The 112,750-nt window shown below is 61.8% G+C and carries 119 protein-coding genes, 4 tRNA genes and 1 riboswitch (2 of these 124 only partly in view); of the genes, 44 read left to right on the forward strand and 79 right to left on the reverse strand.

The window, feature by feature from the left end:
• The 3 genes in view from ruvC to pdxT are tightly spaced (at most 3 nt apart) and all read right to left on the reverse strand, a layout consistent with a single transcriptional unit that may run on beyond the window.
• Positions 1–351, reverse strand: the 5' portion of a protein-coding gene (ruvC, locus tag CVS28_RS08785; protein ID WP_103465567.1) for a crossover junction endodeoxyribonuclease RuvC. It extends 237 nt beyond the left edge of the window; only the first 351 of its 588 coding nucleotides appear in the window; the start codon lies at positions 349–351; its stop codon lies beyond the left edge, outside the window.
• A 3-nt stretch (positions 352–354) separates the two neighbouring features.
• Positions 355–1,110, reverse strand: a complete 756-nt coding sequence (locus CVS28_RS08790) for a YebC/PmpR family DNA-binding transcriptional regulator (protein WP_103465566.1) — start codon at positions 1,108–1,110, stop codon at positions 355–357.
• A 2-nt stretch (positions 1,111–1,112) separates the two neighbouring features.
• Positions 1,113–1,811: a pyridoxal 5'-phosphate synthase glutaminase subunit PdxT gene (pdxT, locus tag CVS28_RS08795; protein ID WP_279325065.1), complete on the reverse strand. Its 699-nt coding sequence runs from the start codon at positions 1,809–1,811 to the stop codon at positions 1,113–1,115.
• A 130-nt stretch (positions 1,812–1,941) separates the two neighbouring features.
• Between pdxT and asnB the strand changes: the two genes are divergently transcribed.
• Both asnB and CVS28_RS08805 read left to right on the forward strand, forming a co-directional pair.
• Positions 1,942–4,626, forward strand: a complete 2,685-nt coding sequence (gene asnB / locus CVS28_RS08800; RefSeq protein WP_103481263.1) for an asparagine synthase (glutamine-hydrolyzing) — start codon at positions 1,942–1,944, stop codon at positions 4,624–4,626.
• Between the two features lie 91 nt (positions 4,627–4,717).
• Complete coding sequence (locus tag CVS28_RS08805; protein ID WP_103465564.1) at positions 4,718–5,422, forward strand: GNAT family N-acetyltransferase; 705 nt, start codon at positions 4,718–4,720, stop codon at positions 5,420–5,422.
• 112 nt (positions 5,423–5,534) lie between these two features.
• Here the strand turns inward: CVS28_RS08805 and pdxS are convergent, their stop codons facing one another.
• The 6 genes from pdxS to CVS28_RS08835 all read right to left on the reverse strand — a co-directional run bounded on the left by pdxS (position 5,535) and on the right by CVS28_RS08835 (position 13,578).
• Positions 5,535–6,437 carry a pyridoxal 5'-phosphate synthase lyase subunit PdxS gene (gene pdxS / locus CVS28_RS08810; RefSeq protein ID WP_103465563.1) on the reverse strand — a complete coding sequence of 301 codons (903 nt, stop codon included), beginning with the start codon at positions 6,435–6,437 and terminating at the stop codon, positions 5,535–5,537.
• A gap of 105 nt (positions 6,438–6,542) precedes the next feature.
• Positions 6,543–7,169 carry a phosphatidylinositol phosphate synthase gene (pgsA, locus tag CVS28_RS08815; RefSeq protein WP_103481264.1) on the reverse strand — a complete coding sequence of 209 codons (627 nt, stop codon included), beginning with the start codon at positions 7,167–7,169 and terminating at the stop codon, positions 6,543–6,545.
• Complete coding sequence (locus tag CVS28_RS08820; protein ID WP_103481265.1) at positions 7,159–7,764, reverse strand: HIT family protein; 606 nt, start codon at positions 7,762–7,764, stop codon at positions 7,159–7,161. The genes pgsA and CVS28_RS08820 overlap by 11 nt, the downstream gene beginning before the upstream one ends.
• Positions 7,761–9,767: a threonine--tRNA ligase gene (gene thrS, locus CVS28_RS08825; protein WP_423716393.1), complete on the reverse strand. Its 2,007-nt coding sequence runs from the start codon at positions 9,765–9,767 to the stop codon at positions 7,761–7,763. Before thrS ends, CVS28_RS08820 begins: the two co-directional genes overlap by 4 nt.
• Before the next feature lie 42 nt (positions 9,768–9,809).
• A complete protein-coding gene (locus tag CVS28_RS08830; RefSeq protein WP_243399796.1) occupies positions 9,810–13,253 on the reverse strand; it encodes a DNA polymerase III subunit alpha in 3,444 nt (1,147 codons plus the stop codon).
• Entirely contained in the window at positions 13,246–13,578 is a 333-nt protein-coding gene (locus CVS28_RS08835; RefSeq protein WP_103465558.1) for a DUF6504 family protein, read from the reverse strand. The genes CVS28_RS08830 and CVS28_RS08835 overlap by 8 nt, the downstream gene beginning before the upstream one ends.
• Positions 13,579–13,852: 274 nt before the next feature.
• Between CVS28_RS08835 and CVS28_RS08840 the strand changes: the two genes are divergently transcribed.
• Both CVS28_RS08840 and CVS28_RS08845 read left to right on the forward strand, forming a co-directional pair.
• Complete coding sequence (locus CVS28_RS08840; RefSeq protein WP_103481268.1) at positions 13,853–14,359, forward strand: GNAT family N-acetyltransferase; 507 nt, start codon at positions 13,853–13,855, stop codon at positions 14,357–14,359.
• Positions 14,360–14,368: 9 nt separating this feature from the next.
• Entirely contained in the window at positions 14,369–14,791 is a 423-nt protein-coding gene (locus CVS28_RS08845) for a VOC family protein (RefSeq protein WP_103465556.1), read from the forward strand.
• On the opposite strand, the gene CVS28_RS08850 is transcribed toward CVS28_RS08845, so the two are convergent.
• Positions 14,788–15,531, reverse strand: a complete 744-nt coding sequence (locus CVS28_RS08850) for an SOS response-associated peptidase (protein WP_243399797.1) — start codon at positions 15,529–15,531, stop codon at positions 14,788–14,790. The two genes, CVS28_RS08845 and CVS28_RS08850, sit on opposite strands and share 4 nt — an antisense overlap.
• 16 nt (positions 15,532–15,547) lie before the next feature.
• Between CVS28_RS08850 and CVS28_RS19395 the strand changes: the two genes are divergently transcribed.
• The 4 genes from CVS28_RS19395 (at position 15,548) to CVS28_RS08865 (ending at position 17,795) form a co-directional block, all read left to right on the forward strand.
• Entirely contained in the window at positions 15,548–15,739 is a 192-nt protein-coding gene (locus CVS28_RS19395) for a hypothetical protein (RefSeq protein WP_133159084.1), read from the forward strand.
• Position 15,740: 1 nt separating this feature from the next.
• Positions 15,741–15,998, forward strand: coding sequence for a mycoredoxin (locus CVS28_RS08855; RefSeq protein ID WP_103465555.1), 258 nt, complete (start codon positions 15,741–15,743; stop codon positions 15,996–15,998).
• A 91-nt stretch (positions 15,999–16,089) separates the two neighbouring features.
• Positions 16,090–17,178 carry an S-(hydroxymethyl)mycothiol dehydrogenase gene (locus CVS28_RS08860; RefSeq protein WP_103465554.1) on the forward strand — a complete coding sequence of 363 codons (1,089 nt, stop codon included), beginning with the start codon at positions 16,090–16,092 and terminating at the stop codon, positions 17,176–17,178.
• Positions 17,175–17,795 carry an MBL fold metallo-hydrolase gene (locus tag CVS28_RS08865; RefSeq protein ID WP_103481269.1) on the forward strand — a complete coding sequence of 207 codons (621 nt, stop codon included), beginning with the start codon at positions 17,175–17,177 and terminating at the stop codon, positions 17,793–17,795. Before CVS28_RS08860 ends, CVS28_RS08865 begins: the two co-directional genes overlap by 4 nt.
• 14 nt (positions 17,796–17,809) lie before the next feature.
• On the opposite strand, the gene CVS28_RS08870 is transcribed toward CVS28_RS08865, so the two are convergent.
• The 4 genes from CVS28_RS08870 to CVS28_RS08885 all read right to left on the reverse strand — a co-directional run bounded on the left by CVS28_RS08870 (position 17,810) and on the right by CVS28_RS08885 (position 20,698).
• Positions 17,810–18,517, reverse strand: coding sequence for a lipoate--protein ligase family protein (locus CVS28_RS08870; protein ID WP_103481270.1), 708 nt, complete (start codon positions 18,515–18,517; stop codon positions 17,810–17,812).
• On the reverse strand, positions 18,514–19,335 hold the full coding sequence (locus tag CVS28_RS08875) for a thioesterase family protein (RefSeq protein ID WP_103481271.1): 822 nt from the start codon (positions 19,333–19,335) through the stop codon (positions 18,514–18,516). Before CVS28_RS08875 ends, CVS28_RS08870 begins: the two co-directional genes overlap by 4 nt.
• A 46-nt stretch (positions 19,336–19,381) precedes the next feature.
• The gene (locus CVS28_RS08880; RefSeq protein ID WP_243399798.1) at positions 19,382–19,924 is read right to left on the reverse strand and encodes a DedA family protein; all 543 of its coding nucleotides are present in this window, start codon (positions 19,922–19,924) and stop codon (positions 19,382–19,384) included.
• A gap of 102 nt (positions 19,925–20,026) precedes the next feature.
• On the reverse strand, positions 20,027–20,698 hold the full coding sequence (locus CVS28_RS08885; protein ID WP_103481272.1) for a DUF6226 family protein: 672 nt from the start codon (positions 20,696–20,698) through the stop codon (positions 20,027–20,029).
• 65 nt (positions 20,699–20,763) lie between these two features.
• On the opposite strand from CVS28_RS08885, the gene CVS28_RS08890 reads away from it, so the two are divergent.
• On the forward strand, positions 20,764–22,392 hold the full coding sequence (locus CVS28_RS08890) for an AMP-binding protein (RefSeq protein ID WP_103481273.1): 1,629 nt from the start codon (positions 20,764–20,766) through the stop codon (positions 22,390–22,392).
• 117 nt (positions 22,393–22,509) lie between these two features.
• On the opposite strand, the gene CVS28_RS08895 is transcribed toward CVS28_RS08890, so the two are convergent.
• The 10 genes from CVS28_RS08895 to CVS28_RS08940 all read right to left on the reverse strand — a co-directional run bounded on the left by CVS28_RS08895 (position 22,510) and on the right by CVS28_RS08940 (position 31,510).
• The gene (locus CVS28_RS08895) at positions 22,510–23,067 is read right to left on the reverse strand and encodes an NUDIX domain-containing protein (protein WP_103481274.1); all 558 of its coding nucleotides are present in this window, start codon (positions 23,065–23,067) and stop codon (positions 22,510–22,512) included.
• Positions 23,068–23,118: 51 nt separating this feature from the next.
• On the reverse strand, positions 23,119–24,315 hold the full coding sequence (locus CVS28_RS08900; protein WP_103481275.1) for a type II toxin-antitoxin system HipA family toxin: 1,197 nt from the start codon (positions 24,313–24,315) through the stop codon (positions 23,119–23,121).
• Positions 24,312–24,512: a helix-turn-helix transcriptional regulator gene (locus CVS28_RS08905; protein ID WP_243399799.1), complete on the reverse strand. Its 201-nt coding sequence runs from the start codon at positions 24,510–24,512 to the stop codon at positions 24,312–24,314. Before CVS28_RS08905 ends, CVS28_RS08900 begins: the two co-directional genes overlap by 4 nt.
• Positions 24,513–24,744: 232 nt before the next feature.
• Positions 24,745–25,722 carry a class 1b ribonucleoside-diphosphate reductase subunit beta gene (gene nrdF, locus CVS28_RS08910; protein WP_103465546.1) on the reverse strand — a complete coding sequence of 326 codons (978 nt, stop codon included), beginning with the start codon at positions 25,720–25,722 and terminating at the stop codon, positions 24,745–24,747.
• Positions 25,723–25,833: 111 nt separating this feature from the next.
• Complete coding sequence (nrdE, locus tag CVS28_RS08915) at positions 25,834–27,954, reverse strand: class 1b ribonucleoside-diphosphate reductase subunit alpha (protein ID WP_103481416.1); 2,121 nt, start codon at positions 27,952–27,954, stop codon at positions 25,834–25,836.
• A 14-nt stretch (positions 27,955–27,968) separates the two neighbouring features.
• Entirely contained in the window at positions 27,969–28,445 is a 477-nt protein-coding gene (gene nrdI, locus CVS28_RS08920; protein WP_103465545.1) for a class Ib ribonucleoside-diphosphate reductase assembly flavoprotein NrdI, read from the reverse strand.
• Between the two features lie 112 nt (positions 28,446–28,557).
• A complete protein-coding gene (nrdH, locus tag CVS28_RS08925) occupies positions 28,558–28,803 on the reverse strand; it encodes a glutaredoxin-like protein NrdH (protein WP_103465544.1) in 246 nt (81 codons plus the stop codon).
• A gap of 297 nt (positions 28,804–29,100) precedes the next feature.
• A complete protein-coding gene (locus tag CVS28_RS08930; RefSeq protein ID WP_103481276.1) occupies positions 29,101–30,336 on the reverse strand; it encodes an MFS transporter in 1,236 nt (411 codons plus the stop codon).
• A 2-nt stretch (positions 30,337–30,338) separates the two neighbouring features.
• Positions 30,339–30,929, reverse strand: coding sequence for a TetR/AcrR family transcriptional regulator (locus CVS28_RS08935; RefSeq protein WP_243399800.1), 591 nt, complete (start codon positions 30,927–30,929; stop codon positions 30,339–30,341).
• Positions 30,926–31,510: a sugar O-acetyltransferase gene (locus tag CVS28_RS08940; RefSeq protein ID WP_103481417.1), complete on the reverse strand. Its 585-nt coding sequence runs from the start codon at positions 31,508–31,510 to the stop codon at positions 30,926–30,928. Before CVS28_RS08940 ends, CVS28_RS08935 begins: the two co-directional genes overlap by 4 nt.
• A 140-nt stretch (positions 31,511–31,650) precedes the next feature.
• Between CVS28_RS08940 and CVS28_RS08945 the strand changes: the two genes are divergently transcribed.
• Positions 31,651–32,598 carry a LysR family transcriptional regulator gene (locus CVS28_RS08945; RefSeq protein ID WP_103465542.1) on the forward strand — a complete coding sequence of 316 codons (948 nt, stop codon included), beginning with the start codon at positions 31,651–31,653 and terminating at the stop codon, positions 32,596–32,598.
• Positions 32,599–32,766: 168 nt separating this feature from the next.
• Here the strand turns inward: CVS28_RS08945 and CVS28_RS08950 are convergent, their stop codons facing one another.
• Positions 32,767–34,227, reverse strand: coding sequence for an aldehyde dehydrogenase family protein (locus CVS28_RS08950; protein WP_103481277.1), 1,461 nt, complete (start codon positions 34,225–34,227; stop codon positions 32,767–32,769).
• Positions 34,228–34,639: 412 nt separating this feature from the next.
• On the opposite strand from CVS28_RS08950, the gene CVS28_RS08955 reads away from it, so the two are divergent.
• Positions 34,640–34,888, forward strand: a complete 249-nt coding sequence (locus CVS28_RS08955; RefSeq protein WP_103481278.1) for a hypothetical protein — start codon at positions 34,640–34,642, stop codon at positions 34,886–34,888.
• 208 nt (positions 34,889–35,096) lie between these two features.
• Here CVS28_RS08955 and metE read toward each other — a convergent pair whose 3' ends face one another.
• From metE to CVS28_RS08995, 8 genes are all read right to left on the reverse strand, one after another.
• Entirely contained in the window at positions 35,097–37,412 is a 2,316-nt protein-coding gene (metE, locus tag CVS28_RS08960; protein ID WP_103481279.1) for a 5-methyltetrahydropteroyltriglutamate--homocysteine S-methyltransferase, read from the reverse strand.
• A 61-nt stretch (positions 37,413–37,473) separates the two neighbouring features.
• Positions 37,474–38,460 carry a methylenetetrahydrofolate reductase gene (locus CVS28_RS08965; RefSeq protein WP_103481280.1) on the reverse strand — a complete coding sequence of 329 codons (987 nt, stop codon included), beginning with the start codon at positions 38,458–38,460 and terminating at the stop codon, positions 37,474–37,476.
• A gap of 387 nt (positions 38,461–38,847) precedes the next feature.
• Positions 38,848–39,630 carry a hypothetical protein gene (locus CVS28_RS08970; protein WP_103481281.1) on the reverse strand — a complete coding sequence of 261 codons (783 nt, stop codon included), beginning with the start codon at positions 39,628–39,630 and terminating at the stop codon, positions 38,848–38,850.
• Positions 39,627–40,625: a vWA domain-containing protein gene (locus tag CVS28_RS08975; RefSeq protein ID WP_103465536.1), complete on the reverse strand. Its 999-nt coding sequence runs from the start codon at positions 40,623–40,625 to the stop codon at positions 39,627–39,629. The genes CVS28_RS08970 and CVS28_RS08975 overlap by 4 nt, the downstream gene beginning before the upstream one ends.
• Complete coding sequence (locus CVS28_RS08980; protein ID WP_103481282.1) at positions 40,622–41,605, reverse strand: VWA domain-containing protein; 984 nt, start codon at positions 41,603–41,605, stop codon at positions 40,622–40,624. The genes CVS28_RS08975 and CVS28_RS08980 overlap by 4 nt, the downstream gene beginning before the upstream one ends.
• A complete protein-coding gene (locus CVS28_RS08985; RefSeq protein WP_103465534.1) occupies positions 41,596–42,066 on the reverse strand; it encodes a hypothetical protein in 471 nt (156 codons plus the stop codon). The genes CVS28_RS08980 and CVS28_RS08985 overlap by 10 nt, the downstream gene beginning before the upstream one ends.
• Complete coding sequence (locus CVS28_RS08990; RefSeq protein ID WP_103465533.1) at positions 42,056–42,937, reverse strand: DUF58 domain-containing protein; 882 nt, start codon at positions 42,935–42,937, stop codon at positions 42,056–42,058. The genes CVS28_RS08985 and CVS28_RS08990 overlap by 11 nt, the downstream gene beginning before the upstream one ends.
• Positions 42,938–42,943: 6 nt before the next feature.
• A complete protein-coding gene (locus CVS28_RS08995) occupies positions 42,944–43,951 on the reverse strand; it encodes an AAA family ATPase (RefSeq protein WP_103481283.1) in 1,008 nt (335 codons plus the stop codon).
• A gap of 137 nt (positions 43,952–44,088) precedes the next feature.
• Here CVS28_RS08995 and CVS28_RS09000 point away from each other — a divergent pair, with 137 nt between their 5' ends.
• A complete protein-coding gene (locus tag CVS28_RS09000) occupies positions 44,089–44,286 on the forward strand; it encodes a hypothetical protein (RefSeq protein WP_103465531.1) in 198 nt (65 codons plus the stop codon).
• A 43-nt stretch (positions 44,287–44,329) separates the two neighbouring features.
• Here CVS28_RS09000 and CVS28_RS09005 read toward each other — a convergent pair whose 3' ends face one another.
• The 18 genes from CVS28_RS09005 to CVS28_RS09090 form a co-directional block, all read right to left on the reverse strand.
• Positions 44,330–45,595, reverse strand: coding sequence for an ROK family transcriptional regulator (locus CVS28_RS09005; RefSeq protein ID WP_243399801.1), 1,266 nt, complete (start codon positions 45,593–45,595; stop codon positions 44,330–44,332).
• 153 nt (positions 45,596–45,748) lie between these two features.
• On the reverse strand, positions 45,749–46,900 hold the full coding sequence (locus tag CVS28_RS09010) for a class I SAM-dependent methyltransferase (protein ID WP_243399802.1): 1,152 nt from the start codon (positions 46,898–46,900) through the stop codon (positions 45,749–45,751).
• Between the two features lie 91 nt (positions 46,901–46,991).
• On the reverse strand, positions 46,992–47,423 hold the full coding sequence (locus CVS28_RS09015) for a YchJ family protein (protein ID WP_341476403.1): 432 nt from the start codon (positions 47,421–47,423) through the stop codon (positions 46,992–46,994).
• The gene (locus CVS28_RS09020; RefSeq protein ID WP_103481420.1) at positions 47,390–48,112 is read right to left on the reverse strand and encodes a FadR/GntR family transcriptional regulator; all 723 of its coding nucleotides are present in this window, start codon (positions 48,110–48,112) and stop codon (positions 47,390–47,392) included. The genes CVS28_RS09015 and CVS28_RS09020 overlap by 34 nt, the downstream gene beginning before the upstream one ends.
• A 144-nt stretch (positions 48,113–48,256) precedes the next feature.
• A tRNA-Ala gene (locus CVS28_RS09025) sits at positions 48,257–48,332 on the reverse strand.
• Between the two features lie 52 nt (positions 48,333–48,384).
• Positions 48,385–48,457 (reverse strand) — tRNA-Ala (locus CVS28_RS09030).
• A gap of 99 nt (positions 48,458–48,556) precedes the next feature.
• Positions 48,557–49,318 (reverse strand): histidine phosphatase family protein, encoded by a 762-nt coding sequence (locus tag CVS28_RS09035; RefSeq protein ID WP_103481285.1) that lies wholly within the window; start codon positions 49,316–49,318, stop codon positions 48,557–48,559.
• 36 nt (positions 49,319–49,354) lie between these two features.
• Positions 49,355–49,780, reverse strand: a complete 426-nt coding sequence (gene rsfS, locus CVS28_RS09040; protein ID WP_103465528.1) for a ribosome silencing factor — start codon at positions 49,778–49,780, stop codon at positions 49,355–49,357.
• A 26-nt stretch (positions 49,781–49,806) separates the two neighbouring features.
• Complete coding sequence (locus CVS28_RS09045; protein ID WP_103481286.1) at positions 49,807–51,480, reverse strand: hypothetical protein; 1,674 nt, start codon at positions 51,478–51,480, stop codon at positions 49,807–49,809.
• A gap of 7 nt (positions 51,481–51,487) precedes the next feature.
• Complete coding sequence (gene nadD, locus CVS28_RS09050) at positions 51,488–52,141, reverse strand: nicotinate-nucleotide adenylyltransferase (protein WP_279325066.1); 654 nt, start codon at positions 52,139–52,141, stop codon at positions 51,488–51,490.
• A 13-nt stretch (positions 52,142–52,154) separates the two neighbouring features.
• A complete protein-coding gene (locus CVS28_RS09055; protein ID WP_103465525.1) occupies positions 52,155–52,406 on the reverse strand; it encodes a hypothetical protein in 252 nt (83 codons plus the stop codon).
• A 176-nt stretch (positions 52,407–52,582) separates the two neighbouring features.
• Positions 52,583–53,863: a glutamate-5-semialdehyde dehydrogenase gene (locus CVS28_RS09060; protein ID WP_103465524.1), complete on the reverse strand. Its 1,281-nt coding sequence runs from the start codon at positions 53,861–53,863 to the stop codon at positions 52,583–52,585.
• A gap of 39 nt (positions 53,864–53,902) precedes the next feature.
• Entirely contained in the window at positions 53,903–55,045 is a 1,143-nt protein-coding gene (gene proB / locus CVS28_RS09065) for a glutamate 5-kinase (RefSeq protein ID WP_207797183.1), read from the reverse strand.
• Positions 55,046–55,053: 8 nt separating this feature from the next.
• On the reverse strand, positions 55,054–56,655 hold the full coding sequence (obgE, locus tag CVS28_RS09070) for a GTPase ObgE (RefSeq protein WP_103481288.1): 1,602 nt from the start codon (positions 56,653–56,655) through the stop codon (positions 55,054–55,056).
• 146 nt (positions 56,656–56,801) lie between these two features.
• Positions 56,802–57,056, reverse strand: coding sequence for a 50S ribosomal protein L27 (gene rpmA / locus CVS28_RS09075; protein WP_103465521.1), 255 nt, complete (start codon positions 57,054–57,056; stop codon positions 56,802–56,804).
• 61 nt (positions 57,057–57,117) lie between these two features.
• Entirely contained in the window at positions 57,118–57,426 is a 309-nt protein-coding gene (rplU, locus tag CVS28_RS09080) for a 50S ribosomal protein L21 (protein ID WP_044573640.1), read from the reverse strand.
• Positions 57,427–57,823: 397 nt separating this feature from the next.
• A complete protein-coding gene (gene thiD, locus CVS28_RS09085) occupies positions 57,824–59,416 on the reverse strand; it encodes a bifunctional hydroxymethylpyrimidine kinase/phosphomethylpyrimidine kinase (protein ID WP_103481421.1) in 1,593 nt (530 codons plus the stop codon).
• Positions 59,405–59,503, reverse strand: a riboswitch (TPP riboswitch). (Overlaps the previous gene by 12 nt.)
• A 111-nt stretch (positions 59,504–59,614) precedes the next feature.
• Entirely contained in the window at positions 59,615–62,932 is a 3,318-nt protein-coding gene (locus CVS28_RS09090) for an Rne/Rng family ribonuclease (protein ID WP_103481289.1), read from the reverse strand.
• Between the two features lie 369 nt (positions 62,933–63,301).
• On the opposite strand from CVS28_RS09090, the gene CVS28_RS09095 reads away from it, so the two are divergent.
• Positions 63,302–63,937, forward strand: a complete 636-nt coding sequence (locus tag CVS28_RS09095; RefSeq protein WP_103481290.1) for a vitamin K epoxide reductase family protein — start codon at positions 63,302–63,304, stop codon at positions 63,935–63,937.
• Positions 63,938–64,090: 153 nt separating this feature from the next.
• On the opposite strand, the gene ndk is transcribed toward CVS28_RS09095, so the two are convergent.
• The 7 genes from ndk to CVS28_RS09130 all read right to left on the reverse strand — a co-directional run bounded on the left by ndk (position 64,091) and on the right by CVS28_RS09130 (position 71,732).
• Positions 64,091–64,507 (reverse strand): nucleoside-diphosphate kinase, encoded by a 417-nt coding sequence (gene ndk, locus CVS28_RS09100; RefSeq protein ID WP_103481291.1) that lies wholly within the window; start codon positions 64,505–64,507, stop codon positions 64,091–64,093.
• 44 nt (positions 64,508–64,551) lie between these two features.
• Positions 64,552–65,007, reverse strand: coding sequence for a DUF4233 domain-containing protein (locus CVS28_RS09105; RefSeq protein ID WP_103465517.1), 456 nt, complete (start codon positions 65,005–65,007; stop codon positions 64,552–64,554).
• A 3-nt stretch (positions 65,008–65,010) separates the two neighbouring features.
• Entirely contained in the window at positions 65,011–66,393 is a 1,383-nt protein-coding gene (locus CVS28_RS09110; protein WP_103465516.1) for a bifunctional folylpolyglutamate synthase/dihydrofolate synthase, read from the reverse strand.
• Positions 66,393–69,671: an isoleucine--tRNA ligase gene (ileS, locus tag CVS28_RS09115; RefSeq protein WP_103465515.1), complete on the reverse strand. Its 3,279-nt coding sequence runs from the start codon at positions 69,669–69,671 to the stop codon at positions 66,393–66,395. Before ileS ends, CVS28_RS09110 begins: the two co-directional genes overlap by 1 nt.
• A gap of 245 nt (positions 69,672–69,916) precedes the next feature.
• Positions 69,917–70,672 (reverse strand): SDR family oxidoreductase, encoded by a 756-nt coding sequence (locus CVS28_RS09120; RefSeq protein WP_103465514.1) that lies wholly within the window; start codon positions 70,670–70,672, stop codon positions 69,917–69,919.
• 36 nt (positions 70,673–70,708) lie between these two features.
• Positions 70,709–71,098, reverse strand: a complete 390-nt coding sequence (locus tag CVS28_RS09125; RefSeq protein WP_103481422.1) for a DUF488 domain-containing protein — start codon at positions 71,096–71,098, stop codon at positions 70,709–70,711.
• Positions 71,099–71,252: 154 nt separating this feature from the next.
• Positions 71,253–71,732: a MepB family protein gene (locus tag CVS28_RS09130; RefSeq protein WP_207797184.1), complete on the reverse strand. Its 480-nt coding sequence runs from the start codon at positions 71,730–71,732 to the stop codon at positions 71,253–71,255.
• A 57-nt stretch (positions 71,733–71,789) separates the two neighbouring features.
• Between CVS28_RS09130 and valS the strand changes: the two genes are divergently transcribed.
• A complete protein-coding gene (valS, locus tag CVS28_RS09135) occupies positions 71,790–74,411 on the forward strand; it encodes a valine--tRNA ligase (RefSeq protein ID WP_103465512.1) in 2,622 nt (873 codons plus the stop codon).
• A gap of 72 nt (positions 74,412–74,483) precedes the next feature.
• On the opposite strand, the gene CVS28_RS09140 is transcribed toward valS, so the two are convergent.
• From CVS28_RS09140 to CVS28_RS09205, 14 genes are all read right to left on the reverse strand, one after another.
• Positions 74,484–75,329, reverse strand: a complete 846-nt coding sequence (locus tag CVS28_RS09140) for an SGNH/GDSL hydrolase family protein (protein ID WP_103481293.1) — start codon at positions 75,327–75,329, stop codon at positions 74,484–74,486.
• Between the two features lie 6 nt (positions 75,330–75,335).
• Entirely contained in the window at positions 75,336–76,694 is a 1,359-nt protein-coding gene (locus CVS28_RS09145; RefSeq protein WP_103481294.1) for a UDP-glucose dehydrogenase family protein, read from the reverse strand.
• The gene (locus CVS28_RS09150) at positions 76,691–77,836 is read right to left on the reverse strand and encodes a glycosyltransferase family 4 protein (RefSeq protein ID WP_103481295.1); all 1,146 of its coding nucleotides are present in this window, start codon (positions 77,834–77,836) and stop codon (positions 76,691–76,693) included. Before CVS28_RS09150 ends, CVS28_RS09145 begins: the two co-directional genes overlap by 4 nt.
• Before the next feature lie 415 nt (positions 77,837–78,251).
• Positions 78,252–78,878: a mycothiol-dependent nitroreductase Rv2466c family protein gene (locus tag CVS28_RS09155; RefSeq protein WP_103465508.1), complete on the reverse strand. Its 627-nt coding sequence runs from the start codon at positions 78,876–78,878 to the stop codon at positions 78,252–78,254.
• A gap of 109 nt (positions 78,879–78,987) precedes the next feature.
• Entirely contained in the window at positions 78,988–80,274 is a 1,287-nt protein-coding gene (clpX, locus tag CVS28_RS09160; protein ID WP_103465507.1) for an ATP-dependent Clp protease ATP-binding subunit ClpX, read from the reverse strand.
• A 191-nt stretch (positions 80,275–80,465) separates the two neighbouring features.
• Positions 80,466–81,140, reverse strand: coding sequence for an ATP-dependent Clp protease proteolytic subunit (locus CVS28_RS09165; RefSeq protein ID WP_103465506.1), 675 nt, complete (start codon positions 81,138–81,140; stop codon positions 80,466–80,468).
• A 41-nt stretch (positions 81,141–81,181) separates the two neighbouring features.
• Complete coding sequence (locus tag CVS28_RS09170; RefSeq protein ID WP_103465505.1) at positions 81,182–81,802, reverse strand: ATP-dependent Clp protease proteolytic subunit; 621 nt, start codon at positions 81,800–81,802, stop codon at positions 81,182–81,184.
• Between the two features lie 289 nt (positions 81,803–82,091).
• Positions 82,092–83,459: a trigger factor gene (gene tig / locus CVS28_RS09175; RefSeq protein ID WP_103481296.1), complete on the reverse strand. Its 1,368-nt coding sequence runs from the start codon at positions 83,457–83,459 to the stop codon at positions 82,092–82,094.
• A gap of 89 nt (positions 83,460–83,548) precedes the next feature.
• Positions 83,549–83,621, reverse strand: a tRNA-Pro gene (locus CVS28_RS09180).
• Between the two features lie 468 nt (positions 83,622–84,089).
• A tRNA-Gly gene (locus CVS28_RS09185) sits at positions 84,090–84,163 on the reverse strand.
• A gap of 113 nt (positions 84,164–84,276) precedes the next feature.
• On the reverse strand, positions 84,277–85,239 hold the full coding sequence (locus CVS28_RS09190; RefSeq protein WP_103481297.1) for an Fpg/Nei family DNA glycosylase: 963 nt from the start codon (positions 85,237–85,239) through the stop codon (positions 84,277–84,279).
• Between the two features lie 86 nt (positions 85,240–85,325).
• Entirely contained in the window at positions 85,326–85,799 is a 474-nt protein-coding gene (locus CVS28_RS09195) for a ribose-5-phosphate isomerase (RefSeq protein WP_103465502.1), read from the reverse strand.
• A gap of 74 nt (positions 85,800–85,873) precedes the next feature.
• Positions 85,874–86,869 carry a hypothetical protein gene (locus CVS28_RS09200; RefSeq protein ID WP_103465501.1) on the reverse strand — a complete coding sequence of 332 codons (996 nt, stop codon included), beginning with the start codon at positions 86,867–86,869 and terminating at the stop codon, positions 85,874–85,876.
• Positions 86,870–86,873: 4 nt separating this feature from the next.
• Entirely contained in the window at positions 86,874–87,917 is a 1,044-nt protein-coding gene (locus CVS28_RS09205; RefSeq protein WP_133159086.1) for a DUF1648 domain-containing protein, read from the reverse strand.
• A gap of 235 nt (positions 87,918–88,152) precedes the next feature.
• On the opposite strand from CVS28_RS09205, the gene pepN reads away from it, so the two are divergent.
• From pepN to CVS28_RS09230, 5 genes are all read left to right on the forward strand, one after another.
• Entirely contained in the window at positions 88,153–90,702 is a 2,550-nt protein-coding gene (pepN, locus tag CVS28_RS09210) for an aminopeptidase N (RefSeq protein WP_103481299.1), read from the forward strand.
• 166 nt (positions 90,703–90,868) lie between these two features.
• Complete coding sequence (locus CVS28_RS09215) at positions 90,869–91,687, forward strand: SGNH/GDSL hydrolase family protein (RefSeq protein ID WP_103481300.1); 819 nt, start codon at positions 90,869–90,871, stop codon at positions 91,685–91,687.
• Positions 91,688–91,747: 60 nt separating this feature from the next.
• Positions 91,748–92,230, forward strand: a complete 483-nt coding sequence (locus tag CVS28_RS09220) for an OsmC family protein (protein WP_103465497.1) — start codon at positions 91,748–91,750, stop codon at positions 92,228–92,230.
• A gap of 78 nt (positions 92,231–92,308) precedes the next feature.
• On the forward strand, positions 92,309–93,040 hold the full coding sequence (locus tag CVS28_RS09225; protein WP_243399815.1) for a mechanosensitive ion channel family protein: 732 nt from the start codon (positions 92,309–92,311) through the stop codon (positions 93,038–93,040).
• 142 nt (positions 93,041–93,182) lie between these two features.
• Entirely contained in the window at positions 93,183–93,617 is a 435-nt protein-coding gene (locus CVS28_RS09230; protein WP_103465623.1) for a globin, read from the forward strand.
• Between the two features lie 101 nt (positions 93,618–93,718).
• Here CVS28_RS09230 and CVS28_RS09235 read toward each other — a convergent pair whose 3' ends face one another.
• Both CVS28_RS09235 and CVS28_RS09240 read right to left on the reverse strand, forming a co-directional pair.
• A complete protein-coding gene (locus tag CVS28_RS09235) occupies positions 93,719–94,387 on the reverse strand; it encodes a DUF8185 domain-containing protein (protein ID WP_103481302.1) in 669 nt (222 codons plus the stop codon).
• Positions 94,387–94,872: an acyl-CoA thioesterase gene (locus CVS28_RS09240; protein WP_103481303.1), complete on the reverse strand. Its 486-nt coding sequence runs from the start codon at positions 94,870–94,872 to the stop codon at positions 94,387–94,389. The genes CVS28_RS09235 and CVS28_RS09240 overlap by 1 nt, the downstream gene beginning before the upstream one ends.
• Before the next feature lie 136 nt (positions 94,873–95,008).
• Here CVS28_RS09240 and CVS28_RS09245 point away from each other — a divergent pair, with 136 nt between their 5' ends.
• Positions 95,009–95,914, forward strand: coding sequence for an acyl-CoA thioesterase (locus CVS28_RS09245; protein ID WP_103481304.1), 906 nt, complete (start codon positions 95,009–95,011; stop codon positions 95,912–95,914).
• A 188-nt stretch (positions 95,915–96,102) separates the two neighbouring features.
• Here CVS28_RS09245 and ettA read toward each other — a convergent pair whose 3' ends face one another.
• From ettA to CVS28_RS20435, 4 genes are all read right to left on the reverse strand, one after another.
• Positions 96,103–97,785, reverse strand: coding sequence for an energy-dependent translational throttle protein EttA (ettA, locus tag CVS28_RS09250; RefSeq protein ID WP_103465492.1), 1,683 nt, complete (start codon positions 97,783–97,785; stop codon positions 96,103–96,105).
• Between the two features lie 94 nt (positions 97,786–97,879).
• Complete coding sequence (locus CVS28_RS20140; RefSeq protein ID WP_243399803.1) at positions 97,880–98,407, reverse strand: DUF6993 domain-containing protein; 528 nt, start codon at positions 98,405–98,407, stop codon at positions 97,880–97,882.
• 43 nt (positions 98,408–98,450) lie between these two features.
• Positions 98,451–99,080, reverse strand: a complete 630-nt coding sequence (locus tag CVS28_RS09260) for a single-stranded DNA-binding protein (protein ID WP_103481305.1) — start codon at positions 99,078–99,080, stop codon at positions 98,451–98,453.
• A 218-nt stretch (positions 99,081–99,298) separates the two neighbouring features.
• Positions 99,299–99,610: a helix-turn-helix domain-containing protein gene (locus tag CVS28_RS20435; RefSeq protein ID WP_103481306.1), complete on the reverse strand. Its 312-nt coding sequence runs from the start codon at positions 99,608–99,610 to the stop codon at positions 99,299–99,301.
• A gap of 136 nt (positions 99,611–99,746) precedes the next feature.
• Here CVS28_RS20435 and CVS28_RS09270 point away from each other — a divergent pair, with 136 nt between their 5' ends.
• Positions 99,747–99,956 carry a helix-turn-helix domain-containing protein gene (locus CVS28_RS09270; protein WP_103481307.1) on the forward strand — a complete coding sequence of 70 codons (210 nt, stop codon included), beginning with the start codon at positions 99,747–99,749 and terminating at the stop codon, positions 99,954–99,956.
• A 32-nt stretch (positions 99,957–99,988) separates the two neighbouring features.
• Here the strand turns inward: CVS28_RS09270 and CVS28_RS09275 are convergent, their stop codons facing one another.
• Complete coding sequence (locus CVS28_RS09275) at positions 99,989–100,333, reverse strand: hypothetical protein (RefSeq protein ID WP_103481308.1); 345 nt, start codon at positions 100,331–100,333, stop codon at positions 99,989–99,991.
• Between the two features lie 278 nt (positions 100,334–100,611).
• Between CVS28_RS09275 and CVS28_RS09280 the strand changes: the two genes are divergently transcribed.
• The 23 genes from CVS28_RS09280 to CVS28_RS09375 form a co-directional block, all read left to right on the forward strand.
• Complete coding sequence (locus CVS28_RS09280; RefSeq protein ID WP_133159087.1) at positions 100,612–101,013, forward strand: hypothetical protein; 402 nt, start codon at positions 100,612–100,614, stop codon at positions 101,011–101,013.
• 559 nt (positions 101,014–101,572) lie between these two features.
• Positions 101,573–102,133: a hypothetical protein gene (locus tag CVS28_RS09285; RefSeq protein WP_103481310.1), complete on the forward strand. Its 561-nt coding sequence runs from the start codon at positions 101,573–101,575 to the stop codon at positions 102,131–102,133.
• Entirely contained in the window at positions 102,133–102,405 is a 273-nt protein-coding gene (locus CVS28_RS09290) for a hypothetical protein (protein ID WP_103481311.1), read from the forward strand. The genes CVS28_RS09285 and CVS28_RS09290 overlap by 1 nt, the downstream gene beginning before the upstream one ends.
• On the forward strand, positions 102,402–102,716 hold the full coding sequence (locus CVS28_RS09295; protein WP_103481312.1) for a hypothetical protein: 315 nt from the start codon (positions 102,402–102,404) through the stop codon (positions 102,714–102,716). Before CVS28_RS09290 ends, CVS28_RS09295 begins: the two co-directional genes overlap by 4 nt.
• Positions 102,713–102,916, forward strand: coding sequence for a hypothetical protein (locus CVS28_RS19400; protein ID WP_133159088.1), 204 nt, complete (start codon positions 102,713–102,715; stop codon positions 102,914–102,916). The genes CVS28_RS09295 and CVS28_RS19400 overlap by 4 nt, the downstream gene beginning before the upstream one ends.
• Positions 102,916–103,449: a hypothetical protein gene (locus tag CVS28_RS09300; protein ID WP_103481313.1), complete on the forward strand. Its 534-nt coding sequence runs from the start codon at positions 102,916–102,918 to the stop codon at positions 103,447–103,449. Before CVS28_RS19400 ends, CVS28_RS09300 begins: the two co-directional genes overlap by 1 nt.
• Positions 103,446–104,840, forward strand: a complete 1,395-nt coding sequence (locus CVS28_RS09305; RefSeq protein WP_103481314.1) for a ParB/RepB/Spo0J family partition protein — start codon at positions 103,446–103,448, stop codon at positions 104,838–104,840. The genes CVS28_RS09300 and CVS28_RS09305 overlap by 4 nt, the downstream gene beginning before the upstream one ends.
• Positions 104,833–105,183, forward strand: a complete 351-nt coding sequence (locus CVS28_RS09310) for a hypothetical protein (RefSeq protein ID WP_103481315.1) — start codon at positions 104,833–104,835, stop codon at positions 105,181–105,183. Before CVS28_RS09305 ends, CVS28_RS09310 begins: the two co-directional genes overlap by 8 nt.
• A gap of 131 nt (positions 105,184–105,314) precedes the next feature.
• Entirely contained in the window at positions 105,315–105,824 is a 510-nt protein-coding gene (locus CVS28_RS09315) for a hypothetical protein (protein WP_103481316.1), read from the forward strand.
• Positions 105,821–106,540, forward strand: a complete 720-nt coding sequence (locus tag CVS28_RS09320; protein WP_103481317.1) for a hypothetical protein — start codon at positions 105,821–105,823, stop codon at positions 106,538–106,540. Before CVS28_RS09315 ends, CVS28_RS09320 begins: the two co-directional genes overlap by 4 nt.
• An 88-nt stretch (positions 106,541–106,628) precedes the next feature.
• On the forward strand, positions 106,629–106,787 hold the full coding sequence (locus tag CVS28_RS19665; protein WP_165788113.1) for a hypothetical protein: 159 nt from the start codon (positions 106,629–106,631) through the stop codon (positions 106,785–106,787).
• Positions 106,788–106,873: 86 nt separating this feature from the next.
• A complete protein-coding gene (locus tag CVS28_RS09325) occupies positions 106,874–107,194 on the forward strand; it encodes a hypothetical protein (RefSeq protein WP_133159089.1) in 321 nt (106 codons plus the stop codon).
• The gene (locus tag CVS28_RS09330; RefSeq protein WP_103481319.1) at positions 107,181–107,519 is read left to right on the forward strand and encodes a hypothetical protein; all 339 of its coding nucleotides are present in this window, start codon (positions 107,181–107,183) and stop codon (positions 107,517–107,519) included. The genes CVS28_RS09325 and CVS28_RS09330 overlap by 14 nt, the downstream gene beginning before the upstream one ends.
• Positions 107,516–108,070, forward strand: a complete 555-nt coding sequence (locus tag CVS28_RS09335; protein ID WP_103481320.1) for an ASCH domain-containing protein — start codon at positions 107,516–107,518, stop codon at positions 108,068–108,070. The genes CVS28_RS09330 and CVS28_RS09335 overlap by 4 nt, the downstream gene beginning before the upstream one ends.
• Positions 108,067–108,339, forward strand: a complete 273-nt coding sequence (locus CVS28_RS19670; protein ID WP_103481321.1) for a hypothetical protein — start codon at positions 108,067–108,069, stop codon at positions 108,337–108,339. Before CVS28_RS09335 ends, CVS28_RS19670 begins: the two co-directional genes overlap by 4 nt.
• Entirely contained in the window at positions 108,336–108,494 is a 159-nt protein-coding gene (locus CVS28_RS19675) for a hypothetical protein (protein WP_165788114.1), read from the forward strand. The genes CVS28_RS19670 and CVS28_RS19675 overlap by 4 nt, the downstream gene beginning before the upstream one ends.
• A gap of 109 nt (positions 108,495–108,603) precedes the next feature.
• Positions 108,604–108,849 carry a hypothetical protein gene (locus tag CVS28_RS09345; RefSeq protein WP_103481322.1) on the forward strand — a complete coding sequence of 82 codons (246 nt, stop codon included), beginning with the start codon at positions 108,604–108,606 and terminating at the stop codon, positions 108,847–108,849.
• Positions 108,846–109,334: a hypothetical protein gene (locus CVS28_RS09350; RefSeq protein ID WP_103481323.1), complete on the forward strand. Its 489-nt coding sequence runs from the start codon at positions 108,846–108,848 to the stop codon at positions 109,332–109,334. The genes CVS28_RS09345 and CVS28_RS09350 overlap by 4 nt, the downstream gene beginning before the upstream one ends.
• Positions 109,335–109,350: 16 nt before the next feature.
• On the forward strand, positions 109,351–110,502 hold the full coding sequence (locus CVS28_RS09355; RefSeq protein WP_103481324.1) for a hypothetical protein: 1,152 nt from the start codon (positions 109,351–109,353) through the stop codon (positions 110,500–110,502).
• Positions 110,495–110,737, forward strand: coding sequence for a hypothetical protein (locus tag CVS28_RS09360; RefSeq protein WP_103481325.1), 243 nt, complete (start codon positions 110,495–110,497; stop codon positions 110,735–110,737). The genes CVS28_RS09355 and CVS28_RS09360 overlap by 8 nt, the downstream gene beginning before the upstream one ends.
• Complete coding sequence (locus tag CVS28_RS09365) at positions 110,734–111,504, forward strand: hypothetical protein (protein WP_103481326.1); 771 nt, start codon at positions 110,734–110,736, stop codon at positions 111,502–111,504. Before CVS28_RS09360 ends, CVS28_RS09365 begins: the two co-directional genes overlap by 4 nt.
• A 722-nt stretch (positions 111,505–112,226) precedes the next feature.
• The gene (locus CVS28_RS09370; RefSeq protein WP_103481327.1) at positions 112,227–112,694 is read left to right on the forward strand and encodes a hypothetical protein; all 468 of its coding nucleotides are present in this window, start codon (positions 112,227–112,229) and stop codon (positions 112,692–112,694) included.
• Positions 112,687–112,750, forward strand: the beginning of a protein-coding gene (locus tag CVS28_RS09375; protein WP_103481328.1) for a hypothetical protein. 281 nt of this gene lie beyond the right edge of the window; 64 of the gene's 345 nt are visible here — the first part of the coding sequence; it begins with the start codon at positions 112,687–112,689; its stop codon lies beyond the right edge, outside the window. Before CVS28_RS09370 ends, CVS28_RS09375 begins: the two co-directional genes overlap by 8 nt.

Here is a 112,750-nt window from a genome sequence, read left to right on the forward strand (position 1 = left end):
GCGGCCGTTGCCTGTCACGGCAGCCTTGACTTCCGACGGCGTGTGCATGGCAACGGGTATGCCGCGCCGGGCGGCAGCTACCATGACAACACCTGACACCTGTGCCACGCCCATGACGGTGCTGAGGTTGGTTTGGGCGAACACGCGTTCAATGGCCAAAACATCGGGCTTAAACGCGTCCAGCCACTGATCGATCGCTTCCGCGATGACCAGCAGCCGGGCGTCCAACGTTAAAACATGTGAGCTTCCCACCACACCAACACCCACCAAGGTGGCCGTGCGGTTGGGGGCAACGTCAACGACGCCGAGCCCGCACCGGGTCAAGCCCGGGTCAACTCCTATTACACGCAGGTGTTAGTCCTCTTCGAGCGCCGCGAGAACCTCGGCACTCATGTCAGCGTTGGAGTAGATGTTCTGGACGTCATCCAGGTCTTCCAAAGCATCGTAGAGCTTCATGAACTTGCGAGCATTCTCGACGTCGAGTTCAACCTGCATGGACGGGACGAAGCCTGCATCGTCGGTTTCGTACTCGATACCGGCTTCCGCTAGAGCCGCACGAACGGCAGGCAAATCTGCGGTGTCGCAAATGATCTCGAAGTTTTCGCCGTCGTCCTTGACTTCCTCAGCACCGGCGTCCAGTACCGCCATGAGCAGGTCGTCTTCGCTGAGACCGTTCTTGGGCAGGCCCACAATGCCCTTGCGGGTGAACATGTAGGCCACCGAGCCGGGATCCCCCATGTTGCCGCCATTGCGGCCCACGGCCAGACGGACCTCAGAGGCGGCGCGGTTCTTGTTATCAGTCAGGCACTCGATCAGGATCGCGGTGCCCTGGGGGCCGTAGCCCTCATACATGATGGTCTGGTAGTCAACGGCATCGCCCAGCAGGCCGGCACCACGCTTGATGGCGCGGTCAATATTGTCTGCCGGAACCGAGGTCTTTTTGGCCTTGGAGACGGCCAATTCCAGCGCCGGGTTGCCCTGGAGGTCAGCTCCGCCGCCGCGGGCGGCAACTTCAATGGTTTTGATGAGCTTGGCAAACGACTTTGCGCGGCGGCTGTCAAGAATCGCCTTTTTGTGCTTGGTTGTTGCCCATTTGGAGTGGCCTGACATGGTTACGCTTCCCCTCTAATCATTCGTATAAACAGTTCGTGGATGCGGCGCTCACCCGTCACTTCCGGATGGAAGGAGGTGGCCAGCAAATGCTGCGACCGAACGGCTACTGCACGGACTTCTGGGACGATTCTACCGGTTTGCTCATCCGCAGGGAGTTCAACACTAGCAAGGACCTGCACGGACTCCCCCACGCGCTCCACCCACGGCGCCCGGATAAACACCGCATGCACGGGGGTTTCCGGCTCGCCGGGCAGGGCCAGCTGCGCAAAGTTCAATTCAGTCTCGAAGGAGTCAACCTGGCGCCCGAAGGCGTTGCGCCGCACTGTGATGTCCAGCCCGCCCAGGGTCTGTTGTGCCTCGCCTTTCATATCCTTGGCGGGGTCTGCGATGTCGTTGGCCAGCAGGATCATGCCGGCGCAGCTGCCGTACACGGGCATTCCGGCGGCTATGCGCTCACGCAGGGGCTCGCGCAGCTCAAAGATGCGGGTCAGTTTGTCAATGGTTGTCGATTCCCCTCCCGGCAGGATCAGTCCGTCGACGGCGTCCAGCTCGGACCGGCGTCGAACACTGATGACACGCGCGCCGGCGGCCTCGGCGGCACGGGCGTGTTCGCGCACATCGCCCTGCAGTGCCAATACACCCACCAGGGGCTGTTTGGGCGCTGCGGAATCAAGGGTTTCATGGAAAGTCTTAGTCACATTTACATCTTAGTTGGGCGCAAAGTCACATCGATTACTTCACCTACGCGCCGTGACGGTTGGCAGCACTGAAGAGCTACACCAAGTAGCATTGTGCGAGGACTGACGTGCTAAAGATGAGGTAAGTAGTATGTGCGGAATCGCTGGTTATTACGGTTATGGAGCAGACGAAACGCTCCTGCAAGAGATGAACGCGTGCATTGTGCACCGCGGCCCCGACGGTGAGGGTATCTATACCCACGGCAACGTGGGCCTGGCCCACCGCCGTCTCTCCATCATCGATGTGGCCCACGGCCAGGAGCCGATGTACAGCGCCGACGGTGAAACCGTCCTCATCTACAACGGTGAGGTCTACAACTACTTGGACCTGCGTGCTGAGCTGGAAGCCCTGGGCCGGACGTTCTCCACCAAGTCGGACACCGAAGTTGTGCTGCAGTCCTACGAGGAGTGGGGCGACGCCGCCTTTGACAAGTTCAACGGCATGTTTGGCTTTGCCATCCATGACAGGAAGAACAACCGCCTGGTTCTGGCCCGCGACCACTTCGGCATCAAGCCGCTGTACTACGCCACCGCCGGCACCGCGCAGGCCCCCACGCTGCTGTTCGGCTCGGAAATCAAGCCGTTGCTGGCTGCCAACAAGATTGAGACCGGCGTCAACGAGCGGATCCTGTACCGCTACCTGCAGTTCCGGATTCACGACGACGAATCCGCCACCTTCTTCGACGGCGTGCAGAAGTTGATGCCCGGCGAGAAACTGGTGGTGAACACGGTTGACAGCGAGGCTGGCCCGGCCGGCACCGTCACCATTAGCTCCTACACGCGTTTCAAGGAAGAGCTGGCCGAGCTGGCCAAGATTGAAACCCCGTACTCCAAGGCCGTCATTGACGAATACCGGGAGCGTTTCACCGAGGGTGTCCGCCTGCGTCTGCAGTCCGAGGTCCCCGTGGGCACGGCCCTTTCCGGCGGACTGGACTCCTCCGCCGTCGTGGTCACCATCAACAAGCTCATGCAGGAGAAGGCAGCAGCCACCGATTCCCTCGGTGCCCAGCAGCAGACCTTCTCCGCAGTGTTCCCCAATTCGCTCAATGACGAGGAAAAGTACGCCGACGCCGTGCTGGCCCGCTGCGAAGGCAACGTCATCAGCCACAAGATCCGCCCGCAGGCCGCCGAATTCGTGGACGACCTGGAGGACTTTGTGCGCACCATGGAGGAGCCCATCATCTCCTCCGGCCCGTACGCCCAGTACCAGGTCATGCGTGAGGCGTCCAAGCACGTCACAGTGCTCCTGGACGGCCAGGGTGCCGATGAGATGATGGCCGGCTACATCCCCTACTACTTCGCGTACCTGCGCCAGTTGAAGAAGAACGGGCAGAACGCCAAGCTGGCCAAGGAATTGGTCTCCAGCTCCGATATCTTGTTCCGGCTCGCCCGGTTCCGCATCCAGGGCGCGCTGACCTTCAAGAAGGCCGCCGGGATCACCCCGCTGCTGAACAAGAAGTTCACCGCCGCGCACAAGGGCGAGACGTTCTCCAACATCCCGGACAACTTGAAGCTGCGTCTCATTGACGACCTCTTCCACAAGTCCCTGCCGGCTGTGCTGCGCTACGAGGACAAGAACACCATGCGCTTCTCCTTGGAGGGCCGAGTACCGTTCCTGGACAAGGAAGTGGTGAAGTTCCTGTTCAGCCTGGACGATGAGTCCATCATCAAGGGCGGCTGGAACAAGCGAATCCTGCGCGACGCCACCCGCGAGCTGCTGCCGGAGATGATCAGCAACCGCCGCAACAAGATCGGCTTCACCACCCCTGAAGCCGAGTGGTTTGGCCTGATGCAGGAAAAGATCTACGAGATCTTCCTTTCCTCCTCCTTCGGTTCACGGCCCTATTGGAACCAGGACACCGTCATCTACGCGTTCGAGGAATACCTGAGCGGCAAGTCCGCCGGCTCCACCATGGTCTTCTGGCGCCTGATCAACACCGAGCTGTGGCTGCGCGAGTTCTTTGACCAGCCCGAGGTCAAGGCTGGCATCGAGGGCAAGAGCGACTACATCCCCAACGCCGACAAGAACCTGGACATCACGGTTCCGGACAACGCCGGCACCTTCCGCCGCTACCCGCTGCGCACCGAGGTTTTCTACAAGGAAACCGACTTTGACCCGGCAGTCATGACCTACGTCAAGCGCTACTTCGACGGCCTGCCCACAGCAGGCGGGGACCACGCTGCGGCCACTGCCGACACCCCGTGGTACCTGTTCGTCTCGGAGAAGATCGTTGCCATGACCCAGGGCCGCTCCATCCCGGTCTGGGACATCAAGGTCTCCAACGCGGCACGCATCTTCAGCAAGTTCGTCACCCGCAACCCCGGCGGCATTGGCCTGGCCAGTCCCTGGTCCATGCAGCTGGCCATCGATGAGGTGGGCCTGCCCAAGATCATGTACGCCTCCGCGCGCAGCGTCATTGGCAAGCTGCAGGGCAAGTCCGGTGTGTTTTATGAGGTTGTTGGCCACAACATCAACGCGATCGACGGCGCAGCCGGCTACCAGGTGGGTACCTCAACACACTCGGTGAAGTACGCGCCCATCGACCCCGACGGCGTGGCGGCGCGCCTCAGCGCCCTGGTCCGGGCCACTGTTCCGGCCGAGTTTGCGGCGACGTTTGCCGGCACAGCCATCATGGACGCCAACGATCTTGGTGTGGTTGCCCTGGGCCACGACACCGCACTGCCCAAGGCTGTCCTGGAGAACATCTTCCGCGACAACCCGCAGGGTCAGACCACCGAGACAACACCCATGTCTCTGGTGTTCACGCAGAAATAGTACCTGGCGCCGAGGCGCGATACAGGCCCCTTCGCCTGTATCGCGTCTCGTCTTGTTTAATCAAAGCTCATTCACAAACGGAAGATACCTCATGGTGACGATCGCAGATTGTCAGCGCACCCAACACGCCTGGTTTAGGGCACTTGCCGAGGCCACGGGCGGACGGTCGTTTACCACGCATCAGATGGACTGGGTGTGGCTGCCGCAGACACGGGAAATGCTGTGCATGTTCCCCACCAACGTCACCGAGGCCGGCTTGTTTCCTGCCTTGGCCGAGGCTGAGCGCCGAGGTGCGGCAACTGTGGGCATCTGGCTCAACGCTGCCGTCCGGGCGGGGCACTTGGCCAACTACCGTTTTGAACCTGGCTGGCAGCCGTGGTGGATGACGCGGAGCCTTGATGTGGAGGCCGTAGCTGCGGCCAGCGAGTCAGTTGATGACCGAGTCAGCCTCAACACCGCCGTGGAGAACCAGGTGTGGCTCGCCACTGCCCACGTCGGGTTGGATGTGGCGGGGCAGTCCTATGCGTACTTCCCGCCGGAGCAGGGCGCCAAACATCTGGCCGGGATTTTCGACATGTCGGTGGAGGCAGAATTCCGCCGCACGGGGCTTGGCACGTCCCTGCTCAACAAGCTCTCCGAGGCGGCCTTCAACGCCGGCGCCGAGCATCTTCTGCTCAACGCCACCCCTGACGGCCAGCGACTCTACAGAAAATATGGCTTTGAGCTCATCGGCAAGGGCCAGACGTGGTGGTTCCAGGTCCCGCAACTGGGTGTCCAAAGCGGGACAACGCAGTAGCCACGGCATCTTCCCCTGCCGCGTAAGTTGAGCCCTTAACGGCGTCGAGCCTGCCAAGATCACAAGATCTCGACAGGCTCGATCACCGGTGCGGTGAATCAAACAGCGGGTGTTACCAGCCTCGCTCAGCCAAACGGTGCGGCTCGGGGATGTCGGCAACGTTGATGCCCACCATTGCCTCACCGAGGCCGCGGGAGACGTCGGCGATGATCTTGGCGTCGTCGAAGAACGTGGTTGCCTTGACTACCGCTGCAGCACGCTGCGCCGGGTTGCCTGACTTGAAGATGCCGGAGCCCACGAAGACGCCGTCGGCGCCGAGCTGCATCATCATGGCAGCGTCGGCCGGGGTGGCGATGCCGCCGGCGGTGAACATGACCACGGGGAGCTTGCCGGTGGCGGCAACTTCCTTGACGAGCTCGTACGGGGCCTGCAGTTCCTTGGCGGCAACGTACAGCTCGTCCTCGGGCAGGGCAGCCAACTGGGCAATCTGGGTGCGGATCTTGCGCATGTGGCCCGTGGCGTTGGAAACATCGCCGGTGCCGGCCTCGCCCTTCGAGCGGATCATGGCAGCACCTTCATTGATGCGGCGCAGGGCCTCGCCCAGGTTCGTTGCACCGCAAACAAAGGGAACCTTGAAGTTCCACTTGTCGATGTGGTGCTCGTAGTCGGCCGGGGTCAGAACCTCGGACTCATCAATGTAGTCAACGCCCAAGGACTCCAAGACCTGGGCCTCAACGAAGTGGCCAATGCGGGCCTTGGCCATGACGGGGATGGACACGGCGGCAATGATGGCGTCAATCATGTCCGGGTCGCTGGCGCGGGAAACGCCGCCCTGGGCGCGGATGTCCGCAGGGACGCGCTCCAAAGCCATGACGGCCACGGCGCCGGCATCTTCAGCGATCTTGGCTTGTTCAACGTTGACCACGTCCATGATGACGCCGCCCTTGAGCATTTCGGCCATGCCGCGCTTGACACGGCTGCTGCCGGTCACGGGTGTTGCTTCGGGTGTAGACACAAAAAACCCCTCTGGAAAGGAATGAAAAAAGAGTCACTGTGCACGTGATGCGTCGCACAGCCAGGATCATTCTATTCCGGGGGTTTCCCGCCTTTTAAACGAGTGTTACTGTCCGCTGTGCAGGTCCTGCGCCAGGGCCTGCCTGCGCACCGTTCCCACCCTTTGGACCACCGTGACCAGGCTGGCCGCAGCCAGCAAAACAAGTACGACGGCGAGCACGGTTTCGGGGATGCCCAGGCCTACCAACCCGGTCGCCACCAGCACCACCACCAGCCTGTCCGAGCGCTCCGCGATGCCAACGTTGGCGGTCATGCCCAGACCTTCGGCCCGCGCCTTGGCGTAGGAGACGATGGAGCCAAGCACCAGGCACGTCAGCGCCATGGCAGCGATGAAATGGTTGTTGCCACCGGTGTAGAACCAGATGACGATGCCGGCAAAGACGGCCCCATCCCCCACCCTGTCCAGGGTGGAGTCCAGGAAGGCCCCCCACGGGCCGGAGCGGCCCAACATGCGAGCCATGAGCCCGTCAACGATGTCCGAGAAGACAAACACAGTGATGACCACCGTGCCCCAGAACAATTCGCCCAGTGGGTAGCCGATCAAGGCGCCGGCCGCCACACCCAGGGTGCCGATGATGGTGACCGCGTCAGGGGAAACTTTCAAGCGCACCAAAAAGGCGGCGACGGGGGTAAAGATCGCGGCAAAAAGCGCGCGAGCGTACTTATTTAGCATCGCTGTCCTTTTCGGGCGTGTGCGTGTATTTTCCAGCCGCTGCCCACGCCGCAGACACTTGCTGGCGCACGTCATCAAGAGTTTGTGTGATGGCCTTGGTGCCGGCGATGATGGGCATGAAATTCCCATCCCCGCCCCACCGCGGCACAATGTGCTGGTGCAGGTGGGCGGCTATGCCGGCGCCGCCGGTGACACCCTGGTTCATGCCCAGGTTGAAGCCGGAGGGGTTGGACACGGCACGCATTACCTGCATGCCCTGCTGCGTCAGTGCGGCAAAATCGGCCGTCTCCGCCAAGGTCAGGTCCGTGTAGTCAGGCACATGGCGGTAGGGGCACACCAGCAGGTGGCCCGGGTTGTACGGGTAGAGATTGAGCACCACAAAGGCTAGTTCGCCGCGGTGGACGATGAGGGAATCCTCATCGCTGCGCGATGGGGCCTCACAGAACGGGCAGTTGTGGCTGCCCGTGACATGGTCCTGCCCGCCTTTGACGTAGGCAAGGCGGTGGGGCGTCCACAGACGTTGAAAGGCATCCGGAACCCCGGGGAGTTCAAAATTGTCCACAACGGGCTCGGGCGCCCCACCGATTTCACTCACGCCGTGCGGTTCCTAACGGCTTCAACAATGCGGGACACGGCCTCGGACACGGGCACCCCGTTGTCCTGGCTGCCGTCACGGAAACGGAAGGACACAGCGTTGGCATCGGCGTCGTCGCCACCGGCAATCAGTACAAAGGGAACTTTGTCCTTGCTGGCGGTGCGGATCTTCTTCGGGAAACGGTCGCTGGAGATGTCCACCTCGGCACGGATGCCGGCCTTCTTCAGTTGAGCGACGACGTCGTACATGTAGTCGTTGAACGCCTCGGCAACCGGGATGGCCACCACCTGGACGGGTGAGAGCCAGGCCGGGAAGGCGCCGGCGTAGTGCTCGGTCAGAACACCCATGAAACGCTCCACCGAGCCGAACAGCGCACGGTGGATCATGACGGGGCGCTGGCGGGTGCCGTCGGCTGCCTGGTATTCCAGTTCAAAACGCTCGGGCAGGTTGAAGTCCAGCTGGATGGTGGACATCTGCCAGGTGCGGCCCAGGGCGTCCTTGGCCTGCACGGAGATCTTGGGGCCGTAGAACGCGGCTCCACCGGGATCGGCGACGAGTTCCAGGCCGGAGGCCTCGGCAACCTCTGCCAGCGTGCGCGTGGCCTCGTCCCAGACGTCGTCGTCGCCGACGAACTTCTCCGGGTTCTTCGTGGAGAGCTCCAGGTAGAAGTCCTCCAGGCCGTAATCCTTGAGCAGTGAGAGGACAAAATTCAGCGTCTCGGTGAGCTCATCCTTCATCTGCTCCTTGGTGCAGTAGATGTGGGCGTCATCCTGTGTCATGCCGCGCACGCGCGTCAGGCCGTGCACCACGCCTGACTTCTCGTAGCGGTACACCGAGCCGAATTCGAACAGGCGTAGCGGCAGTTCGCGGTAGGAGCGGCCGCGTGAGCGGAAGATCAGGTTGTGCATGGGGCAGTTCATGGGCTTGAGGAAGTAGTCCTGGCCGGGCTTGCGCACCGTGCCGTCCTCATTCAGCTCAGCATCAACGTGCATGGGCGGGAACATGCCGTCGCGGTACCAGTCAAGGTGGCCGGAGACCTCGTAGAGGTGGCCCTTGGTGATGTGCGGTGTGTAGACGAAGTCGTAGCCGGCCTCGACGTGGCGCTTGCGCGAGTAGTCTTCCATCTCCTTGCGGATGATTCCGCCCTTGGGGTGGAACACCGGCAGGCCGGAGCCCAGCTCGTCGGGGAAGGAGAACAGGTCCAGCTCGACGCCCAGCTTGCGGTGGTCGCGGCGCTCGGCCTCGGCGATGCGCTCCTGGTAAGCCTTCAGGGCTTCCTTGGTGGGCCAGGCCGTGCCGTAGATGCGCTGCAGCTGCTGGTTGTTCTGGTTGCCCAGCCAGTAGGCCGCGGAGGTGCGGGTCAACGCAAAGGCGTTGGAGATGAGTTTCGTGTTTTGCAGGTGCGGGCCGCGGCACAGATCGCACCACACTGCCTCGCCGCTCTTGCGGTCAACGTTTTCGTAGATGGTGATCTCGCCAGCACCCACTTCAATGTTCACACCTTCGGCGGAGTCGGCAGCGTCATCGTTTTTCTTGCCCAAAAGCTCCAGCTTGTACGGCTCGTTGGCCATGGCAACGCGGGCTTCGTCCTCGGTGACCACGCGGCGGGCAAACTTTTGGTTTTGGTTGACGATCTTGAGCATCATCTTCTCAAGGGTCTTCAGATCCTCGGGTGTGAAGGGCTCGGCTACGTCAAAATCAAAGTAGAAACCGTCGGTGATGTACGGCCCGATGCCCAATTTGGCGTCGGGGCGCAACGCCTGCACGGCCTGGGCCATGACGTGGGCTGTTGAGTGACGCAAAACGTCCAGGCCGTCGGGGGAATCAATGGCAACGGGCTCCACGGAAGCGTCTGCTTCCAGCACTGCCGAGAGGTCCTTCAAGACCCCGTCCACGCGCATGACAACTACTTCGCGGCGTTCAAAGAACAGCTCCGCGCCGGTGGTGCCGGTGGCCACCGAAGTCGCGACGCCCTCGACCTTGATGGTGATTTGTGTATCCACTGGCACGTTTAACTCCTTGTTTTGTCCTGTGTGGCTCCATGTCTAAGCAACATACGGGGGTTGCTGTGAGCCTCTTTGATGGTATCGGGTTGGTGGGACCCCTTCCAACACGGGCGGCGCCGGGAGCAGGGGTGTGTTTTGCAAATCCCAGGCCTCCAACGCCTGAACAGTGATTCCCCGTGGTCCTGTTCGCCGCGTCAACCCCCGGATCAGGAGCATCCTGGTGCCAAAAAGCAGGGGCCCCGACTTTTCCTGCGCCTCGGAAAAGAAGGTGGCGTCCACACACCCGGTGCCGTCGTCAATGCTGATAAACACCACCCGTTTCCCGCCCCGCATGGGTGGCGTTTGCGTGGCCACCCGCACCCCTGCCACCAAAACCTCACTGTTGTTGCGCATGCCCAGCAGCTGGTCAGCCCGGCTGACCCCCAACTGTTCCAGAAGAGGTGCGTAACTTCCCATCAGGTGATCGCTCACGTCCATGGACAACAGGTCAAGTTCGGTGCGTACCGTCTCCGCCATGCTGGCCGCCGGATGCACAGCCGGCAGCGCCCCTAACTCCACATCCTCCAGGGGCAGGTGCAACTGGCCCGCAATGGGATGGTTGCGCTTGCTGCCCTTGCCGGCAGGGAGGCTGTTGACGTGGGCTATGAGGTCGGCACGGTTTGCCGTATTGCCGGTAAGGCGTTGTGCCTGGTGGTGCAGGGAATCCAGGGCGCCGAGCTGGGCAAGCCGCTTCAACGCGGGCCGGCTCAGCTTGGCCCGATCACGCAGATCAGCCAGCGAGTCATAAGGCTGGCCGTGGAGGATCCTTTTCAGTTCCGTCCCGGAGAGCCCATACACCCCGGCCAGGCTCATGCGAATACCCGTCACGTTGCTGGCTGTCCGCTCGGCACTGTACTGGCCGCCACTGGCGTTGATGTCCAGCGGCAGGATGGGGATGCCCAGGCGCCTGGCCTCAGCCACCAGCAGGCGCCGCGGATACATGCCGGGATCGTGCTCCCACAACCCCGTCAGAAACTCGGCTGGATGGTGCGCCTTCAGCCAGGCCGACTGGTAGGTGGGAACAGCAAAGGCAGCCCCATGGGCCTTGCAGAAGCCAAAACTGCCAAAAGCCTTCAGCGTCTCCCACACCTCATCAATGACAGCCGTGCTGTAACCGTGCGCAGTGGAGTGTTCCCTGAAGTACTTTTCGATGGCTGGTTCCACGCCGGGCTTTCCCAGCCCACGCCGAAACTCGTCCGCGCGGGACAGGGTGCATTTGGTCATGACACTGAAGGTTCGCAGCACCTGTTCATGAAAAACCGTCACCCCGTGTGTCTCCGCAAGGGCCGGTATCAGATCCGGGTGCGCGTAGTGGGCGGGGGTGAAGCCCGCCCTGTTTTCCAAGAACGGTTTCACCATATTTGATTTCATGGGGCCGGGCCTGAACAAGGAAATGTCAATGACCAGATCGCTGAACTCGGTGGGCGCCATCTTGCCCACCAGTTCACGCTGGCCCGGGGACTCAATCTGGAAACACCCCAGCGTGTGGGTGCTGCGGATCAACTCAAAGGTGGGTTCGTCGTCGAACGGGACGGCATCAAGATCAATGCCACCCCCCTCGTTGATGAACGGCGCCGCCGGGTGGTGCCCGCCCTCAGCGGCAACGGCCTCCTTGGAAGGGTGCAGCCGGATGATTTCCCGCACGGCATAGGCCATGGCGCTTTGCATGCGCACACCCAGCACATCGAGTTTGAGCATGCCCATGGCATCCATGTCGTGCTTATCAAATTGACTCATGGGCAGGCCCAGCCCGCTCGGCTGCACAGGTGTCCTGTTCAATAAGGACGAATCCCCCAGGATCACCCCGCAGGGGTGCATGGAAATGTGCCTGGGCAAACTGTCCAGGCGTTCGGTGAGGTCAACCAGCAGATCCAGCTGGGCGCCTCCTTGCGCATGGCGGGAGTTTTCCACCTGTGCGGCAAAATCGCGCAGCTCAGGCTTCTCCTCCAGCGCCTCCCTGAAGGATCCTGCCGAAAACCGCCACAGCTGTTTGGCGATTTGGTCAATATCAGCCTTGTCCATGCCCAGCGCCAGCCCGGCATCCCTGACAGCGCCGCGGGCACGGTAGCTGTTTTGCATGCTCATCAGGGTGACCCGTTTTGAGCCGAAACGCTCAAAGATGCGTCTGTATACGTTGTGGCGTTCCGCGCTTTCCACATCAAGGTCAATGTCCGGCAGCGTTGACCTGTCCAGGGAGAGGAACCGTTCAAAGAGCAGGTCATTGGCTATGGGGTCCACCGCGCTGATGCCCAGCAGATAGTTGACCAGGGACGACGCCCCGGACCCTCGCGCCGCCCGGCGCACCCCCATGTCCTTGATCATCTCCGAGACCTCGGCCACAGTAAGAAAGTAGGAATCGAAACCCAGACCACTAATGGTGGCCAGCTCCGTCTCGAGCCTGCCTCGCACCTCCAGCAGCTTTTTGCCGGGGAGTCCCCCAAAGCGCTGGTTCAGCCCCGCTTCCGTGCGTTGGCGCAGCTCCATGCCGGCTGGCTGCGTCAAACCCAACACTTGAGACTCGGGGGTTTTGGGCTGCTTCCAGCCAAGATCCGCTGCAGGGTCAAGCCTGCACTTGTCCGCCAATTGTTCCGTGTTGGACCACAACTGCCTCAGCTCGGCACTGCCATAGCCGCCCTGGTGAACAATCTCCTGCGCCACGGACTGCATCTGGGCAGCATTTTTAAGCCAGGCCTGCCCCGTGGGTTGCAAGTCATTGAGCTTCTCCAGGGGCGAGATGTTCCTGGCAGCATCCAAGACATCCGCCGTTGGCGCATCGTCTTCACAGCTGTAGCGCACGGCGTTGCTCAAAACGGCCGGCACATCAAACTCCTGCGCCAATTTCAGCATCCGCACAGCATGGGATGTGCTCATGGGCGCACCGGGAGCGCTCAGGTGGCTCAGGATTTCCACCACAAGGGATCCCACTGGCATGGCATTGCGCCACGAAAGGAATTTGGTGCGCGGCAGCAGATACTTGCGCCCGTTCAGCGCCCTGCCCACGGGAGAACCAGGACCCAGCAAGACTGTTAAGACTGCCCTGCCGGAAGCCGGATCCAGCACGGCTGCAGCCAGTTGGGCCAGGGTGATGCCCACCAGCCCCCGGGGCTGGTCATGCGCGGCCGAAATGAGGCGGCACAGGGCGCCGTAACCTGCGCCCGGAGCCACGAATCCCCCGCCGTGGGCCAGGATCACCACACGCCCCGCCACTTCCAGACCGTTTTGCCCCTCTTCCAACACGGCAAGGTCAACCCCTACAAGGGGGTCAATCCCGGCAGCCCTGCAGGCCTTGACATGTTTAACGGCGCCATAGAGCCCATCCCTGTCGGTGATAGCAAGCGCGTTGGCGCCGTCTGCCGCCGCAGCCTGGGCCAAGTCATCAGGCCAGGAAACCCCATAGTGGGCGCTGAAGGCTGAGGCGCAGTGCAAATGGACAAAGTTACGCACCCTCCTGCAGCTCCTTAAATTTCTCATCCAGCGCGTCATGGATTTTTATGACGCGCCAACGGTCACTGGGCCGGTACCTCACCAGATCCAAGGTCAACAACTCCGTTGCGCCATCCTGGCGCACTTGCACCCGCCACATTTGGGTGTCCACGTACCCCACTCCCTCGCCAGGCCGCATGCGGGTCTCACTTTCCCACCAGGGCCGCCGTTCATACCAACACAATGGTTCGGCGGCCAGGTCATAGAGCCGTCCGCGCCACCACAGCTGCACCAGCGCCCCCTCGGCTGAGCGCACCACATTGACTGACTCGCTAAACGTGCCCATGCGTGCACTCCACCTCCACCCGGCAATACCAACTCAGCATCATATTCTTGATCCGAATGGCTTATTAGTACATATATCCGAATAGATTTAAGTGTACGCTCAGTTTCACGCGGAACGTAACCCGCCCATTGGGAAGAAACGCCTGCGCGGACATTTGTTCTGCGCTTAAAGCGTTATGTAGATAGCTGACAACGCAACTGGCGTCTAGCATGGCCTTATGGCCATTGGCCTAGTCTCCCTGACGGCGTCACCACGATTTTTGAAGGAGCGTTCCATGACTGACATGGTCACCCTCATCGCTAAGACCAATCCGTTGGAACGGGAGCTCAAGATGGCTTCCCGTACTGTGCAGGAATCAGATCTCCAACGCCTCGGTGAGCTGTACTTCACCGCCTACGACGCCGGTGCCGCCGGCGATTCGATCGAAGTTGCCTTGGCGGACATCCAGGCATCCTGGGCCGGCAAATACGGCCATTTCCTCCCCAATGCCTCCCACGTGGCACTGGATAAAAACGGCAAAATCGTTGCAGCGGTGCTGGTGGTGGAACACGCCATCGGTGACGACACTCCCGATGCACCTTTCATCATTGAACTGATCACTGACCGTGAGCACCGCCGCCGGGGCTTGGCCGAGGACTTGGTACTTACCACCATGGACACCTTGTTCAACGAGGGCAAGGCAGATGTGGCCCTACGGGTGGAAGCCACCAATTCCGCAGCCCTTGCCCTGTACCTGTCTCTGGACTTCCACCGCTGGTCTCCCGAAGACACCGAGGACTAAAGCTTCACCATGGAGCAGCGGCTGACGTTTATTTCCTTGGGAGTCCACACAGTGGAACGCTCCCGTGAGTTCTATCTCACAGGCTTGGGCTGGACGGCGCATCAGGAGGTGCCAGGCCAGGTCATCTTCCTGCAGCTGAACCATGGGCTCATTTTGTCGCTGTGGAGCCGTGAAGCCATGGCCGCCGAGTTGGGTGTTGAGCCTTCCGACGGCGTCCCTCCCATCACACTGAGCCACAACGTTGGCAGTGTTGCCGAGGTCGACGCCGTCTTGGCGCAGGCGGTTGCGGCGGGCGCCGTCGTGGACCATCCTGCCGCGCAGCAGCCTTGGGGCGGCTACAGCGGTTATTTTGCCGATCCTGACGGCTTCCGCTGGGAAGTTGCCTTCAATCCCACCTGGGCCGTGGACGACGCCGGAAACGTCACCGTCTAGCCGGGACCCGGCCCCTGGAGCGCGATGGGCTCGATGAGCTCGATGGGCTCGATGAGTCCGGGGTTGTCATTGCGCACATTGCCCACAGCGGCGCCGACCGGATCCAGCACCCAGCTGGCAGCCTGCCTGTAGGCATCCGCCAAGACCATCTCCAGCAGTTGTGCCGGCGTTTCTGCCTGCGGGTTGAGCCATTCGGCCAGACCTTTTGCCGTCAGAGGCACCGGCAGCCTGTCGTGCAATGTGGCCAGTTCACCCTCAGGTGGCGATGCCATGGTGATGATGCTGGCGGACAGCAGCCACTGATCGGGCGCCCCGTTTTCCTTGCTGGGGTCCTTCCACCATTCATAAAGCCCGGCAAAGGTAATGAGTGAGCCGTCCGCACTGTGCACAAAATACGGCTGCTTGCTCTTCCCATCGGCCGACTTTTTCCATTCGTAGTAGCCCTGCACGGGCACGCCGCACCGCTTCGATTTCAAGGCTGAGCGGAACGTTGGCTTCTCCGCCACGGTTTCACTGCGCGCGTTGAAGGCCCGCACACCCACGCTTGGGTCCTTGGCCCAGCCCGGCACCAACCCCCATTTGGCAACATGGATCTGCCGGTGGACCTCGCCGTCAATGAGCCGCTCCAGCACAATGGGCACATCCGTGGTGGGGGCAACGTTGTAGGAGGCCCTCAGCTCAAGGGACGCCTCTGCCTCCGCTTCCAGCTCCGCCACCAAATCGCCCACTGCCCTGGCCATTACGTATCGTCCACACATGGAATCCATGGTGGCACAAACTGCCGCTTCGGCGCAGAACCTGCCCACAAGCAGCGCGGCAAGACCAGTGGCACAGACTGTTCCGGCGGCGCAGGCCATGCATGTGACACAAGATGAGGAATATCCCCTCCACCCGGTAGCGTTGTCACCAGTAGCATTCAACAAGACTTTTCTTTCAAGGAGTATTTGACGTGGATTTCACCCCCGACGCTGGCAGCATCACCATGTTTTCCACCACGTGGTGCGGCTATTGCAAGCGCCTGAAGAAGCAGCTGGACGCCGAAGGAATCGGCTACACCGAGATCAACATCGAAGATGTTCCGGGTACGGCCGAGCTCGTTGAAAGCCTCAATGACGGCAACCAGACGGTCCCCACCGTGTTGTTTCCGGACGGCTCAGCAGCAACCAACCCCTCCTTGAAGGATGTTGTAGCCAGGCTTGCCGCCTAGTCACAGCCGGCTCATGAAGCCGTGTAGCCTGTCAGGAACCTCATTTTGATGTTCCGCAAGGCGGAACACAACGGATTCTAGGAGCTCTTCCATGGTGCACAAGGTCAAAGGCGCAGTAGTCCTGAGCAAGGACGCGGCCGTCACAATCGAAACCATCCTGGTCCCGGATCCGGGACCGGGTGAAGCGCTCGTGGACATCTTGACCAGCGGTGTTTGCCATACTGACTTGCACTACAAGCAGGGCGGGATCAGCGATGACTTCCCGTTCCTGCTGGGCCATGAGGCTACAGGTGTAGTCAGCGCCGTGGGTGCCGGGGTCACCAACGTGGTTCCAGGCGACAGGGTCATCCTGAACTGGCGCGCTGTTTGCGGCACCTGCCGGGCGTGCGCCAAGGGCCAGGCCCAGTACTGCTTCAATACGGCCAACGCCACGCAGAAGATGACGCTCGAGGACGGCACCGTCCTCTCCCCCGCACTGGGCATTGGCGCCTTCATTGAGAAGACCCTCGTGGCGGCCGGGCAATGCACCAAGGTTGATCCGGATGTTGACCCGGGAGCTGTGGGTCTGCTGGGCTGCGGCGTCATGGCAGGCATCGGCGCGGCCATCAACACCGGCGGCGTGAAGCGCGGCGACTCCGTGGCCGTGATCGGCTGCGGCGGCGTGGGCTCGGCGGCCATTGCCGGGGCAGCACTTGCCGGCGCCACCACCATCGTTGCCGTTGACCGCGATCCCAAGAAGCTGGAAGCCGCCCTTGCACTCGGGGCCACGCACACGGTGGATTCCTCCCAGGAGGATGCCGTGCTCGCCATTCAGAACCACACCGGCGGGTTCGGGGCAGATGTGGTGATTGACGCCGTCGGACGTCCCGAAACGTACAAGCAGGCGTTCTACGCCCGCGACCTTGCCGGCACCGTGGTGCTGGTGGGTGTGCCCACCCCGGAGATGACGCTGGAACTGCCACTGCTGGATGTGTTTGGCCGCGGCGGGTCCCTGAAGTCGTCCTGGTACGGCGACGCCCTTCCTTCGCGTGATTTCCCCATGCTGGTTGAGTTGTACAAGCAGGGCAAACTGGATTTGGACGCCTTTGTGAGCGAACGCATCACCATCAACGACATTGAGGCAGCGTTCAGCAAAATGGGCCAGGGCTCAGTGCTGCGATCCGTGGTGGAGTTCGCATGAGCGCCCGCATTGAGCGCCTGGTGACCTCAGGAACTTTCTCGCTCGACGGCGGCACCTGGGACGTGGACAACAACGTGTGGTTGGTGGGTGACGACGCGCAGGTCTATGTGATCGACCCCGCCCACAACCCCGGCGCCATCAAGGAGGCTGTGGGGGAACGCACCGTCAAGGCGGTTTTGCTGACGCACGGCCATGACGACCACATCCGCTTCGCCCGTGACTTTGCCGACCTGGTGGGGGCTCCCGTGTTCATGAACCCGGCGGACCAAATGCTGTGGGAGCACATTTTCCCAGGCACCGCCCCGGATGCCACCATCGCCGACGGCGACGCCTTTGAGCTGGCGGGCACCGTGCTGACGGCCCTGCACACTCCCGGGCACTCCCCCGGATCGACATGCTTCTATGCCGAGTCGCTGGGCACTGTTTTCACCGGCGACACCTTGTTCAACGGCGGGCCCGGGGCAACAGGGCGCTCCTACAGCGACTTCCCCACCATCGTTGCCTCCATCAAGGAGCGGTTGCTGACCCTGCCACCGGAGACGGTGGTGAACACCGGTCACGGCGATTCAACCACCATTGGTGCTGAGGCGCCGGGAGTGCTGGCCGCCGGGCAGTAACTTATTGGCGGGAATCACGAAAGCGCCGTGTGGGCTGCGTAGGCGGCCAACACGGCGTCTTCCACATCGTCCACAGTGATCTCCGAAACCAGATCCTGCGCAGCGCCGGCAGTGGCAGGATCCCATTCCAGGCCCAGGGCTGCATAGGTGCCGGTGAGGACGCTGCGGATGGGTGCCGAATTCTCCACAACAATCACCGAGCTGAACAGCCACGCACCCGAGACCACGCGTTGGGCCGTGCCCACGAGCTTGATCCGCCCGGCCGGGCCGCTGCCGTACACACTGAATTCGCCCGGGCAGTACTCCCCTGGAATTTCGCCCACGGCGGCATCCACGCCCAGACTTTGCAGGGCTTGGGCAAACAGGTCCCCAAAGAAGCCAAACCTCGCCTTGGCCCCGGCAATGGCGTCATCCTCGCGTTGCAGGTGATCCACCACCAGTGTGCCCTGGTGGTAGGCGGCTGCCCGGCCGCCTGCCTTGCGCACTGCAGGCACGAAGCCGTGTTCCCGGGAGACCTGTTCGGCGTGACTGAACCCCTCAAGCCTGGTGTCGCGCTGCCCAAAGGCCACTGTGGGCTCCGGGCGGTAGAGCCGGAGCATGTCAGCTTGGTCGCCGGTTTTCACTCTGGCCAACAGCTCCAGGGCGTAATTGAGATCGGCTTCGGCGCCCAGATTATGCAGCTGGCGGTGGACTTCCAGCAACGGGGCCATCATGGCGCTCATGGGCGGTGCGGGATGGGTCGGATAGTCAAGATCTGTTCCGTTCGCGCAAAGGGGCCATTGATGTCATTGAGCACTGAGGACGTTAGCCCGATGCCGTCGCCGGCAATGGTCACATGGGTGTCCAGTCCCAGCCACTCACCCACAGGTTCACGGTAAATGTGGATGGAGAGGTCAACGTTGGGAAACATGAAGCCCCCGGGAACCGGAGCCATGCGCGCCGACACGCCATTGGCGCTGTCGGCCAGTCCCAGGAGGCGCACCAGCGCCGAGGAGTGTTCACCGCCGTCGAGCATGGTGTAGGGGCTGTGCAGCCAGGCACGTCCGCGACCGGGCCGGTGGTCGGGATGGGAGCGGCCCTGCACGGACTTGATGAAGCCGCCGGGCCAGCTGCTCAACCCGTCCCAGGGCACTGAGCTTTCCAAGCTGGCCATGGGCTCATCTTCGTAGGCTTCAACGGCTGAGGTGTCATTGGTTTGCAACCGCCAGGCCGTGACACGGACCGCCACGCGCCCCTCGGCAACCAGTTCCGCCTGCAGGAGTTCAATGGTTTTTCCGGGACGCAAAAGTGTTGTGTCAATGGTGAATGCACCGGCCGGAATCAGCCCCAGGATGTCGAAGCTCAAGCGGGCCAGGCGCATGTCCGCGCGGGGCTCAAACTGTTCCAGGGCATGAACCATGATGCCCGTCACGGGGGCCATGTGCTGTTCGTGCGTGTTCCAGGCACCTTGGGCGTGAATGGTTGACTCGTAGCGGTTTTCACCCAGATGGCGGTAGTACGATGTCACCTCAGCGGCGCACTGCGTTGTGTTCTCCGGCATGGCTATGACTCTACCGGCAGCCTTGCCGGGTAGCCCAAATGGGTGGTTAGGCCTGCTGTGTTGCGGGGTTGACAGCTTCTGGTGTGATTGCGGGGCAATCTTCCAGGGCGCTCTTGTCCAACTTGCGGGTTCGGGATACGCGGAACAGGTGAATGCTCAAGGCAGCCACGCCGGCCAGCAGCACCAGGCCAATGAGGGCAAGGGGTGATCCGGCGGCTGCGGCCAGGGCCGCGTCAAAGGCGGCAAGGCCAATGGTCGCGTAGATGGTGGCCCAGGCTATGGAACCAATCACTGTGGCCGGGATGTAGCGGCGCAGGGGCATGCGGCCCAGACCGGCAGCAGTGTTGATGGCCGTTTGCACGCCGATGGTCAAAAAACTCACGCTCACGGCCGGAGCGCCCCAGCGGGCAATGATTTTTTCTGCCCGCAAGACTGCCGGGGAGTCCAGGTGCTTTTGCAGCTTTGTCTTGCGTCCGCCGGCGGCCAGGCCGCGGCCTGCCCAGTACGTGGCGTTGGAGCGCAGCATGACAATGGCAAAGAGGATCAGAAAGGCCCAGATGAAAGGCAGGGAGACGATGCTGTCCATCATGAGCGCGTGCTACCTCCTGGGCCATCAAAATAATATAGCTACAGAATCCTGAGCTATTAGTCTTACCTTAGCTTATCGAAGGGCAGTGCGGTTGGGTTAATTTCAGTGGGGTGACACTGCTCGCGCGGGCCACGGCTGCCAGCCGCCGGGAAGCGTTTTGAACACAGCCCGCGCTGCCTTGATGCGCTCTCTGGGCAGGCTGCTGAACCGTAGCGGCCCGGCCGAGCTGCTGCTACCCCCGGGAAATGTGATGCTCATGTGCAGGGCCGGGCTGAACCCGCCCGTAAACCACTCCTTGTACTCTCCGGCGGCAACGGCAAGGACCACCCGTTCCAGTTCATCGGCTGCGGTGTCCAGCGTTTCATCACAGGCATCACAGCCACAGGTTGGCGCCGGGGCAGCATGCAACAATCCGGCGTGGACCTGCACGGACGGAAAATCCAGGTATTCAAAGATGAGCGGGGCCGCGTCCGGGGTTGACGGGGTGATCCTGACGGCGCGAACTGAGGTGACCTCTTGGTTCCCCATGCCACCTTGTTGCGGTACGAGCGCCAGCCCTTCCTCAATCACGCAGCCGTAGTTGGCACGAAGATGCCCAAGGAGCGCATCAGCCACCGCATGCAGGCCCGCGAACCTCTCCGGACGACTCCCGCGGCTGTACGCCTCATCCGGCGTGGTGTCCATGCCCCACCGATTCCCATACTCAATGACAGCGCCGTCGTCTGCCGTGAACTCGGTAGCGGCAATGCTGGGCCGCTGGTAACTTTCGCTCATGTCACCACCCTAGCCAGATGCGTGAGATGGCGCACAGTTGAGCGGTTCGGGGCTAGCATCAGTGCATGACCAACGATGCTCAGCCGTCCCAGACGTCCGGCCCCTCCTCCACCTCCCTCTTGGATGAGACGATTGGCGCCAACTTTGTTCGCACAGCCGGCCGCTTCCCGGACAGGGAGGCGCTGGTGGACGTGCCGTCGGGGCGCCGCTGGAGCTATGCGCAGTTGAATCACGACGTCGATGCCCTGGCCCGCGGTTTGCTCGCCGCCGGGGTGGGCAAGGGTGATCGGGTGGGCATCTGGGCGCCCAATGTGCCCGAATGGGTGCTCATCCAGTACGCCACGGCCAAGATCGGAGCCATCCTGGTCAACGTCAACCCGGCCTACCGGACCCACGAGCTCAAGTACGCCGCCCAGCAATCGGGCATGCGCCTGCTGGTGGCAATGCCGGCGTTCCGCAGCTCAGACTACGCCGCCATGATTGAGACCGTCCTGCCCGAATGTGCAGACCTGGTGGACGTTGTTTACATCGGCACGGAGTCCTGGGACGCACTCGTGGCGGGCGGGTCGGCGGTGGCCGCTGACGCCGTCGAACATGCCATGGAGGGATTGAACCCGAACGATCCCATCAACATCCAGTACACCTCGGGCACCACCGGCTACCCCAAGGGTGCCACACTGAGCCACCACAACATCCTGAACAACGGCTACTTCGTGACGGAGACCATCAAGTTCACCGAGCAGGACAGGCTCTGCCTGCCAGTGCCGTTTTACCACTGCTTCGGCATGGTCATGGGCAACTTGGGTGCCACCACGCACGGGGCCGCCATCATCATTCCGGCGGCGGCCTTCGATCCTGCAGCCACGCTGGCGGCCGTGCAGAAGGAGCACTGCACAGCCCTGTACGGCGTGCCCACCATGTTCATTGCGGAAATGAACCTGCCCGACTTTGCCAGCTACGATCTCTCCAGCCTGCGCACTGGCATCATGGCCGGCTCCCCCTGCCCCGTGGAGGTCATGAAGCGGTGCATGGCCGAGATGCATATGGCGCAGGTGTCCATAGCGTACGGCATGACTGAGACGTCACCGGTATCCATGCAGACGCAGACTGACGACGATGTGGCGCATCGGACCGAAACCGTGGGCCGGGTGCACCCGCATCTGGAGGTCAAGATTGTGGATCCGGCCACCGGGCTTACGGTTACGCGGGGCACCACCGGCGAATTTTGCACGCGCGGGTACTCGGTCATGCTGGGGTACTGGAATGATCCGGAGAAGACGGCCGGCGCCATTGATGCTGACCGGTGGATGCACACGGGTGATCTTGCGGTCATGTTCAGCGACGGCTATGTCAACATTGTGGGCCGGATCAAGGACATGGTGATTCGGGGCGGGGAAAACCTGTACCCGCGTGAAATTGAGGAGTTCCTCTACCAGCACCCGGATGTTGCCGATGTGCAGGTCATTGGGGTGCCGGATGAAAAGTACGGTGAGGAGCTGTGCGCCTGGATCATGATGAAGCCGGATGCAGTGCCGCTGGATCAGGCCGCCGTGGCCGCCTATTGCGAGGGCCAGCTGTCCCGCCACAAGGTGCCGCGCTACGTTCTGGTGGTCAACGAGTTCCCCATGACCGTGACGGGCAAGGTGCGCAAAATGGACATGCGCGCCGCCACGATGGAGCTGCTGGGGCTCTAGGAAGCACGACGGCGTGCCAACTTGGCCGTTCCGCGCCGACAGTCTGCCAAACTGGCGAGGGCCCATGAAATTTCATGCGCCGCGGCCCGTTTGGCACGCCGTCACGCATGGTTGCCTTTAACCGCCACCCTCAAGACGATTTCGCAGCCCCGGCCATGCTGTTCCGAACCCCGGGTGCAGCGGCAATGCGGAGACTGCACCAAGCGGCACCCATTCCAGGGCCAGGCTCTCGGGGTCGCTGATGACGGGCTCAAACGGCACCACGGCCTCGACGGCCACTGTGGTGTAGCTCCAGTAGCCCACGTCGTAGACGGAGGTGAATAGCAGTTCCACGTTCGCCCGCGGAACCCCGGCTTCTTCCCAAGCCTCACGCGACGCGCCGTCAACGGCGCTTTCACCATGGTGCAGTGCACCGCCGGGCAGGCCCCACGTGCCGCCATGGTGGGACCAGATGGCCCGGTGCTGCAGCAGGACTCCGCGGCCGGCGTCGAACACCAGCAACCCGGCGGAGCCAAACTTCCCCCAGAACTTGCCCTGCTCCCCCTCGACCCAGGCGTCGCCGGGGTCACGGTTGCTGCCAAGCCTGCCCGGACGCACAGCAGCCGCGGCATCCCGAACGAATCGGGCGGCCGCGGACGCAGAACTCGAGTGCGTGTGGGAATCTTCCTCATCCATGGCTTCCACGGTATCAACAACGCAGTGGCGGACGCCGCCGAACCGTGCCGCCTAGTCCATGAATTCCATCCGCCTGAACCGGAGTTCCCGTTCTGCACCACGCAGCGGAGAACCGCTAAACGGCAGACTCTCCAGCGGGATGGAATTGGCGGCGTCCAAGGCGAGCATGTTGGCGGCTGCCGCAGCCTTCGGAGGCAGCCCCAGGGAAGCGGCAAATTCAGCCCAATGCCTTGCCTTGAGGTTCTTGTACTTGCCCGCAATGGACAATGCCATGGTGTTGTCACCATAGACGAGTGTGCAGGGCACGTCGTAGATGGGGGCCATGGCGAAAGCGCACTCGGAATTGCCCAGAATCGATAGGTTCTTGGCATGGAGGTCTCCGTTGCCGGTCAGCCACGCGAAGACAAACTGCAGATACATATTGCGTTTGGCCAGAATTGGGGCGTGGCAATGCCGGGCCAATGCCACGACTACGTCCTCGGAGGCAACACTGTACTTGGAGGCCGGCGGCAGCCCGAGCACCTGGGTCCCATCTTCCAGGGGCAATCTCAGCCAGCTCCCGCCGTCACCCTTGACGCGGTCGAAACGTTCCACGAGCAGGCCGGCCAGACCGTTCCTGTCACTGATGACCCTGCTCTTCGCCACGGGAACCTTCAGCCCCTTGGCTGCGGCGAGGTGTGCCGCCTCATTGACCACAAGGTGCGGATTCTCTGCCGGATCCAACTTCAGCAGGTAGCGCATTCCACGCAGTGCCAGCGGGGTGGTCAGCATGGACGCACTGGCCTTGTCCTGGACACCAGGCAGTCCGTGAAGGTCGACGGAATTCGCCAGAGCCGCGAAGTCTATTTCCTCCGGATGCGAGGTGTTGGCCAACGATTCGGGTTCGGTGGGAGTAACTCCGGCCGGAACCACCTGGACATCGCCGGGCATGTCAGCTCCGACGGCCAGCAGAAGGGAGAGCTCGTCGTCAAAACTTGTCTTGGCAGCGTTCTTCAAGACGGTCAGGCGGTGGCCCTCGGGCAAAAGTCCCGTGAAGAACGGCGGCAGCGCCCCGTTCTGGGTGTCGACCGCCACTGCTGACAGGGGCAGGGAGAATGCCACGGGCGTTTCTCCGCCAGCCAAGTAGCCATCCCGGTAGGCGAATCGAACGCCCCCTTTTTCTGTGCGCGAGAGACTGCCAGCCAAGGCTCCACCTTTGTAGACGTCAGCGTCCCGAATGAGCTTGAGGTGCTGTAGATCCTGAGTCATCCGGTGACCGTCAGGCGCAGCCCCAGGACGTTGGCCGCCGCCGCCACAGCCCGCAGCGAGGGATTGCCGGTCCCCGTTTCGATGGCCCGGATGGTGCGCTCCGAGGTCTCGGCGAGGTTGGCCAGGTCTTCCTGGGTCAGCCCTGCATCCTTGCGTGCACGGCGAATGCTGTTAGCTACGGCGGTAATACTCTCCACGACACTCCTCCGAACGGCAACAAAATGCCGATTTCGGCATCTGTACTTGCCATCGTGCACCACAATTGTCATTTCGGCAATATTTTGCCGAAAATAGCTGGCCACAGCGCCCAAGGGCCGGGATCAAGCCAAACCGGTAAAATATTGCCGGTTTCGGAACCGCATTGGCCATAACGCACAATGCGCACAGCCCAACCGAATCGGTCAGGCTGCGCGCATCAAGTTGCTGGAGTTAGAAGTCCCAGTCGTCGTCTTCGGTGTTGACTGCCTTGCCGATGACGTAGGAGGAACCTGAGCCGGAGAAGAAGTCGTGGTTCTCGTCAGCATTCGGTGAGAGCGCGGACAGGATGGCCGGGTTCACGTCGGTGACGGCGGCCGGGAACATGGCCTCGTAGCCCAGGTTCATGAGCGCCTTGTTGGCGTTGTAGTGCAGGAACTTCTTGACGTCCTCGGCCAGGCCAACGGAGTCGTAAAGATCGTGCGTGTACTGAACCTCGTTCTCGTACAGCTCAAACATGAGCTCGAAGGTCCACGCCTTCAGTTCTTCCTTGCGCTCTGCGGAGACACCTTCCAGGCCCTTCTGGTACTTGTACCCGATGTAGTAGCCGTGTACGGCCTCATCGCGAATGATCAGGCGGATCAGGTCAGCGGTGTTCGTCAGCTTGGCCCGTGAAGACCAGTACATCGGCAGGTAGAAGCCCGAGTAGAACAAGAACGATTCCAACAAGGTGGAGGCGATCTTGCGCTTGAGGGGGTCATCACCGTAGTAGTAGGACTCAATGATCTGAGCCTTCTTCTGCAGGTTCACGTTCTCCACCGACCAGCGGAAGGCTTCGTCGATTTCCTTCGTGGAGCACAGGGTGGAGAAGATCGAGGAGTAGCTCTTGGCGTGCACCGATTCCATGAACGCAATGTTCGTGTAGACGGCTTCCTCGTGCGGGGTGATGGCGTCCGGGATCAGCGAAACGGCGCCAACCGTGCCCTGCAGGGTGTCCAGCAAGGTCAGGCCGGTGAACACGCGCATGGTGAGCAGCTGCTCGTCCGGTGTCAGCGTGGCCCACGACTGGATGTCGTTGGACAGCGGCACTTTTTCCGGCAGCCAGAAGTTGTTGACCAGGCGGTTCCAGACGTCTACGTCCTTCTCGTCCTCAATCCGATTCCAGTTGATGGCCGTTACATGGCTCGCCAACTTCAGCTTGTCCGGTGTCATGGCTGCTTCTCTCCTTGTAAAAATCCTGGTGGCCGCATGGGCCAGATCAATCTTAAGCCAAAGGGACGACGGCGGGACGCACCCGCCGTCGTACTCTTCAGTTATGTGGTGCTACAGCATGCACGAGACACAATTTTCAACCTCGGTCCCTTCCAGCGCGAGCTGGCGGAGACGGATGTAGTAAATGGTCTTGATGCCCTTCTTCCAGGCATAAATCTGCGCTTTGTTGATGTCACGCGTGGTGGCGGTGTCCTTGAAGAACAACGTCAGGGACAGGCCCTGGTCCACGTGCTGCGTGGCGGCAGCGTAGGTGTCGATGGTCGCTTCGAAACCGAGCTCATAGGCATCCTTGTAGTACTCAAGGTTGTCATTGGTCAGGTACGGGGCCGGGTAGTACACGCGGCCCAGCTTGCCTTCCTTGCGGATCTCAATGCGCGAAGCCACCGGGTGGATCGAGGACGTGGAGTTGTTGATGTAGCTGATGGAGCCCGTGGGCGGGACAGCCTGCAGGTTCTGGTTGTAGATGCCGTGCTCCATGACGGAGGCCTTCAGCGCACGCCAGTCTTCCTGGGTGGGGATGTGGATGCCGTCAAACATTTCGGCAACCTTGGCTGTCTGCGGAACCCATTCCTGATCCGTGTACTTGTCAAAGAACTCGCCGCTGGCGTACTTGGACTTTTCGAAGCCGGCAAACGTTGTGCCGGTCTCCATGGCGATCAGGTTGGAGGCCCGGATGCAGTGGTACACCACCGAGTAGAAGTAGATGTTGGTGAAATCCAGGCCCTCTGCGGAGCCGTAGTGGACCCGCTCGCGGGCCAGGTAACCGTGCAGGTTCATCTGGCCCAGGCCAATGGCGTGCGACTGGTCGTTGCCCTTGGCAATGGACGGCACGCTGGTGATGTTGGACATGTCAGAGACAGCCGTCAGCGTGCGGATGGAAGTCTCAATGGTGCTGGCGAAGTCCGGTGAGTCCATGGCCTTGGCAATGTTCAGCGAGCCAAGGTTGCAGGAGATGTCCTTGCCGGTGTCGGCGTAGGACAGGTCATCGTTGTACGTGGTGGGCGCAGAAACCTGAAGGATCTCGGAGCACAGGTTGGACATGATGATCTTGCCGTCGATCGGGTTGGCGCGGTTCACCGTGTCTTCAAACATGATGTACGGGTAGCCGGACTCGAACTGGATCTCGGCAAGCGTCTGGAAGAACTCGCGCGCCTTGATCTTGGTCTTCTTGATGCGGGCGTCATCAACCATCTCGTAGTACTTCTCAGTGACTGAGATGTCGGAGAACGGCATGCCGTAAACCTTTTCGACGTCGTACGGGGAGAACAAGTACATGTCCTCGTCGCGCTTGGCCAACTCAAAGGTGATGTCCGGAACCACAACACCCAGGGAAAGGGTCTTGATGCGAACCTTCTCATCAGCGTTTTCACGCTTGGTGTCCAGGAAACGGTTGATGTCCGGGTGGTGGGCGTGCAGGTAAACAGCACCCGCGCCCTGGCGGGCACCAAGCTGGTTGGCGTAGGAGAAGCTGTCCTCGAGAAGCTTCATCACGGGGATGACGCCGGAGGACTGGTTCTCGATCTGCTTGATGGGGGCACCGACTTCGCGGATGTTGGTCAGCGCGAACGCCACACCGCCGCCGCGCTTGGAGAGCTGCAGTGCGGAGTTGATGGAGCGGCCAATGGACTCCATGTTGTCTTCGATGCGGAGCAGGAAGCACGAGACCAGCTCGCCGCGCTGGCGCTTGCCGGCGTTCAGGAATGTGGGGGTTGCGGGCTGGAAGCGGCCGCCGATGATTTCATCAACCATCTTCATGGCCAGGGCCTCATCGCCGCGGGCCAGGTGCAGGGCAACCATGCAGACGCGGTCTTCGTAGCGCTCCAGGTAGCGGTTGCCGTCGAAGGTCTTCAGCGTGTAGGACGTGTAGAACTTGAACGCGCCCAGGAAGGTTTCAAAGCGGAACTTCTTCTTGTACGCGTGGTTGTACAGGTCACGGATGAAGTTCATCGTGTACTGGTCAAGCGTCTCGCGCTCGTAGTACTCGTTCTTCACCAAGTAGTCCAGCTTTTCTTCCAGGTCGTGGAAGAACACGGTGTTGTTGTTCACGTGTTGCAGGAAGTACTGGCGGGCAGCGGCGCGGTCGGCGTCGAACTGGATCTCGCCGTCGGCGTTGTAGAGGTTCAGCATGGCATTGAGCTCGTGATAGCCCATGCCTTCCCATGCTGCGGGCATGCTCTTAGAAGCCTTCACTGCTGTGCCTGGCTCTGTGGCAATCGTGTCCAAAATTCTTCCAATCCTTCGTGAACGCGGTCCACGTCTTCCGACGTGCCCATCAGTTCAAAACGGTATAAATGCTTTACATTGCACTTCGCAGCAACAATGTCTCCGGCTAGGCAATATGTTTCGCCAAAATTTGTGTTCCCGGCGCCAATGACGCCGCGAATCAGATCGCGATTTTCCGCCACGTTGAGGAACTTGATGACCTGTTTTGGTACTGCCCCGTGCCCTTCGTCGCCCCCATAGGTGGGAAGGACTAAAACATAGGGTTCTTGAGCTAAGAGTGTGTCTTCATAGGTGTAGACCGGCAGCCGCGCCGCGTTCATCCGAAGTTTTTCAACGAAGCGGTGGGTGTTCTCAGACGTTGACGAGAAGTAAATCAACCGGCTGCTGGTGGTTCGAGAGGCTATCTGACCAACAGCGGGTTGTGCTGCTACGGCTGACATGACAATCGCTTTCCAACTACTTACTTGCGGGCGTGGGGCCGGCCAGCAATGGCCGGCCCCATCGTTGTGCACCTGTGCACAGCAATGCGGTGGCGGGATATCCCGCCGAATGTCAGGCTACGCTGACGGCGGCATTCTGGTTGATCTCGGCGATCTTGTCCGGGCGGAATCCTGACCAGTGGTCAGCGTCGGTAATGACAACCGGAGCCTGCTGGTAGCCGAGGCTGAGCACGTGCTCCAGCGCTTCCGGATCGGTGGAGATATCAACGCTCTTGTAGGTGATGCCCTTTTTGTCCAAGGCGCGGTAGGTGGCGTTGCACTGAACGCAAGCAGGTTTGGTGTAAACCGTGACGGTCATGATCGAGTTCCCCTTGTCTATAACTTCTAATGGCTGCCGCTAGCGGCACACTCGCTGTCGGTGGGAACCACGGTTCGCGCCACGGTCTCGCCAGCTATTCGAGCTGTTCAAAGCGGTTTCCCGAAGGACCGCTTGAATTCTGTATTAGATACTACATGTAGTGCAGGGTCCCGTCGTTGACCCCTACATGATGTATTACAAGTATGTCATTTTATGCACCGGTAGTCCACAGGCTGGGAGATTTAAAAGCGCTAAAACTCAAGGTTTAAACCGAACTATCCACAGGCTGTGGAGTACTTAGTCACAAAAATCTGGGCGGCGTGTCTGTTCCTTGGGCGTGTCGACCCTAGTGGTCAGCGCCGGTGAGAGCAGCACCACTAAAAGGCCCGCCACGGGCACCACCAGCAGCCCCGTGCGCAGTGAGGTGGCATCGGCAACAGCACCCACAATGGGCGGTGAGAGCAGGAAACTCACCCGCATGAGCCAGCTGACAACCGTCAGACCGGTGCCCTCCCGCAACCCGGGCAGGTTGTCCGCCGCGTGCATCGCCGCCGGGACCAGCGTGGACACCCCGAAGCCAGCCAGGGCAAAACCGGCAATGGTGCCGGGCACCGTGGGGAACAGCAAGGCTTGCCCCATGCCCAGAGTGACAATGACTCCCCCGGCCTGCGCCACCAGCCGCTGGCCAAAGCGGTCCACCAGGGAATCCCCTACCAGCCGGCCAATGAACTGGGCACCCACCAAGGCCACAAAGCCCAGCCCGGCCACCGAAGCGGCGGCACCAAAGTCACCACTCAAGTACACGGCAGCCCAGGTGCTGCCCGCATCCTCCACCAGCGTGCCGCCGGCGGCAATGAGCACCAGCGCCATGATGACCAAGTACTTGCCCAGCCCGGCAGCGCTTCGGCGAGGAACGACGTCGTGCTTCTCCTCAACAGCGTCCGCAGCGTCAGGCCCCGGCAGCAGGAATCTCAGGCTGGCCTGCGAAACCGCGGCGAAGAGCACACCTGAGATCAGCAGGTGGAGCCAGAGCGGGAACTGCAGGCCAGCCGCTGCGGAACCCATGAGGCCTCCGGTTACCGCACCAATGCTCCACACGGCGTGGAAGGAGTTCAGGATGGAGCGGCCGTACAGGCGCTGCACGCGCAGGCCATGGGAATTCTGTGCCACATCCGTGATGGCGTCGAAGGCCCCGGCCAGCAGCAAGGCCGCAGCAAACAGGATCCCACTGGGTGTGACGCCGGCAATGACCAGCCCCAACGCCGTTCCGAGCGTTCCGGCCACGGCAACCTTGGCGGAATGGAACCGCCTGATGAGCAGCCCGGCGGCAAGCCCGGCCGAGAGCGCACCCAGCGGGTAGGCAGCCACAGCAAAGCCGAACTCGGCATTGCTCAGGCCCAGCGCCTCCTTGATGGCGGGGAATCGTGGAAGCAGGTTGGCAAAGAGTGCCCCGTTGGTGAAGAACAGGGCCGCCACGGCCCACCTGGCGCGGCGAATGTGAAGGGGAAGCGCCGGCGATTCTGCTGTTTTCAAGCTCAAGGTTTTCCCACGATTCGTTCAACAGCTGCTTCGACTGTGGTTCTGGGCATGGGGGCCAGGGACAGGGCCCGGTGCATGGACAGGCCCTCAATCAGGGCGTCCAGCATGAGCGTGGTCTCCGGGTCAAAGAATTTGCCGAGCGCCACACGGCTACGCGCCATCCACGCATCCGTCACACGGCGCATGTCCGGACGGCGGGTGGCCAAGGCGTATAGCTCGTAGGAGAGCACCATGGTGCGGGAGTCGTTCAGGAGTTCGCCTGTGATCAGACTGACGACGGCGTCACGGGCTGCTGCCTCATCGCCCACTTCGGCCATGGCTGCGTCAAATCCGTTTGCCGTGCGATTGGCCAGCGTGGTGAACGCCTCGCCGAGCAGCTCATCCAGTGACTCGAAGTGGTACGTCAAGGAGCCCAAGGAAACACCTGCACGTTCGGCAATCTTGCGGTACGTTGCCCCGGCCACCCCATGCTTGGCCACCACGTCCAGGGCGGCGGCGCTGATGTTCGCGCGGCGGTCCGGGTCATAGCGGCGGCGCGGCTTGCCTTCTGCTGGCTCGGGCCGGGCCCTCACTGGCTGCTTGCTCACGCGAGCTGCTTGCTGATGCGTGCCGGGTTGCCCACGGCCACCACATTGGGCGGCAGGTCGCGGGTGACAACGGAACCCGCACCCACCACAGTGTTCTCGCCAATCGTCACGCCGGGCAGCACAATGACGCCGCCGCCGAGCCAAACATTGTCACCAATGGTGATGGGCTTGGCTGCCTCGAGTTTGTCGCGGCGCAACCAGGACTCGAGCGGGTGCGTGGGTGTCAGGAGCTGGACGTTGGGGCCAATCATGACGTCGGCGCCGATGGTGATGGGGGCAACGTCCAGGGCTGTGAAGTTGTAGTTGATGAACGTTCCGGGGCCAATGGTGATGTACCTGCCGTAGTCCACGAACAGCGGCGGACGAATTTCCACATCCTCCCCGAGTGAGCCGATCAGCTCCGCCAGGATCACTTCGGCCGCCTCGCGGTCTTCGGGCCACACCTGTCCGTAACGGTGGGACGCGGTGATGGCGCGCTGTGATGCCACAGCCAGTTCGGTATCCTCTGCCAGGTACAGGTCCCCGGCCTCCATGCGCTGGCGCATGCTGCGGGGGTCGTTGGCAAAATATGGGTGCGTCATGGCGGGTTCCATCCTTCAATCAAAAAGTCGTTATGTACAAATGTACATAACGACTCCCGCAGCTGTGTCACCACCGCGTTACATGACGCTGACACCTATGCTTGCTAAGAACGAGCCTAGCCATGAGAAAGAGGGCCCACGTGATCAACCCCGTGCATTTGCAAACCCTGTTGGAGGTGGTCCGTCGCGGGTCTTTTGCGGCCGCGGCCACCCAACTGGGGTACACGGCGTCGGCCGTTTCGCAGCAAATGTCCACACTGGAGCGGGACAGCGGAGTCGCCTTGTTCAAGCGATCCGCACGCAGCGTGCTGCCCACTGACGCCGCCTTGGTCATGTCCCGGCATGCGGCGAAGGTGCTCACCGACATTGATGCCTTGCTGGCGGCCAGCTCCCGCACGGAGGAAGGCACCAGTCAGGAGCTGCGATTGGGCATCTTTCCCTCACTGGCCACGTACGTGCTCCCCCGGCTGTTGCGTAGTCCCGAATGGCCGGGGCTGGGCATCAACCTTCACGTGTCGGTCGGTGAGCCGCAACAGACCATTGGCGGCTTGCGCAGTGGCGGCGAATTGGATGTTGCGCTGGTGTATCAGGTGGGCCAGTCCGGCCTGGCGTGGCCGCACACCATCAATCGGCAATGGATTGGCGATGACAACTTCAGGGTGGTCCTGCCCAAGGCCTGGGGTATTCGGGCTGGCTCGGTGATGGAGGCGTCGCACCTCTCCGACATGCCATGGATCATGCACCACCCCGGAACCAGTGACGCTGCCGTGATTGAAAGGCTCTTTGCCAGCTGCAATCTGCACCCGCGCGTGGCGGCCTACAGCGATGACTTCAACGCCAGCTTGCAACTGGCCAGCGTAGGCCTGGGCGCAGCCCTGGTCCCGGAGCTTGCCCTGCAAAACAAGCCGGACAACGTGGTGGTCCTGGACGTGCCGGAAATTCGGCTGGCCCGGAACATTTTTGCCCTGCTCATCAATGACAAGCGGACAGCCCGCATCGAAGTGTTCGTGGACAAGCTGGCGGGCATCATGACAGAGCTGAACCGCACCAGCCACCTGGGCGAACCCACAGCGCAAACACGAAAGTAGCTTGGGTTGGCGCGGCCACTTTGGCCATGCGCTCTGCAAATACTCAGCGTGGCGCCAGTGAAAGAGCTGCGCCTGGCTGACTACGTGGTGTTTCGCATAACCAAAGTCGCCGAGCCCAGAATTAGGTGTATGCGCCTCACTGGCTTCCAGCGACGCGCATAGGCCCCGTTAGCCCTTGCGGAACTTCTTGGCCGGTGCCACGAAGCGCTTGATGACCTGCTTCTTAATGGCCCCAAACGGCGGGTAGATCAAGCTCATCGTGTCAGGCGACAGGGGCTTGTCCAAAACTGCCTTGTGGTGCGAGAACGTGTCAATGGAATGCTGTCCATGGTAGCGGCCCATGCCACTCTCGCCCACTCCTCCGAACGGCAGCCCGGGTATGCCCAGATGCGCCGCAGGCACACCAAAGTTCAACGCCCCCGACGACGTTTGTACAGTGAATGCCTCCCGCACCCCTGCGTCTTCGCTGAAGACATAGAGCGCTAGTGGCTTTTCGCGGTGGTTGATGAACTCAATGGCGGCTTGCGCCGACTCCACGGTCACCAGCGCCAGAACCGGGCCAAAGATTTCATCGTCCATCAGTGCGGATTCGGCGTCCACATGAACTACCGTGGGCGCAATGTATCGTGTTGCAGCATCCGTTGACCCTCCAGTCACAAGCGCCGAACCGCTCTCCTCCTGCAGGTCCATGGCGAGCAGGCCCGCAACGCGGGAGAAGGCTGCGTCGTTGATCATGCGGCCAAAGGCCAGGCTGTGGGCAGGCTCAGCACCGTAGAGTTCCTCGATGGCCTCGGGCAATTCCTTGGCAAGCTTGGCCAGGGCGGAGTCCGTGCCCAAAACATAGTCGGGGGCCACACAGGTTTGGCCTGCGTTCATGAATTTGCCCCACACGATCCTGCGCGCCGCTGTAATCATCTCTACGGTGTCGTCAATGTAGACGGGTGACTTCCCGCCCAGCTCCAGCGTCACTGGCGTGAGGTGCTTGGCGGCTGCACTCATGACAATCCGCCCCACCCGGCCGTTGCCCGTGAAGAAGATGTGGTCGAAGCGTTGGTCAAGCAGGCTGGTGATTTCGGGCACCCCGCCCTCCACGATGGTCACGGCGCCAGCAAGGTACTCCGGAACCCAGCGGGCAAGCACTGCCGAACTGGCCGGTGCCATCTCGCTGGGTTTCGCCACCACGGTGTTCCCGGCTGCGAGCGCACCGATGATCGGTGCCAGAAGAAGTTGAATGGGATAGTTCCAGGGTGCAATAACCAAGACAACGCCCAATGGTTCCAGCACGATGGTTGCCGCGGCTGGTTGAAACTTGAGCGGCACTGACGCCTTGCGGGGTTTCAACCAGTCTTGAAGGTGTTTGACTGTGTGGGCTATCTCTGCGGTGAGAAACCCTATCTCCGACAGCCACGCTTCGGTGGGATGTTTGCCAAGATCGGCTGCGAGCGCTGCCGTGAAGTCATCCTTGTGGTCGACCAGCATCTGGTTCATGGCCGTGAGGCGTGCCAGCCGCCAGTCGAGCGGTTTGGTCACGCCTGTGTTGAAGAGTTGGCGGGCCGCCTCAACGGTTGCTTCGATGGTGTTCGGTGTCCCGTTGGTTTGTACCAGGGTGTCTAGGTTCTGTGCGCTCATGGCCCCAATCTACTCCCCCGGCGCGGTTCGCTTGTCACCCGCGATCAGGCGTTCCCTCGCATCTTAGTCCGTCCGACGGCGAGTATCACCGGTTCTCTCACTCCGCCACACACGCGTAGAGGGTATGCCTTCCGGGGTAGCCGTGGGCCGTCCCCTCTCACGCACGTTGGCGGCGAGACTGCGTTTTGTGCCAATATTCCAATTCAAGCAAATTCGAACACATATTCGAAGTTGGTGGAACGTGGCGGAATGCGGCCCACTCAAGCACGGCACTAGTGTCCAACCATACGTCGCGAGAAGGCTACTCACGCCGATGGTCGGAACGCAACATACTGCTGCTGCTCTACGACGCACATGCAGCATCTGCGACCATGGGTGCAGGGCGACCAAGCGAAGAGGAAGACAAGCGACGGTGATCAAGTACATGACCCTAGGGTCCGGGATCACGGCAGCCGTGGGTTTCTTTACCGCCCTTGCCTTTCAGGTAATTTCGGGGGTCCAGTACCGAATTGCCGAAGATCAGGGACTTCAGCCGGGCTATGCTCCCACCTGGATTGTGGCGGGCACCAACGTGGGACTGCTGATCTTCGCTCTGGGTGCACTGGCGATGCTGGGAGTGGGCATCACAGCTCTGTTCCAGCGCCTCCGCACGGAACCCTAGCGCCGAGCACTTCACCTTCGCACACGCTGCCTTGTTGCCCGCAGTCCCGCATTAAGCGCAGCAGGCGTTCCTTGCCTCCCCATGAGGGAGACAAGGAACGCCTTCTGGCGTAAAGCGGCTGGCCCTTGGGAGGGCGCGGTGGGCCCACGCGCCCGAGGGCCCCAAGAGCCAGACGCGCCAGCGGCTGGCTCTGGGGAGGGCGCGGGGACTAGACCAGCTGTGCGCGTACTTCCTTCGTGGCGTTGACCAGGTTGCGCAGGGACTCCTCAGTCTCGGCGTAGCCGCGGGTCTTCAGTCCACAGTCCGGGTTGACCCAGAGCTGGCGGGCCGGTACGTGCTTGACGGCGGTGCCCAACAGTTCGGTAACCTCGGCCTGGCCGGGGACACGGGGGCTGTGGATGTCATATACGCCCGGGCCGACGCCGCGGCCAAAGCCGTGGGCTTCGAGGTCGTTGACAACATCCATGCGGGAGCGGGCAGCCTCGATGGAGGTCACATCGGCGTCCAGGCCGTCGATGGCGTCGATGATGACACCAAATTCGGAGTAGCACAGGTGGGTGTGGATCTGGGTGCCGTCAACAGCACCTGCGGTGGAGAGGCGGAAGGAGTTTACGGACCAGTCCAGGTACGCGGCCTGGTCAGCCTTGCGCAGCGGCAGCAGCTCGCGCAGGGCGGGCTCGTCCACCTGGATGATCTTGATGCCGGCAGCTTCGAGATCAGCGATCTCGTCGCGCAGCGCCAGACCCACCTGGTTGGCGGTGTCGCCCAGGGGCTGGTCGTCACGCACAAAGCTCCACGCCAGGATGGTGACGGGGCCCGTGAGCATGCCCTTCATGGGCTTGGCGGTCAGTGACTGTGCGTATTCGGCCCACTCAACGGTGATGGCTTTCTCGCGGGTCACATCGCCCCAGAGGATGGACGGGCGGGTGCAGCGGCTGCCGTAGGACTGGACCCAGCCATGGACGGTGACGTCAAAGCCTTCCAGATTCTCGGCAAAGTACTGGACCATGTCGTTGCGCTCGGGCTCGCCGTGCACCAGCACGTCAAAGTCGAGTTCCTCCTGCAGGTCCACAACGCGCTTGATCTCTTCCTTCATCAGCGTGGTGTACTCGTCCCCGGTGATGGCGCCCTTGTTGGCGCGGGCACGCGCTGAGCGGATCTCGCTGGTCTGCGGGAAGGAGCCAATGGTGGTGGTGGGCAGCGGCGGCAGAGCCAATGATTCTTCCTGGGCGGCTTCGCGGACCGAGTATGCGGAGCGGTTGAAGTCGGCAGCGGTCAAGGCGGCCAGGCGGTCACGAACCTCCGGGCGCTTGACACCGGGGGCAGCTGCGCGGGAGGCGATGATTGCTGAAGCCTCTGCGATGGCGGCAGCGGACGACGCCGGGTCCACCAGGTGGGCGGCCAGCGTCACCACTTCGGTGACCTTCTGGTCGGCAAACGCCAACCAGCTGCGCAGTTCGGCGGAGAGCTGGGTTTCTTCGGTGACGTCGTGCGGGACGTGCTGGGTGGAGGTGGAGGTGGAGACTGTGATGTTCAGGCCGGCAGCCTTGAGAACATCGAGCCGGGCAGCGGACTTGGCCAGGTCGTTGCGCCAGATGTTGTGGCCATCAACCACACCGGCAACTATGGTCTTGCCGGCCAGCAGTGCCAATTCCTCGGCGGAGGGAACAGCACCCTTGAACGCGTCAATGTGCAGTGCCTCGATCGGGGCAGCAGCCAGGGTGGGCAGCAATTCGGCGAGGGCTCCGAACGGGGTGGAAACCAGGATGGAGGGGCGCCCGGCAGCAGCACCAAGAACCTCGTAGCTGCGGGCAACGGCAGCCTGAATCTCGGCGAGCGATACGTCCTGGTCGGCAACCAGTGCCGGCTCATCCAGCTGAACCCAGCTGGCTCCTGCAGCGCCCAGGCGGGTCAGCAGCTCAGCGTAGATGGGCAGAACATCTTCCAAGCGTGACAGGGGTGAGAAGCCAGCCGGTGCGTCGTCGCTGGCCTTGCTCAGGAGCAGGAAGGTCACCGGGCCCACCAGGTACGGACGGGTTTCAAAACCGTTGGCCAACGCGTATTCGAACTGCTCAACAATGCGGTTGGAGGTCAGGGAGAAGGTGGTCTCCGGACCAATTTCCGGCACCAGGTAGTGGTAGTTGGTGTCGAACCACTTGGTCATTTCCAGGGGCTGCTGCTCAACCGTGCCGCGGGCCAGGGTGAAGTAGGCGTTGATGTCGAGCTGGCCGTCGGCCTTGCGCAGATCGCCGAAACGGGCCGGTACGGCACCGATGTGGGTTGCGGCGTCGAGCACCTGGTCATAGTAGGAGAACGTGCCGGGGACGGCAGCTGCCTCAGTCAGGCCCAATTCAACCAGGCGGCGGGCCGTGCCCAGCTGGATTTCCTTGGCGGCGGCGTCCAGTTCAACGGCGTCGATCTTGCCGGCCCAGAATGCTTCGATGGCCTTCTTCAATTCACGACGGCGGCCAATGCGCGGGTAGCCCAACAGGGACGCGGCGGGGAAAACAGGTGTGTTTGACATGGAGATTTCCTTAGATATGTTGAAGCGAAGATTATTCAAAACGGTGAAGCCAGGGGCGGGTTCAGGCCCTGACCAGGCGTGCTGTGGTGCCAATGGTGCTGGAGGCGCCGCGGAGTCCCGGTTGCGGGCGGGCGGGGCGGAGCAGTTGCAGCTTGTCCAAAACTTCCAAGGCGGCTGCGTGTTCGTTGAACGTGTAGAGGTGGATGCCGGGGGCGCCGGCGTCCAGGGCTGCACGGGCCAGGTCGACGGTTGCACCAACACCAATGCGGCGGCTTTCGGCGGCGTCATCAGCCCTGCCCAGCGCGTCCAGGAGCTTGGTCGACGGCGCAACACCTGTCAGATCGCCCAGTCGCTGGACGCGGCGCAAACTGGTCAAGGGCATCACACCGGGAATGATGGGGATGCTGACACCGGCCCGGCGGGCCCGGCTGACAAGGTCCTTGTACTGGTCTGCGTGGAAGAACACCTGGGTGATGGAAAAGTCGGCGCCCGAGCGCTGCTTAGCCAAGAGCACCTCAACGTCATGCTCAATGGAGGGCGATTCGGGATGCTGTGCCGGGTAGGCTGCCACCCCAATGGCCACCTTGCCAGCACACAGCAGAGCTGAACGGCGCTGCTCCACACGGCGGATCAGTTCAATCAAGTCCTGCGCATAGGACAACGATCCGGCCCGTGGCTGCGACGGGGCATCCTGGGGCAGGTCACCGCGCAGTGCCAAAATTCCGCGTACCCCATGGTCCAGGAGTTCTGAGATGATCTCGGCCAGCTCGTCGGCAGTATTGCCCACACAGGTCAGGTGCGCCAACGGGCGCAGCGAGGTTTCCGTTAGGAGGCGGTTGAGCAGTTCCACGGCCGTGTCCCGGTTGCTGCCATTGGCACCGTACGTGACGGAGACGTAGTCCGGGTTGGTGCATTCCAGCTCGCGAATGGTGTCCCACAGTGACGCCGAGGCGGATTCGTTGCGGGGCGGAAAGAGTTCATAGGAAAGGGCAATCGGCGCACTGTGTGTCGACGGCGCCGATGCCTGTATAAGGCTCGGAGGAGACATTTGCTTGGTCCTTGAGGATGGTCGAGCATCCCTGCCTTGGTGTCTAGAACACTGCTGGCCGGAATAGTCGCGTTTTCATTAAAGGGGGGCGGACGCAACCTTGCATACTGCAGCCACTGCAGTTGCCAAGGCGCTTCGATCCGCCAGCAAATGTCAGGCCCACATGGGGGCACCCACACCCTCGATTCAACCAAGGGTCGCTGACACACGTTGAGGAACTAACGTTTCTCCAATATTAGGCACTATTTTTTTGCGATACCAAGCTGGCATCGAATTACGACGCAACTTTACGGAATATTTCGTTAAATTTGTTCGGTCAGCACCCACAAACTGGCCCTTTGGTCGAATTAATGGCGCAGTTGGGTCGTTTCGGACGTCCAGCTCCCACTACCAGGGCTTGGCGAACTGCTCCGGTTCATTGTTGGAAAGCTCGTCGCTGAGCTTGTCGCTCTTGCTGCGTTCCTTCTGGGCTTGCTGGCCATTCTTTTGTAGCTGCTCCAGCTTTCCCGCTGGCGCCGGCTCCTGAGCCGGGGCCTCACCGCCGCTTTTCGGCGGTTCCTGCCCATCACCCTGGACGGCCGCTTGCTTCTCTGCCAACCGTTTTTGGGCGTCCTTGAGGGCGTCTCCTTCGCCGTCCTTGTTGTTCTCGCTATTGGGCGTGAAACAGTCGCGCGGTGCCTGGGCAACCACGTCACTGCCCTGCGCAAACAAGGCCTGGGCCGACGCCGGGTCCCCGGCTTTTTCCTTCGCCTCACCCAACTTTTCCAGGGTCAGCACAAGATTGACGCGCACCTTGCAGGACTCATTGACCGGCGCCAGGTCAAGCGCGGCGGCAAACTGTTCCTGGGCCGCAACAAAGTCTCCACGCAAAACATGGCCGTCACCTTGGGCAAAGTGCGCCTTGTAGCGTTCCACCATGTTGAGCACACCCATGGCCTGGCCGGCTTTGAGCGTGCCCTCGCCCTGTCCTGCGGCGTAGGCATTTTCTGCCTGGCCGGCGGAGATGGGCAGCGACAGCAGCTTGACGGCCACCACCAGAGCCGCCAACGCTACCGGGGCGGATGCCAGCAACAGTTTGCGCCGCCTGCGCAGCCGGGGGCTCAGGGTTTCCGGCAAGGTATCCAGCAGAGTCTCCGGCAGGGACGCTGCCCGGTCATTGTCGATGCTCATGGCTTTTCCTTTCGGGGACGCTGCAGCTGGCGGTAGGCCACACTCAGGAGCACCGCCTCCCACACCACAATCCCGAAGGCCGCCAGTGCAAAAAGCCAATAGACTTCCCAACGGCCAGCACCGGCCTGCTCTCCGGGCTCCGCTGACTGCGCCGCAGTCTTGGGTGCCGAATCACTCAGTGCCGCCCCAATGTTTTCCGGGGCACCCCGGTGGACGTAGGGCAGCTTTAGTTGCTGGGCGATGGTGTTGAGGGCTTTTTCATCAATCCGTGACGTGGCCGGCGCGTAATCGGCGGATTTGTCCAGTATGTAGGACCCGGGTGTGTCCGCACTGAAGGTGTAGTCGCGCATTTTTCCGCCGTCTGTGGTGCCATAACCCAGCACAGCTCCGCCGTCGATCAAGTCTGTACCCTTGGCAAACGGTTCGGGGGCCTTACTGGCTGTTTGTTCGCCGTCGCCCAAATAAAACACCAGCCGCGGCCGGGTGGGGTGCGCTTTTTGGGACGCTGCCAGGCGGTCAGCCAGCAAGGGCGCGGCCACACTGATGCTGCTGCCTTGGGACGCGTAGGAGGATTTCGGCGTGAGCACCTGGGTCAGCGTTTGCAAGGCGGTCGCGTCAGTGGTCAGCGGCAGTACCACCTTGGCGTTGCTGTCAAAGGTGATGAGTGAAAATCGGGCTCCTGCCAGTTCGGTTGCCAGCGCGTTGATGTCGGCCTTGATGCCCTCCAGTCGCGGATCCTTGCCGTTGTAATCCTCGGCGGAGGAGCTGGGGGTCGTGTCCACCACGAAGAACACATTGAGATCGGTGGTGGCCACAGGGGCTGAGGCGCCGACCAGGCCCGGCCGGGCGCCGGCCACGAGCACCAACACCACCAGCAGGGCGTAGCGCCACCGCGCGGCGCTGCGGCCCTTGAACAGCAGGTAAGCCGCGGCTGCCAGAAGCAGCACCGCGAGGGGCCAAAAGACCCAGGGCGTGACAATGGGCAAGAAGGTCATCGGCGCAACCTCCAGCTGGCAGCACCGAAGACCAGCAAGGCCAGCAGGGCAGCACCCAGGGCAAACTCTGGGTGGTCCACGATTGTCAGGCGTGGGGCGCCCTTGAGCAGTGCAGCCTCGGTGGCTTGCACCTTGTTCACAATGGAGGCAACGGCTGCCTCGGATTCCAACGGGTAGTAGGCGCCGTCTGTGGCTCTTGCCGTGTCCTGCAATCCTTGTGCGGCGGAGACAAAGGACGGAATTGAGCCGTAGTCATTGGGGTTCAATGCGTAAACGCGGGTGTTGGCGGTTTTAGCCAGGGTGGCTGATTGGGCCAGGGTGAAGAGGGGCTTGCCGGAGAGCATGTTGTCGGTGGCAAAAATAATGGACCGGGACCTTTTTGTGTCAGTTGTTGCAGGGAAGCCGTTGACGCAGCTGGCCAGGCCGTCCCCGATCAGGGATGAACCTGCCGCTTCATAAGTGCCGGCAAGGTACTCGAAGGTGGTGGCGTCGGCGCTCAACGCTTTCTTGGCCACAGTGAGTTCCTCGGCCACAAAGTCATAGTCGTCCGTGAGCGGGAAGACCGTGACGGCGCTGGAATCAAAAATGGTCATCCCTATGCGTTCGCCCTTGAAATTGCCCACAAGGTCAGCGAAGACGCTCACAATGGCCTCGTCCGTGTCCAGCATGGAGCCTGAAACGTCCAGGCACAGCATGATGTCCCTGTTGCGTTGTTCGGGAATGCTGGTGCTTTCGCTCACCGGGCGGGCGGCAGCCACAATCAAGGACACCGCCAGGACTGCGAGCGCCGCGAGTGCCGTCACGAGCCACGTCCGGTGACGTGCCAAGGCTTTCTTATACAAGGGCAGGGCTGTCAGCCGGTCTGCATGTGCCACAGGGATGAGTTCCTGTGCTGCGCGGGGGCGGCGCCACAGCACCACCACAACAGTTGCCAGCAGGGCCAGGCCCAGGGGCACCAGCCACCAATATTTTAACGCCACGATCCCACCACATTTCGCGCGGACGCGGCAGATCCGGCCACGGTGAGGTGCTCGCTGTGCGCGGCAAACTCCCCCGGGTAGTACAACTCCACCGCATCAGCCACGAGGGGAAGCTGATGCTCACGCAGCTGAGCCAGGGTCATGCGCTGGGTCTTCAGCCCGGTCATTTCGTGGACAAAGGTCCGCACGGCCATGCTCAGCTCAAGGTGGGCCGCACGCGCACTGAGCGTCCCGGCGTCGTGATTTTCCTCAATGGAGCTGATCAGGGCCCAGTATTTTGCCCTGACGGAATTCGGGTTTCTGGGCGCCACAAAATCAGGCACGCCCGCCTGGGCGCCGGCCCGGGTGGAGTTCCACACCCAGGCGAACCAGCCCAGGCAGAGGATGAGGATCGCAGCACCGGCCAGCGGCCACCACGGCGAATAGCCCACGGGTGCATAGAACGTTGCGTCAGTGGGCACGGCGGTGCCTTTCCAGCAGGGCGAAGACCTTCGTTAAAACCAAGGTGGTGGAGCCAATGCTGGTGGCGGCGATGCCGTTGGACTTCAAGAGCTCCGCAAGCGCCCGGGAGCGCGCTGCCGTGGCATCCAGGTAGCTCGCAGCCAGCTCTGGATCCTGGGCCAGGAGCAACAGCAGCGTTTCCATCCCCGCCACGTCCATGGCGGCACTGTGCGCCGCTGCCGGCCCCGCGAGCTCAGCATCGGCCACTTGCACCCACAGGATCTCGTGCTGGGCGCGGAGGCGCCGGAGCACCGTGGCCAGCCGGTCATCGGCGTTCACATCATCAGCGATGACCACCAGGAGCATGCGCTGCTTGTAGTGGGCGGCCACGTACTCCAGCCTGGCGCACAGGTCACTGGGACCGTTGCCCAGGGTTGCCGCGTCCATGCGTTGCAGCACCTGCTCAAGATGGCTCTCGGTCCCCTTGGCCGGCAGCGCCAGCGAGGATGCGCCGTCGCCGTGGACCAGGGCCACGGAATCGCCGTGGCGAATAGCCAAAGAACCAAGGACCCCCATGGCCATGACCGCAATGTCTTTCTTGATCTCGCCGCCCAGGGCCGCGGCGGCCATGTTCCGTCCGGTGTCGGCAACAAAGAGCAGCTGCTGCCTGCGGGTGGCAACATAGCGCTTGATCAGGGGCGTGCCAACCCGGGCGGTGGCCTTCCAGTCAATGTCCCGCACCTCATCCCCGGGGACATAGTCGCGGAGGTCGTCAAAGTCCAGGCTGCGGCCACGAAAAATGGCGGCGTATTCGCCGTCGAGCATTCCGCGGGCGCGGCGGTGGGCAAAGATGTACATCTTTGATTTCACCGCCGTCAAGAGAGTTCCCACGTGTCCCTACGGAGTCTGCACTGAGTCAACAATGGCGGCGATGATTTTTTCCACCCGGATGTTTTCCGCCACGGCCTCAAAGCCCAGGATGATCCTGTGCCGCAACACCCGCTCAGCCAGTGCCTTCACGTCCTCGGGGATGACGTGGTCGCGGCCCTGCAGCAGGGCCAGGGCGCGCGCCGCCTGGGTGAAGGCAATGCTGGCACGGGGGCTGGCACCAAACTCAATCAGCCCGGCCAGCTTCGGGTCGATGTATGCGCCGGCATGGCGGGTCACATAGACAAGTCCCACAATGTAGTTCACCAGTGCCGGGTCCAGGTAGACCTTCCTGGCAGTGGCCTGCAGGGCGCGCACCTCATCAAGGGTTGCCACGGGGTGGGGCGTTGAGCCAGCCAGGAACACTCCGGCGTCGATGCGCCGAATCACTTCCGCCTCTTCCACGGGGCTGGGATAGTCCAGCACGTCCTTGAGCATGAACCTGTCCATCTGCGCTTCGGGCAGCTGGTAGGTGCCTTCCTGCTCAATGGGGTTCTGCGTGGCCATGACCATGAAGGGCTGGGGCAGGGGGTGCACCTGGCCGCCAATGGTGGTTTGGCGTTCCTGCATGGCCTCCAGCATGGCTGACTGTGTTTTTGCGCTGGAGCGGTTGATCTCATCCAGTAGCACAATATTGGCGTGGACAGGTCCCAGCTGGGTGACAAAGCTGCCCTTGGCGGCGTCGTAAATCTGGGTGCCCACAATGTCGCTGGGCAAAAGGTCCGGCGTGCACTGGATGCGGTGAAAGAGGGCACTGATGGAATCTGCCAGGGTTTGAGCGGCTGTGGTCTTCGCCAAACCGGGAACTGACTCCAATAGCACGTGCCCACCTGTCATCAACGAGATCAGCAGGGTTTCGCGCAGCCTTGCTTGGCCCACCACTTTACTTTCAAAGCTGCGGGAGATGCTGCCCACTATGCGTTGGGCACGCTCCAGTTCTGCGGGCTCGATGCGGGAACTGACGGTTGTGGGTAACACTGTGTCTGGGCCTTTCGATGGCACGGCTCGCGGCAAAATCCTAGTGGCCAGCTCACCCTATGGCGGGCTTTGCCGCAATGGGGAGAACTTCCCATTTTCCCTGTCCCTGACGCGGGCTGGGGACTACAGTATGGTTCATGAACCAGTTGCCAGCCGCTTATGAAGAGTACTTGCAAGGCCGTGACGAGGACTTCGTTGCCACGGTCCTGCCAGTGTTGCAGCAATCTGTTGCCGAGAAAAATCACGGCGTCCGGATCATCATCAATCCGCATGTGGTCCAGGCCAGGACGGACAGCACAGTCCCCTTTGGAGAGATCCGCGAGGGCGTTGACTGAACGTCGGGCGTTTGGCGTTTGCGCCGGGTGGACCTTGAGCCGGTTAGACCTTTGAGTCCAGGAGCAGATGAGCAGCCTTGGGGCTGAAGGTCTTCTCCATGACCAGGCAAGCGGCACCGAAGGCTTCTTCACCCGAGTTCACAATGGTTCCCACCACATCCACCGAGTGGACACTGGTGGTGACGCTCAGCCGTGCCAGCAGCGCCGGCATTTGGGCCAGGTAGGTGGGTGCCAGCTGCGGCCAGAACGGGCCACCAAAGACCACCCGTGCCACATCGAGCAGGTTGGTCAGGACCGAGACTGCCCCGGCCATGAGCTGGGCTGAATTGGCTAGGATTTGCCGTGCCGCAGGGTTGCCGTCGGCAGCAGCTTGGGCTAGGGCTGCGACGTCGTCGGGCAGGGAAGCTGGCTTCTTTGGATCAGCCGGGGCCAAGGCTCCAGCCTCGCGGGCCTGCGCCACCAACGTTTCGGGCATGCAGGTGACTTTGACGCAGCCGCGGCGGCCACAGTCACACTCCGGACCTGCAGGATCGGTGATGATGTGCCCAATTTCACCCACGTTGCCCGACGCCCCGCGGACCACCTCGTCATTGAGCACCAAGCCGGCACCAATGCCCGTGCCGATGTAAACAAACACAAAGTCGGTGGAGCTGGCGGCTGAACCGGCCCATAGCTCGGCCACGGCGGCGGCCGTCACGTCCTTGTCCACAACGACGGGCAGCCCCGTGGTCTGGCGCAAAATTTCCTGCAGCGGAACCCGCGTCCACCCGGGCATGTGGGGAGGGTCCACCACCGTGCCGCTGGCGGCATCAACCGGTCCCGGGGTGGCCACGCCAACACCGGCTATCCGCTGCTCGTCAACGCCTGATTCCGCTATGATGCTGCGGATCTTGGCACCCATGGCGGCTACGGCGTCGCCCGGGCTGCTGATGAGGTCCGTGGCTTCATCCACCGAGACAAGGACCGTGCCAACGGCGTCCACCAGCGCGTAGCTGGTCAAGGCGGGGTCAATGTGGAGCCCAACGGCGTACATGCCGCGCGGGTTCAAGCGCAAAATGGTTCTGGGTTTTCCGGGGCCGGACGTTTCCTTGCCGGCTTCAACAATCAATTCGGCGTCCAGGAGGCGGCGGCAAATGTTGGAAACGGTTTGCGCTGCCAGGCCCGCCGAGGCTGCCAGCTCAACACGGCTGAGGCCTTCGTCGGAGCGGCGGATGGAGTCCAGGATGACTGCTTGGTTGAAATCGCCCATCTTGGGGAGATTTGTGCCGCGGCGCCGCTGCGGCAAAGCAATATCGGGAACAGCCAACATTTTCTCCTTGAGGCGATTACTTTCGGATAAGGGCCAAGTAGGCCCCAATACCCAGCTGTCAGATTACCCCGCGCCGGGCGGCTGGGTGTGACCGCCACGACGGAGAAGCCGATCTTGAGCTTAAGAGTTCCTTAGGGGTTACTCAAGACTTGCTCAAGACTTGCGTGAAACACTCACCGTGAACTTGCTGTTGCGCCCCACTACCTCGGTGGGGCCCACCAGCTTGTCCAAGGCTGACCGGTAGTCCAAATGACGGTTGTACACGCACCAGAGCTCACCCCCTGGAGCAAGGACTCGTGCTGCTGCGATAAAGAGCTTGTGCGCTATTCCGGCGTGGACCGTGGCGCCGATGTGAAACGGCGGGTTCAGGAGGATCAGTTCCGCTGACTCGTCGGCAAAGGTGCCCAGCGCGTCGTCGCGGACAACCTCGATGCGGTCCACCAGCCCGTTGGCCGCTGCCGTGGCGGTTGTTGATGCCACCGCTGCAGCCGACTGATCAGTGGCTGTGACATGGATGTCTGGCCGGGCCTTGGCCAACGCCGCGGCGATGGTGCCATTGCCCGCGCCCAGGTCAATGGCGGAACTAGCCTGGGGCTGCATTTGCGGCAGGAATTCCAACAGGAAACGGGTGCCCACGTCAACTTTACTGCCACCAAAGGTGGCGCCGTGAGCGCACAACCAGAGGTCAAGGTCCGCGTGGAACTCCCGCCGTGGAAAGCTCGGCGCCGTCCCGTCGTTGACAGGGCCGCTGACCAGGAGCGGGCGGGACTTGCGCCAGGCCCGGCCCGCCTTCACAGCCGAAAAATGTTGCGCCAGGACAGCGTTCATGGCCAAGGTCATGTGCTTGATGCGGCCGCCGGCAATTATCTGCACCTCGGGGTCGGCATGGGCGGCGATGAGTTCGGCCACTTCGGCCACTTCGTCCAGGCTGCGCGGCAGCTGCCACAGGACCACCTTGACGCGGTCAAAGAGCTCAGCGCTCAGCGGCATGGACGAGTAAGACTCGCTCAATCCGGCCCGGAGCGCATTTGCGGCCAGTGCGTTTTCACCTGAGAGACCGTCTTGCTGCACCCGCAGCCCGTGCAGGCTGTGGACTGTGGCGGCGGCCAGGGTCAAGGCACCGTACCGCTCCCCCACAATGGCCACTTCGCCATGACCAGCCAATGCCAGCGCCTGTGCGGCTTCGCGCAGAATCAGTTCATCCGTGGCGTCGTGGGCGAAGAGATTCTCCGCCTCAATGTCTGGAAACCGGCGCAGCTGCGCAAAATCAAAGTCACTGACCGGGTTTCCGCTAATTTCCTCCACCGAGCCACTCTACAGTGCCGCAAATTGCACCCCACTGGCCACCTGCAACTATGTGCCCAGTTTCACACGCTGTGGCTAATGAAACCTGTGGCTAGTGAAACTCCAACGCGTCAACGTACAGCCACTGCTTGCCGTCCCGCACAAAGCTGCTGGTTTCAGTCAGCGAGTCCTTGATTTTCCGGTTTGCCGCCGACCGGTAGTGGGCCCTAAAAGTCACCACACCCTCCTGGTCAAAATAGCCGCCCTGCCGGGTGCTCAGGATCTCCAGCAGATACCACTGCTGATCGGGGTCCAGTTCAAGGGACTCCGGGCGAGTTGACGGGTGCCACGTGTGCAGCAAGTACCCTGCGTCACCGAGCGCAAACGCGCTAAAGCGTGAGCGCATCAACGCCTCGGCCGTTGGCGGAAAGCTGCGCTGACCGCCAGCAGTGGACTCAAGGTACTTGGCGCAACAGCTTTCGAAGAGCTCACCGCTCTGGCAGGGGCACCTCATGGCAGCGGATGGGTCTGTGCGTGGAACCACTCAATGTGTTCCTTGAGAGCGTCAGCTGCCCCGCCGCCGTCGTGAGCCAAAACCGCTGCGACGATCGCTTCGTGCTGCTGGCGCAAGGAAGGAACAATGGCGTCCCAGCGTTCCTCGCTGTCAATGGCAGCGCTGACGTAGCTTTGGATGGCTGAGCGCAGGGATTCCATCATGGCCGTGACCACGGCGTTGCCTGCCAGGGAACTTAGCAGCACGTGGAAGGCAGCGTCCAAGACGTGAAATTCTTCCCGACCAAGATCCTTGGCATTCATGGCGAGCAGCAACTGCTGCAGCTGGGCCACCTTGGCCGTGTCGTGGACGTGTTGGGCCGCCTCCACTGCGGCCCAGGTTTCCATCATGATGCGTGTCTGGACAATGTCAGACACCGGGAAATGGTTTGTGGCCATGTGCAGGCGAAGCGTGGATGCCAAGCCGGCGCTGGGGTTGGCAATCACCACGGCGCCTGATTGCGGGCCGGAACCAACCGAGGTCCGCACCACGCCCATGACGTCCAGAACCCTGATGGCGTCCCGCACGGACGCGCGGGAAATCCCATGTGCCAGCGCCATGGCCCGTTCACCCGGCAGGTGGTCGCCCACTTTGAGCTTGCCGTCGCGCAGCTCGGCTTCAATGCGGCTCAGCACCGCCTCGTAGCTGCGGGCGGCGGGGATGAGGGGGGAATCTGGCATGGACACCCCACCATTGTCCCATTCTTGGGCCAACACCCGTGACCTGTGCGAGGCAAAACTGTCTGCTCGGGGCGTCGTTGCGGACGGCCCGGGCACAAAAAAACCGCCCACCCGTTGCACCGATGAGCGGATCTTTCATTGTTTTGGTGGAGCTGAGGGGACTCGAACCCCTGACCCCCTGCATGCCATGCAGGTGCGCTACCAGCTGCGCCACAGCCCCAAAACCTTGTTTATTCACTTGGAAAACCACCACAAAACACTGGTGTGTTTCGTGGAGCTGAGGGGACTCGAACCCCTGACCCCCTGCATGCCATGCAGGTGCGCTACCAGCTGCGCCACAGCCCCAAACCGTTTTCCCAGCTTGACCAATCGGTCTTGGCCGGAACAACTTGACTATACTAGAACACGATTTGCCCCGCTGACAAATCGGCGGTTTCTCCGGGGCTAATCCTCCACCGGCTCGGCCAAATCTTCGGGTAATTCGTAGGGCTCCGGGAGCGTGCCAACGTTGTGTTCAAGCAGGCGCCAGTTGCCAATCCCGTTGCCGGCGGCAGCTGACTGGGACGCCTCCAACACGGACCAATGACAATTGGAGAGCCCCGACAGCGTGCGCCACAAATGCTCGGGCAGGCCCAACATTTGTGCGACGGCCACCCGGGTGGCACCGCCGTGGGTAGTCACCACCAAGGTGCCGCCGTCGGGCAGTGCCTCAACGTTTTCCAGGACAGCCGCCACCATGCGGTGGGCAACCTCAACCCGGGTCTCCCCGCCGCCGGCACGGACACCGGGCTCATCGCGCTGCCATTTCTGGATTTGCTCCGGAAACTGCTCGATGATCTCGTCAAAGGTTTTACCTTCCCAGTCCCCGCCGTACGTTTCACGCAGGCGGGGATCCACCAGCACATCACCGCCGGTCAGGGTGGCCAACTGCTGGGCAGTGGAAAAGGCCCGGGACAAGTCAGAAGACAAGATCTGCATCGTCGGCTCGTTGCCGTGAAACTCAGGGCCGTGACGCACAAGCTTGCCAGCCAGCAATGACGCGGCACGGCTCGCCTGGGAAGCTCCCACCTCGTCTAGGGGAATGTCGCTTTGACCCTGGAAACGCCGTGCAGCATTCCAGGAGGTGCGCCCGTGTCGCCAAAAAATCACCCGCCGGCGTAAACCTGCGGGTTGCAACACTGAGCGCTCTGGTTCGGTGGAAGCCATCAAGAGACACTCTCCATTCCTGAGCCCTAAAAGGGATTAGTCTTCGTGAGCGGATTCTTCGGTTTCAACGTCGGCGTCAACAGCCTTGGCCGAGGGGTCCGATGCCGCCAGCTGCAGGTCGACGACGGGGCAGTCGCCGTAGAGGCGTTCGAGTGCGTAGAACACCCGGTCCTCTTCGTGCTGGATGTGGAAGACGATGTCGGCGTAGTCCAACAGCACCCAACGACCGCTGGAGCGGCCCTCGCGGCGAACCGGTCGCAGGTCGAACTTGTGGAGCTCGTCTTCAATGCCGTCGGCAATGGAGTTGACCTGGCGTTCGGTGGCTGCCGAGGCGATGAAGAAGATATCCGTGATGGCCAGGCGTTCGCTGACGTCAATGGCTGTTACATTCTGGGCCAGCTTGTCCGATGCCGCGCGGGCTGCTGCCCGTGCAAGTTCGACTGACTGTTCTGTTGCTGTCACTGCTGTTTCCTTTGATTGGTGAAAATTTAGCGTGTAAGTGTGGTGATGAACATGATGGCGCCAACCACAAATGCTGCACCACCAACAATGATGCTGCCCCACTGGATCAGCATGTTCCGTTGTGTGCGTCCCAGCCCGGCAGTCATGGCATCCAGCGGCTCAAGGCCGTGGGCGTAGTCTGCCGGCATGGGCGGCATCTGTGAGCGTGTTACTTCTACCTGCTCGACGCCGGAAGCAATGGTTGGGTGCCCCCCGGTGGCCATTTCTTCGGCTCGCTTGAGCGTGCTGCTGCGACCTCCGGTCAATGGCCTGTTGCCAGGTCCTGGCCTGTGCACTGCACGAGCAGCCAGGGCCGCATCAAAGCGCTCGGCGCTGACATTTGGCACGGTGGCCGAGCCCTTGCCGTGTGCCTGGGCGCTTGGCTCGACAGCCTCGGGAGCATTGACAACGGCATTGCTGGCAGTTGCAGGACTTGCTGAGGCGGCGCTGCCACCAGCGGCAGAGTTCTGCCGTTGCTGCCCGGCCCGGTTTTTCCCAGCCGGAGTCTGGCGCGGAGTTGCCCGCGTCACGATGGGCACGTGCGTGGTGGTGGGCGGGCGCAGCACGGGCCGGCTCACCCCTGGGACCTCAATGAACTCCAAGGGAGTCACCATGGCCAGGTTGTTGGTTGCCGTGGGATCGGCAGCAGTCCGCCGGCTCTTGGCGCTTTCCTGCGCCAAGCGTTCACGTGCCTGGGCGCGAAGGGCCAGAACTGCCGTGCGCTCGTCCTCGGCCTTTTGCGCAGCCAGTACGGCCAACTCTTCCGTGCTGGGCGTCGTGGCGGGCGGCGGTCCCGCCGAGATGGGGTAGTAGCTGCCGCCGGGGACCAGCCCAGGCAGGGGAGAATACCCGTTGGCAACCGCTGCGGCCTCAGGCAATTGTGCGATTGGTTCCGCGCTGCTTGCCCCCGGTGCCGGTTCAATGACTGCTCCGGCATGCTCCGGCGACTCAGCCTGCACCTCACCTGGCTGCGCCGGGGCAACAACCTCCCCGGCTGCTGCCGGCTGCGGCTCGAGCGCAGAGTTCATGGCTGCTGCCCGGCGTCCCCCACGGTTGCGGGCTCCAGCGGCGCTGGGCTGCTGGGGAGCAGCGGACGGTTCGCGAACCGGTTTTGCTGCGGGCTGTGGGTTCTTGACAGCAGCTTTCTTGGGCACGGCGTTCTTGGGAGCCGTTGTGGGTGCCTGGGCCGTCACGGGCGGCGCTTCACTGGGTGCGGCTGCGCTGGGCGCGGCCGGGGTGGTCGGCGCTTCGCTGGGTGCAGCCGGGGCGGTCGGCGCTTCACTAGGAGCGGCCGGCGCAGGCTTGGCCAGTTTCTTGGAGACCTGAACCACCGGATTGACAGCGGTAACGGGCGCCCGTTCGGCGTCAAGCTGGGCCTGTCGCAGGGTGCGCCGTGAAGGCAGCGGGCTTAGTCCCGGCGGATCGATGAGTTCCTTGTAGGCACGCAGGGCGGCCCTGTCACGGGCTCGTGTCTGCGATTGGCGTTCACGCGGCGCAGGGCTGTCGCTGCCGGCGTCAGCAGGTGGAACCGGTGCGCTACTTGGCGGCGTGCTGGGGGCAGGGCGAACGGGCACCGACGGTTGTTCCGTGGCGCCTGCGGCGTTTACCGATTGTTCCCGCAGTTCCCTGCGGCTACGAATCGGCTCCTTTTCCTTACTCATCAATTACTCATTCAGTTCTCGAAGTCACCGGCACAATGCCAGCACTGGCATCAGTGCCCGGTTGAACGTAAAGCCCGTACTTGGCAATGTATTGCACCACACCGTCGGGCACCAAGTACCAGACGGGATTGTGCTCAGCCACTCGCTTGCGGCAATCAGTGGAGGAAATGGCCATTGCGGGCACTTCCAACAAACTTACGTCCTTGCGCCCCCTGTTATCGAGCACATGGCCGGGGCGTGTCACACCCACAAAATGGGCCAGGTCCCACAATTCGTCATTGTCTTTCCACGACATGATCTGGGCCATGGCGTCAGCACCTGTGATGAAGAACAAGTCCGCATCCGGGCGCATTCGCCGCAAATCACGCAAGGTGTCGATGGTGAACGTGGGGCCCGGGCGGTCAATGTCCACCCGGCTCACAGTGAACTGCGGGTTTGCCGCCGTTGCAATGACAGTCATCAAGTAACGGTGTTCGGCCGCGCTGACTTCACCTTTTACCTTTTGCCAGGGCTCGCCCGTGGGGACAAAAATGACTTCATCAAGTTCAAAAACACTCGCAACCTCACTGGCTGCAACAAGGTGACCATGGTGGATCGGATCGAACGTTCCACCCATGACTCCAATACGGAGACGATCTCGGGTGCCGTCAAGTGAAGGCACCCGGCGCGTTTCCTTAGTGATTGGAGGACGCCGAACCGTCGCCGTGCGGGTGCTTGTTGGTGTGCTGGCGGTGGGGATCGTCAGTGGTCTCAACAGCTGCGTGGCGGTTGCCCATGTTCATGAAGGACACGCAAACGAACATGAGCAGCAACAATGCCGCAAGCATGATGCCACCAATCACAAACGGCGGCGCGATCAACGGCGCCAGTTCCTCATGATGTTCCTCTGCAGCGGCTAGTACGACGCCGGCAAACTGGGTCAGCATTATTTCTCCCCTTGGGTACGTGCCCGGGGTGAGCTATTCACCGATTCCGGACCTTTGTTGGCTTGAATTCCCTCTAATGGTACGTGGTATCTGCCCACACTGGCACACCGACCCGTCCACAGTGTTGTGAACGGAACCACATTTGCGTGCAAAAACACTCACATCGCGAGTGGGTGTCAGCCCCGGACTTGGCCCTCGCCCTGGACAATCCATTTGGTGGTTGTCAGCTCGGTGAGGCCCATGGGCCCTCGGGCGTGCAGCTTCTGCGTGGAAATGCCCACTTCTGCGCCAAGACCCAGTTCGCCGCCGTCGGTGAAGCGGGTGCTCGCATTGACAATGACGGCTGCCGAATCAACTTCGGCCACGAAAATCTCCGCATTGGAAAGATCGTTGGTCAGAATCGCTTCCGTGTGGCCCGTGCTCCAGGTGCGGATGTGCTTGATGGCCTCGGGCAGGGAGTCAACCATCTTCACAGCCAAATCAAGGTCCATGTACTCGGTGGCCCAGTCCTCGTCGGTGGCAAGCGTTGCCGTGATACCGGCGGGCAGCACTGCTTGAACCCGCTCGTCAACGTGCAAGCGTACGCCGGCTTTGTTGAGTGCTGTGAGCACGGCGGCAAGCACCTTGGCATCCTTGTGCACCAGCAGTGTTTCCACGGTGTTGCAAACACTGGGGCGTTGAGTTTTGGCGTTCAACAAAATGTTGACGCTCATCTCTTCCTTGGCGCTGGCGTCAATGAAGATGTGGACGTTGCCTTCACCGGTCTCAATGACAGGCACTGATGAGTTGTTGACCACAGTTTGGATGAGGTCGCGGCCGCCGCGGGGAATCAGCACGTCAACGGCGCCGCGGGCCTTCATGATCAGGTTGGCACCTTCGCGGCCAAACTGGTCAACGGACTGCACTGCGTCAGCGGGCAGCCCCACGGTTTCCAGAGCGTCACGCAGAATGCCCAGCAGGGCCTGGTTGGTGTGTGCGGCGGCAGTTCCGCCGCGCAGGATCACCGCATTGCCGCTCTTGAGGGCCAGCCCGGCAATATCGACGGTAACGTTGGGACGTGCCTCATAAATGGCGGCAACCACACCCATGGGAACGTTGATTTGGCGCATGCGCAGTCCGTTGGGAAGGGTCTGACCTCGCACCACGTTGCCTACGGGGTCGGGCAGGGTGGCAAGCTTTTCCAGGGCGTCGGCCAGGCCTTGCACCCGTGGCTTGGTGAGCGTGAGCCTGTCGAGCATGGGAACGGAGGTGCCGTTCTCCTTGCCAGCTGCAAGGTCCTTGGCGTTGGCAGCCAAAATCCTGTCCTGGTGTTCCAACAAGGCTTTGGCAATGGCACGAAGCCCCTTGTCCTTCCAGGCACGGTTTGCTCCGGCCATGCGACGCGCGGCCCTGCGGGCGCGGTCAGTGATGGCCCGAACTTCGGCGGCAATATCTTGTTCAACAATCTGCTCGGTCATGCCCCAAGTCTATGGCACAGGTGCAGATCGCGCTGTGAGCTAACCGTTCAGGAGCACCAGGTCATCAACGTGGATCACTTCGCGTTCAAACTCCCTGCCCAAGTCTTTGGCCAGCTCCTTGGTGGAACGACCCAGCATTTGGGGCAGGTCCGAGTGCCGGTAGTTGACCAGTCCGCGGGCGAATACCCTGCCCGCGGAGTCACTGAGCTCCACGGCATCACCGGCATCAAAGTCACCGCTGATGGCCGTGATACCGGCCGGGAGCAGGGACTTGTGCCGTTCGCTCACTGCCCGGACGGCGCCGTCGTCCAAGACCAAACGGCCGCGAATGTCAGCCAGATGCGCCAGCCAGAGCATGCGCACGGGGCGCTTGTTGCCGTTGATGCCAAACCAGGTGCCCACATCCTCCCCCGCCAGAGCGGCAGCCGCCTGCCCGGTGGAAGTGACAAGTGCGGGAATTCCCGTCTCGGCAGCGATCAAGGCAGCCTGCACCTTGGTGGCCATGCCACCGGTGCCGATGCCTGCCTTGCCGGCGCTGCCGATGACAATGCCTTCAAGGTCTTCGGGCGAGGCAACTTCGCTGATGCGCTTTGACCCTTGGGCCGGTGGGCCGTCGTAGAGCGAATCCACATCGGAGAGGAGCACCAGTGCGTCGGCCTTGACAAGGTGGGCCACCAGGGCGGCCAGCCTGTCGTTGTCACCAAAACGAATCTCGTGGGTGGCCACCGTGTCATTTTCGTTGACAATGGGAACCACGCCCAAAAGCAGCAACCGTTCCAGGGCACGGTGCGCATTGACGTACTGGTGGCGCCGGGTCAGGTCCTCTGCCGTGAGCAGGACCTGCGAGGCCGTGACACCGTGAGAGGTAAAGGCACGGTTGTAATGCGCCATGAGCAGGCCTTGGCCCACGCTGGCCGCAGCTTGTTGGGTGGCAAGATCCTTGGGGCGGCGGCTCAGGCCCAGCGGCAGCAATCCCGCTGAGATGGCACCGGAGGAGACCAGGATGATCTCCGTTCCGGCCAGCCGGCGCTGCGCCAGCACAGCCACCAGCTTGACGAGGGCATCTTCTGAGATGCCGCCCGCCACTGACGTCAGCGACGACGAACCAACTTTGACAACTATGCGCGCCGCGGTGGCAATGCCCCGCCGCGAACTCAGCGAGGTCACCTGATCCTGCCCCATATTTCCCATTAGTTCTGCGCTGCACCTGTGTCGTCGGCAGCAACTTCGGCTGCAACAACGCGGGCCTCTTCAGCCTTGCGGGTGCTTGTCTCGGTCCAGATGCCTGCCTTACGCTCGGACTCCAGCTCGGCACGGGCAGCAGCCTTCGCATCGCGGCGGTCCTGCTGTTCCTCACGCTTCTGCGCACGGGTGGGGCGGTCACCAAGATCCAGCAGGCGCAGGTCGGTGCCGCGGGGGGCTGCCAAGTGCTCGGCGCCACCCATCATGGTGGGCTCCCAGTCGAAGATCATGCCATGCTCGCCACCAATGACGACAGTGTCGCCGGGTGTGGCACCGATCCTGAAGAGTTCCTTCTCGACGCCGGCCTTCGCCAGCCGGTCTGCAAGGTAGCCGATGGCTTCCTCATTCTGGAAATCGGTCTGCTCAACCCAACGCTCGGGCTTTTCACCGCGAACGCGGAACAACGGAGAAAGGTTGCGCTCTTCGCGGCGAATGGTGAAGGATGATTCGTTGACAGCACGGGGGCGCAGAACCACCGGGGTGGCCTTGACGGGAGCATCGGCGAGGGCCTTGCGTGCTTCCATGACAATTTCTGCCATCGCGAAGCCAAGCTGCTTCAGGCCCTCATGGCTTGCCGCGGAGACTTCGAAGACACGGTAGCCGCGGGCTTCCAAGTCAGATCGGACAAATCCGGCCATGTCCCGGCCGTCCGGTGAATCCACCTTGTTCAGTGCAATCAGGCGGGGACGGGCGTTCAGGGGAACCACGTCACCGTCGGTTCCTGCGAAGCTCATGTCGACGTCGTACTGGTCGAGTTCGCGCTCAATGACGGCCAGGTCGGTGACCGGGTCACGGTCGGCCTCGAGTGCTGCGCAGTCAAGGACGTGCACAATCGCGGCGCAACGCTCCACGTGGCGCAGGAAGTTATGGCCCAGGCCCTTGCCTTCGCTGGCGCCCTCGATGAGGCCGGGCACGTCGGCCATGGTGAAGCGGACGTCGCCGGCCTGGACAACGCCCAGGTTGGGGATCAGGGTGGTGAAGGGGTAGTCGGCAATCTTGGGCCGGGCCGCAGACATGGCAGCGATGAGGCTGGACTTGCCGGCGGACGGGAAGCCCACCAACGCGATGTCGGCAATGGACTTCAGCTCAAGGACAATGTCGGCCTCTGATCCTGCAATGCCCAACAGTGCGAAGCCCGGGGCCTTGCGCTTCAGTGAGGAAAGGGCATTGTTGCCGAGCCCGCCCAGGCCACCGGCGGCAGCGACGTACTCTGTGCCGATGCCAACGAGGTCGGCGAGGACATTGCCGTCCCGGTCCTTGATGACAGTGCCATCGGGAACTTCAAGGATCAGCGAATTCCCGTCCTTGCCGTCGCGCCAGTCTCCCATGCCGGGCTGGCCGTTGCCGCCGCGACGGTGGGGTGCATGGTGGAAGTCAAGCAAGGTGGTGGTCTGGTCGCTGACACGGAAGGTGACACTACCGCCATCGCCGCCCTTGCCGCCGTCGGGCCCGCCCAACGGTTTGAATTTTTCGCTGTGAACTGAGACGCAGCCGTGGCCGCCAGTCCCGCCGGATACGTGCAAAACAACCCGGTCAACAAAGCTGGCCACTGAAATCTCCTTGAATAGAACTTAGTTTGTGCGCACCAATTCTAGTCCACTGCTGAACTAGGGCCTGATACCGGCCGAAAAATGTATCTGTGTTAAAAGCCAGTGGAGCGAGCCATGCGGCCCGCTCCACTGGAAAAGCTTTGGTATTAGACCGCAGCGACGATGTTCACAACACGACGTCCACGACGTGTGCCGAACTCGACAGCGCCTGCGTCCAATGCGAACAGCGTGTCATCCTTGCCACGACCAACACCCTCACCGGGGTGGAAGTGGGTGCCGCGCTGGCGAACGATGATTTCGCCTGCCTTGACAACCTGACCGCCGAAGCGCTTTACGCCCAGGTACTGGGCGTTTGAGTCACGACCGTTGCGAGAGGAACTCGCACCTTTTTTATGTGCCATTTGAAAATGCCTGCCTTTTTACTAAAAGATTCTAAAGTGGATCGAACTTCAAAAACGCTTATTAAGCGATTGAAGTGATCTTGACCTTGGACAGTTCCTGACGGTGACCCTGGCGCTTCTTGTAGCCGGTCTTGTTCTTGAACTTCTGGATGACGATCTTCGGTCCACGAAGATCCTCCAACTTCTCAGCCGTAACCTTCACATTAGCCAGGTCCTTCGCGGCTGTGGTGAGCTTGTCACCATCAACCAAGAGCAAAGCGGGCAGCTCAAGCGTGCTGCCAACTCCACCGGGGACGCGGTTCATGGTCACGTGGTCTCCGACGGAAACCTTTTCTTGACGGCCGCCTGCGCGGACAATCGCGTACACCACTGGGGAACTCACTTCTCTCGACGTTTATTACAAAGTTTTTGTGCCGGTAGGAATCATGATTGACATCTACCAACCGTATGCGCCCGCTGTTCAGAATAGAACGGGCACGGGGTGCATACTACGTGCCTCAACGCCGTGGACCTCAATGGAGTTCTGCCATGGAGTGGTTGCCCTAGGTGTTGGCGTAAGCACCGAAGATCAAGAATACGCTAACTCTGTCTCCGGGCGCAAATGACACTGATTACCCACACTCACAGTGGACGACAGAACAAACCTAAATTTGCCCAGTTGCCATAGAGGAGCGGGAAACCGTACTCACCAACTTTAGCGTGGATGCGGAGAGTTTTTGCCATTTCGCCCCATGACGCGCCGCGATTCTGCCTCAGAGCTGGTGGCGTTAATCACCCAAGGCCCCAATTGGCGCGGATTTGGCGGCCCAACCGTCAAAGAAACTGTGTGGGGCGGCAAAAAAATCCACCTCATACTGGGCCGAGTGGGCAAAAGCGGCCCGCATGCCTTCGCGTTCCCTTGCTGAGCCGCGCCGCGCGGCCGCATCCATGATGGCTACTGCCGTTTCAGTGGCCTGGGCAAAGTCATCATCGGCGTAGGTCGCCAGCCACGTCCCATAGGGGTGCTCGCCCGAGAAGGACAAGTAGTCCTGGTGCAGCACCCGGCCAACCTCTGCATAAAGCCAATAGCAAGGCAGTACGGCGGCCACCACTTCCCCGTAGCTGCCGGAGAAGGCGACACCTTGGAGGTGGTCAACATAATGTTTGGTGACGGGGCCCTGCCGCATGTCCGTGGGGTAGTGGCTGAGCCAGTCGCGGTGCAGGGCCAGCTCAACCTCCAAGCAATTCTGCGCACTCCCGGCCCAAAACTTTTGTTCCACCTCTGTAGGCGCCAGGGCGCTGGCCCTGGCCAGAACACGCGAATACGTACTCAAATACAGCGCATCCTGGGCAAGGTAGTACGCAAAGTGGTCGCTGTGCAATGTCCCGGCCGCCAACTCCTTGATGAAATCAAGACCGAAAATGGCTTCACGCTGCACCTCGCATTCCTGCCACAACTGCTGACTGAAGGCATCAAGGGTCGGTGCCGCACTGTCCCACAGCGCGTGGAAATGGTTGATGGGGCCGGCGCCTTCGCCCACATTCAACTCATGGGCCGTTTCCAGGGCGACGCTCAGCCAGGACTTGGCGTGGCGCACACTGACGGCCCAGTCACCCTTCTGCGCCTGCAAGGTGGCCACTGCGGCAGACAGTGAACAGCCCGTGCCATGGGTGTTGGGGGTATCCACCCTGGGTGCTGTAAACACCTCAACGGTGCCGTCGTGTTGTACGAGTGCGTCCAAGCACTCCTCCCCCGGGAGGTGCCCGCCCTTGACCAGAACGGCGACCCCGTGGGCAGCGGCCAGCTGCAGGCCTTGGCGCAGCGCCTCGTCAAAGTTCTTAGCTTGGGGTTGTCCCAGTAACACGGCAAGTTCCAAAATATTGGGTGTAACCAGGTGAGTGCTTTCCAACAACCGCAGCAAACCCTGGCGCGCTGCCGGCGCCATAAGCTCATCGCCACTGGTAGCCACCATGACAGGATCAAGAACCACCACGGGCGGCCGGGTTCTTGCCAGCCAGTCCCCCACCACGGTCATAACCTCCGCGGTGCCGAGCATGCCTATTTTCACTGCATCAATGTCAATGTCGGCAGAAATGGCCTCCAGTTGCTCCGCGAGGAAGGCCACGGGCGGCACATGGACACTGTGCACACCTGTGGTGTTTTGAGCCGTTAACGCTGTCAGGGCAGCCATGGCGTAGCCGCCGTGGGCGCTGATGGCCTTGATGTCTGCCTGAATGCCGGCACCCCCTGAGGGGTCGGAACCGGCAATGCTCAGAACGCGCGGGTGACTGACGCCCCGTTGTTGCCGGGAACCGGGACTGGCCTCACGGGCCCGGGGTGGTGAATCCAAAAGTGGCGGGGCAGAAAGCAAGGTTTCCATGGACATCCCTTCGCCGGTGCTAGCCGGGCAGGTTCAACGGGTCTTTTCTCAGCCGGACCTCTTGTCCAGGCACCCCGTGTCGCTCTCAACCCTAGACCCCGCCCCAGCGGTTAAACCAAACTGACCCGCAGTAAAGGTCGAAAAACGGGCTGAAAACGCGTTTTTTCGACCTTTACTGCGGGTCAGTTGAGAGGCTGGCTACAGCTCCGAGGCGGGAACTCCCACACCGAGGATGATCGGCTCGGAACTCCTGGCCGGCTTGGCTGCCGCCGGCAAGTCCACGGCAGCACTGCTGTGCTGCACCGAACCCTGGGCCGGGGCCTGCGACTCGGCAGTTTCCACCGCCATGTCGGCTCCGCCCTGTGCACTGCGGGCGCTACGGTTGCGGCGTCCACGGCGTGAGCGCGAGCGGTTGTTGCCACCTGCCTCGGCAGTATCCGGCGCTGACTGGTCCTGGCCCGGGCTGGTCAACTGATCCAGCGCTTGGGTCAAGCCAGCCAAGGCCGCAGCCTGGTCGGCGTTGCTGGTCTCGGCGGAACCGGAGCTTTCACTGCGGTGGCCGCGGGGCAGCTCAATGGCTTCCCCACCCAGGGTGAGTGTTGCGGCGTCGGGCGCATCATTGTCTTGCTGCGCTGACGGCACTGCAACAGGAGCTGCGGGAGCGTCGTGCTCATGGTGCGAGGCTGCAGCAGCGGCTGCAATGTTGGCCAACGCGGCACGGGCTTCATGGGCCTTTTGAGCTTTCTGAGCATCAGTGGGTTCCTCATGCAGCTCCACCGGGGCGTGTTCAGCCTGCTCGGACTCAGGCTTGGAACGGTTGCGGTTGCGCTTGCGTTCGCTGCGTGTGGACCTGTTGGCTGTGGTGCGGTCACTGTCGCGCTGTTCCTGCGCCACCTTGGCAGCATGTGCCTGCGGCGACTCCACGGCAACAGTGTGCACACGGCGGTGCTCAACGGGGATCTCGTGCGTGACCATGCCGCGGCCCAAGCAGGTGCCGCACTGTTCGCCGAAGACTTCCAGCAGGCCAGTGCCCATGCGCTTGCGTGTCATCTGCACCAGGCCCAGGCTGGTTACTTCAGCAACCTGGTGCTTGGTCCTGTCACGGCCCAGGCATTCCACCAGGCGGCGCAATACCAAGTCGCGGTTGGATTCGAGCACCATGTCGATGAAGTCAATGACAATGATGCCGCCAATATCGCGCAGACGCAGCTGGCGCACCACTTCTTCGGCAGCTTCCAGGTTGTTCTTGGTGACTGTTTCTTCCAAGTTTCCGCCGGAACCGGTGAACTTACCGGTGTTGACGTCAACCACAGTCATGGCTTCCGTGCGGTCAATGACCAGCGAGCCACCGGAGGGCAGGAAGACCTTGCGTTCCAGGGCCTTGGAGATTTGCTCGTCGATCCGATGTGCGGCAAAGATGTCCTCGCTCTTGCTCCACTTTTCCAGGCGGTCCAGCAGATCCGGGGCTACATAGGTCACATAGGCTTCAATGGTGTCCCAGGCGTCCTCGCCGGAAACAACCAGCTTGGAGAAGTCCTCGTTGAAGACGTCGCGGACCACCTTGATGGTCAGGTCCGGCTCGCCGTAGAGCATCTCGGGGGCCAGCGTCTTGTGGGAGGAGGCACGGTTGTTGATGCCTTCCCACTGGGCGCGGAGCCTGTTGATGTCATTGGTGAGCTCTTCTTCGCTGGCACCTTCGGCAGCCGTGCGCACAATGACGCCGGCGTTTTCGGGCAGGTGGTCCTTCAGGACGCGCTTGAGACGGTTGCGTTCGACGTCGGGCAGCTTGCGGGAGATGCCTGTCATGGAACCGCCCGGCACGAACACCAGGTAGCGCCCGGGCAGGGAAATCTGGCTGGTCAGGCGGGCACCCTTGTGGCCTACGGGGTCCTTGGAGACCTGCACCAGGACGGAGTCGCCGGACTTCAGCGCGTTCTCAATGCGGCGCGGCTGACCGTTGAGGTTGGCGGCGTCCCAGTCAACTTCACCGGCGTACAGCACGGCGTTGCGGCCGCGCCCAATGTCAACGAAGGCAGCTTCCATGCTGGGCAGCACGTTTTGGACCTTGCCCAGGTACACGTTGCCGATGAGGGAATCCTGCTGCGTCTTGGAGACAAAGTGCTCGGCCAGGATGCCGTCTTCCAAGACACCGATCTGGATCCTGTCATCGCTCTGGCGCACGACCATGACCCGGTCAACCGATTCGCGGCGGGCCAAGAATTCAGCCTCCGTGATGACTGTGCGACGGCGGCCGGAGTCGCGGGAATCGCGGCGGCGCTGCTTCTTAGCTTCCAAACGAGTGGAGCCGCGCAGGCTTGTCACCCGGTTGGATGCGCTGGCGCTGGGCTCGGCGGGGGTGCGCGGGGCACGCACGCGGGTCACGGTATTGGGCGGGTCCTCATCGGTGCCGCCCGTCAGCTCCAGGTCAGCATCGCCACGGCGGCGACGACGACGGCGACGCGAGGTCACGCCGTCGTCGGGCGCATCAGTGTCCTGCTCAATGGCTGAGTCGTCGTCGGACTGGGCCGCATCCGTTTCGGCGGGGCGGGTACGGCGGTTACGGCTGCGGTTCCGGCCGCGACGATCGCCATCGTTGCCGTCCTGCTCGTCATCACGGTCATCATTGTCATCCTGGGCAACAACGGCAGGCACCGCCATGCTCATGTCCGGGGCCAGGAACAGCGTGGACATGCCGCTTGTCGGTGCTGAGAACAAGGCCTCAGCCACGGGGGCCGCTGCGGCTTCCACCACTTCCTCTGCCACAGGCTCCTGGGCCGGCTCCTCGGCGGGGACAGCCGGGGACTCGGCGGGGACAGTGGTCTGGGTGGCAGGCTTGCGACGGCTCCGAGTGGTCTTCGGCGCTGAGGGGGCCTGTACTGCTGCTTCCTGTGCCACAGAATCCACGGCGGTTTCCAGCGCGCCCTGCTCCGGCACCTCGGCCGCAGGGGCAGCAGCCTTCCTGGTGGCGCGGCGGGGCGCCTTGGCCTTGGCCGCGGGCGCAGGCTCCGCTGCGTCAACCACGTCTGCTGCAACTACTTCTTCGGCGGCTGGGACGGCTGCAGCCTTGGTGGTGCGGGTCCGCCTGGCAGGCGCCTTGGCAGCGGGCGCCGCTGCGGCTTCCTCACCTGGAATGCTTAATTCACCCTGAACCGCAGCGGGTGCAGTAACAGGTGCCGTTGCGCGACGGCGGGCAGCTCGCTTGACCGGCGCTGCTTCCGGCGCTGCTGCTTCAGGGGAATCGAGCAGCGAGGCCGGCTGCTCGGCATCAACGGGAGCGGCTTCCTTTTTGGCGCGGCTGCGGCGGACGGGGGCCTTCACGGCTGGCGCTGTGCTTGTTGCTGTTTCCACGGCTGTTTCAACTGTGTTGGCTTCAGCAGTAGTGCTTTCAACAGCGGCAGGGGCCGCAGCCGGGCTGGTTACCGCGGCCGTGGCACGGCGCGAACGGGGAGCCTTGGCCTTGGCGGGGGCTGCAACAGCAGCCTCTGCTGCATCAAATGTGGGCTGTTCATTATTCATAGTGGGCGTTACTTTCGCGCCAAAACAGCGCACCCACATCGAGCGCCGAAATCGGCTAATGTGCCAACACCCGCAGGCGTCGACGGAAGTCGTCTAATTACTTCTCAGGCGGCACCAACTTCTGGGTGCGCAAGCTCTGATAAGCCAATGGTTTACGGAATGAGTCCGGTGGATGGCTGCACACACTGGCAGCGTCGTCACCGGCAACCCGTGGGCGTGCCATTGGACTGAAAGACGCACGTGGATCGCCAGTCAGCCGAAACCATTGTCTCATACGAGCCCTGTCATGGAGCAGTTTTCTCCATGGCGCGCCAAGAAACTCAAGCTACAATCAGGACACATTCACCTCATCCCGATGAAAAGGACACAATGCCTAGCACCAAAGTTTCCACCAGCGATCCAGCGGACATCGACAAGCCAGCCCTGGTACGGGCCAAATCGTTCGGGTGGTTCTTGATCATCACAGGCGCCATTGCCTGGGTGGCGTCCTTCACGCTGGTGCTTGAGCGGTTGGAACTCTACAAAAATCCCAACGCCAACGCCAGCTGCGACTTCAACGCATGGATTTCCTGCAGTGACGTCATGAAGACCCCCGAGGCCGCAATTCTCGGCTTCCCCAACCCGTTCATCGGCGTGGTGGCCTTTGCAGTGCTCATCACCGTCGGGGTTGTCCTGCTCGCCGGGGCACACATGCAGCGCTGGTTCTGGATCTGCTTGCAGGTGGGCATCACGGCCGGCATGGCCCTGGTGTCCTGGTTTTGGTTCACGGCCCTCTACACCCTGGCGGTCCTGTGCCCCTACTGCATGATCGTCTGGGCCATGATGATTCCGATCTTCGTCTGGACTACCGTGCGGAACATCAACCATGGGGTCATCCCCGCCACACCGGCGTTGACCAAGTTCATCAACGACTGGGCCTGGGTCATTATGGGCCTGTTCTACGTGGCTGTTCTTGCCTCCATCTTCTTCAGGTTCATGCACCTGATCATCCCCTCCAACGCCTAGCCCCCACCATCTATGTAGCAGTAGATGCCTTGGGTAGCGCTTTCCGGGGCCCATTTGATGCAACAACTGCGACACAGATTTTCACGTACGACGACGAAGGGCACCTCCCAGCGGGAGGTGCCCTTCGTCGTCGTACTTTCAAACGTAATTCGCTTAGGCGAACCAGATGCCAATCTCGCGCTCAGCGGACTCCACCGAGTCGGAGCCGTGGACCAGGTTCTGCTGAACCTTCAGGCCCCAGTCGCGGCCCAGGTCGCCACGGATGGTGCCCGGCGCTGCCGTGGTGGGGTCAGTGGTTCCGGCTACGGCGCGGAAGCCCTCGATGACACGGTTGCCTTCAAAGATGGCCGCCACAACGGGACCGGAGAGCATGAACTCAACCAGGGGCGCGTAGAACGGCTTGCCCTTGTGCTCTGCGTAGTGCGCTTCGAGCTGCTCACGGGTGGCAGTGACCTTCTTCAGTTCTGCCAGGGTGTATCCCTTGGCCTCAACGCGGGCCAGGATGGCACCGGCGAGGTTGCGTGCCACGCCGTCGGGCTTGACCAGGACAAGAGTGCGCTCAATGCTCACAGTAACTCCAAACAAAATAGGTGAAAAGTGTTTTCAGATTCAGTTTACTTGGCCGCGGCCGCTGGGCCGTCGCCGCTGATGTCGGGGTGTTCGCTGTCCCACCGCGCCTGCGCTTTGGCCCGGTCAACGTTCTCCCGGTCAATCCTGGCACCGGCGTAGAGGGCGTACCACCAGGCTGCGGCAAACAGGATGCCCACAACGAACATGGACGGTTCCCAGAAGCCGCCGGCAATGAGTGCCGCCTGCAGGACCCAGCCAAAGGCCGGTCCCCACGGCTTGCGAACCACTCCGCAGGCCGCGATGAACAGGACGGCCAGGACTGCTGCCGCCACCAGGAAGAGCGGGTTCTTGTCCTTGAGGCCAAACAGTCCCAAACCGAGGAAGAGCGCCACGAAGGCTTCCAGCATGAGCACCACTGAGGCAAACATCATGCGGGTGGAGCGGAGCTTTTTAGGTGTATTGGGCTTCCACTCGCGTTGCGCCTTGGTCAATTTCGCCATGGCTTAGGCACCTTCCTTTTCACCGGGGCGGCCCAGCAGGATGCGGGCCTCCCCCACCAGCGTGATGGACCCTGTGATCAGCACACCGCCGGCCAGGTCGTTGTTCGACTCGGCGCGTTCAACAGCCCACTCAATAGCGTCGTCGAGCCTTTCAGCAATGTGAATGTCCTCGTCCAACCAGCCCAGGTCGGCTGCCATCTCGGCCAGCTCGGCGGCTGGAATGGCGCGGGGAGAGTTGGACTGCGTCAAGCAAATCTCCGCAGCCTCATCACCGTAGGATTCCTTGATGGTGCGCAGAATCTCCTCCGCATCCTTTTCAACCAGGACACCCAGGACCACCACCAACTTGCTGAAGGCAAAGGATTCCTGCAGCGACTTGGCACTGGCGGCAATGCCGGCCGGGTTGTGGGCCGCATCCACCACAATGGTGGGCGAGGTGCGCAGGACTTCAAGACGTCCCGGGGAGGTGACGGCGGCAAAGCCCTCCTGAACCAGCTCGTGGCTCAGTTCCTTCTCTCCCCCGCCAAGGAATGCCTCCAACGCGGCAAGTGCGACGGCGGCATTCTGGGCTTGGTGTTCACCGTGAAGCGGGAGCAGGATGCCCGGGTAACGTCCGGCCAGGCCCTGCAGGTCCAACATTTGGCCGCCCACGGCGATGGTGCGTGCTTCCACACCAAATTCAATGCCTTCAAAGCGGAAGTCGGCGTGCATTTCGCGTGCCTTGTCCAGCAGGACCTGGGCGGCGTCAGCAGGCTGGGCGGCGCTGATGAGGAACGCGCCTTCCTTGATGATGCCGGCCTTTTCGGTGGCGATGAGGGCTGTGGTGTCACCCAGCAGCTCCACATGGTCCAAGGAGATCGGGGTGATGACAGCTACCTGGCCGTCGCCCACGTTGGTGGCGTCGGTAATGCCGCCCAAACCAACTTCCATGACGGCAACATCCACCGGCTCGTCAGCAAAAATGGCAAACGCCAAGATGGTGAGGCACTCAAAGTACGTGAGCCGCTGCTCGCCGGCAGCACTCAGCTCAGCGTCAACAATGTCCAGGTAGGGGCGGATCTCATCCCAAATCCGCACGAACGTTGCGTCGTTGACGGGTGCGCCGTCGATGCTGATGCGCTCCGTCACCTTTGTCAGGTGCGGGCTGGTGTAGCGGCCGGTGCGCAGATCGTGGGCCAGCAGGCCGGCCTCGATCATGCGGGCCGTGGAAGTTTTTCCATTGGTGCCCGTGATGTGGATGATCGGGAACGCCTTGTTCGGCTGACCCAGGATGTCCATGGCTCGGAACAGCGGAGCAAGCCGCGGCTCCATCTTGTTCTCTGGGGCGCGGCCCAGAAGTTCGGCGTAGACACTCTCCACAGAGAATTCGTCGTGATTGGCAGTCATTAGGCTACGGTCCGTTCAACAGTGATGGTGGTTTCAACGTCACCGGGGATGAGTTCAAGCTTCAGCGTCAAGGTCTCAGTCTTGACCAGCTCGGCGTTGGCGTGCAGGGCATCAACAATGTCCTGCGGGGCGCTGATGATGGTGCGGATCCTGTCACTGACCTGCAAGCCGGTGTCCTTGCGGGCCTGCTGGATGGCGCGGACCATGTCCCGTGCCGTGCCTTCGGCCTCGAGCTCGGGTGTCAGCTCGGTGTTGAGCACCACGAAACCGCCGCCGGGCAGCATCGCCACCGCACTGGCGCCGCCGTCGTGCCCGTCAGAAACAACTGTCTCCAGCGTGTATTCGGACGGTTCCAACGCCAGGCCACCGGCCGTGACAACGCCGTTGGTGAGCGACCAGTCGCCGGACTTGGAGCCCTTGATGGCGAGCTGGACGTTCTTGCCCAGGCGAGGTCCGGCAGCACGGGCGTTGACAACCAACTTCTGCGAGATGCCAAACTCCTCCGGAGTAGCGTCGGCAGCGTCAACGAAGCGCACCGAGCGGATATTCAGCTCGTCCGCCACCACGCCGGCGCCGTCGGTCAGCAGGGCGGCATTGGGGGCCACCACCGTGAGTTCCGCCAAGGGCAGGCGGACGCGCAGCTTGGCCGCCTTGCGCAGGCTTGAGCCAGTGGAGCAGATCTGCTGGATCTTATCCATCTGCTCAACCAGTGCGGTGTTGGGCACAAACAGATCGGCGTTGGGCCAGTCGGTGAGGTGCACCGAACGGCCGCCTGTCAGGCCACGCCAGATTTCCTCGGTGACCAGCGGCAGCAGTGAAGCAGCCACACGGCACACGGTTTCCAGCGCCGTGTAGAGGGCGTCGAAGGCGTCCACGTTCTCATCGAAGAAGCGGGTGCGGCTGCGGCGCACATACCAGTTGGTGAGCATGTCGAAGTAGACGCGCAGGGATTCGCACGCGCCGGAGACGTCGTAGTCATCGAGCTTGGCCGTCAGTTCGCGGACCAGGTCGCCGGTGTTGGCCAACAAGTACTGGTCCATGGGATCGGAGTAGTCGTCGTAACGGAGCTTGGCGTCGTAGCCCTTGCCGCCGTTGGCCGTGTTCGCGTAGAGGGTGAAGAAGCTGTAGACGTTCCAGAGGGGCAGGATGACCTGGCGGACCCCGTCGCGGATTCCCTGCTCGGTAACAACCAAGTTGCCGCCGCGCAGGATGGGGCTGGCCATCAGGAACCAGCGCATGGCGTCGGAACCGTCGCGGTCCAGGACCTCGGAGACGTCCGGGTAGTTGCGCAGGCTCTTGGACATTTTCTGCCCGTCGGAACCCAGCACGATGCCGTGGCTGATGACGTTCCGGAACGCCGGGCGGTCAAAGAGTGCCGTGGAGAGGATGTGCAGCATGTAGAACCAGCCGCGGGTCTGACCAATGTACTCGACGATGAAGTCCGCCGGGTTGTGGGTGTTGAACCATTCCTCGTTCTCGAACGGGTAGTGGACCTGGCCATACGGCATGGAGCCGGAGTCGAACCAAACATCCAGCACGTCCTCCACGCGGCGCATGGTGGACTTGCCTGTTGGGTCATCCGGGTTGGGCCGGGTCAGCTCGTCGATGAACGGGCGGTGCAAGTCAACTTCGCCCTCGTTGTTCAGCGGCAGGCGGCCAAAGTCAGCCTGCATCTCGGCGATGGAGCCGTACACGTCGGTGCGCGGGTAGTCGGGGTCATCGGACTGCCACACCGGGATGGGGCTGCCCCAGTACCGGTTGCGGCTGATGGACCAGTCGCGGGCGTTGGCCAGCCACTTGCCGAACTGGCCGTCCTTGACGTTGCCGGGGATCCAGTTGATGTCCTGGTTCAGTTCAACCATGCGGTCCTTGAACGCGGTGACTTCCACGTACCAGGAGGAGATGGCGCGGTAGATCAGGGGTGTGCGGCAGCGCCAGCAATGCGGGTAGCTGTGCACGTAGCTGGCCTGGCGGGCCAGGCGGCCGGCCTCGCGGACCACCTTCGTGATCGCCTTGTTGGCGTCAAAGACCTGCACGCCGGCGATCTCGCTCAGCGGGCCTTCGGCAAAGAGCGGCAGGAAGTTGGCTCCCTCATCGACGGAGAGGACCACCGGGATGCCGTACTGCTCACAGACCTTTTGATCCTCTTCACCGTAGGCGGGGGCCTGGTGGACAATGCCGGTACCGTCGGTGGTGGTCACGTAGTCGGCCAGCAGGAACTGCCATGACTTGGCCGTGCCGTACTTTTCGTCGTCGGCGAAGTAGTCCCACAGCGGCTCGTACTTCAGGCCCTCAAGCTCGGCGCCCGCGTAGGTGGCAGTGACAGCGGCAGTCGCGGCAGCAGCGTCGTCGTACCCCAGATCCTTGGCGTGGGCGCCCACCAGGTCAGCGGCGAGCAGGAACTTCTCAGCTGTTGCGCCCAGCGAAACCCCATTGGGGCCAACGGGCACGACGGCGTAGCTCACCTTGGGCCCCACGGCGAGGGCCTGGTTGGTGGGCAGGGTCCAGGGCGTGGTGGTCCAGGCGATGGCCCCAACGCCGGCCAGCTCCTGGGACAGCGCGGACTCGCCGGCCACGATGGGGAAGGTGACGGTGACGGTCTGGTCCTGGCGGTCCTTGTAGACGTCGTCGTCCATGCGCAGCTCGTGGTTGGAGAGGGGTGTCTCATCCTTCCAGCAGTACGGCAGCACGCGGTAGCCGTTGTAGGTCAGGCCCTTGGAGTGGAGCTGTTTGAACGCCCAGAGGACGGACTCCATGTACTCAACGTTGAGGGTCTTGTAGTCGTTGTCGAAGTCGACCCAGCGGGCCTGGCGGGTGACGTATTCCTGCCATTCGCCGGCGTACTTCATGACGGAGGAGCGGCAGGCGTCGTTGAACTTGTCGATGCCCATGGCCTCGATCTGGGCCTTGTCTGTCATGCCCAGCTGCTTCATGGCTTCCAGCTCGGCGGGCAGGCCGTGCGTGTCCCAACCAAAGCGGCGCTCCACGCGGCGCCCGCGCTGGGTCTGGTAGCGGGCCACCAAATCCTTGGCGTAGCCGGTGAGCAGGTGGCCGTAGTGCGGCAGGCCGTTGGCGAAGGGAGGGCCGTCGTAGAAGACGAACTCGTTGGACCCATTTTCGCCGGCGTCGCGCGCATCGATGCTGGCCTGGAACGTGCCGTCCTCATCCCAGTACTTCAGGACGAGTTCTTCCACCTTCGGGAAATTCACGGAGGAGGGAACATGCTTGGATTCGGCGTGGAGGCCGGCGGCGGCTGAAGCCTTCGGGAAGTGGGTCATCACATCATCCTGGTTGTGGGTGTTCTTGATCAGGATGCAAGGACGGCTTGCGCCGCGGTACCACCTCGCTTACCACCCCCGTTTTTTACCCCGGGTGCGGCCGCTCATTAGCTGCTGTGACGGGCTTACCCGTCCGGTTCTACTGACACCTTCCATGAGGGTGTGTTCTTCCGGAAGCTCACCGGTGATGGCCGGGTCAACGCTTTGCTGGCAAGTCTACTAGATGCGGCCGCTGTCTGTGTTTGTTAGCTGCGGATCAGCTTGTGGTTGGCGGCCTGGGCCACGGGGCGCACCACAATCTGGTCCAAGTTGATGTGGTGGGGAAGCCCGACGGCGTAGCTCACCACATCTGCCACGTCCGCACCGGTCAGGGGCGCTGCCACGCCTTCGTAGACTTTCTTGGCGGCTTCGGCGTCACCAGCCAGACGGTTGAGGGCGAATTCCTCGGTCTGCACCAGGCCCGGTACCACCTCGATGACGCGCAGGTTGTTTGCCACCTCTTCCAGCCGCAGGGCACTGGTGATGGCGTGTTGGGCAAACTTGGCCGCGTTGTAGCCGGCGCCGCCCTCGTAAGCTGCCAGGGCCGCGGTGGAGGTCAGGTTCAAAACCGTGCCATGGCCGTGGGCGCGTAGGGCCGGCAGGAAGGCCTGGACCATTTTCATGGTGCCCAGGACGTTGACCTGATACATCCAGTCCCAGTCCTCTGCCTTGGCGGTGGCCAGATGGTCGGTGCCACGGGCGCCGCCTGCAATGTTGATCAGTGTATCCAGGCCGCCATGGGCAGCCACGAAATCCACGAGGGCCGCGACGTCTTCGTCCCTGGTCACATCCGCGGCAAACGCCAGGGCGCCTGTCTCCTGGGCCAACTTTTCAAGCCGGTCGGCACGGCGGGCTACTGCAACGACTGTCCAGCCATCGGCGCGAAGTTTACGGACAGTTGCTGCTCCTATGCCTGAACTGGCGCCGGTGACAACTGCATGCTTGGAAGTGTTTTCAGCCATGACTTAAATGTAGCGTGCCGGGGACGGGCTCCTGATTCATGCTGGGTGTTTGAGGAATTCCAGCAGCACCGCCGCCTGGTTATGCTGCGTGTCCTTGGCACCATAGAGCAGCACCACATGCTGGTGGCCGGCAATGACGTCACGCAGCTGTGCCATGGCCGGGTTGGCTCGCAACTCGGCGGTGTAGTCACGTGTGAAGGTTTCGAAGCGCTCGGGCACGTGGTCAAAGTCATTCCGCACTTGTGCACTGGGGGCCACGTCCTTGAGCCAGAGGTCAATCTTGTCCTTCTTGACTCCGCGCGGCCACAGCCTGTCCACCAGAACGCGGTACTCGCCCGCATCCGGCTCCTCATAAACACGCAATATCCGCACTGTGCCCACGACCGCATCATAGCCCTGCGTCCAGTCATCCCCGACTGAAGCCATGAACTTATGCACCAAATCGGCCGCCAGTTCTGCGCATAAGTTCAGTCGACTGAACTTATGCGCAGAACTCGCGTTGGGTTGTGCGCATGAGTGTTCATGCGCGGAACCCAGCATGAGTTCCGCGCATAATTTTCGGAGGTGCCTGCGTGCTGCGTCAGGCCGAATACAGCTCCCTGGCCTGCGCCACACTGGCGTCGCGCGGCAGGAAGTACTCGCACTGCCACTTCTGGGTGCGCCGGGCCTGGACACTGGTGGTCACCACATCGGGCGCATAGACGCGCATGGCCCGTTTGCCGCCTTTCCCGTCCACTGACACCACACCATGGCGAGCCAACGCGCCCAGGGGGAACACGAACTCACCCAGCCCCGCACCCAAGGCGGCCTGGACAACGAACAGTTCAACGCCGTCGTGCATGTCAAAGGGGCGGATGGGACCCTCCAGGGAACGCTGCCACAGGGTGACAAACTGTCCCGCCTTGGTGGGAGTGGTCTTGGCAACACGAAAAATGGCGGACCGGCCGCCCAACGTCAGCCGATGCGCGCAATACTCGGCGCTTTCCGTCTCGGGGACCACATCGGCCCACGCCAGACCCGCCTTGTGCCACTGTTGCTGCGCGCTCTCAGGAATTTTCACGAGCACCATTCTCCTGCAGAATCCTGCTTCCGGGTCAACTCATGAAAGAATCGAAAAATGGCTGAAATCATTCCGGGCACAGACACGCCCGCACCCACCACAAACAACGTTCCCGACAAGCCCGTTTTGGAGGGACTCGAGGAGTCTCTGACCAAGCGCTGGCTGGACGAGGGCACCTACAAGTTTGACCGTGAGACCACCCGTGAGCAGGTGTACTCCATTGACACTCCCCCGCCCACGGCATCCGGATCCTTGCACGTGGGTCACATGTTCTCCTACACGCAGACCGATGTGCTGGCCCGTTTCCAGCGCATGAACGGCAAGAACGTCTTCTACCCCATGGGTTGGGATGACAACGGGCTGCCCACCGAGCGCCGCGTGCAGAACTACTACGGTGTCCGTTGCGATCCGAAGATCTCCTACGACGCCGACTACCGCGCACCGGCGACCCCCGCCAAGAACCAGCGCGACTTCGACGTCATCTCGCGCAAGAACTTCATTGAACTGTGTGAAGAACTGGCCGTGGAGGACGAGAAGGTCTTTGAGCACCTGTTCCAGACCTTGGGCCTGTCCGTTGACTGGGACCTGACCTACCGCACCATTGATGACCATTCCCGTGCCGTCTCCCAGCGAGGGTTCCTGGCGAACCTGACCGCGGGCGACGCGTACATGGCTGAAGCGCCCACACTGTGGGATGTCACCTTCCGCACGGCAGTTGCCCAGGCAGAGCTGGAAGACCGCGAAATGCCCGGCGCGTACTACCGCTACCCGTTCTACGCCGAAGACGGCACCAAGATTTACATTGAGACCACGCGACCGGAACTGCTGGCTGCTTGCTCGGCGCTGGTAGCGAATCCGGACGACGAGCGCTACAAGCCGCTCTTTGGCAAGAAGGTCACCTCCCCCCTGTTCGGTGTTGAGGTGGAGGTTCGCCCGCACGCCCTGGCCAAGGCCGACAAGGGCTCAGGCATCGCCATGGTGTGCACCTTCGGTGACCTCACCGACGTCATCTGGTGGCGTGAACTGCAGCTGCCCACCCGCGCCATTGTGGGCCGTGACGGCCGCATCCTGGGCGACACCCCCGAGTGGATCACCACCGAGGAAGGCCGCGAGAACTACGCCAAGATTGCTGGCAAGACAGTCTTCAGCGCGAAGGAAAGCGTTGTGGAAATGCTCACTGAGGCAGATCTGCTCGACGGCGAGATCAAGAAGATCATGCACCCCGTGAACTTCTTCGAAAAGGGCGACAAGCCCCTGGAGATCGTCTCTTCCCGCCAGTGGTACATCCGCAACGGTGGCCGCGACGAGGACCGCCGCGAACGCCTGATCAACCGCGGCAAGGACATTGAGTTCCACCCGGCCTTCATGCGCTCACGCTACGACAACTGGATCTCCGGGCTGAACGGCGACTGGCTCGTTTCACGCCAGCGCTTCTTCGGCGTGCCGGTTCCCGTGTGGTACCCCCTGGATGCCGATGCCAACCCGGACTACGACCACCCCATCCTGCCCACCACGGAAATGCTGCCGGTTGACCCCGCAGCAGATGCAGCTCCGGGCTACACCGAGGATCAGCGCAACGTCGCCGGCGGCTTCGTTGGCGACGCCGACGTGCTGGACACCTGGGCCACGTCGTCCCTGACACCGCAGATTGTGGGCGGTTGGGGCGTTGACGAGGACCTGTTCGGGAAGGTTTACCCCTTCGACCTGCGCCCTCAGGGCCACGACATCATCCGCACCTGGTTGTTCTCCTCCGCCGTACGCGCCGACGCCCTGCAGGGCAACGCGCCGTGGAAGCACGCCGCCATCTCCGGTTGGATCCTTGACCCGGACCGCAAAAAGATGTCCAAGTCCAAGGGCAACGTGGTGGTTCCCACCGACGTGCTCAACGACTTTGGTGCCGATGCAGTCCGCTACTGGGCAGCCTCCGCCAAGCTCGGCGCCGACACCGCGTACGAGATTGCGCAGATGAAGATTGGCCGCCGCCTGGCGATCAAGCTCCTGAACGCCTCCAAGTTTGTGCTAAACCTTGGCGCCACGGAGGCCAATGTGCTCAGTGCCGACACAGCAGTTCTCAGCAACCCGCTGGATCGCGCCCTGTTGGCGCAGCTGGCCGAGGTTGTGCGCTCGTCAACGGCCGCGTTTGAGAAGTACGACTACGCCCGGGCCCTGCAGTTGAGCGAGAGCTTCTTCTGGCACTTCACGGACGACTATGTTGAGCTCATCAAGGACCGTGCTTACGGTGCCGAGGGCGACGCCGGACAGGCTTCCGTTTTGGCTGCCCTGGCCACCACGCTGGATTCGCTGCTGCGCCTGTTCGCACCGTTCCTGCCGTTCGCCACGGAGGAAGTGTGGAGCTGGTGGCGTGCCGATTCGGTGCACCGCGCCGCGTGGCCGGTTGCCGTTGAAGTGCTCGACGGCGACACCACCTTGCTGGCCACCGTCGGGGACGCGCTGAGCGGCATCCGCAAGGCCAAGTCCGAGGCGAAGGTCAAGCAGCGCACCCAGGTGCTCCGCGCCACCGTTACAGCCCGCGAGGTCCAGGCCGCGCAGTTGACGGCCGGCCTGGGTGACTTGAAGGCTGCCTCCAACGCCCTTGAAATCACCATTGCCGTGGGCGACGGCGAACTCACCGTGAGCGACGTCGAGCTGGCGCCCGCTGAGGAGCCCGTACAGGCTTAGCCCCCTCCAACTGGCCCGCAGAAAACGCCGAAAAATCACGTTTTACGTGTGTTTTTCGGCGTTTTCTGCGGGTCAGATGTGTTTAATCGGGGAGTTCAGTTGGCGGCGGACCAACTTCTTCAGGCCCTTTTTTGGCGGCACCCGAACCGGCTCCGGCCAGCGCGGAGTCAACGTATCCCCCAAGGTGGTGCCCCGGAGCTTGCGGCCAAACATGGGCAGCACCCAGTCGGTGACCCACAGGTACTGCTCACTGGTCCGCTGTCTGACTCCCCGAGGCGCCCTGCGTCCATGTTTGTGCACGATTCCGTGCGACACACCCAAAGCGTCAAGAACTTGGGCGGCAAGGTACTTGTGCCCGGCCTTGGACATATGGAGCCTGTCCGGTCCCCACATGCGCGGATTGGCGTACGCCCCTAATTCTGCGTAGTCCACCAAAACCGCACCATGCTTTGCGGCAATGCGCCGGACCCCGTCATTGTAGGCATGGTTCTTGCGCCGCAACGGGCCCAGAAGAGGCGAAACCTCCACGTCGTATCCGGTAAAGAGCAGCAGGGTGGCGCCCGTCCGAGCAAGTTCCGCCACAAGGTCTTCATAGCGGCCCAGGATGTCAGCAACCCTGGTGCCCACATCCATCACGTCATTGCCACCGGCGTAGAGGGTGATGAGGGTAGGCTCCATGGCGACTGCCGGCTCCAGCTGCTCGGCGATGATGTGCCGCAGCCGTTTGCTGCGGATGGCCAGGTTGGCGTACTCCCATCCGGGCATTTCTCGCGCAAGTGCCTCGGCCACACGGTCGGCCCAGCCCCTAACCCCGTTGGGCAGATGGACGCTGGCATCCCCCACGCCTTCGGTAAACGAGTCGCCAAGTGCCACGTACCGTCCCGGGACGCTCGGGAGCCAAGGCTCGTTCGGGTTCATGCGTCCCTACGCAGCGGCCTGGGACAACCCAGCGGAGGGCACATTCTTGGCAAGAACCTGGCCGCGTCCTATCCCGTGATACTCCCACCCGGCCGCCTGCCACGCTGCGGCATCGAGTGCGTTGCGCCCATCCAGCATCACCGGCCGCTGCACCAGTGCGGCAGTCAGCGCCGGATCAAGCGACAGGAATTGCGGCCATTGCGTCAGCAACAGCACCATGTCGGCGCCACGCAGGGCCAAACTGACGTCGCTTTGAAAGGTAAGTTGCGGATACTGCAGCCATACGTGGTCCCCCGCCTGCGGATCGGTGACTGTCACGTGCGCACCCTGCGCCGCAAGCTGGCTGGCCACATCCAACGCAGGGGAATCCCTGATGTCATCCGTGTTCGGTTTGAAGGTGGCGCCGAGAACCGTAATGGCCCGTCCCCGGACCGAACCACCACACAGCCGGACCGCCGCCTCGGCCGTGTGGTAGCGGGCATCGGCATTGATGCCGTCGACCAGGGACAGCATCTCATCAAGGGACTCAACCCCATTCCGATGAGCCTGTGCCCTGAAGGAACGCAAATCCTTGGGCAAGCAGCCGCCGCCGAATCCAACCCCTGCGTGGAAGTAGCGCCCGCCAATGCGCTCATCCAGCCCCAGCGCCTGGGACAGCTGTACGACGTCGGCCCCCACCTGCTCGCATAGCTGACCCACTGCATTGACGTAAGAAAGTTTCAGGGCCAAGAAGGCATTCGCGGACACCTTGATCAGTTCCGCTGTGGCGAAGTTGGTGACCAGCCGTGGGGTGCCACGTGCCAGCAGTGGTGCGTAGACGACGTCAAGCATTGAGCAAGCTTGGGTGCCCTTGGCATCACTGGGCACTCCATAGACCAGCCGGTCCGGAGCCAGAGAATCCTGAACAGCTGTTCCCTGGCGCAGAAATTCCGGGTTCCAGGCCAGGGCTGCTCCTGTGTCAAGGAGCATTTGCGCCACGATGGCTGCAGTTCCGACAGGCACTGTTGACTTGCCAACCACCACGGCACCGGGGCGCACATGCGGGAGCAGGGCTGATACGGCGGACAGGAGGAAACTCAGGTCGGTATCATTGCCCGTCCTGGATTGGGGTGTGCCAACACAGAGGAAATGAACATCGGCATCCGCCAGACGGGCCGGGTCTGTGGAGAAGGTGAGCCGGCCGCTGCTGTGCCCGTCCTGAAGCAGCTCAGCCAAGCCGGGCTCGTGGAACGGGGCCGCGCCGCGGGCCAGCGTCTCGATCCGGGCGGCGTCTGTGTCGAGGCCAATCACATGGTGACCCATGGAGGCCAGCGTGGCCGCATGTACCGTGCCCAGATAGCCCGCGCCAATGACTGAAATTTTCATTTGATTCCTTTCAGCGCGGCGGTGAGCCGCGGGTGGTCTGCAATGGCTTGGTTGTATATGCCCATCAGCTGCTCGCAAACGACGGACCACTGGCGGCCCTGAACCTGCTCGTACGCTGCCGCACCAAAGGCGGCACGCTTCGCATCGTCGCCGATGAGGTCGCTGACGTAGCCCAGAAGTTGACCCAGATTGCCCGGGGCGTAGAGCCAGCCCGTGCGGGAGGAATCAACCAGATCCACGGGGCCGCCCTTGCCGGTGGCTATGACGGGGACACCCGAGGCCATGGCCTCTTGAATGGTCTGGCAAAAAGTTTCCAACTCACCAGGGTGCACAAAAAGGTCAAAGGACGCCATGGCTGTAGCAAGGTCTTCTCCCCCAAGGAATCCGGTGAAGTACGCATGGGGCAGGACCGATTCGAGCATTTCGCGCTGCGGCCCGTCGCCGACTATGACGAGCGTGGAATTGGGGACGGAGGCGAGCACAGCCAGATCCTCAACCTGTTTCTCCAAGGCCAGCCGACCCACATAGCCAATGATCTTGTGGCCCGCAGGCGCCACTTTCCGGCGGAAAGCCACACTGCGCTTGCTGGGGTGGAAACGCTCGGTGTCCACGCCCCTGCGCCACAGCTCCACGCGTGGGATGCCATGGCCGCGCAGCTGGTTCAAGGAGTCCGTGGAGGGGGCCAGTGTTTTGGTGGCTGCCATGTGGATGCGTTCCACGCGGAGCCACGCCCAGTTTTCAAGGAACGGCAGCCCGTACTTGGCTGCATAACCGGGGACGTCGGTTTGGTAGACGGCCACCGAGGGAATGTCCAGCGCTGCCGCTGCCCTCACAGCCCTCCATCCAAGGACAAAGGGCGAGGCAAGGTGCACAACATCCGGCCCAAATTCGGCCAGAAGTGTTTTGACCCGAGCAACGCCGCCAACGGCAACACGGATGTTTCGGTACCCTGCCAAGGGGACCGCAGGCAGCCGCCTGACTGTTGCACCTTCAACCATTCCCGGGGCATTCTCCAAGGTGGATGGTGCTATGACCAGCACAGTATCACCGCGCTCATCCAGGTGCTGCATGATCTTCAGTAGTGAATGGGTCACCCCATTCATATCCGGCAGGAACGATTCAGCAACTATTGCAACCTTCACGGTTCAACCATGACCGGTCCAGGTTGACGCCGTGGGCCGCTGGCGAAACGTTGCGGTGAAGAGTGGGTGAACAGGCTGATGGCCGGTTCGTTTTTGGGCAAAGGGGAAGCCCCATCGGCTTGTTGCCGTCGGTGGGGCTTCGACTTTCATCCCGCTACGTGACGATTAGCGGTCTAACGGGTGCCATTAACTTTCAGGACTTTTCACCGCGTCACCGGTGTCAATGAACCTATGCGAGCATCCCGTCGAAACGGTATCTCATGTATCAGATGGTTCAGTCACTGAATTTCTGGTACCTGCTAGCCCTTTCCTTGGCGGATTGGGTAAGAACCAGTATGCGCCTGCCAAGAAGACAAAACAAGGGCCGGACCCAAATTACTTTAGTGTAATTTGCTCCGGCCCCGTGCTGCACAAATTACCCGAACTGGGGGTCCTCGGTGCGGCTGCGCTTGATCTCGAAGAAGAACGGGAAACTGGCCAACGTGACGGTGGCGTCCCACAGCTTGCCGGCTTCCTCACCGCGCGGGATGCGGGTGATGACAGGGCCAAAGAACGCCGTGCCGTTGAAGGAAACAATGGGTGTGCCCACGTCCTGGCCCACCTTGCTGATGCCATCGGCGTGGCTGGCGCGCAGCGCCACATCGTAAGCATCTGTGGCGGCTGCTGCTGCGAGTTCGGCGGGCAGGCCCACCTCGGCCAGCGACTTGGCGATGACGTCAGCCATGTCCGTGTTGCCATTGTTGTGGATCTGGGTACCCATGGCGTCGTACAGCGGCTTGATGACCTGCTCCCCGTGCTCTTGCACGGCCGCAATAATGACACGAACCGGGCCCCATGCCTTATCCATGCGCTCCCTGTACGCCTCGGGCAGGTCCTGGTTGTTTTCATTGAGCACCGAAAGGCTCATGACGTGCCAGTCAACCTTGATGTTGCGGACTTGCTCCACCTCGCCAATCCAACGTGAGGTCACCCAGGCGAACGGGCAGGCGGGGTCAAACCAAAAATCGGCGGCTTCAGGGGCAACTGCAACGTTCTCGGACACGTTAAATCTCCTAGGTGGTTCGTGGATTCAAAAGGCCATGAGGGCAATGAGCCCATAGTTCCAACAACCAGAATGGCCACGGGTCTATTCCGCAGCAGCAGGGAGCGCCTTAGGCTGACTTGTTCCTGCGCTTGGCGGCCACTTCATGAGGGATCAGCGTGGGCTCCGATTTCTTCCCGACGACGTCGGCAGTGATCACCACGGTGGCAATATCCTCACGGCTGGGCAGGTCAAACATGACCGGCTGGAGCACTTCTTCCAAGATGGCACGCAGGCCGCGGGCTCCGGTGCCACGCACCAGCGCCAAATCGGCGATGGCCGTCAGGGCCTCGTCGTCAAACTCAAGGTCAACGCCGTCGATCCTGAACATTTTTTGGTACTGCTTGACCAGCGCGTTCTTCGGCTCCGTCAGGATCTGAATCAGTGCGGGGCGGTCCAGCTGGGTGACGGTGGTAATGACAGGCAGGCGGCCAACGAACTCCGGGATCAAACCAAATTTGAGGAGGTCCTCGGGCATGACGTCGGCGTAGCTGGCCTCCGTCTGCTTGAGTGCACTGAGCGGGGCACCAAAGCCGATGCCTTTCTTGCCTGCGCGTGAGCCGATGATTTCTTCCAAACCGGCGAAGGCACCGGCCACAATGAACAACACATTGGTGGTGTCGATCTGGATGAATTCCTGGTGCGGGTGCTTGCGGCCGCCCTGCGGCGGTACGGAGGCAACTGTTCCTTCAAGAATTTTCAGCAGAGCCTGCTGCACGCCCTCACCGGAAACGTCACGGGTGATGGAGGGGTTCTCGGACTTGCGCGAAATTTTATCAATCTCATCAATGTAAATAATGCCCTGCTCGGCCTTCTTCACATCAAAATCGGCCGCCTGGATGAGCTTGAGCAGAATGTTCTCAACGTCCTCACCCACATACCCGGCCTCAGTCAAGGCGGTGGCGTCGGCGACGGCGAACGGAACGTTCAGGCGTCGGGCCAGGGTCTGCGCCAGGTAGGTCTTGCCGCAGCCGGTGGGGCCCACCAAAAGAATATTGGACTTGGCGATCTCGACGTCATCGTGGACGCCGCTGGAAATGGTGTTGCTCTTGACGGCGTGCCCGGACTGAATGCGCTTGTAGTGGTTGTACACGGCAACGGCCAACGACCGTTTGGCGGGTTCCTGACCAACGACGTATTCCTGCAGGAAGTCAAAGATCTCCCGAGGCTTGGGCAGGTCGAAGGCGTCCAGATCGGCTACTTCTGCCAGTTCCTCATCGATAATCTCATTGCATAATTCAATGCATTCATCACAAATATAGACACCGGGGCCGGCAATGAGTTTGCGAACCTGTTTCTGGCTCTTTCCACAAAAAGAACACTTCAGCAGATCGGTGCTTTCGCCCATCCTGGCCATCGATGTGTCCTTCCGCGAATAACCCGCCGGGGGCGTTGTTATCTCTGAAACTCTATTCGTTGCCGGCTCGTGCCGGAAACGTCCTACAAGCTAAGTTCTACTCTAATCCACGCCATGGACATTGAGTGGAAAGCAAACGCCGGAACAAGGGAATGTCGTGTCCCCTGTCCCGGCGGTTGTCCCCACGGAATCTAGCGTGTGATCGCTGGTGCCTTCATCTTGCGCGGCGCCAATACTTCATCGATCAGACCGTATTCCTTGGCCTGGGCGGCCGTAAGAATGTTGTCACGCTCAATGTCATTGCTGACCTGCTCCGGCGTGCGGCCGGACAGATCCGCCAAGGTGTTCTCCAGCCATTCACGCATGCGCATGACCTCGTTCGCCTGGATCTCCAGGTCAGAAGCCTGGCCGCCCTGGCCGCCAGAGAGTGCCGGCTGGTGGATCAGCACGCGGGCGTTGGGCAGGGCCAACCGCTTGCCGGGGGCACCGGCCGCGAGCAGCACGGCTGCTGCGGAGGCAGCTTGGCCCAGGCAGACGGTCTGGATTTCCGGGCGGATGAACTGCATGGTGTCGTAAATGGCCGTCATGGCCGTGAACGATCCGCCGGGAGAGTTGATGTAGAGGGTGATGTCACGGTCAGTGTCATCGGCTTCCAGCACGAGAAGCTGAGCCATGACGTCGTCGGCCGATGCGTCATCAACCTGGACACCGAGGAAAATGATCCGGTCCTCGAAAAGCTTGGTGTACGGGTCCTGGCGCTTGAAGCCGTAAGGTGTGCGCTCCTCGAACTGCGGGAGCACGTAGCGGCTGGAGGGCAGGTTGCCGGCAGTGTGGCCAAAAGCTGTGCTGCCAAAGTTGTAAGTCATGATCGGTTGCTCCTGAAATCTTAGTTTCTCTTTGGCTTGCTTTACTTGGCGTTGGTTCCGCCGCCACCGGCAACGGTTCCTGCGTGACGGGCGATCTTGTCGAAGAAGCCGTATTCCAGAGCCTGCTCGGCCGTAAACCACTTGTCGCGGTCGTTGTCGATGAGGATCTTCTCAACACTCTGGCCGGTCTGCTCTGCTGTCAGTTCAGCCATGACCTTCTTCATGTGCAGGATCAATTCGGCCTGGATCTTGATGTCCGACGCCGTTCCGCCAATGCCGCCTGAAGGCTGGTGCATGAGGATGCGTGCGTTGGGTGTCGCGTAGCGCTTGCCCTTGGTGCCCGAGGAGAGCAGGAACTGTCCCATGGAGGCGGCCAGGCCGGTGGCGACCGTGACGACGTCGTTGGGGATGAACTCCATGGTGTCGTAGATGGCCATGCCGGCCGTCACCGAGCCACCGGGTGAGTTGATGTAAAGGTAGATGTCCTTTTCAGGATCCTCAGCCGAGAGCAGCAGCAGCTGCGAGCAGATCAGGTTGGCGTTGTCATCGCGGACCTCTGAACCCAACCAAATGATGCGTTCTTTGAGCAGGCGGTTGTAGATGTACTGGTCCGAACCGGACGGGTCCGCGCTAGCCATCGTGGGGGTGGTGTGCTGTGCCATGGTGGGTTTACCTCTCCTTCGTGCGGTCCGCCGGGCGAGCCCAACGTAACCATCACTAATGTTCACTACTTGGACAGTAGCCCTTTTTGGCGGCGCTTTGGGGTCCATCAGTACACTGTTCGCTGTCGGCGCACGATACCCGAAGAGGGGCGGTCGGCGGGAATAAACCGGGGCCGTGGACCCAGCTTTCGGAGTAGTTGGGTGAGGGCAGAAAAAAACCGTTGCCGGCTCCTTCGAGAAGGAACCGGCAACGGTTGGAAAAACTATTTACCCCTGAACGGGGAGCACACTAGATGCGAACTTCGCCCGGATCAGTAACTGCTGTGGGCTCAATGACGTCATCTTCGGTGGTCTCGTCTTCTTCGGAAGCAACCGAGACAAAGTCAGTCAGGTCTACTGCAGCGCCGGCAGAATCCTTGACGGATGCCTTGGCCAGAACAGCTGCCAGAGCCTTGCGGCGGCGAACTTCGCCAACAATCATGTTGACCTGGCCGGAGGAGTCCAGCATCTGAGCGAACTGGTTCGGGTCCATGCCGTACTGGCTGGCGGAGGAAACGATGTAGTCGATCAGTTCAGCCTGGCTGACGCTGATCTCTTCCTTCTCAGCGATCGCGTCGAGGATGATCTCGTTGCGGAAAGCCTTTTCGGTGTTTTCCTTGACCTCGGCGCGGTGCTCGTCGGTGTCGTGCTCTTCGGTGCCGTGTGCGTTCTCAGGCTTGAAGTGCTGCTCCAGCTGATCAGCGATCACGGAATCAGGGACGGGAACCTCAACGAGCTCAACGAGCTTCTCGAGGACCTTGTCACGAGCTTCAACGCCCTGCTCAACAGTCTTGGACTCGGCGGCCTGCTTGGCCAAGTCTTCCTGCAGTTCAGCGATGGTGTCGAACTCGGAAGCCAACTGAGCGAAGTCGTCGTTTGCCTCGGGCAATTCGCGGACCTTCACGGAGGATACCTTGACGGTGACCTGTGCTTCTTCACCAGCGTGCTCGCCACCGGCAAGCTTGGTGTTGAAGATTGCTTCTTCGCCGGCGGAGAGGCCTGTTGCTGCCTCGTCCAAGCCGTCAAGCATGTTGCCTGCACCGATCTGGTAGGAAAGGTCGGACGCGGAGTCAACCTCTTCGCCGTCGATCTTGGCGGCGATGTCGATGGTGAGGAAGTCATCCTCGACAGCCGGGCGGTCAACAGCGATCAAGGTGCCGAAGCGGGCGCGCAGCTCGTCCAGTGCCTTGGTGGTGTCGGCGTCGTCAGCTTCAACAGCTGCAACCTCAACCTCGATGCCCTCGTAATCAGGCAGTTCGATCTCGGGGCGGATGTCCAGTTCAACGTGGAACTTGACGACACCGTCGGTGCCTGTGGGATCGGGAACCTCGGTGATTTCAACCTCGGGACGGCTCAAAGGCACGAGCTTGTTCTCGACAACAGCTTCCTGGTACCAGCCGTTGAGGCCGGAGTTGATGGCTGTTTCCAGAACGTAGCCCCGGCCAACGCGCTGGTCGATCAACGAGTTGGGGACCTTGCCCTTACGGAAGCCAGGCACCTGGACCTGCGTACCAATAGTCTTGTAAGCCTCTTTAATGCTGGGCTTCAATTCCTCAAAAGAAACCTCAACATCGAGCTTTACCCGAGTAGGTGTGAGGTTTTCGACAGCGCTCTTCACAGCGTGGTACTCCTGATGGTCTGTTGATGGATATATTGGCCCAGCACATGGGCAGTCACTGACCAAACGTGAACCGGATAATGCTGAAGTCGGGGCGACAGGACTCGAACCTGCGATTTCCTGCTCCCAAAGCAGGCGCGCTAGCCACTACGCTACGCCCCGTAGTTGCCCGGAACAGTCTACGGGCAAAAGTTCTCAGATGCACAATCGGCACTCCCCCGCGCGCCGTTTGCCTGTTTTTGCGTACGACGGCGGCTGCCTAGGTTTCGCTTTCACCGCACCCGCCACCAAACCCTCTCGCAGTATTGGTGCGATTTTGCCCAACGTTCTTGCAGCCAACCGCAGCCCCTTGCTTATGCGCCGTCGTGGGGTCCAGCACTGCGCATAGCCCAGGGACACTTTGTTTGTGCGCATCCGTGATGACGAGTTTGGCGCCAGCGTCAGAGCTGCGCCGTCGTGGGGTCCAGCACCGCGCATAGCCCAGGGACACTTTGTTTATGCGCATCCGTGATGACGAGTTTGGCGCCAGTGTCAGAGCTGCGCCGTCGTGGGGTCCAGCACTGCGCAGAGCCCAGGGAACCGGACGGCATGAAAAAATCCCCGGCCGACTGGCCAGGGATTTCGTTTATTTGGAGGGGGCGACGGGAATCGAACCCGCGTCATTAGTTTGGAAAACTAAGGCTTTACCATTAAGCTACGCCCCCGAATTTTTCGGCTTGCGGCCGAACAACTCCGTAACACTATCAACCATTTTGCCGGTCCTGCAAATCGATGGACGGCTGCCTTGAAAAATGCCGCCGTTCCCGCATTTTCACACTCAGTCGCCTTGGCAGGCCGGGCACCAATACAACTTCCGGCCGCCCAGCTCCTTCATGGCGATTTCAGTGCCGCAATGCCGGCAGGGCAGGCCCTCACGCTTGTACACATAGTGGGCATCCTCTACCGGGACGTCCTGGTTGGGGCGCGATGGCGTCGCTGCGACAGAAGTTGCGCCTGAACCCGCGTGACCCACGCCGACGCCAAGGCCTGATGGCCGGTCACACAGCTCGGTGGTGATGATGCGGCCGTCGCGCACACCGTCGGCCATGATGAGCGCCGTGTCATCCCAGAGCGCCTGCGCCTCCTCGCCCTGCAAGCTGGTGCCGGGGAGCATCGGATCAAGACCCAAACGGAACAGGACTTCTGCCCGGTAGACGTTGCCCACGCCGGCCAGGACATCCTGTTTCATGAGCTGCCCGGCGATACTGGTGCTGCTTTTGCGGATCCTGCGAACAAACTCCGCGGAGTCACTTGGGCCGTTGTTTAGGGGATCGGGGCCCAATTTGTTGCGTGCCGCGATCGCTTCGGCCGGTGTGACCACTTCGCAGGCGGTGGGGCCGCGCAGATCAGCCCAGCCATGCTCCGAGACCAGCCGGACACGCACCGCACCCTTGGGTTCCGGAGGCCCGGCGTAGTCCCCACGTCCTCCCCGATCGTCATCGGCGACTTCCTGCTCGCCGATGCGCCGCGGCGCACCAATGCTGGAGGCTCCTGCAAAGGTGGAGTCGCCACCAAAATCCCACGCCCCGTAGAGGCCAAGGTGCACGCGCATCACCAGATCGTGCGAAAAATACAGGAACATTTGCTTGCCGTGGGCTTGTGCAGTGTCCAAGACGTGCCCGTCAATCTTCGCGGCGCCAGCGGCAAACTTCCCCTGCGGGCTGGAGACGGCCAGCCTGGCCCCACCAAAAACGTCTTGGAACTGCCGGGCCAAACGGTGCACTGAATGGCCCTCAGGCATGGCTTCTCCTAGGCATGACGATCAGACATGGCGGTCGGAACAGGACGGTCGGAACAGAGCGGCCCCCAAATGCGGGAGCCAAAAAGCTAGTCGACGACTTCGCCGGTGGTCTCGTACGTGGCGATCTTGCCGATGCGGCGCACGTGGCGCTCGGCGTCGCTGAACGGCTCGGCCAGGAAAGCTTCGATGATCTCCGTGGCTTCTTCAACACTGTGCTGGCGGCCGCCCACGGCAACCACGTTGGCGTCGTTGTGCTCGCGGGCCAACTTTGCCGTGGAAAGGTTCCACGCCAGTGCCGCACGGACGCCCTTGACCTTGTTCGCGGCAATCTGCTCGCCGTTGCCGGACCCGCCCAGCACAATGCCCAGTGCGTCAACGCCGGCAGCCTGGTCGGCAACCACTGCGAGCGCTGCGTTGATGCAGAAGGAGGGGTAGTCGTCCTCGGCGTCGTAGGCCTGTGGGCCGTGGTCAACCATGTCGTAGCCCTTGGCGGCCAAGGCTGTGATGAGGTGGGCGCTGAGCTCCATGCCGGCGTGGTCTGTTGCGATGTGAACGCGCATGAGGATTCCTTCGTCTGTGCGGGTGATTACGTCACGCTCAAGCCTACCCATGACGGTGCCACGTCCGGGACCGGTCAGTGCTGGCCCGGCGCCTTGCCCGCCCGACGGTTCAGGATCTGTGCCAGATCGTCGGCAATGTCCAGGTCCGGGGCACTGACAACCACTGTCCCGCCGTCACTTTGGCGAAGTACGACGGCGGCGCCCGAGTGTGTCAGGAAGGTGGCGGAGCCGCTGTGCTTGCGCAGGCCCCACCCTCCGTAGTCCTTGGCAACGATGTCCAGCGAAACCGCCGCATCCAGCCCTTCGCACGGTGCGATTAGCACGGGCACCAATCCCAGCAGTTTCACGCTCAGCTGTGCCCTGTCCACTTCCACGGTGGCACAGAGCATGCCAACTACGAGCAAGGCAAGCACGGCGGCTGCGACGAAGATCCAGGGGTTGATCAGGGCCAGAAACGTTCCCGGCAGGATGCCTGTCAGCAAGATCATGATGACCACAGAACTACGGGGGTGCAGGAAGTAGGCCAGCTTGTCATTGCTGGCTGCTGGATCCTTCGCGGCCTCCAACGCCCGCGCCATGGCCCTGTCATCGGCGGCGCTCCACTGTTCAACAGGTTTGAAGGTCATGGAGAGCACCACCCCCATGGCGGCAGCAAGACCGCACCCCATGAGGAGCACAAAGCCATCCACGCGCACTGGGGACAACCCGCCTTGTGCCCCTTGGCCCAGAAGTGTGGCCACGAAAAGGGTAAAGACCGCCAATTGCAGCGCCACGGCAACACCCAGGAGCACGCGCCGTGCAGTGGAAGGCAGGGAAATGCGGGCTCCCTGGCTGCCCAGACCGGCACCCAGCAGCAAGATCAGCGCAACCCCTATCCCCAGGAACGTCGGAACCGGCAGGGGGCTGCCTCCCAAGGGCGGCACCACACCATGGGGCAGCTGTGCCCTGATGAGGAAGCCGCCAAGGAGCAACGCTGCGGAGAGCAGCACGGCAAAGACGATGGCAAACCGCAACGCCCGCGCGTCCATGCGCCGCTCGTGCGTGGTGCCCTCTCCGCTGCCGTATCCCATGGCTTTAGTTTTTCACTGTTCCGGCAAGGACGTAAGCGTTAATGAGCGCGGCAGCTTCGCCGGCTGTTTCGGCATGGGGCATGGAGATAACAAACGTTTGGTGGAACCCGGACTTAATGACCACTGCCGGGCCATTGCCCATGATGAATCCAACGCTGCCGCCAGTCATCCTGTAGCCCCAGCCGCCGAAGTCCATGGCCTTGATATCCTCCACAGAAGCGGCACGTACTTCTTTCCATTGCAGCGGCATGACCTTGACGAACCCGCCAGCCAGCACCTTGACGCCGTCGGGCCCTATCACCACTGTGCCGTGGCAAAAGATCCACAGGATGGCGGCCAGCACCACACCCAGCAGGGCAAGAGCCGGGAAGATGAAATATGTACTCAGTGCCGTGATTGTGCCAACACTCAGACTCAGCACCCAGCTCCACGCACCCATGGACACCTTGATCTGCAGGGTTTCCCCACGCGCGGCCTGTGCCGCCGCTAGGGCACCGGCTGAACCGGCTGAACCGGCAGTTGCGGCAGCTTGATTGGCCGCCACCACCTCGGGGCTTTGCTCGCGGTCCACCTCGCCCGGCTTGTACAACCACGCCGCCCCGCAGCCACCAAGGAACGCCAGCCCCACACCAACGGCCATGACAGGTGCACTAAGTTCGGCTTTTGACGTGTCCACAATGTCGAGCTGCCCCGCAGCGACCGCTACGGACAGCGCCACCAGGCCCACGCCAAAAGCCACCCCGCTGCCCACGCCAACGCGGGCCAACAGCAGGGACTGCGCACGGAACAATAAGGCCAGCGGAGCAATGAACGCGCCCAGGGCGCCCATGCCCACAGCCATCAACACCGTACTCACCAGGGACATCCAGCCGTCCACCTCATTCTTGGCGTTCCAGTGGGAGGCCAGCTCAGCCGGCAGCCTGTCCGCCACCGTGAGCATCCACACCGCGGCCAGGACTCCCAGCAGCAATGGCCCCACAATCAGGCCAATCAACCACTGCCGGTTGTACGTTTTCTCCGCCTCAACACCACGCACTTGCTCCCCCACGAAAAACGGCCCACCTTCATACAATCGATCTAGTCATTCCATCAGGGCGCTAACAGCCCCCTGCCAACCCTGCCCGAAGCGCTCGCACTGATCAAATGCGGCCATGTTCCCGTCCCGGCAGGCTCAGGAGCAGTAACGTATAAGAATCACTTCAATGTGCCGCCGGACATGCTCACACAGGGTCCGCGGCCATGCTCCACCCACCCAATGAATGGAAGGCAACACCTTGCCTGGTATGAATTTGACCCGCGCCGAAGCCATTGAGCGTTCGGCCACCCTCACCGTCAAAAGCTATGACGTGACACTTGATCTGACCACCTCGGACACCATCTTCGCCTCCACCACCACGGTGGAGTTCAGTGCAAAGGAGGGATCAGCGTCGTTCATTGACGCCGTCACCGCCGCTGTGCACCAGGTGACCCTCAACGGCGTCGAGCTGGACCCTGCACAGGTGTCCGACGGCGTCCGCATCCAGCTTCCGAACCTCGCCGCCGAGAATGTACTGACCGTCAAAGCCGACGCGCTGTACATGAACACGGGCGAGGGCCTGCACCGATTTGTGGACCCCGTGGACGGCGAGGTGTACCTGTACAGCCAGTTTGAGGTGCCGGACAGCCGCCGCATGTTTGCCGTGTTTGAGCAGCCTGACCAGAAGGCAGCGTTCACCTTCCACGTGACCACGCCTGCGCACTGGGACGTCATCTCCAACTCCCCCACCCCTGCCCCGGAATCCGCTGGAGAGGGCAAGTCCAGCTGGCATTTTGAGCCCACGCTGACCATGTCCAGCTACATCACGGCGCTGATCGCCGGACCCTACGAGAGCGTTCGCAGCGAACTGACCAGCTCCGATGGCCGCATCATCCCGCTGGGCGTGTTTGCGCGGAAGTCGCTCATGGAATTCATGGATGCGGAGAACGTGTTTGAGCTGACCCGGCAGGGCTTTGAGTTCTTTGAGAAGCAGTTCGGCACCCCGTACCCGTTCCCCAAGTACGACCAGCTCTTTGTCCCCGAGTTCAACGCCGGCGCCATGGAAAACGCCGGCGCCGTCACGTTCCTGGAAAGTTACGTGTTCCGTTCCAAGGTCACCGACGCCATGGTGGAACGCCGCGCCATCACCATCTTGCACGAGCTGGCCCACATGTGGTTTGGCGATCTCGTGACCATGCGCTGGTGGAACGATCTGTGGCTCAACGAGTCCTTCGCCGAGTTCATGTCCACCCTGGCCGCCGCCGAGAACACCAAGTACGTGGATGCGTGGACCACCTTCTCCTCGCTGGAAAAGAGCTGGGCCTACCGCCAGGACCAGCTGCCCTCCACCCACCCCATCAAGGCAGAGATCAATGATCTTGAGGACGTGCTGGTCAACTTTGACGGCATCACCTACGCCAAGGGTGCCTCCGTTCTGCGCCAGCTGGTGGCCTGGGTGGGCCAGGAAGAGTTCATGGCCGGTGTGCGCGCCTACTTCGGCAAGCACGCCTGGTCCAACACCGAGCTGCCGGACCTCATGGTGGAGCTGGAAGCCGCCAGTGGCCGCGACCTGTCTGCGTGGACGGAGAAGTGGCTTGAGACGGCTGGCGTGAACACCTTCAAGCCTGCTCTTGAAGTGACGGACGACGGCGTCATCACCTCGTTTGCGATCCTCCAGTCCGCCATTGCCGAGCACCCCACGCTTCGCCCGCACCGCACAGCCGTTGGCTTCTACAACCTGGCAACTGACGGTGAGGACACTGGCAAGCTGGTCCGCACCCACCGGGTTGAACTCGATGTGGACGGGGCCGTCACCTCGGTCCCCGAGCTGGTCGGCATGAAGCGCCCGGCGTTGATTCTGCTCAATGACGACGACCTCGCCTACGCCAAGATCCGCCTCGATGCCGCCTCGCTCACCACGGCCAAGACGCACTTGCAGGACTTCAAGGAATCGCTGCCCCGGACACTCGTCTCCGCGTCCGTCTGGGACGCCACGCGCGACGGCGAAACCCCCGCCCGCGAATATGTCGAGTTTGTGTTGGCCACGATTGGCCTCGAATCCGATTCGACGGTCATCATGGTGCTGCTGCGCCAACTGGCCACCGCACTGAGCCTCTACGTTGCCCCCGGGCACCAGAAAGCCACGGCCGTTGCTGCCGCCGATTCCCTCTGGGCGCTGGCGCAGTCGGCAGGCGCGGGCTCCGACGCTCAACTGCAATTCGTCAAGGCTTTTGCCGCCCACGCCCAGTCCGGTGAGCAACTGGATCTGGTCCAGTCCTTGCTGGACGGGGACCAGGAACTGGATTCATTGACGCTGGACACCGACATGCGCTGGGAATTCCTGACCTCCCTGGCGGCCGGCGGCCGGGCACCTGGTGCTGTCATTGACGCCGCCCTGGCCTTGGACAACACCCAGACCGGCCAGCTCGCGGCAGCCACGGCACACGCTGCCATCCCCACAGCCGAGGCCAAGGCTGCGACCTGGGAGTCCGTCGTCGTACAGGGTGATGCGGCAAACTCGATTCAGCGCGCAGCCATCGGCGGGTTCACCAAAGTTTGGGATACAGCCCTGCTGGAACCGTATGTGGCTGCGTACTTTGCCTCAATTGAGCGGGTGTGGGCGGAGAAGTCTTACGAGATCAGCTCCACCATCATCACTGGGCTGTACCCCTCCCAGCTTGTCCAGGATTCCACGGTGGCGGCCACGGATGCGTTCCTGGCTGCGTTGGGCGATTCAACGCCGGCATTGCGACGCTTGCTGGTGGAAAGCCGGGACGGTGTGGTGCGGGCGCTGAAGGCGCAGGCAGCGGACCACTAGTCCCCTGGATCCCCGCAGATAAAACGCCTCCCGCGGCCAGCAGTTTTTGCCGGTAGCGGGAGGCGTTTTGCATGTGTTTATTTACGCTTCCACAGCCGCGGAAGCGGTGAAAACTATCGTGCCCAAAAGCCTACCGCCGCAGCGGATTCAGGGGTAGCTTCAGGGCATGAACTCGCTATCTTTGAGGAAGTTGGCCGCGCGCACAGGCGTAGCGGCGTTGCTGAGTCTGGGGCTCATCGCGGGAGTAGCCGGAGTACCGGCCACAGCCCAATCGGCACCGCCTGTCAACTACACAGTGATGGGCGATTCCTACTCTGCAGGAACGGGCGGCGGCGCTGAGGTGCTGCCCTGTCTGCAAAGCCCCAACGGCTACGGCAACGCCTACGCGGCCGCAACGGGCAAAGTCATGCTCAACCTTGCCTGCTATGGCGCCAAGACCGAAGACGTCCAGACCTACCAGGTGCCACTGATTCCCACCACCACCAAACTGGTCACGCTGACAGTGGGCGGCAATGACATTGGCACGGGAGATGTCTCTGCGGCTTGCCTGGCAGCACCGGAAAGCGCCGTCTGCACGGCGGCGTTGAAGGCTTCGCTGCAGAAATTGACGCTGCTGCCCGGCAAGATCAAGTTGCTGGTCAAGGCCATCAAGGCAAAAGTCCCGTCGGCGAAGATCGCCTTTGTGGGCTATCCGAGACTGTTTGAACCAGGCAACATGGCCCAACTGGGGTACCCTGCCGATCAAGTGAAGACAGCCAAGCTGATGAATGGCGCCGCGGACCTGCTCAACACCACCCTCGCCATCTCGGCACTGAGCAACGGTGCACGCTATGTTCCCGTCGCGTGGGCCTTTGCCGGCCATGGGATCCCCTCGGGACCTGCACAGTGGATTGTGGGGCCAGGCGAAGCAAACCCGTTTGTGTTCCACCCAAACGCTGCCGGATACGTGTCCGGATACACTTCAGCCCTGAAGGTGTTCCTGTAGGGGGCAAGCGCGTAGCCTCCTTGGGCCTTTCGAGGTCCCTTGGGAGTTAGGCTTGGCACCATGGCTTTGAACCTTCACCACTACGAGGTAAATGTTTTTTGGACGGGCAACCGGGGCACCGGGACATCCGCCTACAGGGACTACGGCCGCGACCACAGCGTCACGGCCGTTGGCCTGCCCACCCTGCTGGGTTCCGCCGACAGAACCTTTCACGGGGACCGTGAACGGTGGAACCCCGAGCAGCTATTGGTCACTGCGCTCTCGCAGTGCCACATGCTCTCCTACCTTCACGTTGCTGTCCTGCACGGCGTGGTCGTCACCAAGTACGAGGACACCGCCACCGGCACACTGATACTGAACCCCGATGGCAGCGGCCAATTTGAATCGGTAACCTTGCACCCGCGGATCGCCGTGGCCGATCCCGCCACGGAAGAGTTGGCGTTGAGCCTGCATGCCGAGGCTGGCGCAAAATGCTTCATTGCCCGCAGCGTCAACTTCCCCGTGCACCACGTGCCCGAAGTGCTTGCGCCCACACAGGACTGACTCCCGCGCGTGACCGCGTTAGGGTGGAAGGGTTCCCCCTGTCCCCCACAGATGCAAGGTAAACACAGCGTGCAAGGTATTGGAAACATTGACAACCCCGGCGACAACCTCTGGGACAACCTGCTCGAGGCAGGCATCGCGATAGTCGTTGGACTGCTGGTCTGGGTGGTTCTGCACTATTTCATCCGGATCCTGCTCAAACATGCCAAGTCTGATCGGGCCCCGATGGGCCAGACGTCCATGCGCTGGGCCGCGCCCATGCTGCGCGGCATAGATCCGATGATTCGCGCCCTTGACCATGAGCGCCGCGTGCAACGGGCCCACACCATTGGCACCTTGTTGAATTCAATCCTGACGAGCATTGTTGTGGTGGTGACGGGTTTCTACCTCCTGCTGGCCTTTGGGGTGAACATCGCCCCGCTGCTGGCCAGCGTGGGAGTGGTGGGCATTGCTGTTGGCTTTGGCGCCCAGCAGCTGATCCGCGATTTCCTGGCCGGGATCTTCATCACCATCGAGGACCAGTATGGGATTGGCGATGTCATCCAAACCAGCGAGGTCATTGGCACGGTTGAATACCTGGGCCTGCGCATCACCCGCGTGATGGCCGAGGACGGCACGCTGTGGTACCTGCGCAACGGTGAAATCCTGCGTCTGGGCAACCGTTCCAAGGGCACCTACCAGGAACCGGCGCCAGAACCCGAGGCGCCCGACTCCCCCAGCACCCCGGGCAACGGTGCCGCGCCGGCACCGGGGCTCGTTCCGGCGTCGTCCACGCCCTTGACCAACGAACCCTCAGAATCTTCAGAATAGAAAGCGCATCAACGCCATGAGTTCCGAGCACAACTTTTCAGCTTCCCACACCGGTGGCGCCGCAGGGAACGATCCCGCCGGCACCCCCCTTCCGCCCAGCTTTGGTGAACCGCGGCCACGCACGCTGCCCCTTCTCACCACCATGGGACAGCAGCTGCCCGCCGGTCCTGTTCAGGGAGTTGAGGAAGCGGAACCGGCCGACTACTCTGACACGTTCTACGGCCAGATTGGCGGGCATGAGACGTTTGCGAAGATCATCCATGTGTTTTACCAGGGCGTTGCGGCCGATCCGCTGCTGCGGGCCATGTATCCCGAAGAGGACTTGGGCCCGGCAGAGCGCCGCATGCTGATGTTCATTGAGCAGTACTGGGGAGGTCCGCGCACCTATTTGGAGGAACGAGGACACCCGCGCCTGCGCATGCGCCACGTCCCGTTCGCCGTGACTCCCGAGGCACGTGACCATTGGCTGGCGGCAATGCGCAAGGGCGTGGACGCAGCGGAGCTCTCCCCCCTGCATGAGGCGACGCTCTGGGACTATCTGGAGCGGGCGGCGCACTCACTGGTCAACTCCGCCTAGAATCCGGCCCCGCGAACGGGCAGTAGTTGTTGATGTTTAGCGGCAACATCAACAACTACTGCCCGTTCGGCAGGCGGGTTGGGCCGGTTTGGGGCGGACGGTTACAGCACTGACTTGGGGCGGACCAGAATGTGGCCGCGGTTGGTGCTGATGCGCAGCCATTTGTGGGAGCGGAAAATGGTTCCGGATTCGCCAGGAGCCACAAAGCCGAGGGCGTAGGCCGCAAACGCCGCGCCACCGGGGACATCGCCGGGCACCGCGTCCATGGGCCGGCCCCACACTGAGGCGCGAACATTATTCACTAGCAGGGCACCCGGATTCACTGGGATGATCTGGCCAATTTCCTGCACGCCTGCTTTTGCCACAGCAATCAGGGTGTCGGCGGAGACAGTGGCCACCTCCTCCCATGCACTGCGGGGTGCGCTTACGGCAGCCCACGATTCGTTCACGGTCATGGGCGGAACGGGCAGCCGGACGTCGTCGTTGTCCATGCGGGCCAGTCGGTCGGCCACCGAGGACAGCGAGACTGTGACATCAACATTCGACGCCGAGGCCAACCCCATGGTGCGCAGGCCAAGAATGGTGGGGGTTCCTTCGCCCAGGAGCTTGGCACGCATGACGCACACATAAGCCGCGAGGACGTGACCTGCCCCCTGAAGCCGGATGGCGCCGTCGTCCGCGGCACGGGCTCGGGTCACAAAGGTGCGCAAATCGGCGAGGGTTCCGGCGTCGGCCAGGACCAGTTCATCGGTGTGGGTGGCGGTGGACATCAGTGGGTTCCCTCAATTGTGGCGGCGGGGCGGGCGGGGCTGCGTTTGAACGGCACGGGGTCCCCTCGCCACGCCTCGAGGGCGCTGCGCTGGGGATCGGTGAGCCGGACCGGGCGGCCGGTGCTGCGTGAAACCAGCACCATGGAGGTGGCGGCCTGGGCGTAGATGACTGAGGTGTCGGCCTCGGTGACCGTGTAGCCGAAGTCGAAGCTGGAGCCGCCAATGTTGGTGATCCAAATGTTCACGTAGATCGGTTTGGGGCGGAAACTGATGGGGGCCAGGTATTCGATTTCATTGCGGCCCACCAGGGTGAACAGGTCCTGGCCCACCAGGTCCTGGAAGGTGCCTCCGCCGGGCAATTCAGAGTAGGTCAGCTGAACGCGGGCATCCTCCAAATACTGCAGGAAGACAACATTGTTGACGTGGTCGTACGAGTCAATGTCGCCGAAACGTATTTGCTGGGAGATCTGGATGCCTGATGCCATGCTTTCATCATGTCAAAGCCGCAGGGGCGCCACCAATCGAAGTTGGCAAGGTCACAGCAAAGCCGCCCGGAGCGGGCTGATTCATGCCCGAAAGACCATTTGTCGCTACGGCCCGCGGACACATAGAGTCACGTTTATGAATGCGAAGCCACCAACAGCTGACCCCATGGAAACCCTTCTGCGCATCTTGGAGCTTTCCGACGCCGGCGGAGCTCAGACAGATGAAGATATTTTTGTGGGCCTGGGCAACGCCAACGCGCCACAGCCGCGCCTTTTTGGCGGCCAGGTTCTGGCTCAGTCGCTGGTTGCCGCCTCACGCACGGTGGGCAGCGAACACTTGATGCACTCCATGCACGGGTATTTTCTGCGCCCGGGCGACGCCGCCTCCCCCATCACCTTCGGCGTTGAGCGCCTGCGGGACGGCCGGTCCTTCTCGGCCCGCCGGGCGCACGCGTACCAGGGCGGCGCGCCCATTTTGTCGATGATCGCCTCATTCCAGCGTCCCGACCAGGGCATTGAGCATCAGGACACCATGCCCGAGGGCATCCCCGCCCCTGAAACGCTGCCGACGTCGGCCCAGTTGTTGGGTGCGATCGACCACCCCGTGGCCCAGGCGTGGGCGTACGAGCGCCCCTTCGACATCCGTCACGTAGGGGCCAATATCTACTTTGACGTCAAGGGCGAGAAAGTGGCGCATCAGGCCGTGTGGCTCAAAACGCTGGGTCCTATGCCGACGGATCAGAATCTGCACCGGGCCGCCCTTGCCTACGCCAGCGACTACACGCTGCTGGAACCGTCCCTGCGCCGCCACGGCATCAGCTGGGCCATGCCGGGGATCAGTGTGGCCAGCCTGGACCACGCCATGTGGTGGCACCGCCCGCTCCAGGTGGACGACTGGCTGCTCTATGTAGCCGAATCCCCCAGCGCTTCCGAGGCCCGCGGGCTGAACCTGGGCCGCTTCTTCAACCGCGACGGCGTACTGGTCGCCACCGTAGCTCAAGAGGGCATGATGCGCGTCCCTGAAGGCACGCTGACGGACTAATCTTTCGCTTCCGGGCCGTCACTGGGGCACGCGTTGACCCGCCAACCGCCGTGACTGGGCAGATAATGCCGCAATGACATTTTATAGCGGCATTATCTGTCCAGTCAGAGCAGCCAAACCGCGCAATCCACCCCCTAGACCAAGAATGGCCGGTCCCCTTGAAGGGACCGGCCATTCTTCATGTACTTCTAGTCGCGGGTCAGGCGGCGGTGTGTGACACGGTGCGGACGGGCCGCATCGGCGCCCAGGCGCTCAACCTTGTTTTCCTCGTAGGAATCGAAGTTGCCCTCGAACCAGTGCCAGTTGGCCGGGTTCTCATCGGTGCCTTCGTAGGCGAGGATGTGGGTGGCCACACGGTCCAGGAACCAGCGATCGTGCGATACCACTACGGCACAGCCGGGGAATTCCAACAGTGCATTTTCCAGGCTGCTGAGGGTTTCCACGTCAAGGTCGTTAGTGGGCTCATCCAGAAGCAACAGGTTTCCACCCTGCTTCAGGGTCAGCGCCAGGTTCAAGCGGTTGCGCTCACCACCGGAGAGCACACCCGCCTTCTTCTGCTGGTCCGGGCCCTTGAATCCAAAGGCTGCAACATAGGCGCGGGAAGGCATTTCAACGTTGCCCACCTGGATGTAGTCAAGACCGTCGGAAACAACTTCCCACAGGGTCTTGTCCGGGTCGATGCCGCCACGGCTCTGGTCGGCGTAGGAGATCTTAACCGATTCGCCCACCTTGAGGTTGCCGCCGTCGAGCTCTTCAAGGCCAACAATGGTCTTGAAGAGCGTTGACTTACCAACACCGTTCGGGCCGATGACGCCAACGATGCCGTTGCGGGGCAAAGTGAAGGAGAGCCCGTCGATCAAGACGCGGTCCCCGTAACCCTTCTTGAGGTTCTCGGCTTCCAGAACGATGCCACCCAGGCGCGGGCCCGGCGGAATCTGAATTTCTTCGAAGTCGAGCTTGCGCGTGCGGTCGGCCTCGGCAGCCATTTCCTCGTACCGGGCAAGACGAGCCTTGGACTTGGTCTGGCGGCCCTTGGCATTGGAGCGAACCCAGTCAAGTTCCTCGGTGAGGCGCTTGGCCTGCTTGGCATCCTTCTTGCCCTGGACTTCCAGACGAGCGCGCTTCTTCTCCAGGTAGGTGGAGTAGTTGCCCTCGTAGGGGTAGAGCTTGCCGCGGTCAACCTCGGCGATCCATTCCGCGACATGATCGAGGAAGTACCTATCGTGGGTCACGGCGAGGACAGCGCCGGCGTAGTTCTTCAGGTGAAGTTCGAGCCACTGCACGCTCTCGGCGTCCAAGTGGTTAGTGGGCTCATCCAGAAGCAGCAGGTCAGGCTTCTGCAGCAGGAGCTTGCACAAGGCGACGCGGCGGCGCTCACCACCGGACAGGACGGTGACGTCGGAGTCTCCCGGCGGACACTGCAGTGCGTCCATGGCCTGCTCCAGCTGGGAGTCGATGTCCCAAGCGTCGGCAGCGTCAATTGCTTCCTGCAGCTTGCCCATCTCTTCAAGGAGGGTGTCGAAGTCAGCGTCGGGGCTGGCCATCTCCTCAGAGATCTCGTTGTAACGATTGATCTTTGCGTAGATCTCACCAACGCCTTCCTGGACGTTGCCCAGGACGGTCTTTTCCTCATTCAGCGGCGGCTCCTGGAGCAAAATGCCCACAGTGTAGCCGGGGCTCAGGCGAGCCTCGCCGTTGGAGGGAGTGTCCAAACCAGCCATGATCTTCAAAATGGTCGACTTACCTGCACCATTGGGTCCGACGACGCCAATCTTGGCACCCGGGAAGAAGGACATGCTTACGTTGTCAAGAATGAGTTTGTCGCCAACAGCCTTGCGGGTGTTGGACATCGTGTAAATAAATTCCGCCATACCCCCAAGGCTAGTGGGTGCAGGCGCATATCTCACATTCGCTGCGACATTAGTGAGCAAGGCGTCATCGACGCCGAGTCAGGTGGTGTGTGGATTAGTGGATGTCGCCGACGAAGCAACGCCCGGATGCCAGCACTGGAAGAACCATCACTGCGACATTGCCATCGCGCACCTGGCCAATGACGCACTCCTCGGCTACACGCGTAGCGGACTCAACTGCATCAACGGCAAGGCCTGTGGGCGTGATGTCAACGGAAAGCTCAACCTGCTCCTTGACGGCACCGGCCTCCAGCATGGCTGCCAACATTTGCTCACGGTTGGGAGCCTTGGTAACGGTGGCCAACTTGGTGAGTGAGGCCTTCACTTTGTCCGAGAGCTCCTGCGCCGCAGAAAGTGGCTCGGCGGGCTTGGCTGGTGGCTTTGCGACGTCCTGCTCAGCCGGAGCCGCAGTGCTTGCGGCCGGTTTGGGTTCCGTGCCCTGATTGCCCTGATTGCCCGACGGCAGTAAGGAGCATCCGCCCAGAGCCATGGAAGCAGCCAGTAGGACTGATACTCCGACAGCACGCCCATTCAAACGACGGGCTGCTGGCAAGTGGCGGGGTGTCATCTTTTCCAAAGTCACCACGCCATTCTGCCATGACCGGCTACGCGCTCGTCCATTTCCCCTAGAAGGGCACGTCTTCTTTAATGAGCTCACCCGTGGACGTATTGACTACCTCACCGTCTTCCGTTGCTTCCTGATCGTCCGCGAGGGCTGCAGGATCCTCGGTGTCTTCGGAACCCTCGCCTTGATCGTCACCATCGTGGGTCGCATTGTCCGGCCCAGGATCTTCGTCGTGAAAATGGACCACCTCCGCTCCACCGCCGGAGGTGAACCTGCCCGCGGCGGAGGGATCGGCGTCGGTCCCGGAATAGTCTCGGCCTACAGGATGGGCGCTGGCCACGCGAATGTAGTGGGCGGTGCCAAAGAGAAGGTCCGGCCCAATGGTTTCGGCCACGATCTCCACATTGGTGCCGGGTGTTCCGTCCTTGCGCAGGAAAGTATTGATCTTGAGCTTGCCCACGACAATGATGCGGTCGCCCTTGTGGATGCTTGCCGCCGCATTCTGGGCCAGTGCGCGAAAAGCGCTGACGCGGAACCAGTTGGTGGGCCCATCTGCCCACACATTGGTGATGGGATCGGGGCGGCGCTCGTTGGAACCCATGCGGAAATCCCCAACAACCAGGCCTGCGGGCGTGGTGCGCAGCTCGATCCCTGTCGTTGCGAATCCTCTGATGGTGATTGTGTTGGCCATGGCAATACCTCTCTCTAGGCCGCAGCTGCGGCGGTGATCCCTTGCATCCAGCAAACGCCTTTGCCAAGGCCTGAACCAGTGGGAAAGCGGGGATTGTGGACGGATTGTCAGCTGGCTGGGCCTGTGGAGGAAGAGATAAGTCAATAAACCTGATAATTTAGATCCGGCCAGTCTTTATGGCCGCGCCTCGGTAGCTCAGCGGATAGAGCAGGAGCCTTCTAATCTGTAGTCCGTAGGTTCATTAACTTGCCACCCCCACCATGCCCGGACTCACCGCCGCCATCGGGGCCCGTCGGCGCCGCGCCAGTCTTCAGCCACTCAACATCGACCTCGCAGACCACTGCCCACGCGTTGAGAACAAGCTTGCCCGGTGACGTTACCCCGCGCTCGTAGTTTGAGACGGTGGCTCGACTAATACCGAGCTCGCCCGCGATCTCGATTTGTTCCAGCCCTTGTAGCTCCCGTGCCAGACGAAGACGGTCTCTCAGCTGAAATTCAGGTACTCGGCTATGCATTGGTTGAATGCTCATGTGTCAAAGCTATGTCATTCATCGCGGATTTGTCCACCCGTCAAATCGCATTTCTTTTTGTAATTCGCTGCACACCACAAAAAACTTCATACAAGCAAACATTTGACATGTGCTAAATGTGCGTTACGTTTGACACATGCATAAAACAGATCATGAGCTAGTCACAACGAGTCAGGCAGCCGAGCTGTCAGGCAAGGGCTACCGCACCGTGATCAGACTCGTCGAACGTGGCAAACTAACGCCGGCAAAAAAACTCCCAGGCATCCGCGGCGCCTTCCTCTTCAACCGCGAAGACATCATCGCGCTCGCCGCCCCTGATACTTCTCACGGGCAGGCCACAGCATGAGCAGGTCAGGCGTGGACGCATCGACCCCTCCTTTAGTCTCCGGATTTATCGGCTCTAAGCCGATCGTCCTCCAAGTCGATGCCCCCCGAGATCAGCACCCCGACGAATTCAACTTCTTGGCTCAATATCTCGGCAATCTCATCGCCCACCTCGAGCAGCGGCACATTTGCGCTGTCGTAGTGGAAGGAAAGTTCACTCGAAGGGCCGATGTTGACCACGAAGGAACTTTCGGCGACTTCATCGGGTTCTCGACATCCAGCGCCTTGGAAAAAGAGATTCTTTCCGGTCAACAACCGTTTGAGAATGACTCTTTGATAGCGGCGAACAGTCATATCATCAGCGGAAAACTGAAAATCCCCGACTCTCATGATGGCCATAAGAATTCTCCTTCGGTTGGTGCCGTCCGGACCGTGCCTGGTTCGGGCGTGCCAAATCCAACTGTAGGAGATACCACCAACAACGCTGCGGACTCCTTCCCAGCAGCGCGTGTCGGTGGATTGCAGGACGTGGCGGCGGTTCCCCCAATCGCCGCCGCCCCGTCTCCTGCCCCCTCATCTGGGGGTGACGTGATTTCTTCCCCCAAGCGAGTCGCGTCACCCCCGCCTGCCGCCACCAAGTCAAGGCAGGCATCAGCGTGAGCCGCCAGGAGCTGAGCGTGGATACTGGACGCCTCAGCGAACGGCAGTATCGCTCAGCGGAAAGGGCTTTGTTCGCTGCTACCCTTCGTTGGCGGCACCGCTATGAAGTTGTGTATGTGGTCCTGCCGGTAGTCGTGGCGGTTGTCTTTTTGTGGTTCATGGCTTGGACAGTGGACTACAACGCGACCCTCATGGGCTGGACGTTCCTGGTAATCACTTCCGTTTCGCCCGCGGTTTCCATTCTGGCCGTCCTAGAAAACGTTCGAGGCGCGTGGATGGATCGTACAACACTGAAGCATGCCCGTCTTGACGAACAGGCACCCCTCCAGTCTCGGTCAGTTCATCAATATCTGACCATTTCAAAGAACCTGCCGGTAGAAACTGCCGCCGAGGTTTTGAGTAGTGGTCAAACCACATGATCCAGAGCCCATATTTCTCATCGTTTCCCCTGTACTTGTCGTATGCTTCCTCGCTGACGGGGCCATCCATTGCGAAATCCGCGAAGCTATCTGGCTTGACCGGGGCTTCTGCCACTCCATCAAGGCCGAGGATGTTGGTCGGGTCGACGGCCAGGGAAACTCTCAGGTGGTCTGCTCTGCCGGTTCCTCTGTTGATAGCACGGAGCGTTAGGGATCGGCGAAACCTAAGGTATCGCCATTCCGCGTCGAACGTGGCTTGCTGGTCCAACTCCCTCATGCGGTTGGCCCACCGGTTATGCCACACAGCCCAAACGGAGACGCCAAGTGCAAGAACCGCCACTCCCAGGGCCAGCCATGCTGGATTGAATGGGGCGGTGACAGCGGCTGCAGCGGCAGGTGCTGTCGGATCAAGTACGAACAATTCTTCCCCTTAAGAAACGTAGAAAAGCGACCCAGTTCCTCTCCACCAAGAAAAAAACTGGGCCGCTCCGTAAGACAACATTCCCCTGGTCCCACAAGTGCGGGGCTGGTTCTGTCATCGATCAAAGGATAACAAGCTGTGGATACTCCTGTCTCAAAATCCCTTCCCACTGGCGCCTTCACGCCGGTCAACATCTTCTTCCGGGGCTTGGACTACAAGTTCAAGCAGGACCGCTCGGTGACTCCCCCGACACCGGCCCGCGTGGCGATTGTCCGGGCCCGTCAGGAACAGGTCTCCGAGCTTCGTCACCTGGTCGCTAAGTTCCAGCGCACCATCCAGTCCGTGATCGACGCCGATCAGTATGGTGTGGCTGAGGGTCCCGCGGATCTCTTGGTGTCCATGGGCGAGGACATCACGGCGAAGTCTCAGCAGTTGTACCGCGACATCCACGCTGCGAAGGCACGCTTCCACAATGTCCCGTCCGTCAGCGAGGTGGCCCCAGAACCGCCGGCGGCTGATGTTCCCCCAGCATCAGCCGCCGGTGCATCCTCCACTAACCCCAAGTTAGCCACGGCGGCAGACGGCTCGATACTGCCGGCGTCCATGGTGATCATGCCGAAGCCGTCCGCCATCAATTTCCCGGCGACGATGTCGCAAGCACTGGGCATGCGTGCTGCTGCTGGCAGGGGTGTTCTCTGATGGGGTTGACGGTTGAGCAGCTCCTGGCGGAGATCATCAAGTTTCTGCAGACGGGACAGCCGAATATGGCGGTGCTGTACATGCATAGAGCACTGGCGATGATGCATAAAGAGCCTGTTCTGTCCGGGTGGGAGCTATTCCTGGCACCGTTCAAGAAGATGGCCCAGGCTGTGGGCGAGTTCTTCGATGCAATCGTGGAGCCGGTAGTTCAGGTCTTCAGGAGCATTGGTGAGGCGTTCCAGTCTGACTTCGCCCTATGCGGTGAGTCATGAGCACGGAGTTGAAGGAACTGGAGGGGCGCGTGGTGTTTAAGGATCCGCTCCCTGGTGATCGTAAGAAAGTCGTTGAGCCGATGTTCACGGCCAAGTTCCGTACCGCTCGTGAACTGCGAGTAATCGTTGAAGATTGGGCCAAAGGGCAGTGGAATTTGATGGCAGGCATTGTTGTGGAGATCCGTAAGCCTGACAAGCGGCACAAGTTATGGCGCGCCGAAGTGGTTCTGAGGCACGAGACGTTGGCGGAAGTCGTTTTTTGGTCGCCCCGCGTTGCAGCCGCCCCTGCGCCTGAAGCGTTGTTCCCGTGAGCGCCCCGTACGTTCGCCCGTCTGAGCGGGTAGCGGCTCGACGCCGGCGGCTCTTCTTGTGGCTTCCATTGTTGATGGTCGGCGCCCTGGTCACTGTGGTGGCAGGCCCGATGATCATTGTTTTCAATTCCCTGGACGTGGCCGGTGCAGCACTGATGCTGGGCGGCCTGTTGGGGTTCGCTCTGGATGTGGAGAAGTGATGACGCCAAAGGCCGCAGAGCAGCAGCGCATCCCGCTGATGCAGACGAGTACACCCGTGCCCAACCCACCAGTTGCTGGCGCCCCGGGGCCGCTTGCCGCGCCGCCGTATGAGGTTCCGGGCGGCACGAGCGAGCTGGCCTGGAACATCGCCGCCGCTTGGTCGGACTCCTCTGTAGAGGAGCTACTGGCAGAAACGGCCCCTGTCAAGTCAGCCCACTACTTGGCCGGTCTACGTGCCACAAAGGTCTTCAGTGACTGGTTGCTCCGCGAAGACGCGGCAGCCGAGGCTCATGCCGTGGCAGCTGACGTCCGGTGGTGGTCTGGCAAATTACCTGGTCTGCCCGTGCAGGACGACCCGGATCCGTTCGCCAGGGTAATGGTCCTCGCGGAAGAAATGGCCGCAATGACGGCCACCGCTCGGAACAGTGGAGATGCCGCCAAGGCGCTCAAGTATTCGACTTTTGAACAATCCCTGCTGCAGGTAGCCGCAGGACTCCAGCTAGACAACGACACAGGGACGGTGAAGCAATGACTGCAGTGTATGAGGTGGTGGAGATCGCCCGGGTCCGCGTCAACCCAGAGAACATCCGGGACGACATGGGCGACCTTGACCGGTTGAGTAAAGAGATCAAGACCATGGGTGTCCGGTCACCGCTGGTGGTGTACCCGCACCCGGAGCTTGAAGGCGACTTCATGATCCGTGATGGCCACCGCCGCCGGCAGGCCGCCATCAATGCCGGCCTGGTCGAGGTCCCGGTGGTCATTGAGGAGCCGTCCGTCCGCGGCGCACTGGAGGACATCGAGACGATGCTCTCCACCGGTGTTGCGTCGAAGCAGATCACGAAGATGGAGCAGGCCAAGGGCTACCAGCGGATGCTGGAGCTCGGTTTGAACGAGTCCACGATCGGTAAGCGGTTCAGTCGCCCAAAGTCTGAGGTGGTAACCCTGGGCAGGGTCGCGAAGGCGCCGGAGAAGGTTCAGAAGGCGTTCATCAAAGGCAGGCTTGATCTGCTGCAGCTGAAGAAGCTGACGGATTTGCAGGCTGCTGGGCAGTCCGAGGTTCTGGACAAGGTTCTGGAGAGTAACGATTTCAGCGACCGGGCCGGGTGGGCGATCGATGATGTGGAGTACACGATCGCGCGCGCCGAAGGGGATAAGTCCATAGCCGATTCCATCGAGCTGTTGACTGCTCTGGGTGGGGTCCGGCGTGAGGACTCGCGTGACGAGAACTTCGATGTCGCCCAGGAACTCACAGACGAGGAGCACATCGCCGCCGGCCACTTGTTCTATGTGGGGAGGGACCAGCCGGAGCCGGTCTGGTACGTGAAGCTCTCCAAGCCCAAGCCCAAGCTCTCCGATAAGGAACGCGAGGAGAAGGCGACGTTGCGCGATCTGAACGCGGGCCTGCAGGTGTCTTATGCGATGCGGTCACATGAACTCGTGGCCGCCATCCAGTCCAAGGACGGCGCCGGTGAGGCCGCGGACAAGGAGCTATTTCTGGAGCTGCTCCTGCCGGGGGTCCAGGGGCTCAGTGATGAGACGCTCGGTGAGTTGACCGGGATTCATCCTCCAGAGGGAGACGGCCTGTGGACGCCTGAGCGGCGTGAATGGCGGGCAAAGGTGGAAGTGGCCCTCAGCAAGCTGTCATGGCGTCAGCTTGCCCGTGCCGCGGTGTACGCCAAACACCAGGACACGGACCGCCAGTTGCGGTTCGCGAAGAACTTTGACCGCAGCGAGCATGTGTGGGGAACCCGGGCCGGTTGGTTGAACAAGGTCCAAACCCACTACGGTCTGCGCCTGTACAAGCCGGAGCGGGAAGCGCTGGTGTTCTTCAAGGCTAATGGCGGCGACCCGAAGCGATACAACATGTCCACGGGCAAGCATGAGACCGTCGAGTGCGATGTGGTGGTCCTTGATGACTGATACAGCTGTGCTTTCTCCTGGTGCCCGGCACAAGCTGCTCCTCGCTAAGCAGCCCGAGCCTACCCAACACGCATATTCCGCGTTCTCGATCCGGGCCCGCACGGTCATTGCCCAGGATCTGAGCTACCCAAGGGCAGGTGTCCGCCAACTACCGGACGGGCCGTGGCTACTACAGCTCTGGTACGCGCCCGACACGGTCCGCACCGACGCAGAACCATTGACGTTCTCAACCAGGGTCGCGGCTTTCATCTCTGGCCAGCACGAGGTCCATGCGGCCCGGGACCGGGAACCCCCTGCAGGGCAGATCCACCTCCGTGGCGTAGCAAGGGCGGTCAACGCATGAGCGCCGACAACCCAGACATTTCCATGCTGAAGCGGGAGCGCCCCACCGCACCAATCAAGTGCCCGTCCTGCCTATCCCCCATCAACGTACTCACGGCCGAGTGCCGCTGCAGCGACTAGAAAGGAACCACCGTGGCTTTAGAAGTTGACTGGCGTGAACCGCCGCTGAGCACCGAGGAACGACTCAAGGAGCTATTGAAGCATCACCCGGGCCGGTGGGCCAGGGTCAAGATCGACATGGCGTCCCCCACTTCACGCAGCGTCTGGCGCAAGGAAGGGTTCGAGTCAGAGTCCCACCCGGCCGAGTCGAACCCGAAGAAGTTCGACATCTACGCCCGCTGGCCCGCAGCGTCAATGCCCGGCACGCGGTCCGCCGTAGGACTCACGACCACGTCACCAGTAGCCGCAGCCCACGCGGCGGAGCCAACAACCGCGAGCAAGACCAAACCCGTGACCACAAAGAACGGTGTCCCAGCCGTGGCGAAAGCCCCGGTCCCGGCCGGAGATACCGATCTGCAGATCCCCACCAGCGGCGACGTGACCGGCGGATACCTCGCGTCACGCGCCCTACGCCATGTCCCGGCCGATGGCACCCACGAGGTCCGCCTCTCCGGACCCAAAGCAAGCCCGGTCCGCCCATGAAAATCACAGTCCCAGCAGACGCCTTCACCAACGCACTCGCTGCTTGCGCCGCTCATACGTTTCAGGGCAAGGACGCCGGGTATTTGGCGACGGTGGATTTGCAGATGAACGAGGACCTGGAGTTGGTGGCCACCGCATCAGGTGGGTCAACCACCGGTGTTGCCAGGATCCCGTTGGTGGAGTTGGACGGAGAGATGTCCCGTGTTGCTTTGAGTAAGCAGGACATAGGCACTATCCGCTCATTGTTCTCCAACAAGTTCAAGCAGCTGGAGGTGACGGTTCGGACATCGGTGGTACCTCCGGCGTCTCCGGATGATAAGCCGGAGGTTATTCATCAGATGGAGATCCGGGAGTTGGGGTCCTTGTTTGGTGGCCGGCAGCTGAAGCTGACGATGCCGGACCATGGCAACCGTGATGTTCCTGGTCTGTGGCATCCGATCGCGTCCGCTCTCAGGCGCCGCAACATGCCAAGCCTGCCGGTCACCCTGTTCCACCCCAAGGATATGAACTCCTTCCGGGCAGCATCCGTGGCGTACAGCGAAGAGCTCCGCATCGAACCGGCTGACAACTTCGGCTCACTCATCGTCCATTGCGGCCACTACTTTATCGGCTTCCTCCACGCGAACGCCCAGATCACAGACTCCTTCACCCGTTCCCGTGATCAGTGGGCCAACCGCCTGCCGATGAAACTCGCAGCAGTCAGGGACGGATCATGACGACCTGCAATCACGACCCGGGCCGGGTTTGTGACCACTGCCCGGCCAGCCACCTCCAAGAGGTAGTCCGGCAGATGAAAGGGATGTCGTGAGCGCACAGCAGTTGCGTCTCAGGATCCAGGCCCACGCGGCCGAGCTGTCCCGTGCTGTCGTCAGCCAAACACCATCCCAGATCCGCAATCGCCTCGCGTACCTGGTCGCCAACACCGAAGCCCTACTGGACACGCTAGAACAGGACGAATCATGAACGTACACAACCACGGGCCCGAAGACGGACCCGGCGCCACCTGCCCAGAAACCAGCCTCCCCAGTGGCCAACTCCGGGGAGCTTGCATGCCTGCCCACCACAACCACGTTACCCGCGACATCAAGCCCGCCGGCCAATGCCCAGTCTGCGACAGCTACCATGACCAGCCTGCGGCCACCGAACCGGAGGGGATCCCCTCCATCGGTGATTCTTTCACTCTCAACATGGAGATCCGGGACAACGAAACCGACACCCTCGACAGGGTCGAGATCAAGGTGAGCGGATACTCGTCACCGGCCCATGCCGTTAGAGTCCTCTACAAGCTCGGGCAGGAAGGCTATCTGGCCAATCTCTACCAGGTACTTACCGGCGCTGAAGATCAGGAAGATGACAATGCCGACGACTGACCCCAGAATCGACGCCGCAGCCAGAGAGCTCAACAACTACCTGCCAAATTCCTATTCCTCGGTCAGGTGGGCCACAGATATGGCCACGGCAGCACTTGCAGCTGCCGATGCTGTGGATCCGCTCCGCAAGCCGGGGCACCGTGCGGAGATCTCCGGCGATACCTGGACGCTGCAGCACCCGCCAGAGTGCCGGGCTGACATGCTGGCCTGCCCTCTCAATGAGGCCATGCGTAGCCTGGACCCGACCTGTCTCGCTGACGGCGTGTGGACCGTGGAGCTGGACGCGGACAAGGAACTGAACTTCACCCCCGTGGTGACGCCGTGAAGGCGCTGACAGTCCGGAACCCGTGGGCGTGGGCCATCATCTTCGGTGGGAAGGACGTGGAGAACCGTTCCATCCGCACCAACCACATCGGCCAAGTAGCCATCCACACCGCCAAGGCCGTGGACACCGAGGGAATGTACTCAGCCCTTGTCCAAGCTGCCATCGATGAGCACAACACCGCTCCGGTCATCCCCGGGGAGCTGATCCCCCGGGCTGACCTCGAGCAGCTCGGCAACATCATCGGCACCGTGGACATCAACCCCGTTCACCATGCCGACCACTGCCGGCAGCCCGACGGCAGCTTCTGCTCGGCATGGGCCATGGACAAGATGTGGCACTGGCCCCTAACCAACCCCCACCCCATCAGCCCTTTGCCCGCGAAGGGCGCGCTCGGGCTGTGGGAATGGGACGGAGACGGGCAGCCCACGATCCACGCCCAGGAGTTCTCCGCCATCCCTTACTCCTTCTTCTGCCGCTGCGGCTACCAAGCGTTCGGAACAGAAGAAGACCCCGCCCTCTACGTAGACCACATCAGGAGCATGTTCGCGTGAAGCCGAGAACCATCCTTGCCGACAACCACACCTACGAGGAAAACGTGGTGATCCTCGCATGGCTACAAGCCAACGGATGCCGCTGGCTGATCCCCCGGGGAGCACGAATCATCATCACTGGCAACCGCGTCATCGTTCCCTGCTGGAACATCCGCAGTACCAAGCAGTCTGTGACCCTCTGGCCCAAAAAGCTGCCAAAGGGTTGGCGCCCACCAGTCAAGATCCGCAGCTTCAAAATCCGGTTCCCACTAAACCAGGACTACTCATGAGACGACAGGATGCAGCCGCTATCCGCGAAGGCATCCGCATCGCGAAGAAGCACGGCATAACCGCATTGAGCCGAGTCCGCACCCAAGGGAACATCCTCACACTGCGCGCCTACCTCAACACCCTCGCCAAGAACGAAACAAGAGAGAAGCCGTAATGGACATGACATGCAATTTCTGCGGCGCCGGAGTCAACGGCACCACCAACGAATTGGTGGCGTGGAGCGAACTCCACGACCAGGAATGCCCCGGCCCGAAAGGAAAGTCATGAGCAGGCTTGAAGAGATCCAGGCACGGCAGGACGGAATCACGAAATGGTGGCTCACTCGACACCCCGACCACGCGTTCACAGAGACCCGCCAAGAGCTCGGCAAACTACTTGACGCACTCCGGGCCGTGGACGCGGTTTGCGTCGCCTTTGATGAAGGCGTGGGAATTGGCACGGGACATGCCAATGAGCAGAGTCAACAAACAAAAATGGTCCGCGCCGCTATCCAGGAGGCGCTGGCGTGAACACAAATATGAACCCGGACTGCCGCAATGGGAAACACCGGGCCTGCGGAGGCGAGGGCTGGGACGAGGCTAGCGCCGCCCCAACCGCAGGCAACTGCTTGTGCCACGAACGCGCTGTCGACACCATCAGGAACGTCAGCCAACTCGCGTTCACCCTTGGCCTTGCACTGGCACCCTTCCAGACCTCGGTCTTACGAGCCGCACTTTTCGAACGTCGACGGCTCACAGACCCGCGCGGGTACCACGCCGCAGTAAAGCTCTACCGCGAAACGACCCTCACCTTCGAGGAAGCCTGGGACTGCGTCCGGACGGCCTCGGACGGCCTCCACATCCACGTCCAAATCCTCGAACCACCGGACGACCACCCCCACCCGGACAAACGAACCGCTGCGCTCGCGGCCAAGGCGGCACGCGGGAGCGGCCCGCCACCGGCCGCCAGTTGGCGCGGCAGGGAACGTAGTACGAAATTTAGGTCTCAATCATGAAAGTAGGACATGACAGGTGTCTTGGCTCAAACAGTCTGATGTCTCGGCCAACCACCCGATCACTTTGCGTGCGTTGGAGATGGAGGACGCTGACGATCGAATACTCAACGAGGTGTATGGGTGGGTGAACCGTTGCGCTACTCAGTCCGCAGCGCATGACCAGGACTACATAGTTACTTTGGGAACTGCCAAGCTCATGGCTGGCAGTTTCGCCAGGTTCGAAGTCCTCGCGGCCGCCGCCATATTCTGCGGCTACTTTACCGAGGTCATGATCACGGTGGAGGGAGAGAAACGGAAGGCTTTCAAGCTTGTGGAGGAGAAAGACCTCTTCCACATGATTTTGAAGGCTGACAAGGACTGGACGCAGCAGCGTCAGCGGGACAACAGGGACGTTGCCAAGACTGGCCCTGTCCGCCTGCGTGATGGCGATGCTTGCCGGTACTGCAACCGCACGGTGACGTGGAACAACGATCGCCGGTCGGCCCGTTGGGGCAGCATCGACCATGTGGTGCCGGGTGAGCCTGGCACCGTAGCCACGATGGTGGTTTGCTGCGGCGAATGCAACCAACGCCGCCAGAACGACCCGCTCAGCACTTGGAAGACGCTGCCACCGCCGGCCGAGCCGCTCATTGGCCCGACCACCGCGACATGGTTGACCGAGAAGTGTGGCATCCCCACTAAGCCCACCTACACCCGCACGCCCATCGAATTTGTGTCTCCTGCGCCCGTCAACGGCCCGCAGGCGACTGAGGAACCGCCCGCCGTCGAGCAGCCCATCACGGCAGCTCCGGTTGAGGACGAGGTAACGGAAGCTACATCCGGCCTGTCCAGCGACTCAGTAGCCAGCACCCCGGACAGTGCGGTCGAGAATCTGGAGGCAACGGAGCAGCAGCCGGCCCCAGGAATCGAATCCGAAATCAAAACGGACCAGCGATCGATCGATGAAGCAAGCCATGGCGGACCCGGATATGCCGGGACGGGTCGGGACGGGTCGGGACAGGTTGGGCTTGGCAGGGCAGGGTCGGGAGCCCCGCTCCCCGCCCATCATGCCCCTGCAGCTCATCTGAACAAACCACCCAACCCTGCAGCCCATCCTCAACCACCACAAGGGAAAGGGAAACGCCGTCGTGCCCGTCAACGTAACCGAAAGGGGAATCCCAATGATTGACCTGGTGGAGCATCTGCCAATCAAGGAACCGGGCGCCAAGACGCTGCAGCTTCGTCAGCAGGCGCTGGGCGCACTGGAGGACCGGGCTGCCAGGTTGGGCTATGAGGTACTGGGGCAGGTTCGGTTCAGGGTGATCGAGTTGCCGTTGTCGATGTATCTGGAGTGCCGGGCGCTGGTTGAGCCGCCTGCCATAGAGACGCTCATTCTGGATCGAATGAGAAGAGGCCGGCTATGAGGCAGGACCTGCAGGAGTTGAAGACTTGCACGGCCACGGACTGCAATAGAATCACAACGCTCTTTCTCTGCACGGACTGCATCATCGCTTTTGATGACCTGCTAAAGGACGTCGGTGTCCTGGTCGCGTTCATGGATGGGCCAATCTTTCAGACCAGCGTCACGAAGTCACCGGGTGCCAGCGGTGGGGGTGGTGGCCACGCCAGTTCCAAGCCTCCGATCAATATCGATGCCCTGCTGCTCAGGTCGTGGCTGTGCCAACTTCCGCACAGCGCCCATGCCGAAGCAATGAACAACCCGGACGCCGGTCAGACGTTGTTCATGGCCAAGGATTGGGTAGGCAAGGGCCGGGATCTGGTGTGGGGTCCTGAAGATAAGCGTGTGTACGGGGAATGCGAAGAGCCGTGGGGTGAGGATGAAGACGGTGCGCCGGTTCTCTGCGATGGGCGGCTGACCGCTCATCCTGATGATGCCTCGGTGAAGTGCCAGCAATGCGGGGCCGTCCACCATGTTCCTGACCTGCTTGAGCGGATCCGGGCAAAGGTCCGGGGGGAGCCTCTGAGTCCCCGGCTGGCTAGGGAATTCCTGCAGCGGCGGGCCCGGGCGTTCATCTTGAAGAAGGACTTCGAGAACTGGGCCGAGCGGGGTCTTCTGCCGTATGTCTTAGCACGGGTGAACACCGAGGGCAGGCCCCGGCGCCTGTACTACCCAGGGGATGTACTCAAAGTATTTCAGCACATGAAGTCACGGAGTAGAACTCTAGCCTGAAATGATTTACCCTTATTCCGAGGGGATAGTTGTCTCCGGTAACTTTTACAAAGGCCTCGACGGTTCACCGTCGGGGCCTTTGTCATGTCCGAGGTGGTGATCCTACTGACGGCTTCGGGTGTTTACAATCCGCCATGGTCTGGACGTCGTGCGAAGAACGCGCTGATCAGGGTCAAGACGCAGGGCCGCAAGGACCACACACCGTGTTGCATCTGCGGTCAACCCATTGACTACTCGCTTGAGTATCCTCACCCGCAGACCTGCAGTGTCCAGCATGTGAGGTCTCAGAAGATGTATCCGCATCTGAGGTGGGACCCGAGCAACTGGGAGCCTTCCCATCTGGACTGCAACAAGTCAGCCGGATACACCGCTGATACCGGCATGGGAGTGACCTCCGAGGATTGGTAAGCTTCCCTCTCCCCGCACGAGCTCCAATAAAATCCAGCAAGTTGATTCACGGGAAGGACTCCGCATTTTTTTTCCTCTCCCCCCGGAACTTTCCCCATGAAATCCCCCTAAGAACGTTGAATTGGCGGGGAAAATGAACCCATCTACTCTCCTGCGTGGAGACTGTCCCAGGTTGCCGCTGGGAAAAACCCATCTACGGATGACGGACATTAGCCAAGGTTGCGAAATGACGCCGGAGGGCCAGTCTAAGAACGAGGCGCCGGCACGCGCCTACTCCACGCAGGAGCCACCAAACGCGAAAGGGTGAATCACCGATGCCTCGCACGATAACCAAGAAGATGATCGGCTCAGCGCTGGACATTGCACCGTCTCCCGAGTTCGCAGCGAGACTCAAGCGGAACAAGCAGCACCAGAAGATGCTTGAGGCTCCTTCATTGCTCGACGGCCCGGAGCACGTCATCATTGGCGGCCGGCAGGAGGGTAAGACCACTCTCGCCGTGCAGTGGCTCATGGACTGCCCTAAGGGTGTTGAACGTGTCCTGATCACACTGGACGAATATGTGGCCCGGTCGATCAAACAAGACTGTGGGTTCCCTGTTGGGGATCCTCGAGTGATCTCTTACCGGACTATGAGGAATAGCAAGGCCCGCCCGGGCGTGGAGTACGGCATTGATGAGACGGTGCACATACTTATGAACCTTCTGGGCCTGCGTGAAATGCCCCGTCTGGTCACGGTTCAGCACGCGGAAGCATGGCAAGGCGTAGGAGGCAACCATGCATGAAGGTCACGTTTCAGCCGTCCTGGTTGCGGCCATCGACGGTGAACGAGTTCTCGTTG

Source organism: Arthrobacter glacialis (assembly GCF_002909415.1).
GTDB lineage: Bacteria > Actinomycetota > Actinomycetes > Actinomycetales > Micrococcaceae > Specibacter > Specibacter glacialis.

What these genes read in the sequence shown, in the direction of transcription:
- CVS28_RS08885 (WP_103481272.1), bottom strand. Translation starts at nt 20,698, where the DNA reads ATGAGCGAAAGTTACCAGCGGCCCAGCATTGCCGCTACCGAGTTCACG.
- CVS28_RS09230 (WP_103465623.1), top strand. Translation starts at nt 93,183, where the DNA reads ATGGGACAGCAGCTGCCCGCCGGTCCTGTTCAGGGAGTTGAGGAAGCG.
- asnB (WP_103481263.1), top strand. Translation starts at nt 1,942, where the DNA reads ATGTGCGGAATCGCTGGTTATTACGGTTATGGAGCAGACGAAACGCTC.
- CVS28_RS08845 (WP_103465556.1), top strand. Translation starts at nt 14,369, where the DNA reads ATGGAGCAGCGGCTGACGTTTATTTCCTTGGGAGTCCACACAGTGGAA.
- pepN (WP_103481299.1), top strand. Translation starts at nt 88,153, where the DNA reads ATGAATTTGACCCGCGCCGAAGCCATTGAGCGTTCGGCCACCCTCACC.
- CVS28_RS09120 (WP_103465514.1), bottom strand. Translation starts at nt 70,672, where the DNA reads ATGGCTGAAAACACTTCCAAGCATGCAGTTGTCACCGGCGCCAGTTCA.
- CVS28_RS09060 (WP_103465524.1), bottom strand. Translation starts at nt 53,863, where the DNA reads ATGACCGAGCAGATTGTTGAACAAGATATTGCCGCCGAAGTTCGGGCC.
- clpX (WP_103465507.1), bottom strand. Translation starts at nt 80,274, where the DNA reads ATGGCCAGGATGGGCGAAAGCACCGATCTGCTGAAGTGTTCTTTTTGT.
- CVS28_RS08865 (WP_103481269.1), top strand. Translation starts at nt 17,175, where the DNA reads ATGAGCGCCCGCATTGAGCGCCTGGTGACCTCAGGAACTTTCTCGCTC.
- CVS28_RS08870 (WP_103481270.1), bottom strand. Translation starts at nt 18,517, where the DNA reads ATGAGCGCCATGATGGCCCCGTTGCTGGAAGTCCACCGCCAGCTGCAT.
- CVS28_RS09045 (WP_103481286.1), bottom strand. Translation starts at nt 51,480, where the DNA reads ATGAGTAAGGAAAAGGAGCCGATTCGTAGCCGCAGGGAACTGCGGGAA.
- CVS28_RS09240 (WP_103481303.1), bottom strand. Translation starts at nt 94,872, where the DNA reads ATGGCATCAGGCATCCAGATCTCCCAGCAAATACGTTTCGGCGACATT.
- valS (WP_103465512.1), top strand. Translation starts at nt 71,790, where the DNA reads ATGGCTGAAATCATTCCGGGCACAGACACGCCCGCACCCACCACAAAC.
- CVS28_RS09095 (WP_103481290.1), top strand. Translation starts at nt 63,302, where the DNA reads ATGCCTAGCACCAAAGTTTCCACCAGCGATCCAGCGGACATCGACAAG.
- CVS28_RS09125 (WP_103481422.1), bottom strand. Translation starts at nt 71,098, where the DNA reads ATGGCTTCAGTCGGGGATGACTGGACGCAGGGCTATGATGCGGTCGTG.
- CVS28_RS08975 (WP_103465536.1), bottom strand. Translation starts at nt 40,625, where the DNA reads ATGACCTTCTTGCCCATTGTCACGCCCTGGGTCTTTTGGCCCCTCGCG.
- CVS28_RS09110 (WP_103465516.1), bottom strand. Translation starts at nt 66,393, where the DNA reads ATGACTGCCAATCACGACGAATTCTCTGTGGAGAGTGTCTACGCCGAA.
- pgsA (WP_103481264.1), bottom strand. Translation starts at nt 7,169, where the DNA reads ATGCTAAATAAGTACGCTCGCGCGCTTTTTGCCGCGATCTTTACCCCC.
- nrdF (WP_103465546.1), bottom strand. Translation starts at nt 25,722, where the DNA reads ATGACACCGGACAAGCTGAAGTTGGCGAGCCATGTAACGGCCATCAAC.
- nrdH (WP_103465544.1), bottom strand. Translation starts at nt 28,803, where the DNA reads ATGACCGTCACGGTTTACACCAAACCTGCTTGCGTTCAGTGCAACGCC.
- CVS28_RS08880 (WP_243399798.1), bottom strand. Translation starts at nt 19,924, where the DNA reads ATGATGGACAGCATCGTCTCCCTGCCTTTCATCTGGGCCTTTCTGATC.
- CVS28_RS09035 (WP_103481285.1), bottom strand. Translation starts at nt 49,318, where the DNA reads ATGGCTTCCACCGAACCAGAGCGCTCAGTGTTGCAACCCGCAGGTTTA.
- CVS28_RS09105 (WP_103465517.1), bottom strand. Translation starts at nt 65,007, where the DNA reads ATGGCGAAATTGACCAAGGCGCAACGCGAGTGGAAGCCCAATACACCT.
- CVS28_RS09360 (WP_103481325.1), top strand. Translation starts at nt 110,495, where the DNA reads ATGATTGACCTGGTGGAGCATCTGCCAATCAAGGAACCGGGCGCCAAG.
- CVS28_RS09245 (WP_103481304.1), top strand. Translation starts at nt 95,009, where the DNA reads ATGAATGCGAAGCCACCAACAGCTGACCCCATGGAAACCCTTCTGCGC.
- CVS28_RS09165 (WP_103465506.1), bottom strand. Translation starts at nt 81,140, where the DNA reads ATGACTTACAACTTTGGCAGCACAGCTTTTGGCCACACTGCCGGCAAC.
- ileS (WP_103465515.1), bottom strand. Translation starts at nt 69,671, where the DNA reads ATGACCCACTTCCCGAAGGCTTCAGCCGCCGCCGGCCTCCACGCCGAA.
- CVS28_RS09000 (WP_103465531.1), top strand. Translation starts at nt 44,089, where the DNA reads ATGAACCAGTTGCCAGCCGCTTATGAAGAGTACTTGCAAGGCCGTGAC.
- CVS28_RS08875 (WP_103481271.1), bottom strand. Translation starts at nt 19,335, where the DNA reads ATGCCGGAGAACACAACGCAGTGCGCCGCTGAGGTGACATCGTACTAC.
- CVS28_RS09200 (WP_103465501.1), bottom strand. Translation starts at nt 86,869, where the DNA reads ATGGGATACGGCAGCGGAGAGGGCACCACGCACGAGCGGCGCATGGAC.
- CVS28_RS09260 (WP_103481305.1), bottom strand. Translation starts at nt 99,080, where the DNA reads ATGGCCAACACAATCACCATCAGAGGATTCGCAACGACAGGGATCGAG.
- CVS28_RS09170 (WP_103465505.1), bottom strand. Translation starts at nt 81,802, where the DNA reads ATGGCACAGCACACCACCCCCACGATGGCTAGCGCGGACCCGTCCGGT.
- thiD (WP_103481421.1), bottom strand. Translation starts at nt 59,416, where the DNA reads ATGGAAACCTTGCTTTCTGCCCCGCCACTTTTGGATTCACCACCCCGG.
- CVS28_RS08835 (WP_103465558.1), bottom strand. Translation starts at nt 13,578, where the DNA reads ATGGGCACGTTTAGCGAGTCAGTCAATGTGGTGCGCTCAGCCGAGGGG.
- CVS28_RS08970 (WP_103481281.1), bottom strand. Translation starts at nt 39,630, where the DNA reads ATGAGCATCGACAATGACCGGGCAGCGTCCCTGCCGGAGACTCTGCTG.
- CVS28_RS09325 (WP_133159089.1), top strand. Translation starts at nt 106,874, where the DNA reads ATGCCTGCCCACCACAACCACGTTACCCGCGACATCAAGCCCGCCGGC.
- CVS28_RS08900 (WP_103481275.1), bottom strand. Translation starts at nt 24,315, where the DNA reads ATGACTCAGGATCTACAGCACCTCAAGCTCATTCGGGACGCTGACGTC.
- CVS28_RS19395 (WP_133159084.1), top strand. Translation starts at nt 15,548, where the DNA reads ATGGAATCCATGGTGGCACAAACTGCCGCTTCGGCGCAGAACCTGCCC.
- CVS28_RS09365 (WP_103481326.1), top strand. Translation starts at nt 110,734, where the DNA reads ATGAGGCAGGACCTGCAGGAGTTGAAGACTTGCACGGCCACGGACTGC.
- CVS28_RS09370 (WP_103481327.1), top strand. Translation starts at nt 112,227, where the DNA reads ATGCCTCGCACGATAACCAAGAAGATGATCGGCTCAGCGCTGGACATT.
- CVS28_RS09320 (WP_103481317.1), top strand. Translation starts at nt 105,821, where the DNA reads ATGAAAATCACAGTCCCAGCAGACGCCTTCACCAACGCACTCGCTGCT.
- CVS28_RS09020 (WP_103481420.1), bottom strand. Translation starts at nt 48,112, where the DNA reads ATGCCAGATTCCCCCCTCATCCCCGCCGCCCGCAGCTACGAGGCGGTG.
- CVS28_RS08895 (WP_103481274.1), bottom strand. Translation starts at nt 23,067, where the DNA reads ATGGATGAGGAAGATTCCCACACGCACTCGAGTTCTGCGTCCGCGGCC.
- CVS28_RS09055 (WP_103465525.1), bottom strand. Translation starts at nt 52,406, where the DNA reads ATGCTGACCCAGTTTGCCGGCGTCGTACTAGCCGCTGCAGAGGAACAT.
- CVS28_RS08790 (WP_103465566.1), bottom strand. Translation starts at nt 1,110, where the DNA reads ATGTCAGGCCACTCCAAATGGGCAACAACCAAGCACAAAAAGGCGATT.
- CVS28_RS09270 (WP_103481307.1), top strand. Translation starts at nt 99,747, where the DNA reads ATGCATAAAACAGATCATGAGCTAGTCACAACGAGTCAGGCAGCCGAG.
- CVS28_RS20435 (WP_103481306.1), bottom strand. Translation starts at nt 99,610, where the DNA reads ATGAGCATTCAACCAATGCATAGCCGAGTACCTGAATTTCAGCTGAGA.
- proB (WP_207797183.1), bottom strand. Translation starts at nt 55,045, where the DNA reads ATGGGGCAGGATCAGGTGACCTCGCTGAGTTCGCGGCGGGGCATTGCC.
- CVS28_RS09090 (WP_103481289.1), bottom strand. Translation starts at nt 62,932, where the DNA reads ATGAATAATGAACAGCCCACATTTGATGCAGCAGAGGCTGCTGTTGCA.
- CVS28_RS09140 (WP_103481293.1), bottom strand. Translation starts at nt 75,329, where the DNA reads ATGAACCCGAACGAGCCTTGGCTCCCGAGCGTCCCGGGACGGTACGTG.
- metE (WP_103481279.1), bottom strand. Translation starts at nt 37,412, where the DNA reads ATGTCAAACACACCTGTTTTCCCCGCCGCGTCCCTGTTGGGCTACCCG.
- nrdE (WP_103481416.1), bottom strand. Translation starts at nt 27,954, where the DNA reads ATGCCCGCAGCATGGGAAGGCATGGGCTATCACGAGCTCAATGCCATG.
- CVS28_RS09310 (WP_103481315.1), top strand. Translation starts at nt 104,833, where the DNA reads ATGACTGATACAGCTGTGCTTTCTCCTGGTGCCCGGCACAAGCTGCTC.
- ettA (WP_103465492.1), bottom strand. Translation starts at nt 97,785, where the DNA reads ATGGCGGAATTTATTTACACGATGTCCAACACCCGCAAGGCTGTTGGC.
- CVS28_RS09295 (WP_103481312.1), top strand. Translation starts at nt 102,402, where the DNA reads ATGAGCACGGAGTTGAAGGAACTGGAGGGGCGCGTGGTGTTTAAGGAT.
- CVS28_RS08840 (WP_103481268.1), top strand. Translation starts at nt 13,853, where the DNA reads ATGACTGACATGGTCACCCTCATCGCTAAGACCAATCCGTTGGAACGG.
- nrdI (WP_103465545.1), bottom strand. Translation starts at nt 28,445, where the DNA reads ATGTCAGCCGTAGCAGCACAACCCGCTGTTGGTCAGATAGCCTCTCGA.
- CVS28_RS09220 (WP_103465497.1), top strand. Translation starts at nt 91,748, where the DNA reads ATGGCTTTGAACCTTCACCACTACGAGGTAAATGTTTTTTGGACGGGC.
- CVS28_RS09195 (WP_103465502.1), bottom strand. Translation starts at nt 85,799, where the DNA reads ATGCGCGTTCACATCGCAACAGACCACGCCGGCATGGAGCTCAGCGCC.
- CVS28_RS19675 (WP_165788114.1), top strand. Translation starts at nt 108,336, where the DNA reads ATGAGACGACAGGATGCAGCCGCTATCCGCGAAGGCATCCGCATCGCG.
- CVS28_RS08940 (WP_103481417.1), bottom strand. Translation starts at nt 31,510, where the DNA reads ATGACGCACCCATATTTTGCCAACGACCCCCGCAGCATGCGCCAGCGC.
- CVS28_RS09005 (WP_243399801.1), bottom strand. Translation starts at nt 45,595, where the DNA reads ATGTTGGCTGTTCCCGATATTGCTTTGCCGCAGCGGCGCCGCGGCACA.
- CVS28_RS09215 (WP_103481300.1), top strand. Translation starts at nt 90,869, where the DNA reads ATGAACTCGCTATCTTTGAGGAAGTTGGCCGCGCGCACAGGCGTAGCG.
- CVS28_RS09275 (WP_103481308.1), bottom strand. Translation starts at nt 100,333, where the DNA reads ATGGCCATCATGAGAGTCGGGGATTTTCAGTTTTCCGCTGATGATATG.
- CVS28_RS09305 (WP_103481314.1), top strand. Translation starts at nt 103,446, where the DNA reads ATGACTGCAGTGTATGAGGTGGTGGAGATCGCCCGGGTCCGCGTCAAC.
- CVS28_RS08890 (WP_103481273.1), top strand. Translation starts at nt 20,764, where the DNA reads ATGACCAACGATGCTCAGCCGTCCCAGACGTCCGGCCCCTCCTCCACC.
- CVS28_RS09145 (WP_103481294.1), bottom strand. Translation starts at nt 76,694, where the DNA reads ATGAAAATTTCAGTCATTGGCGCGGGCTATCTGGGCACGGTACATGCG.
- CVS28_RS08950 (WP_103481277.1), bottom strand. Translation starts at nt 34,227, where the DNA reads ATGAGCGCACAGAACCTAGACACCCTGGTACAAACCAACGGGACACCG.
- CVS28_RS09290 (WP_103481311.1), top strand. Translation starts at nt 102,133, where the DNA reads ATGGGGTTGACGGTTGAGCAGCTCCTGGCGGAGATCATCAAGTTTCTG.
- rpmA (WP_103465521.1), bottom strand. Translation starts at nt 57,056, where the DNA reads ATGGCACATAAAAAAGGTGCGAGTTCCTCTCGCAACGGTCGTGACTCA.
- CVS28_RS08850 (WP_243399797.1), bottom strand. Translation starts at nt 15,531, where the DNA reads ATGGCCAGGGCAGTGGGCGATTTGGTGGCGGAGCTGGAAGCGGAGGCA.
- CVS28_RS09235 (WP_103481302.1), bottom strand. Translation starts at nt 94,387, where the DNA reads ATGTCCACCGCCACCCACACCGATGAACTGGTCCTGGCCGACGCCGGA.
- CVS28_RS09330 (WP_103481319.1), top strand. Translation starts at nt 107,181, where the DNA reads ATGCCGACGACTGACCCCAGAATCGACGCCGCAGCCAGAGAGCTCAAC.
- CVS28_RS09190 (WP_103481297.1), bottom strand. Translation starts at nt 85,239, where the DNA reads ATGCCTGAGGGCCATTCAGTGCACCGTTTGGCCCGGCAGTTCCAAGAC.
- CVS28_RS09300 (WP_103481313.1), top strand. Translation starts at nt 102,916, where the DNA reads ATGACGCCAAAGGCCGCAGAGCAGCAGCGCATCCCGCTGATGCAGACG.
- CVS28_RS08860 (WP_103465554.1), top strand. Translation starts at nt 16,090, where the DNA reads ATGGTGCACAAGGTCAAAGGCGCAGTAGTCCTGAGCAAGGACGCGGCC.
- CVS28_RS08805 (WP_103465564.1), top strand. Translation starts at nt 4,718, where the DNA reads ATGGTGACGATCGCAGATTGTCAGCGCACCCAACACGCCTGGTTTAGG.
- CVS28_RS09345 (WP_103481322.1), top strand. Translation starts at nt 108,604, where the DNA reads ATGAGCAGGCTTGAAGAGATCCAGGCACGGCAGGACGGAATCACGAAA.
- CVS28_RS08965 (WP_103481280.1), bottom strand. Translation starts at nt 38,460, where the DNA reads ATGTCTCCTCCGAGCCTTATACAGGCATCGGCGCCGTCGACACACAGT.